Origin of the sequence: Paraburkholderia fungorum (assembly GCF_003610895.1) — a bacterium.
In the GTDB taxonomy this organism is placed as follows: domain Bacteria; phylum Pseudomonadota; class Gammaproteobacteria; order Burkholderiales; family Burkholderiaceae; genus Paraburkholderia; species Paraburkholderia fungorum_B.
This window is the reverse complement of record NZ_MCAS01000005.1, coordinates 1-113,262: the sequence shown is the minus strand read 5'-3', so window position 1 is coordinate 113,262 and position 113,262 is coordinate 1. Positions and strand designations below refer to the sequence as shown.

The 113,262-nt window shown below is 62.9% G+C and carries 105 protein-coding genes, 4 tRNA genes and 1 other RNA gene (1 of these 110 only partly in view); 65 read left to right on the top strand and 45 right to left on the bottom strand.

Translation table 11 applies throughout. The features are described 5' to 3' along the window. A protein-coding gene (locus BCY88_RS06745; RefSeq protein ID WP_120343513.1) for a hypothetical protein crosses the window boundary here: on the bottom strand, positions 1–396 show its 5' portion. 219 nt of this gene lie to the left of the window's left edge; the window shows 396 of its 615 coding nt (coding positions 1–396); the start codon lies at positions 394–396; the stop codon falls past the left edge of the window. Between the two features lie 259 nt (positions 397–655). On the opposite strand from BCY88_RS06745, the gene BCY88_RS06740 reads away from it, so the two are divergent. The 3 genes from BCY88_RS06740 (at position 656) to BCY88_RS06730 (ending at position 2,839) form a co-directional block, all read left to right on the top strand. Then, positions 656–1,876 (top strand): Bcr/CflA family multidrug efflux MFS transporter, encoded by a 1,221-nt coding sequence (locus BCY88_RS06740; protein ID WP_120343599.1) that lies wholly within the window; start codon positions 656–658, stop codon positions 1,874–1,876. 221 nt (positions 1,877–2,097) lie between these two features. Continuing rightward, the gene (locus BCY88_RS06735; RefSeq protein WP_074285855.1) at positions 2,098–2,325 is read left to right on the top strand and encodes a hypothetical protein; all 228 of its coding nucleotides are present in this window, start codon (positions 2,098–2,100) and stop codon (positions 2,323–2,325) included. 109 nt (positions 2,326–2,434) lie between these two features. Beyond that, entirely contained in the window at positions 2,435–2,839 is a 405-nt protein-coding gene (locus BCY88_RS06730; protein ID WP_120343512.1) for a RidA family protein, read from the top strand. A 28-nt stretch (positions 2,840–2,867) separates the two neighbouring features. Here BCY88_RS06730 and BCY88_RS06725 read toward each other — a convergent pair whose 3' ends face one another. From BCY88_RS06725 to rph, 6 genes are all read right to left on the bottom strand, one after another. Continuing rightward, positions 2,868–3,326 (bottom strand): hypothetical protein, encoded by a 459-nt coding sequence (locus BCY88_RS06725; RefSeq protein ID WP_147408505.1) that lies wholly within the window; start codon positions 3,324–3,326, stop codon positions 2,868–2,870. Between the two features lie 156 nt (positions 3,327–3,482). Next, positions 3,483–3,656, bottom strand: coding sequence for a hypothetical protein (locus tag BCY88_RS39795; protein WP_183081303.1), 174 nt, complete (start codon positions 3,654–3,656; stop codon positions 3,483–3,485). 204 nt (positions 3,657–3,860) lie between these two features. Next, positions 3,861–3,950, bottom strand: a tRNA-Ser gene (locus BCY88_RS06720). A gap of 64 nt (positions 3,951–4,014) precedes the next feature. Beyond that, positions 4,015–5,244, bottom strand: coding sequence for a radical SAM family heme chaperone HemW (gene hemW / locus BCY88_RS06715; RefSeq protein WP_120343510.1), 1,230 nt, complete (start codon positions 5,242–5,244; stop codon positions 4,015–4,017). After that, the gene (gene rdgB / locus BCY88_RS06710) at positions 5,241–5,888 is read right to left on the bottom strand and encodes an RdgB/HAM1 family non-canonical purine NTP pyrophosphatase (protein WP_120343509.1); all 648 of its coding nucleotides are present in this window, start codon (positions 5,886–5,888) and stop codon (positions 5,241–5,243) included. The genes hemW and rdgB overlap by 4 nt, the downstream gene beginning before the upstream one ends. Further along, positions 5,881–6,621: a ribonuclease PH gene (rph, locus tag BCY88_RS06705; protein ID WP_120343598.1), complete on the bottom strand. Its 741-nt coding sequence runs from the start codon at positions 6,619–6,621 to the stop codon at positions 5,881–5,883. Before rph ends, rdgB begins: the two co-directional genes overlap by 8 nt. 269 nt (positions 6,622–6,890) lie before the next feature. On the opposite strand from rph, the gene BCY88_RS06700 reads away from it, so the two are divergent. The 5 genes from BCY88_RS06700 to BCY88_RS06680 all read left to right on the top strand — a co-directional run bounded on the left by BCY88_RS06700 (position 6,891) and on the right by BCY88_RS06680 (position 11,981). Next, a complete protein-coding gene (locus BCY88_RS06700) occupies positions 6,891–7,814 on the top strand; it encodes a YicC/YloC family endoribonuclease (RefSeq protein ID WP_120343508.1) in 924 nt (307 codons plus the stop codon). 18 nt (positions 7,815–7,832) lie between these two features. Beyond that, the gene (gene gmk, locus BCY88_RS06695) at positions 7,833–8,513 is read left to right on the top strand and encodes a guanylate kinase (RefSeq protein ID WP_120343507.1); all 681 of its coding nucleotides are present in this window, start codon (positions 7,833–7,835) and stop codon (positions 8,511–8,513) included. A 141-nt stretch (positions 8,514–8,654) separates the two neighbouring features. Continuing rightward, positions 8,655–8,858 (top strand): DNA-directed RNA polymerase subunit omega, encoded by a 204-nt coding sequence (rpoZ, locus tag BCY88_RS06690; protein ID WP_006025620.1) that lies wholly within the window; start codon positions 8,655–8,657, stop codon positions 8,856–8,858. A 160-nt stretch (positions 8,859–9,018) separates the two neighbouring features. Next, complete coding sequence (locus tag BCY88_RS06685) at positions 9,019–11,376, top strand: RelA/SpoT family protein (RefSeq protein ID WP_120343506.1); 2,358 nt, start codon at positions 9,019–9,021, stop codon at positions 11,374–11,376. A gap of 116 nt (positions 11,377–11,492) precedes the next feature. After that, on the top strand, positions 11,493–11,981 hold the full coding sequence (locus BCY88_RS06680; protein ID WP_120343505.1) for a phage protein NinX family protein: 489 nt from the start codon (positions 11,493–11,495) through the stop codon (positions 11,979–11,981). 106 nt (positions 11,982–12,087) lie between these two features. Here the strand turns inward: BCY88_RS06680 and BCY88_RS06675 are convergent. Both BCY88_RS06675 and BCY88_RS06670 read right to left on the bottom strand, forming a co-directional pair. Further along, positions 12,088–12,164: transfer RNA gene (locus BCY88_RS06675), tRNA-Arg, on the bottom strand. A gap of 88 nt (positions 12,165–12,252) precedes the next feature. Next, positions 12,253–12,329: transfer RNA gene (locus tag BCY88_RS06670), tRNA-Arg, on the bottom strand. A gap of 120 nt (positions 12,330–12,449) precedes the next feature. Here BCY88_RS06670 and greB point away from each other — a divergent pair. Further along, positions 12,450–13,019 (top strand): transcription elongation factor GreB, encoded by a 570-nt coding sequence (gene greB / locus BCY88_RS06665; RefSeq protein ID WP_120343504.1) that lies wholly within the window; start codon positions 12,450–12,452, stop codon positions 13,017–13,019. 92 nt (positions 13,020–13,111) lie between these two features. On the opposite strand, the gene BCY88_RS06660 is transcribed toward greB, so the two are convergent. Continuing rightward, the gene (locus tag BCY88_RS06660; RefSeq protein WP_120343503.1) at positions 13,112–14,242 is read right to left on the bottom strand and encodes a porin; all 1,131 of its coding nucleotides are present in this window, start codon (positions 14,240–14,242) and stop codon (positions 13,112–13,114) included. Positions 14,243–14,773: 531 nt separating this feature from the next. Next, complete coding sequence (locus BCY88_RS06655; RefSeq protein ID WP_120343597.1) at positions 14,774–15,022, bottom strand: hypothetical protein; 249 nt, start codon at positions 15,020–15,022, stop codon at positions 14,774–14,776. 442 nt (positions 15,023–15,464) lie between these two features. Between BCY88_RS06655 and BCY88_RS06650 the strand changes: the two genes are divergently transcribed. Together BCY88_RS06650 and BCY88_RS06645 are read left to right on the top strand one after the other, a co-directional pair. Continuing rightward, on the top strand, positions 15,465–15,668 hold the full coding sequence (locus tag BCY88_RS06650) for a cold-shock protein (protein ID WP_120343502.1): 204 nt from the start codon (positions 15,465–15,467) through the stop codon (positions 15,666–15,668). A gap of 357 nt (positions 15,669–16,025) precedes the next feature. Further along, positions 16,026–17,180 carry an exonuclease domain-containing protein gene (locus BCY88_RS06645; RefSeq protein ID WP_120343501.1) on the top strand — a complete coding sequence of 385 codons (1,155 nt, stop codon included), beginning with the start codon at positions 16,026–16,028 and terminating at the stop codon, positions 17,178–17,180. A gap of 128 nt (positions 17,181–17,308) precedes the next feature. Here BCY88_RS06645 and BCY88_RS06640 read toward each other — a convergent pair whose 3' ends face one another. The 3 genes from BCY88_RS06640 to BCY88_RS06635 all read right to left on the bottom strand — a co-directional run bounded on the left by BCY88_RS06640 (position 17,309) and on the right by BCY88_RS06635 (position 20,062). After that, entirely contained in the window at positions 17,309–17,905 is a 597-nt protein-coding gene (locus BCY88_RS06640) for a chorismate mutase (protein ID WP_120343500.1), read from the bottom strand. A 382-nt stretch (positions 17,906–18,287) separates the two neighbouring features. After that, positions 18,288–18,437 (bottom strand): hypothetical protein, encoded by a 150-nt coding sequence (locus BCY88_RS39790; RefSeq protein WP_028200145.1) that lies wholly within the window; start codon positions 18,435–18,437, stop codon positions 18,288–18,290. Between the two features lie 509 nt (positions 18,438–18,946). Further along, entirely contained in the window at positions 18,947–20,062 is a 1,116-nt protein-coding gene (locus tag BCY88_RS06635) for an aldo/keto reductase (protein WP_120343499.1), read from the bottom strand. A gap of 126 nt (positions 20,063–20,188) precedes the next feature. Here BCY88_RS06635 and BCY88_RS06630 point away from each other — a divergent pair, with 126 nt between their 5' ends. Further along, complete coding sequence (locus BCY88_RS06630) at positions 20,189–21,100, top strand: LysR family transcriptional regulator (protein WP_259461267.1); 912 nt, start codon at positions 20,189–20,191, stop codon at positions 21,098–21,100. A gap of 158 nt (positions 21,101–21,258) precedes the next feature. Next, on the top strand, positions 21,259–21,459 hold the full coding sequence (locus tag BCY88_RS06625) for a hypothetical protein (protein ID WP_120343497.1): 201 nt from the start codon (positions 21,259–21,261) through the stop codon (positions 21,457–21,459). Between the two features lie 189 nt (positions 21,460–21,648). On the opposite strand, the gene BCY88_RS06620 is transcribed toward BCY88_RS06625, so the two are convergent. The 5 genes from BCY88_RS06620 to pepN form a co-directional block, all read right to left on the bottom strand. Then, a tRNA-Thr gene (locus tag BCY88_RS06620) sits at positions 21,649–21,724 on the bottom strand. Between the two features lie 55 nt (positions 21,725–21,779). Further along, entirely contained in the window at positions 21,780–22,796 is a 1,017-nt protein-coding gene (locus BCY88_RS06615) for a class 1 fructose-bisphosphatase (RefSeq protein WP_120343496.1), read from the bottom strand. A gap of 122 nt (positions 22,797–22,918) precedes the next feature. Continuing rightward, the gene (locus BCY88_RS06610) at positions 22,919–23,374 is read right to left on the bottom strand and encodes a HigA family addiction module antitoxin (protein WP_120343495.1); all 456 of its coding nucleotides are present in this window, start codon (positions 23,372–23,374) and stop codon (positions 22,919–22,921) included. A gap of 16 nt (positions 23,375–23,390) precedes the next feature. Beyond that, complete coding sequence (locus BCY88_RS06605) at positions 23,391–23,672, bottom strand: type II toxin-antitoxin system RelE/ParE family toxin (RefSeq protein WP_120343494.1); 282 nt, start codon at positions 23,670–23,672, stop codon at positions 23,391–23,393. 197 nt (positions 23,673–23,869) lie between these two features. Then, positions 23,870–26,566 (bottom strand): aminopeptidase N, encoded by a 2,697-nt coding sequence (pepN, locus tag BCY88_RS06600; protein WP_120343493.1) that lies wholly within the window; start codon positions 26,564–26,566, stop codon positions 23,870–23,872. A 213-nt stretch (positions 26,567–26,779) separates the two neighbouring features. Here pepN and BCY88_RS06590 point away from each other — a divergent pair, with 213 nt between their 5' ends. The 19 genes from BCY88_RS06590 (at position 26,780) to BCY88_RS06495 (ending at position 45,332) form a co-directional block, all read left to right on the top strand. Next, positions 26,780–27,487 (top strand): DUF4136 domain-containing protein, encoded by a 708-nt coding sequence (locus BCY88_RS06590; RefSeq protein WP_120343491.1) that lies wholly within the window; start codon positions 26,780–26,782, stop codon positions 27,485–27,487. Between the two features lie 706 nt (positions 27,488–28,193). Further along, complete coding sequence (locus tag BCY88_RS06580; protein ID WP_120343489.1) at positions 28,194–28,919, top strand: beta-ketoacyl synthase chain length factor; 726 nt, start codon at positions 28,194–28,196, stop codon at positions 28,917–28,919. Next, the gene (locus BCY88_RS06575) at positions 28,903–29,697 is read left to right on the top strand and encodes a lysophospholipid acyltransferase family protein (RefSeq protein ID WP_120343488.1); all 795 of its coding nucleotides are present in this window, start codon (positions 28,903–28,905) and stop codon (positions 29,695–29,697) included. Before BCY88_RS06580 ends, BCY88_RS06575 begins: the two co-directional genes overlap by 17 nt. Then, on the top strand, positions 29,672–29,971 hold the full coding sequence (locus tag BCY88_RS06570; RefSeq protein ID WP_120343487.1) for a phosphopantetheine-binding protein: 300 nt from the start codon (positions 29,672–29,674) through the stop codon (positions 29,969–29,971). Before BCY88_RS06575 ends, BCY88_RS06570 begins: the two co-directional genes overlap by 26 nt. Positions 29,972–29,973: 2 nt before the next feature. Further along, complete coding sequence (locus BCY88_RS06565) at positions 29,974–30,225, top strand: acyl carrier protein (RefSeq protein ID WP_028200132.1); 252 nt, start codon at positions 29,974–29,976, stop codon at positions 30,223–30,225. Then, positions 30,225–30,887: a COG4648 family protein gene (locus BCY88_RS06560; protein ID WP_120343486.1), complete on the top strand. Its 663-nt coding sequence runs from the start codon at positions 30,225–30,227 to the stop codon at positions 30,885–30,887. Before BCY88_RS06565 ends, BCY88_RS06560 begins: the two co-directional genes overlap by 1 nt. Beyond that, a complete protein-coding gene (locus BCY88_RS06555) occupies positions 30,884–32,581 on the top strand; it encodes an ApeI family dehydratase (protein WP_120343485.1) in 1,698 nt (565 codons plus the stop codon). Before BCY88_RS06560 ends, BCY88_RS06555 begins: the two co-directional genes overlap by 4 nt. Then, entirely contained in the window at positions 32,581–34,323 is a 1,743-nt protein-coding gene (locus tag BCY88_RS06550; RefSeq protein ID WP_120343484.1) for a glycosyltransferase family 2 protein, read from the top strand. The genes BCY88_RS06555 and BCY88_RS06550 overlap by 1 nt, the downstream gene beginning before the upstream one ends. After that, a complete protein-coding gene (locus BCY88_RS06545) occupies positions 34,310–35,929 on the top strand; it encodes an HAL/PAL/TAL family ammonia-lyase (protein ID WP_120343483.1) in 1,620 nt (539 codons plus the stop codon). The genes BCY88_RS06550 and BCY88_RS06545 overlap by 14 nt, the downstream gene beginning before the upstream one ends. After that, on the top strand, positions 35,926–36,357 hold the full coding sequence (locus BCY88_RS06540; RefSeq protein ID WP_120343482.1) for an acyl-CoA thioesterase: 432 nt from the start codon (positions 35,926–35,928) through the stop codon (positions 36,355–36,357). Before BCY88_RS06545 ends, BCY88_RS06540 begins: the two co-directional genes overlap by 4 nt. Next, a complete protein-coding gene (locus BCY88_RS06535) occupies positions 36,345–37,049 on the top strand; it encodes a LolA family protein (RefSeq protein ID WP_120343481.1) in 705 nt (234 codons plus the stop codon). Before BCY88_RS06540 ends, BCY88_RS06535 begins: the two co-directional genes overlap by 13 nt. Next, a complete protein-coding gene (locus BCY88_RS06530) occupies positions 37,049–39,514 on the top strand; it encodes an MMPL family transporter (RefSeq protein WP_120343480.1) in 2,466 nt (821 codons plus the stop codon). Before BCY88_RS06535 ends, BCY88_RS06530 begins: the two co-directional genes overlap by 1 nt. Next, the gene (locus BCY88_RS06525) at positions 39,511–40,707 is read left to right on the top strand and encodes a beta-ketoacyl-[acyl-carrier-protein] synthase family protein (protein WP_120343479.1); all 1,197 of its coding nucleotides are present in this window, start codon (positions 39,511–39,513) and stop codon (positions 40,705–40,707) included. The genes BCY88_RS06530 and BCY88_RS06525 overlap by 4 nt, the downstream gene beginning before the upstream one ends. An 8-nt stretch (positions 40,708–40,715) precedes the next feature. Then, complete coding sequence (locus BCY88_RS06520; protein WP_120343478.1) at positions 40,716–41,201, top strand: hotdog family protein; 486 nt, start codon at positions 40,716–40,718, stop codon at positions 41,199–41,201. After that, positions 41,198–41,923 (top strand): 3-ketoacyl-ACP reductase FabG2, encoded by a 726-nt coding sequence (locus BCY88_RS06515; RefSeq protein WP_120343477.1) that lies wholly within the window; start codon positions 41,198–41,200, stop codon positions 41,921–41,923. The genes BCY88_RS06520 and BCY88_RS06515 overlap by 4 nt, the downstream gene beginning before the upstream one ends. Then, a complete protein-coding gene (locus BCY88_RS06510) occupies positions 41,923–43,149 on the top strand; it encodes a beta-ketoacyl-ACP synthase (RefSeq protein WP_120343476.1) in 1,227 nt (408 codons plus the stop codon). The genes BCY88_RS06515 and BCY88_RS06510 overlap by 1 nt, the downstream gene beginning before the upstream one ends. Continuing rightward, on the top strand, positions 43,146–44,375 hold the full coding sequence (locus BCY88_RS06505) for a beta-ketoacyl synthase N-terminal-like domain-containing protein (protein ID WP_120343475.1): 1,230 nt from the start codon (positions 43,146–43,148) through the stop codon (positions 44,373–44,375). Before BCY88_RS06510 ends, BCY88_RS06505 begins: the two co-directional genes overlap by 4 nt. 34 nt (positions 44,376–44,409) lie before the next feature. Then, on the top strand, positions 44,410–44,832 hold the full coding sequence (locus BCY88_RS06500) for a signal peptidase (protein ID WP_120343474.1): 423 nt from the start codon (positions 44,410–44,412) through the stop codon (positions 44,830–44,832). Positions 44,833–44,885: 53 nt separating this feature from the next. After that, positions 44,886–45,332: an excinuclease ABC subunit A gene (locus BCY88_RS06495; RefSeq protein ID WP_120343473.1), complete on the top strand. Its 447-nt coding sequence runs from the start codon at positions 44,886–44,888 to the stop codon at positions 45,330–45,332. A 54-nt stretch (positions 45,333–45,386) separates the two neighbouring features. On the opposite strand, the gene BCY88_RS06490 is transcribed toward BCY88_RS06495, so the two are convergent. Next, positions 45,387–46,115: a class I SAM-dependent methyltransferase gene (locus tag BCY88_RS06490; RefSeq protein ID WP_120343472.1), complete on the bottom strand. Its 729-nt coding sequence runs from the start codon at positions 46,113–46,115 to the stop codon at positions 45,387–45,389. Positions 46,116–46,183: 68 nt separating this feature from the next. On the opposite strand from BCY88_RS06490, the gene BCY88_RS06485 reads away from it, so the two are divergent. Further along, a complete protein-coding gene (locus BCY88_RS06485; RefSeq protein ID WP_259461266.1) occupies positions 46,184–47,491 on the top strand; it encodes an NAD(P)/FAD-dependent oxidoreductase in 1,308 nt (435 codons plus the stop codon). Positions 47,492–47,582: 91 nt separating this feature from the next. Here BCY88_RS06485 and guaD read toward each other — a convergent pair whose 3' ends face one another. The 10 genes from guaD to BCY88_RS06435 all read right to left on the bottom strand — a co-directional run bounded on the left by guaD (position 47,583) and on the right by BCY88_RS06435 (position 60,696). Further along, complete coding sequence (gene guaD, locus BCY88_RS06480) at positions 47,583–48,947, bottom strand: guanine deaminase (RefSeq protein ID WP_120343471.1); 1,365 nt, start codon at positions 48,945–48,947, stop codon at positions 47,583–47,585. A 105-nt stretch (positions 48,948–49,052) separates the two neighbouring features. Then, complete coding sequence (locus tag BCY88_RS06475) at positions 49,053–50,105, bottom strand: adenosine deaminase (protein WP_120343470.1); 1,053 nt, start codon at positions 50,103–50,105, stop codon at positions 49,053–49,055. 96 nt (positions 50,106–50,201) lie between these two features. Then, positions 50,202–51,215 carry a xanthine dehydrogenase accessory protein XdhC gene (gene xdhC, locus BCY88_RS06470; protein ID WP_120343469.1) on the bottom strand — a complete coding sequence of 338 codons (1,014 nt, stop codon included), beginning with the start codon at positions 51,213–51,215 and terminating at the stop codon, positions 50,202–50,204. Positions 51,216–51,304: 89 nt separating this feature from the next. Further along, the gene (gene xdhB / locus BCY88_RS06465; protein ID WP_120343468.1) at positions 51,305–53,752 is read right to left on the bottom strand and encodes a xanthine dehydrogenase molybdopterin binding subunit; all 2,448 of its coding nucleotides are present in this window, start codon (positions 53,750–53,752) and stop codon (positions 51,305–51,307) included. Next, a complete protein-coding gene (gene xdhA / locus BCY88_RS06460; protein WP_183081302.1) occupies positions 53,752–55,299 on the bottom strand; it encodes a xanthine dehydrogenase small subunit in 1,548 nt (515 codons plus the stop codon). The genes xdhB and xdhA overlap by 1 nt, the downstream gene beginning before the upstream one ends. Before the next feature lie 412 nt (positions 55,300–55,711). After that, the gene (locus tag BCY88_RS06455; protein ID WP_120343466.1) at positions 55,712–56,221 is read right to left on the bottom strand and encodes a disulfide bond formation protein B; all 510 of its coding nucleotides are present in this window, start codon (positions 56,219–56,221) and stop codon (positions 55,712–55,714) included. Between the two features lie 112 nt (positions 56,222–56,333). Beyond that, a complete protein-coding gene (locus tag BCY88_RS06450; RefSeq protein WP_120343465.1) occupies positions 56,334–57,713 on the bottom strand; it encodes an amidase in 1,380 nt (459 codons plus the stop codon). Between the two features lie 109 nt (positions 57,714–57,822). After that, positions 57,823–58,503, bottom strand: a complete 681-nt coding sequence (locus BCY88_RS06445) for a GntR family transcriptional regulator (protein ID WP_120343464.1) — start codon at positions 58,501–58,503, stop codon at positions 57,823–57,825. Positions 58,504–58,646: 143 nt separating this feature from the next. Then, positions 58,647–59,999 (bottom strand): MFS transporter, encoded by a 1,353-nt coding sequence (locus BCY88_RS06440; RefSeq protein WP_120343463.1) that lies wholly within the window; start codon positions 59,997–59,999, stop codon positions 58,647–58,649. Between the two features lie 7 nt (positions 60,000–60,006). Next, a complete protein-coding gene (locus BCY88_RS06435) occupies positions 60,007–60,696 on the bottom strand; it encodes a DUF2848 domain-containing protein (RefSeq protein ID WP_120343462.1) in 690 nt (229 codons plus the stop codon). Positions 60,697–60,907: 211 nt separating this feature from the next. On the opposite strand from BCY88_RS06435, the gene BCY88_RS06430 reads away from it, so the two are divergent. From BCY88_RS06430 to BCY88_RS06420, 3 genes are all read left to right on the top strand, one after another. Further along, positions 60,908–62,665 carry a cation:proton antiporter gene (locus BCY88_RS06430; protein ID WP_120343461.1) on the top strand — a complete coding sequence of 586 codons (1,758 nt, stop codon included), beginning with the start codon at positions 60,908–60,910 and terminating at the stop codon, positions 62,663–62,665. A gap of 128 nt (positions 62,666–62,793) precedes the next feature. Next, entirely contained in the window at positions 62,794–64,290 is a 1,497-nt protein-coding gene (locus BCY88_RS06425; protein ID WP_120343460.1) for a gamma-glutamyl-gamma-aminobutyrate hydrolase family protein, read from the top strand. A gap of 397 nt (positions 64,291–64,687) precedes the next feature. Continuing rightward, positions 64,688–65,404, top strand: coding sequence for a DUF2968 domain-containing protein (locus BCY88_RS06420; RefSeq protein WP_120343459.1), 717 nt, complete (start codon positions 64,688–64,690; stop codon positions 65,402–65,404). Between the two features lie 77 nt (positions 65,405–65,481). Here the strand turns inward: BCY88_RS06420 and BCY88_RS06415 are convergent, their stop codons facing one another. Then, a complete protein-coding gene (locus BCY88_RS06415; protein ID WP_120343458.1) occupies positions 65,482–66,663 on the bottom strand; it encodes a hypothetical protein in 1,182 nt (393 codons plus the stop codon). 278 nt (positions 66,664–66,941) lie between these two features. Further along, positions 66,942–67,466 (bottom strand): GNAT family N-acetyltransferase, encoded by a 525-nt coding sequence (locus BCY88_RS06410; protein WP_120343457.1) that lies wholly within the window; start codon positions 67,464–67,466, stop codon positions 66,942–66,944. Between the two features lie 303 nt (positions 67,467–67,769). Between BCY88_RS06410 and tcuC the strand changes: the two genes are divergently transcribed. After that, a complete protein-coding gene (gene tcuC / locus BCY88_RS06405; protein WP_120343456.1) occupies positions 67,770–69,071 on the top strand; it encodes an MFS transporter in 1,302 nt (433 codons plus the stop codon). A gap of 131 nt (positions 69,072–69,202) precedes the next feature. On the opposite strand, the gene BCY88_RS06400 is transcribed toward tcuC, so the two are convergent. After that, on the bottom strand, positions 69,203–71,050 hold the full coding sequence (locus BCY88_RS06400; protein ID WP_120343455.1) for a tetratricopeptide repeat protein: 1,848 nt from the start codon (positions 71,048–71,050) through the stop codon (positions 69,203–69,205). Positions 71,051–71,176: 126 nt separating this feature from the next. On the opposite strand from BCY88_RS06400, the gene BCY88_RS06395 reads away from it, so the two are divergent. The 3 genes from BCY88_RS06395 (at position 71,177) to BCY88_RS06385 (ending at position 74,699) form a co-directional block, all read left to right on the top strand. Further along, entirely contained in the window at positions 71,177–71,536 is a 360-nt protein-coding gene (locus BCY88_RS06395) for an ArsR/SmtB family transcription factor (protein WP_120343454.1), read from the top strand. A 194-nt stretch (positions 71,537–71,730) separates the two neighbouring features. After that, positions 71,731–72,906, top strand: a complete 1,176-nt coding sequence (locus BCY88_RS06390; protein WP_120343595.1) for a cation diffusion facilitator family transporter — start codon at positions 71,731–71,733, stop codon at positions 72,904–72,906. 68 nt (positions 72,907–72,974) lie between these two features. Then, positions 72,975–74,699, top strand: a complete 1,725-nt coding sequence (locus BCY88_RS06385; RefSeq protein ID WP_120343453.1) for an FAD-dependent monooxygenase — start codon at positions 72,975–72,977, stop codon at positions 74,697–74,699. A gap of 119 nt (positions 74,700–74,818) precedes the next feature. Here the strand turns inward: BCY88_RS06385 and BCY88_RS06380 are convergent, their stop codons facing one another. From BCY88_RS06380 to BCY88_RS06365, 4 genes are read right to left on the bottom strand one after another with little or no spacing between them, the layout of a single operon-like run. Then, complete coding sequence (locus BCY88_RS06380) at positions 74,819–75,070, bottom strand: formate dehydrogenase subunit delta (protein ID WP_120343452.1); 252 nt, start codon at positions 75,068–75,070, stop codon at positions 74,819–74,821. A gap of 8 nt (positions 75,071–75,078) precedes the next feature. Then, on the bottom strand, positions 75,079–78,051 hold the full coding sequence (gene fdhF / locus BCY88_RS06375) for a formate dehydrogenase subunit alpha (protein ID WP_120343451.1): 2,973 nt from the start codon (positions 78,049–78,051) through the stop codon (positions 75,079–75,081). A gap of 14 nt (positions 78,052–78,065) precedes the next feature. Then, a complete protein-coding gene (locus BCY88_RS06370) occupies positions 78,066–79,637 on the bottom strand; it encodes a formate dehydrogenase beta subunit (protein WP_120343450.1) in 1,572 nt (523 codons plus the stop codon). Continuing rightward, complete coding sequence (locus BCY88_RS06365; protein WP_120343449.1) at positions 79,634–80,119, bottom strand: NAD(P)H-dependent oxidoreductase subunit E; 486 nt, start codon at positions 80,117–80,119, stop codon at positions 79,634–79,636. Before BCY88_RS06365 ends, BCY88_RS06370 begins: the two co-directional genes overlap by 4 nt. 134 nt (positions 80,120–80,253) lie before the next feature. On the opposite strand from BCY88_RS06365, the gene BCY88_RS06360 reads away from it, so the two are divergent. Further along, positions 80,254–81,333, top strand: coding sequence for a substrate-binding domain-containing protein (locus tag BCY88_RS06360; protein ID WP_120343448.1), 1,080 nt, complete (start codon positions 80,254–80,256; stop codon positions 81,331–81,333). A 109-nt stretch (positions 81,334–81,442) separates the two neighbouring features. Then, positions 81,443–81,709, top strand: coding sequence for a hypothetical protein (locus BCY88_RS06355; protein WP_120343447.1), 267 nt, complete (start codon positions 81,443–81,445; stop codon positions 81,707–81,709). Positions 81,710–81,884: 175 nt separating this feature from the next. Here BCY88_RS06355 and BCY88_RS06350 read toward each other — a convergent pair whose 3' ends face one another. From BCY88_RS06350 to ompA, 5 genes are all read right to left on the bottom strand, one after another. Beyond that, complete coding sequence (locus tag BCY88_RS06350; protein ID WP_120343446.1) at positions 81,885–82,253, bottom strand: COG4315 family predicted lipoprotein; 369 nt, start codon at positions 82,251–82,253, stop codon at positions 81,885–81,887. A 238-nt stretch (positions 82,254–82,491) separates the two neighbouring features. Continuing rightward, positions 82,492–82,861: a transfer-messenger RNA gene (gene ssrA, locus BCY88_RS06345) on the bottom strand. A 160-nt stretch (positions 82,862–83,021) separates the two neighbouring features. After that, positions 83,022–83,735 carry an HAD family hydrolase gene (locus tag BCY88_RS06340; protein ID WP_120343445.1) on the bottom strand — a complete coding sequence of 238 codons (714 nt, stop codon included), beginning with the start codon at positions 83,733–83,735 and terminating at the stop codon, positions 83,022–83,024. Positions 83,736–83,767: 32 nt separating this feature from the next. Beyond that, positions 83,768–84,466: a bifunctional 2-polyprenyl-6-hydroxyphenol methylase/3-demethylubiquinol 3-O-methyltransferase UbiG gene (gene ubiG, locus BCY88_RS06335; RefSeq protein ID WP_120343444.1), complete on the bottom strand. Its 699-nt coding sequence runs from the start codon at positions 84,464–84,466 to the stop codon at positions 83,768–83,770. 221 nt (positions 84,467–84,687) lie between these two features. Next, a complete protein-coding gene (ompA, locus tag BCY88_RS06330) occupies positions 84,688–85,335 on the bottom strand; it encodes an outer membrane protein OmpA (protein ID WP_028200089.1) in 648 nt (215 codons plus the stop codon). Positions 85,336–85,833: 498 nt separating this feature from the next. Between ompA and gyrA the strand changes: the two genes are divergently transcribed. Both gyrA and BCY88_RS06320 read left to right on the top strand, forming a co-directional pair. Further along, the gene (gene gyrA / locus BCY88_RS06325; RefSeq protein WP_120343443.1) at positions 85,834–88,470 is read left to right on the top strand and encodes a DNA gyrase subunit A; all 2,637 of its coding nucleotides are present in this window, start codon (positions 85,834–85,836) and stop codon (positions 88,468–88,470) included. Positions 88,471–88,593: 123 nt separating this feature from the next. Next, the gene (locus tag BCY88_RS06320) at positions 88,594–89,196 is read left to right on the top strand and encodes a DUF2059 domain-containing protein (RefSeq protein WP_063496923.1); all 603 of its coding nucleotides are present in this window, start codon (positions 88,594–88,596) and stop codon (positions 89,194–89,196) included. On the opposite strand, the gene BCY88_RS40280 is transcribed toward BCY88_RS06320, so the two are convergent. Further along, complete coding sequence (locus BCY88_RS40280; protein ID WP_259461273.1) at positions 89,189–89,656, bottom strand: hypothetical protein; 468 nt, start codon at positions 89,654–89,656, stop codon at positions 89,189–89,191. The genes BCY88_RS06320 and BCY88_RS40280 overlap by 8 nt on opposite strands. Between BCY88_RS40280 and serC the strand changes: the two genes are divergently transcribed. The 15 genes from serC to cysM all read left to right on the top strand — a co-directional run bounded on the left by serC (position 89,546) and on the right by cysM (position 105,444). Further along, positions 89,546–90,592 carry a 3-phosphoserine/phosphohydroxythreonine transaminase gene (gene serC, locus BCY88_RS06315; RefSeq protein ID WP_259461272.1) on the top strand — a complete coding sequence of 349 codons (1,047 nt, stop codon included), beginning with the start codon at positions 89,546–89,548 and terminating at the stop codon, positions 90,590–90,592. The two genes, BCY88_RS40280 and serC, sit on opposite strands and share 111 nt — an antisense overlap. A gap of 78 nt (positions 90,593–90,670) precedes the next feature. Further along, positions 90,671–91,753, top strand: coding sequence for a prephenate dehydratase (pheA, locus tag BCY88_RS06310; RefSeq protein WP_120343442.1), 1,083 nt, complete (start codon positions 90,671–90,673; stop codon positions 91,751–91,753). 81 nt (positions 91,754–91,834) lie between these two features. Then, entirely contained in the window at positions 91,835–92,947 is a 1,113-nt protein-coding gene (gene hisC / locus BCY88_RS06305; protein WP_120343441.1) for a histidinol-phosphate transaminase, read from the top strand. A gap of 51 nt (positions 92,948–92,998) precedes the next feature. Further along, positions 92,999–93,949: a prephenate dehydrogenase gene (locus BCY88_RS40275; RefSeq protein ID WP_259461264.1), complete on the top strand. Its 951-nt coding sequence runs from the start codon at positions 92,999–93,001 to the stop codon at positions 93,947–93,949. An 18-nt stretch (positions 93,950–93,967) separates the two neighbouring features. Further along, positions 93,968–95,272 carry a 3-phosphoshikimate 1-carboxyvinyltransferase gene (gene aroA / locus BCY88_RS40270; RefSeq protein WP_259461263.1) on the top strand — a complete coding sequence of 435 codons (1,305 nt, stop codon included), beginning with the start codon at positions 93,968–93,970 and terminating at the stop codon, positions 95,270–95,272. A 35-nt stretch (positions 95,273–95,307) separates the two neighbouring features. Continuing rightward, entirely contained in the window at positions 95,308–95,994 is a 687-nt protein-coding gene (gene cmk, locus BCY88_RS06295; protein WP_120343440.1) for a (d)CMP kinase, read from the top strand. Positions 95,995–96,153: 159 nt separating this feature from the next. Next, a complete protein-coding gene (gene rpsA, locus BCY88_RS06290; RefSeq protein ID WP_063496917.1) occupies positions 96,154–97,887 on the top strand; it encodes a 30S ribosomal protein S1 in 1,734 nt (577 codons plus the stop codon). A gap of 140 nt (positions 97,888–98,027) precedes the next feature. Continuing rightward, complete coding sequence (locus BCY88_RS06285; protein ID WP_028200079.1) at positions 98,028–98,354, top strand: integration host factor subunit beta; 327 nt, start codon at positions 98,028–98,030, stop codon at positions 98,352–98,354. A gap of 255 nt (positions 98,355–98,609) precedes the next feature. Continuing rightward, a complete protein-coding gene (locus BCY88_RS06280) occupies positions 98,610–98,903 on the top strand; it encodes a LapA family protein (protein WP_074282569.1) in 294 nt (97 codons plus the stop codon). A 69-nt stretch (positions 98,904–98,972) separates the two neighbouring features. Next, positions 98,973–100,148: a lipopolysaccharide assembly protein LapB gene (gene lapB / locus BCY88_RS06275; RefSeq protein WP_120343439.1), complete on the top strand. Its 1,176-nt coding sequence runs from the start codon at positions 98,973–98,975 to the stop codon at positions 100,146–100,148. A 126-nt stretch (positions 100,149–100,274) separates the two neighbouring features. Beyond that, entirely contained in the window at positions 100,275–101,690 is a 1,416-nt protein-coding gene (locus tag BCY88_RS06270; RefSeq protein ID WP_120343438.1) for a UDP-glucose dehydrogenase family protein, read from the top strand. Continuing rightward, positions 101,644–102,651, top strand: coding sequence for a D-glycero-beta-D-manno-heptose-7-phosphate kinase (rfaE1, locus tag BCY88_RS06265; protein ID WP_120343437.1), 1,008 nt, complete (start codon positions 101,644–101,646; stop codon positions 102,649–102,651). Before BCY88_RS06270 ends, rfaE1 begins: the two co-directional genes overlap by 47 nt. A gap of 134 nt (positions 102,652–102,785) precedes the next feature. Beyond that, positions 102,786–103,778, top strand: coding sequence for an ADP-glyceromanno-heptose 6-epimerase (gene rfaD / locus BCY88_RS06260; protein ID WP_120343436.1), 993 nt, complete (start codon positions 102,786–102,788; stop codon positions 103,776–103,778). Between the two features lie 77 nt (positions 103,779–103,855). Then, on the top strand, positions 103,856–104,254 hold the full coding sequence (locus BCY88_RS06255) for a ComEA family DNA-binding protein (RefSeq protein ID WP_120343435.1): 399 nt from the start codon (positions 103,856–103,858) through the stop codon (positions 104,252–104,254). A gap of 287 nt (positions 104,255–104,541) precedes the next feature. Beyond that, positions 104,542–105,444 carry a cysteine synthase CysM gene (cysM, locus tag BCY88_RS06250; RefSeq protein ID WP_120343434.1) on the top strand — a complete coding sequence of 301 codons (903 nt, stop codon included), beginning with the start codon at positions 104,542–104,544 and terminating at the stop codon, positions 105,442–105,444. A gap of 145 nt (positions 105,445–105,589) precedes the next feature. On the opposite strand, the gene mltB is transcribed toward cysM, so the two are convergent. Beyond that, on the bottom strand, positions 105,590–106,747 hold the full coding sequence (mltB, locus tag BCY88_RS06245) for a lytic murein transglycosylase B (protein WP_183081301.1): 1,158 nt from the start codon (positions 106,745–106,747) through the stop codon (positions 105,590–105,592). A 281-nt stretch (positions 106,748–107,028) separates the two neighbouring features. On the opposite strand from mltB, the gene BCY88_RS06240 reads away from it, so the two are divergent. Both BCY88_RS06240 and BCY88_RS06235 read left to right on the top strand, forming a co-directional pair. Next, positions 107,029–107,952 carry a histone deacetylase family protein gene (locus tag BCY88_RS06240; protein ID WP_120343593.1) on the top strand — a complete coding sequence of 308 codons (924 nt, stop codon included), beginning with the start codon at positions 107,029–107,031 and terminating at the stop codon, positions 107,950–107,952. 69 nt (positions 107,953–108,021) lie between these two features. Next, positions 108,022–108,822: an enoyl-CoA hydratase gene (locus BCY88_RS06235; protein ID WP_120343432.1), complete on the top strand. Its 801-nt coding sequence runs from the start codon at positions 108,022–108,024 to the stop codon at positions 108,820–108,822. 81 nt (positions 108,823–108,903) lie between these two features. On the opposite strand, the gene BCY88_RS06230 is transcribed toward BCY88_RS06235, so the two are convergent. Continuing rightward, the gene (locus tag BCY88_RS06230) at positions 108,904–109,818 is read right to left on the bottom strand and encodes an alpha/beta hydrolase (protein WP_120343431.1); all 915 of its coding nucleotides are present in this window, start codon (positions 109,816–109,818) and stop codon (positions 108,904–108,906) included. Positions 109,819–110,068: 250 nt separating this feature from the next. Here BCY88_RS06230 and BCY88_RS06225 point away from each other — a divergent pair, with 250 nt between their 5' ends. From BCY88_RS06225 to BCY88_RS06210, 4 genes are all read left to right on the top strand, one after another. Then, positions 110,069–111,103: a methionine ABC transporter ATP-binding protein gene (locus BCY88_RS06225; protein WP_120343430.1), complete on the top strand. Its 1,035-nt coding sequence runs from the start codon at positions 110,069–110,071 to the stop codon at positions 111,101–111,103. Then, on the top strand, positions 111,093–111,746 hold the full coding sequence (locus BCY88_RS06220; RefSeq protein WP_120343429.1) for a methionine ABC transporter permease: 654 nt from the start codon (positions 111,093–111,095) through the stop codon (positions 111,744–111,746). Before BCY88_RS06225 ends, BCY88_RS06220 begins: the two co-directional genes overlap by 11 nt. Before the next feature lie 47 nt (positions 111,747–111,793). After that, positions 111,794–112,594, top strand: a complete 801-nt coding sequence (locus BCY88_RS06215; RefSeq protein WP_120343428.1) for a MetQ/NlpA family ABC transporter substrate-binding protein — start codon at positions 111,794–111,796, stop codon at positions 112,592–112,594. Positions 112,595–112,855: 261 nt separating this feature from the next. Next, positions 112,856–113,262 (top strand): electron transfer flavoprotein subunit beta/FixA family protein (locus tag BCY88_RS06210; protein WP_147408504.1); only part of this gene is annotated, 407 nt, incomplete at its 3' end.

The window sequence follows — 113,262 nt, the reverse complement described above, 5'->3', positions numbered from 1 at the left end:
TTCGGCGATGGGCTTGATGACTGTGCCGGAGCTCTGTGCATCCCATGTTTGTACCGAAAAGGGATGCGCGCGCAACATGTCACGGGGAATCACGACACCCTCGTGGGCATCGACCACCCAGTCATACACGAAGTCGATGCACAGCCGGTAGCCACGCTTCGTCGCCGGGTCGGGGACCTCGTACGGCGCGCGCGTGACGTAGCCCGAGCCGAAAATGCCCTTGGGTTCCTTGGCGACACGGTGCAGGAAGACGCGGTCGCCCGGCAGGATGCTGCGGGCAAATCCGCAACCCCAGACGTCAGCCACCGCCACGCCCGCGGCAACCCGCTTCGCTACGTCGGGTAACTCGGGCCATGGCCATTTCTTGGGGCTCCAGATCAGCAGGAAAGCAGTCATGTCAGCGTCGGGATAGGGCGGGGTTGGGTTCAGGTGTGGGACGCTGTGCGCGGCGTTGTGCCGCGCCCCGAAGCGTTCTCGCGGCAGCTTAACCGATCGGCGACGCGGCTGTCGCGGCGTATGGGCGGTCCGTTCAGCCGTGGCTCGGGTGCGGCGGATGCTTGAGCTGTCGCGTACAATTGTGGCCGTCAAGCCGCTGTTTACCCCGTTTCACCGCGTTTCGCCGCCGATCACGGCGCGGCGCTTCATCTGGATTCCCATGTCTCACGTCACCAGACGCCGGCCCGATGGCCGGCTGATTCTGTTGCTCGGTGCGCTTGCCGCGTGCGGGCCGATTTCCATCGATATGTATCTGCCAAGCCTGCCGACCATCGCGCAGGCATTCGCCATCAGCACGGGTGCCGCGCAAACCACGCTCACCAGCTTCATGTTCGGCTTTTCGATCGGCATGCTGCTCTATGGCCCGCTGTCGGACAGCTATGGCCGCCGGCCTGTGCTGCTCGGCGGCATCATCATGTATGCGCTGGCGAGCGTGGCTTGCGCGCTGTCGTTTTCGATCGGCTCGCTGGTGACGTTCCGCTTCGTCCAGGCGCTCGGCGCGGGCGCAGCCTCGGTGCTGGCGCGCGCAATCGCCCGCGACGCGCACGGGCCGACCGACGCCGCGCGCGTGCTGTCGATGCTCGCCATCGTCACGTCGATCGGGCCATTGCTCGCGCCGCTGATCGGCGGCCAGTTGCTGTTGCTCGGCGGCTGGCGCGTCGTCTTTATCGTGCTGACGCTGTTCGGTTCGGTGTGCGCGGTGACCGCGTTTCTCAAAGTGCCGGAAACGTGGCCGCCCGAAAAGCGCGCGCATTCGGCGCTGCTGAAATCGTTCGGCGCCTACGGCAGGTTACTGCGCGATCCGGTCGCGTGGGGGCACATGCTGTGCGGCGGCATGGCGTTCGCCTCGATGTTCGCGTACATCACCGCGACGCCGTTCGTGTATATCGAATATTTCCACGTGTCGGCGCAGCATTACGGCTTTCTGTTCGCACTGAATATCGTCGGCATCATGTTCGGCAATTTCATGAATACGCGTCTCGTCGGGCGGCTCGGTTCGCTGCCGATCATTTCGTTTGCCGCAACCGTGAGTTGCATCGCCTCCCTGTTCGTCTGCCTCGTTTCTCTGACGGGGTGGGGCGGACTCTGGTCGATCGTGTTTGGTCTGTTCTTCGTGGTCGGCGTGGTTGGGCTGCTGTCCGCTAACTGCACAACCGACCTGATGCATCGCTATCCGGTGAACGCGGGCGCAGCCGCCGCCGTGTTCGGAGCCGTGCAGTTGGCGCTCGGCGCGGTGTCGAGCCTCGCTGTCGGACTCTGGCAGGACGGTTCGCCCAAGGGCATGGGTGTCGTGGTGGGTGTTGCAGGTGTGTTGTGTTACGTCGGCCGGATTCTGGTTGTCAAATGGCACGGCATGAAGGCGCCCGTCGCTGCGGTTTGAAGCGGCCTGATTTGGCTTGGGCCGTATGCGGCGGCTGCATGAGACGCGAGCCCGTTGCTCGAGGCGGATCATTGTTCCGTCGCCGAAACGCGCTGCAAGCTTGTGTCTGCGCGCAGCGCTAGTCAGCGTGTCTACGGAAAACACCAGGTGTTGCGTGCGCGCTACCGTGCGTTTTGATTTGCATTGCTATGATGGAGCCACTGTTCCTCGGAGCGGCAATCATGGCGATCAGAGACTTGATGAACGGCGAGCGGCAACATGCTGCCTTTGCCGAAGCGCAGAAGCTGGCAGACAGCGGCGCCTATCACGATTACACAGACATCGAATACGTCTTGCGCTTTGATTACGGTTTGTCTGATGTATCGGCGCTACTCGACAGCCAGTTGATGCACCGTGACCTGAATCGCCGTTGCGCCGACGCGCGTGAGAAACTGGATGCGCTTGCCTAGCATGTGACATGTCGTGTGACACGTCGTATGACACGCGTGGCGAGCGGCATGCGGCACCTCTCGCGCTGCCATGCGCCGCTTGGGCGCGTTCCCTTCTGGAGTTGTATTTATGGCTGTTAGCCAGCACGAGCCGCATCTGCCGCACCTGGACAATCCCGCTGCTCTGGCGAAGCCGGGTGGCCATTACAGCCATGTCGCGATTGCGAATGGGTTTGTTTTCGTCTCGGGACAGTTACCGATCAACGCACAGGGCGAAAAGCTCGCCGACGCCTCGTTCGAGGTTCAGGCTGAGCAGGTGCTGGCGAATCTTCAGGCGGCGCTCGAAGGCGCCGGCAGCAGCATTGCGCAACTGGTGCAGGTGCGTGTCTATATCGCCGATGTCGAGCATTGGGCGAGCTTCAATCAGATCTACGCGCGCTGGGCGGGCGATACGCGGCCGGCGCGTGCCGTCGTGCCGGTCCCTCATCTGCATTACGGCCTGAAGGTCGAGGTCGAGGCGACCGCGCTGGTTTAAGTCGTGGCGGTGTCGAGACGTCGCTGGTTCAGTGAATCACGAGTCCGTTGAACTGGGCATTGCCCACGCCGGAGGCGATATTCACGCCGACGTTGCCGCTCACTGCCGACAGCGATCCGGCGCCGAGTTTTGCGGTGGCGTTGCCTGTCAACTGTGCAACAGTATGCAGATTCTGTTGTGAGGTGATCGCGGCCTGCGGTGTGTCGATGAGGGCGATCTGGTTGGCCTGCGCATTCAGCGCCCCGGCCGCGATATTCACGCCGATGTTGCCGCTTGCGCCTCGCAGCACATTGGCGCCTGCCGAAGCCGCGGACGTGCCAACTTTCGCGCTGCCGCCGACGTCCTGCAGATTTGACAGCCTGGCTGCGCCGAACACCGCTGCGCTATCGTCGTCGGAAGGCGACGTTGAGGTGCCTGCGAACGCGGACGATACGCCTGCGCTCGCGGCAACCCAAATGAGTGCAAAGGCCAAAGTACGGACTTTCATGATCGACTCCCTGGCGTGTGCTGACGGCACACATAGTCTTGATATCGACCATGGGAGCGAGATGTTGAGGGAGGGGTTCCCCTTAATGCGGGCAATGCCGAGCAATTGGCCGGTACGAACTTGGCCAGGAGCGAGCCTGGCCCGAAAGTACCACCGCTACCACCGCCCGTGGCCGCCGTAATAACCGCCGACGCCAACACCCACGCTGACGCTCGGCGCAGCGTAGTAGCCGGGAGCATATCCGTATGCCGGTGCGTAGCCGTAAGGTGGCGCGACGACACATCCGGACAGGCCCAGTGCGAAACCTATCGCAAACAGTAACTTGACCATGATTCCTCCCTCTTTGTGAGTTGGAGGAACCCGGGGCCGCATTCGTTCGGTTTGCCGTGTGACGGCAAATTACGGAACCGCGGTCTAATCGGGCGTCATTTACAGTTGCTTACCCGTTTGACACGTTGCGCATTCGCCAACGGGCGGGTTGTTTGATCGTCAGAAATGAAAAACGGGCCGAGCGGCCCGTTTCTATTGAGTGTCTGGCGGAGGCGGTGAGATTCGAACTCACGGAAGGATCACTCCTTCGCCGGTTTTCAAGACCGGTGCCTTAAACCGCTCGGCCACACCTCCAAGCCCGAAATTGTAACCTGAAAAATCCCCGTTGCGGTGCTCCGCGGGTCTGCAGCGTCTGCAATTACTGCGGATCCTTCAGAAACAGCGCCTGCAGATCGTTCAGGAAGGCCTGGCCAAGCGGCGTCGGCGTGATCTTTTCGTGGTCGCGCGTAATCAGCTTGCGCCGTTCCGCTTCCTGCAAGGCCGGTTCGATCGAGGTCATCGACATTCCCGTGCGTTCGATGAAACGATGCACCGGAAATCCTTCCACCAGTCGCAGCGCGTTCAGCATGAACTCGAACGGCAGATCGCGCGGCCCGACCTCATGTTCTTCCTGCACGGCGGTGCCGGACAACGCCTGCTCGATGAAAGTGGTCGGATGCTTGTAACGCATCTGGCGCAGTACGCGGTTTGGAAACGACAGCTTGGTATGCGCGCCCGCGCCGATGCCGAGATAGTCGCCGAAGCGCCAGTAATTCAGATTGTGCTTGCTCTGCCGATGCGGCTGCGCATACGCGGACACTTCATAGCGCCCGTAACCGGCCGCCGTCGTGCGTTCATGAATCCAGTCCTGCATGTCGGCGGAAGCATCGTCGTCGGGGAGCGCCGGCGGGAATTTCGCAAACAGCGTGTTCGGTTCGAGCGTGAGGTGGTACAGGGACAAATGCGGCGGCGAGAATGACAACGCCGTCTCCACGTCGGCCTGACATTGCGCGAGCGTCTGCTGCGGCAGCGCGAACATCAGATCGAGGTTGAAGTTGTCGAAGGTCGTCGCGGCCACTTCGACGGCACGGCGAGCCTGCGTCGAGTCGTGAATCCGGCCGAGCGCTTTCAGATGCGCCTCATTGAAACTCTGGATACCCACCGACAGGCGGTTCACGCCGCTTGCGCGAAACTGCGCGAACTTGGCGGCCTCGAACGTGCCCGGGTTGGCTTCAAGCGTGATTTCCGCATCGGCGTCGAGCGGCAGGAGCGCGCGCACGTCGGACAGCATCCGGTCGAGTCCGGCTGCCGACAGCAAGCTGGGCGTGCCGCCGCCAATGAACACCGTATGCACCTGGCGTCCCCACACAAGCGGCAGCGCCAACTCCAGATCGGCACGCAGCGCGTCGAGATATTCGGTCTCCGGGAACGTGTCGCCTTTCCACTCGTGCGAGTTGAAATCGCAATACGGACACTTGCGCACGCACCACGGAAAGTGCACATACAGCGCCAGAGGCGGCAACGACATCAGACGAATGCTGCCCGGCGACGTGAACGCCTTGATGACGCCGTTGCCGATGTCGGCAGGCGCCGGTTTGATCGGAATCACGCTTCCTCCGTCAGCCGCGCGAGCAGGTGGCGCAGCGCAATCGCGCGATGGCTGCTGGCGTTCTTCACCGCTGGTTCGAGTTCAGCAGCGCTCGCGTTCAGGGACGGCAGGAAAAAGTACGGGTCATAGCCGAAACCATGCTTGCCGCGCGGCGCCTCCAGCATTTCGCCGTGCCAGCGGCCTTCGGCGATCAGCGGTTCGGGATCGTCCGCATGACGCACGAGCGCCAGCACGCAGTAGTAGTACGCGCGCCGATCGGTTTCGCCTTGCAAGGCTGAAACGAGCTGCGCGTTGTTCGCCGCGTCGCTCTTTTCGCCGCCGGCGCGCTGCGCATAGCGCGCCGAATAGACGCCGGGCGCACCACGCAGCACGCGTACGCACAAGCCGGAATCGTCGGCCAGTGCGGGCAGGCCGGTCAGCTTCGCGGCGTGACGTGCCTTGGTCAGCGCGTTTTCGACGAAAGTCGGATACGGCTCTTCCGCTTCCGGCACGTTCAGCTCGCCTTGCGGAATCAGCTCGATGCCGGCCGCGCCGAGCAGCGCCGCGAACTCACGCAGCTTGCCCGCGTTGTTCGACGCCAGCACGACTTTTTTCAACGGCGAGTCAGACGCAACCGCGCCGTTGCCTTGACGGTCTTCACTCACTCTTTTGCTCCAGCGCTTCTTTCTGTTTCGCGATCAGCGTGTTGATGCCGTCGCTCGCCAGATCGAGCAGCGCATTCATTTCATCGCGCGAGAACGGCGCGCCTTCAGCCGTGCCCTGGATTTCGACGAAGCCGCCCGCGCCCGTCATCACGACGTTCATGTCGGTGTCGCATTGCGAATCTTCGTCGTAGTCGAGGTCCAGCACCGGCAGACCGTCGTACACGCCGACCGAAATCGCCGCGATGTAGTCGGTGATCGGCGAGCTTTCGATGCGGCCCGCAGCCAGCAATCCGGCCACCGCGTCATGCGCGGCGACGAACGCGCCGGTGATGCTGGCCGTGCGCGTCCCGCCGTCGGCCTGGATCACGTCGCAGTCGATATGCAGCGTGCGCGCACCGAGCTTCTCGAGATCGAACACCGAGCGCAAGGCGCGGCCGATCAGACGCTGGATTTCCTGGGTGCGTCCGGTTTGCTTGCCGCGCGCCGCTTCACGGTCGCTGCGGGTGTGCGTGGCGCGCGGCAGCATGCCGTATTCGGCGGTCAGCCAACCCTGGCCTCGGTCGCGCAGGAACGACGGCACGCTCTCGGCGATGCTTGCCGTGCAGATAACCTTGGTGTCGCCGAACTCGACCAGCACCGAGCCCTCCGCATGCTTCGTGTAGTGGCGCGTGATGCGCACGTCGCGCAGCTGATTGGCCTGACGGCCGCTGGGGCGTTGGGTGTTTTGGGTCATGTTGGGATCGGTCTGGAAGAAAAGCAGGAGGGAAAGCGCAATTTTACAGCCGATCGCGCCGGGCGCGGGGCGGGCTGTCTGCCGGGCGGCCACCCGCATGCGCCGGGGCTCCCGGCGAGGTGGCGCGGCGCGGGCGGCGGCCCGCGTATCAAGGGCCTTGCCGTCAAAAATGGGATAATGCGGATTCCCCGCCCCGCGTCTCGTACACGCCGGGCGATTCGACTCTCCGGCCATCGTCAAAACGCATGGCCACAATCGCGAGAAATACGATGATCTACAGCATGACTGGCTATGCGAGCGCCACGCGCGAACTCGTCGCGGCCTCGGGCACAGGCGGCGTGAGCGTATCGGTCGAACTGCGCACGGTGAACTCGCGCTTTCTCGATCTGAACTTCCGGATGCCGGAAGACGTGCGCGTCTGCGAGCCGACGCTGCGCGAAATGCTGATGAATAAGCTTTCGCGCGGCAAGGTCGATATTCGTATCAACCTGCAGCGCAGCGAACAGTCGGCCAATGCAGGCTCGGTCAATCGTGATGCGCTGACGCAACTCGCGCTGCTCGAGCGCACTGTGCTGTCGACCTTCCCGGAAGCAGGGCGCCTGCGCACCGGCGAAATTCTGCGCTGGCCGGGCGTGCTGGCCGAAACCGGCGTGGCGCCGGAAGTGTTGCGCGACGCGGTGCTCACATGCGGCAAGCAGGCGATTACCGATCTGATCGACGTGCGTGCCCGCGAAGGCGCGCAACTGGCGACGGTATTGCTGGCCAACGTCACCGAGATGGAATCGATCGTCACGAAGATCACGCCGCTCGTGCCGGAACTGATCGCCAAGCATCAGCAGAAGATCGTCGAACGTCTGCAGGAAGCGCTCGGCATTGCCGCGCCGGATACGGCGGCAACGAACGTCTCGCGCGAAGAAATCAACGAACGGATTCGCCAGGAAGTGACGATGTACGGCATCCGTATCGATATCGCCGAAGAACTGTCGCGCCTCACGGCTCACCTGAACGAAACGCGTCATGTGATCGAGAAGGGCGGTAAAGTCGGCAAGCGCCTGGACTTCATGATGCAGGAGCTGAATCGCGAAGCGAACACGCTCGGTTCGAAGGCGGCCGCGAAGGAGCTGGCCGATTCGTCGATGTCCCTGAAGCTGCTCATCGAACAGATGCGCGAACAAGTACAGAATCTGGAGTAAGGCAGGAGCCCCGAGAACATGACCGACCACACACGCGAAATCAGCGCACCGCGCAACCCTTACGCCGGTGCTTATCCCGGCAACCTGTTCATGGTGGTCGCGCCTTCGGGCGCGGGCAAGTCGACGCTCGTGAACGCACTGCTCGCCGGCGACGACGCGATCCGTCTGTCGATTTCGTACACGACGCGCCCGCCGCGTCCGAAGGAGCAGGACGGCGAGCACTATCACTTCACGACAGTCGACGATTTTCTGACCCGTCACGCGACGGGCGAGTTTCTCGAAAGCGCGGAAGTGCACGGCAACTACTACGCGACCTCGCGCGTGTGGATCGAAGAGCAGATGAAAAGCGGGCATGACGTGTTGCTCGAAATCGACTGGCAAGGTGCGCAACAGGTCAAAAAGCAGTTTCACAACGCAGTGGAAATCTTCATCCTGCCGCCGTCTCTCGACGCGCTCGAAGAGCGTTTGAAAAAGCGCGGCCAGGACGAACCGAACGTGATCACGCGCCGTCTGCTCGCAGCCGGCAGCGAGATGGCGCACGCGGCCGAAGCGGAGTATGTCGTGATCAACGACAGCTTCGATCGCGCGCTTGGCGAACTGCGCTGCCTCGTGGCCGCGACGCGTTCGCGCTTCGCGTCGCAATACGCGCGCCACACGCAGCTTTTCGTGCAGCTCGGCATCCACCTGCCGCACGCGTGAGCGCGGCGGTGTGTCGAGCACATAAGGTAGAATAAGCAACATCAATTAACGCCCCCAGACCTGTCGCTTTGCGCCAGGCCCCCCGAGGGGGACAAGAAAACTTGGGGCGGCCCAGCGTTTTCTTGCAAGAAGGAACCCAACATGGCCCGCATTACCGTCGAAGACTGCCTCAAACAGATTCCGAATCGTTTCGAACTCGCGCTTGCCGCGACCTATCGCGCGCGTCAGCTCGCACAAGGTCACACGCCGAAGATCGAAAGCCGCGACAAGCCCACGGTCGTCGCACTGCGCGAAATCGCAGCCGGCCAGGTTGGCGTCGAAATGCTGAAGAAGGTGCCTGTCTAAGGCGCACTGTTCCGTTTTCGATTGCCTGTATTTTTCAGGTCTGTTTTTCAGGTCTGCTTTTCCGGTCTGCTTTTCCGGTCTGTCTGCCAGTCCTATTTGCCACACGTAATTGCATCACCGTGCAGACCGGCGTCCAACCCTAACCGCTACGGAGGCGAAAATGAGTACGACCCCGCCCACCGCCACGGAAGTGGAACACGACGCTGACTCGCCCTCGTCTGCACGGAAGTACATCGACGCGGTCCTCGAACAGTCGTTTCGCCATCTGTTCGGGCCGACCGCCACGCCGGAGCAACCGCGCCGGCATGACGTCGTTTCGATCGCCAAGCTGACATCCGTTCTGGCCGGCTATTTGCAGCCGGAAGAAATCAAGGACATCAAGGCGGCGTTCCATTTCAGCGACGAAGCCCACCTCGGCCAGTACCGCCAGAGCGGCGAGCCCTATATCACCCATCCCGTCGCCGTCGCGGAAATCTGCGCCGGCTGGAATCTCGACGCCCAGTCGATCATGGCGGCGCTGCTGCATGACGTGATGGAAGACCAGGGTGTGACCAAGGCCGAACTCGCGGAGCGATTCGGTGCAAAGGTCGCGGAACTGGTCGATGGCTTGTCGAAGCTGGACAAGATGGAGTTTCGCAATCGCGAAGAGGCGCAGGCGGAAAACTTCCGCAAGATGCTGCTCGCGATGGCGCGCGACGTCCGCGTGATTCTGGTGAAGCTCGCCGACCGGCTGCACAACATGCGCACGCTGGGTGCGGTGCCGCATGAAAAGCGCCGCCGCGTGGCGCGCGAGACGCTGGACATCTACGCGCCGATCGCCCACCGGCTTGGCCTGAACAATACCTATCGCGAGCTGCAGGATCTGAGCTTCGCGAACTTCAACCCGCATCGCTACGCTACGCTCGAAAAAGCCGTCAAGGCCGCGCGCGGCAACCGGCGCGAAGTGGTCGGCAAGATTCTGGAGTCGGTGCAGCGCGCGATTGCCGACGCGAAGCTCGACGCCGAAGTCACTGGCCGCGAGAAAACCATCTTCAGTATCTATAAGAAGATGCGCGACAAGCAGTTGTCGTTCTCGCAGGTGCTCGACGTGTACGGCTTTCGCGTGGTGGTCGAAAGCGCGCTCGAGTGCTACACCTGCATCGGCGCGCTGCATGCGCTCTACAAGCCGGTGCCGGGCAAGTTCAAGGATTACATCGCGATCCCGAAGGTGAACGGCTATCAATCGCTGCACACCACGCTGGTTGGCCCGTTCGGCGCGCCGATCGAGTTCCAGGTGCGCACGCGCAAGATGCACGAGATCGCGGAAGCGGGCGTCGCCGCGCACTGGCTGTACAAGAACGGCGGCGCGGATCTGAACGACGTGCAGAAACGCGCGCACCAGTGGCTCAAGTCACTGCTCGACATTCAGAGCGAAGCGGGCGATTCGAGCGAATTCCTCGAACACGTCAAGATCGATCTGTTCCCGGACGCGGTCTACGTGTTTACGCCGAAGTCGAAGATCATGGCGTTGCCGCGTGGTGCGACCGCGCTCGACTTCGCGTATTCGATCCACAGCGACCTGGGCAACCAGTGCGTTGCAGTGAAGATCAATAACGAACTGCTGCCGCTGCGCACAGAGCTGAAAAGCGGCGACATCGTAGAAGTGATCACGGCGCCGTATTCGAAGCCGAATCCGGCCTGGCTCGGGTTCGTGCGCACCGGCAAGGCGCGTTCGGCGATCCGTCATTATCTGAAGACGATGCGCCTGAATGAGTCCGTCCAACTCGGTGAACGTCTCGTCGACCAGGCGCTGAAGGGCTACAGCCTGGCGCTTTCGGAAGTGACGCCGGAAGCGTGGGAAAAGCTCGTGCAGTGGACGGGCAACAAGAACCGTCAGGAAATTTTCGCGGATATCGGTCTCGGCCGGCGTGTCGCCGCGGTCATGGCCAAGCGTATCGAAGTGCTGATGAGCGGCCGCGATGCCGACGACGACGGCTCGCGTTCCGACGGCTCGGGGCCGCATGCGCCGCCGGTCGTCATCACCGGTACGGAAGGCATGTCGGTGCAGTTGTCCGCGTGCTGCCGTCCGATTCCGGGCGACGACATCATGGGCTACATCGGTATCGGCCTCGGCATGGCAATCCACACCACGGACTGCCGCGTCGCCCAGCGCATCCACAAGCGCGATCCAGGCCGCTGGATCGACGTAGCGTGGGCGCCGCAGCCGGGCCGTCTGTTCGACGTCGCGGTGAAGGTGCTGGTCAAGAACACCAAGGGCGTATTCGCCCGCGTGGCTGCCGACATCACGTCGGCGGATGCGAACATCGTCCACATCGCAATGGACGAGGACCTGTCGCAGGAATCCACGGTGCTGCGCTTCGTGATCCAGGTGAGCGATCGTGTCCATCTCGCCAACGTCATGCGCCGCGTGCGTACGAATCCGGACGTGATGCGCATCGCGCGCGAGCGGCCGAGCGAGGAAGGGCACCACCGCCACGACGGCGGGATGCGGATCGACCGCGAGCGGGCCGATTACTGAGCTGAGGCTGACGGAGCCTGCTCGACGGGGACCTTTGGCCGCTTCCGGTGGCTCCTCGTTAGAATCTGAATGCACTGCCGCCAGCAAGTCTCACTGAATCTTCAGGGAGAACGCCAATGAAAGTAGCAGACCTCACAGGCTTGACGCTCGACTACTGGGTCGCCCGCAGCCTGCATGACTTCGTGCGCGAAATCTTTTTCACCGACAGCGGTGAAACCGTCTCGATCCGCGGCATCGATCGCGGCCGCCCATGGGACGGCCGTTTCACGCCGTCCACGTCGTGGGAAGCGGCATCTGCGGTGCTGGAGCGCGCGCTGCGGCTGGAGGTGCGTGAGCGGACCGTTCATGGCGCGGCACATTGCATCGCCGAGTTCGAAGGCAGCCATCGAGCCGTGGAAGGGCGGGGCGACTCGTTGCGGGTCGCGCTGCTGCGGGCGTTTGTCGAAAGCCGTTTCGGCGATAGCGTGGACGAGGTGTTGCGGCAGGCGCAGGCGGTGACCGGCGAGCGCGCGGCGCTGATCGGCGAGGAAACGGAGGATGATTCATTCGAGGACGTGCCGAGTCCCGACGGACGGATCGGTGATATTCAGTCAGCGCCGCGATAGTTGCCGTGACGCCGCCAGGGCCCGCAGGCTGGGCAGGGCGGACCGGATGAAGCAGAACCGGCGGCGCAAAAACAAAGGGCCTTCCGATCGGAAGGCCCTCTATAGGTGGTGCGGCTGGCAGGATTCGAACCCACGACCCCTTGGTTCGTAGCCAAGTACTCTATCCAACTGAGCTACAGCCGCACGCTAAACAGGTGACGCTAATTTCAACGAAACTGCGAAAAACTGGGGTAAAACAGAGGGCCTCCCCGGAGGGAGGCCCTCGAATAAGTGGTGCGGCTGGCAGGATTCGAACCCACGACCCCTTGGTTCGTAGCCAAGTACTCTATCCAACTGAGCTACAGCCGCACGCAGAAACGAGATTATAGCAAAGGTTTTGAAAAAGGGAAGCATGTAACTGCGATTTGTCTCATTGCCCTGATCGTGTACCCTTGATAGGCAGTCGTTTGCTGCGGTTAATGGACCATCATGAACAAGGCCTTTGTCAAAGAGTCGAGTGAAGAGAATGACGACGATCTCGACGTCGCCCAGCCCGAAATCCCACCGGGTACGAAAAACTACATTACGCCCGCCGGTTACCGGCGCATGCGCGATGAACTGCTGCATCTGATCGATGTCGAGCGGCCGGAGGTGGTCAGGCTGGTGTCGTGGGCGGCCTCGAATGGCGACCGTTCGGAAAACGGCGACTACATCTATGGCAAGCGCCGTCTGCGGGAGATCGATCGGCGGATCCGCTTTCTGACCAAGCGTCTCGACATCGCCGAGGTGGTCGACAGCAGCAAGCAGGAAAACGTCGATCAGGTGTTCTTCGGCGCAACCGTCGAATACGCAACGGAAGACGGCGAGGACCATACGCTCACCATTGTCGGTGTCGATGAGGTCGATCTGGATGTCGGCCATGTGAGCTGGATCTCACCGATCGCGCGGGCGCTGCTCAAGGCGAAAATCGGCGATACGGTGACGTTGTACACCCCGGCTGGTCCACAGCCGATCGACATACTGGACGTCAAGTATCCGCCGCCCGATACCGGCGGCTAGGCCGGTTTCGCTTGCCAGGCGTATTTTCAGCACGGCATAAAAAAAGGCGCCGCGAACGGCGCCTTCGATGCTAGCGGATGCTGCCAGCCGCTTTAGAAGCGATGACGCAGACCTGCCGTCACAGCGACCTGGCTGTTCGTTGCCGACGCACCACCCACGCCATTGATGTTCGCAACCATGCCCGAACCTTCGTTCACGCGCTGATACACGCCCTGCAGGTACACGTCCGTGCGCTTCGACAGCGCGTAGTCCGTTTGCAGATTGAACTGGTTGTAGTTCGGACGCACGCCGTTCAGGCTGGCACGCGTGTAGGTGTACGAGCCCGCCAGGCTCAGTGCCGGCGTGAGGGCGTAGCGGCCGTTCACTTCGAAGTTCTGGAAGTGGGCGCTGTTGCTCGGCAGCGTCACGCCCGAGCTGAAGCCCGATGCGCTTGCACCGATGCCCGTCAGGCCGGTCAGGTTGGTTTGCGTGTACAGAATGCCAGCCGTTGCCGGTCCGAACGTGTAGTTCGCGCCTGCGCCCCAGGTCTGCTGACGCGTTGCTGCAAACGTGAAGTCGTCCGACACTGCGCCGCCGGTGTTCGTCGAGCCGCCGTTGTTCAGTTGCAAGTACGCAGCGGCGACATTCAGGCCACCCCAGTTGTACGATGCACCAGCGCTGTACTCACGGTTGTTTGCGAAGCTGCCGGCTGCGTTCGAGAAGCCATACGTAGCGCCGAACTTGAAGCCACCGTAGTTCACGCTCTGATACTTGATCGCGTTGTTCACGCGGAACGAGTTGTTCAGGTTGTCGTTATCGAACGGGTGGGCGAACTGGGTGCCGCCGTATTGCGTGCCGGTCAGCGACAGCGGGCCGACGTAGTCCACCACGCTGTCATATTGACGGCCGAGGGTCACCGCGCCGAACTGGTCGCTCGTCAGACCCACGAATGCCTGGCGGCCAAACTCACGGCCACCCTGGCCGAGTTTGCCGTTGGCGATATTGAAGCCGTTTTCCAACGTGAAGATGGCTTTGAGACCGCCGCCCAGATCTTCGGCGCCGCGCAAGCCCCAACGGCTGCCGTTGATCGAGCCGCTGGTTTCCTGCCAGCTGCTGTGGCCGTGCTGGTTATTCGTATAGGTGATGCCGGCGTCGATCAAGCCATACAGCGTGACGCTGCTCTGGGCATGTGCTGCCGTTGCAAAAACGCCCGTAAGGGCCGCGACCATGAGTGTCTTTTTCATCTTGTAACTCCGAGAGCGAGAGTGGGTTTTTTGAACCCAGGCTTAAGGAGACCTTCACGCGGGCGCTGCGAGAGGCGAAATCCGCATGAGAAACGCGCTGTACTTCAAACGCGTCGGTTTCCGGTTAGGCAGAGTGTAGAGAGACGCTCTCAAAAGCGGACATTCCGAATTTCGCAATAAAGTATTACTGGATGTGAAACGATAGGGGAGTGCCGCTTAGGCCTTGCTGGTAAAGGCTTGCAGCGTTATTGAAGGGTGGTGGGAAGCGAATCAGATGGCCCGCGTTGCTCATTTGCGACAGTAATCGATGCAAAAAAACAACGAGATAAATCCTATAAAAAGATTGTTGTCGCTATAGAAATAGATGGTTGTTAATTATGCGAATAATCGAAGGCCCCGAAACCGCTATACTAAAATTTCTGCTTTCCGAAGCAGACTTTTTCGTTGACGAAAAAGATCTCCAAACCTTTGTCGGCGCGACTTCCCAGTCGCGCTTTTTTTTGCCTCCGCTTGCCGATTCGCGGACGTCAATCAGTGCGCCGGTGCGGCGTTGTCCAGCTCGCTCCAGTCGTTCGACACCGGGATGCTCCAGTCTTCCATCACGTAGCGGCGCGCGTCCATGGGGGACGACAGCAGATTTTGCCAGTGGTCCCCGTGCCACATCGGATCAAATTCGAAGACCGGGTCTGATGCGGCGGCCGGCCCGGATTGAGCGGGAGCCGCTGTTATGTGTGATTGGGTGATCCAGGCGATAAGGCGGCGGAATTCATGGCGCAGCATAGTAATCTCCCCTGAAGCGAATGATTTCTCGCTATTGATTTCAATCATGCTGCCATGAGTGCAGCGCAACAACTCGGACAAACACTTACCAAAAACATGTCTTGTTACCTATTTCCGCCGGAATATAGAAGTTTTTGCCGATACCGGCTGTATCTGGTGCCAATTAAGTAATATTGACGTGGTCGGTTATTCGGTTGTTACTGAATACGTGGTGTGATTGTCGATTCATCCTGCATTGAGTTATCGTGCCCCGTGCTAAGGGCATATGAAAAATTCGCTTGACGTTGATTCTTCGTTCCCCGTATAACGGCAATGCTGAATTTCAATCGCCAGATTTGATTGTGCAGGGCCTTTAGAAATGCTCTGTCGCAGATGCAACGACCATGAAACGCGGCTTGAGGGCAATGCCCGATTTTGACAAAACATCGAGGGAAACTGGAATATGGAAACTGGTATCGTCAAATGGTTCAACGATGCTAAGGGCTTTGGCTTCATTACATCGGATTCGGGTGGCGAAGACCTGTTCGCGCACTTTTCGGAGATCCGCTCCGAAGGTTTCAAGTCGCTGAAGGAAAATCAGCGTGTTTCCTTCGAAGTCAAGACGGGCCCGAAGGGCAAGCAGGCAGCGAACATCCAGGCGCTGTAAGTCGCGCTGCGCTGCTCCGGGTGTGTTGCCGGACAGCTTGGTCACCTAAAAGACCTTCACGTTTCGTGAAGGTCTTTTTTACGCCTGTTTATTATTATCTGCGCACGTGAGTTTATTAACTATCTGGTTCGTATTCCGTGTCAGGTCGCTTGTCGCGAAGTAAGGCGATATTTCCTGAACTTTCAAACCAGTCCCTTGAAAATATAATAACCCGCAGCTTTGTGAGCGGCGCCTGGATCGTGCGAAATGCGGTCTTTGCAACGCGTGGTATCGAGGGCAAGGCCATGCAGGTTGGATACGAGGCGGCTAACTGGTGCATACTTGCCGCAAAGCCACGCGTCCAAAGTATCCTTTTCCATGTCTGAACAGTTAGTGCCAGAGTCGGCCCTGGATGTGCCGATCGTCTTCGTCGATCTTGAAACCACCGGCGGCTCGACCAGCGAGCATCGCATCACCGAAGTCGGGGTGGTTGAAATAGGCCCGGCCGGCGTATCGCGTTGGAGCAGCCTGGTTGACCCCCAGCAACCGATTCCCTCCTTCATTCAGCAGCTCACGGGCATTACGAACGCGATGGTGCGCGGCGCGCCGACGTTCGATGCCATCGCCCCGGCCTTGTTCGAACGCCTGAAAGGTAAACTTTTCGTAGCGCACAACGCGAGTTTCGATCGCGGTTTTCTGCGCGGGGAGTTTCGCCGGGTCGGGATCGCGTTCGATCCGGATGTCCTCTGCACCGTGCGGCTGTCGCGCGCATTGTTTCCGGCGGAAAAGCGCCATGGACTCGACGCGCTGGTGGAGCGTCATGGTCTCGTCCCGTCCGACCGTCACCGCGCGCTGGCCGACGCCGATCTGATCTGGCAGTTCTGGCAGCGTCTGCACGGCGGCCTCGTGCCGCAGGACGTCTTGCAGGCGCAGATCGAACGGACGACACGGCGCTACCGGTTAGCCGGCGATATCACTGAAGACCTGCTCGACACCGCGCCGGCAGGATGCGGCGTGTACGCCTTCTATGGCGAAGGTGATCTGCCGCTGTATGTCGGCAGGAGCGTGCGTGTGCGTCAGCGGCTGCGTTCGCATTTGACGGGTGAGCGGCGTTCGTCGAAGGACATGCGCCTCGCGCAGCAAGTGCGACGGGTCGAGTGGCGTGCGACGGGTGGTGAACTGGGCGCCATGCTCGTGGAGGCTCAACTGATCGCGACACTGCGCCCCGGCCATAACCGGGTGCCACGCGTCACGAAGAGCGATCCGGTGGATGCGCCCTGGCCGTTCGAAGGTCCGGTTGTATTTGAGGAGCGGGAAGAGGGGTCGCCCGCCCGCGCTTTTCACGTTGTCGACCGGTGGCGTTACCTTGGGCATGCACCTTCGCTCGCGCAGGCGGCGGCGCTGCATGCGTCGAGCGTGGCCGGGCCGTTCGAGCTGTCGACCTATCGTCTTTTGCAAAGCCACCTTGCGCGTGGCTTGCGTGTGATGCCGTTGGGTATTCCGAGCAGCACGCCGGTGGCGAGTGTGGCTTAACCCGGGTTTCGCTACGCTGCGTCCCCGCCTGGGCTATATATATAGTCCGGGTTCAATCCCCGCCGGAGAGCGTCGGGTCAATGGACGGTTCAAGTCTCGGCGTGAAGCGCACGGATCACATAGACCAATTAACCCGTAGCACCGACTCCACCGGTTTCGCATACGTGACCGAGCGCACGCGTCAACGCGCTCGAACGGGTCGAGTCGTAGCGCGTCAGTGATTTCCAGTTAGCCAGCGATTGCGCGACGCGCGACGGACAGTCTTGCGCCGCGCGCAGCGGTTGCACGCGCGCGAGCCCGGCCACCAGCGACTGCGTCAGCCGGTCCAACTGCGGCCTCGTGCTGGTGGCCAGGTCGGGTGCGGGCCCTTCGGGCGGGCGCGTGCTGCGCCAGTTGGCAAACAGCGCGTCCTGCACGTCCTTGCTGGCGTCGATCTGATCCTGGAAGAACGCGCGCGCAAAGGCCGGATCGACGTTCGCGGCGACGGCGCGTTTTTCGACGTCGGCGAGCAAGGCTTGTTCGCGCGGCGTATCGGTAATGGGCTGATGATTCGCCCATTTCCAACGTGCAACGGGTTCCGCCAATGCGAGCCGCTGCGAAGCCAGCGCGATCAGATTGGTCAGCGCGGTGTCGTCGCCATCCGCGACGGCGGGAGCGGGTGCGAGCGCAAGCGCGACGAACAATGCGAGCGCGCATGACGCCCCAAAGCGATACGAGCGATTCATGGGAGGCGGGAGTGGCCGGCGGGCCGCAGAAGAAAAACCAGAAGAATAGACGATGCGCGGATCAAATGGGCCCAAGCGGGCCCGAGCGGGCTTAAGGGGGAAGGGGGTTAAGCGGACTCAAGCTCGCGCGCCGGTCGATTGAAACCAATAACCGATGTATTCAAAGACGCCCGTTTGGGACGGCCCGTTTGGGACGGCCCGTTTGGGACGGCCCGTTTGGGACGCGCGCTACCAATGCGCCGGGCGATATGAGCCAGGCGCAGCAATCAGGCAAGCGTAACCCGTACCGGGTAAGCGGCAAAAAACAATCGTAGGGGCGCGTGCAAACCTTCCCCGCGCGCCGGACGCGCGGGCGCAGATGCTGCACTGCGCCACAGCCCAATTACTTCGAGTCGCACGACTTGCGTTGTTCGTCGAAAAATGCGCGAACGTGCTCAGGCAGTTCGGCACCCAAAAACTCGACGCCAGCGGGTTCCGGATCCGGGCTAAAAACTTTATCCGGGGTCGGAATCTTCGGTGGTTTGGCATCCATGATCTCTCTCCTTTACAAACCGATTATCTGCCTCGGTCCCCGTTTTACACCAGCGTCTGATGCGGCTCAGATGATGTGTGTTGCTTTAACGGTACAGGCCGACATTGGAACGGAATGTTTGAATAGAATTTATCGGTTGACTGCGAGCGGTTGAATTTGCCGCTACCAATCAAAACAGTCCGATATCTCCGCCGTTCCCTTCCCAGCCTTGCCCCGCGCGCCTTCCGCGCATTATCTTCATTGCATCACAGTACCGCCGGTTCATCTGTGATCGTATGAACAAATCGCAGTGTTTTTTGTGCACTGCCGCATTGGAAGGATTTTCTCTGCGTTAGCCCGAACGTTCGTTAATTACCGATCCGTTCAGTGCGCTCATTCAGCCCTCTAATTGTTGGTAAACGAACGATTGCCCGAATTCGTTGACGATCGGGCGTGTTTTTCAAAGTATTTTTCGCAAATAAAAACGCGCCGCGTTCTGAGCGAAGCACGGCACTTGCCCTGGATGCTTTCTACGCTTTCGGCGCGGGAATTTTCACCGGTGTGGAGTAGGCCGCGGGTTTGTCCGCCACTTCGACCTGTCCGTGAATCCGCGCCTGATGACCATCCGCAAACATGTAGTACGGGAACGGGCGGGCAGGTTCCGAGACGGCGTCGAGTCGCGTGATCAATTCAGGTGCGAGCGTGAAATCGAGCGAGCCGAGCGACTCCTGCAACTGCTCCGGCCGGGTCGCACCAACAATGATGCTCGACACGCCACGCTTCTGATGCAGCCAGTTCAGCGCGACTTGCGCCATCGGCCGGCCCGCCAGATTCGCAACCGTCTCCAGTTCAGCGACGATGCGAAAGTTGCGCTCGGTCAGCTTGTCGAATCCTGGCGGCGGCGCACTCGCCACACTTGCAAGGCGCCCGTCGCCGGAAATGGCGCTCGCCGCCCCGCCTTGCGAAGGACGGTATTTACCCGACAGCACGCCCATGCCCAGCGGGCTCCACGGTACGAGCCCCATGCCGAGATTGGCGGCGAGATCGGCGAACTCGTTTTCGGCGTTGCGTTCAATCATCGAGTACTCGAGCTGCATTGCCGCGACCGGCTCGAAACCGCGCCAGTCAGCCAATGTCTGCGCGCGCCCGGCGAACCAGGCCGGCGTATCCGACAGGCCGACGTAGCGGATCTTGCCCGCGCGCACTGCATCGTCCATCGCGCGCATGACTTCGTCGACCGGGGTAACCCGATCCCACGTGTGCAGGTAGTACAGGTCGATGTAGTCGGTGCCGAGGCGCTTGAGCGAGCCGTCGAGCGCACGCAGCAGATTCTTCCGATGGTTGCCGCCAGCGTTTGGATTGCCGGTCTCGGCGTTGTAGCCGTACTTGGTCGCGATCACGAGCCGGTCGCGCAGACCGCGCGCCGCGACGAATTTGCCGAGCCATTGTTCGCTGGTGCCTTCGGTGTACAGGTCGGCGGTATCGATGAAGTTGCCGCCCGCATCCACATACAGGTCAAACAGCCGCTGCGCCGATTGTTCATTGGCTCCCCAGCCCCATTCGGTGCCGAAGGTCATCGTGCCAAGCGCGATCGGGCTCACACGGAGGCCCGAGCGGCCGAGCAGGTTGTAGCGGTCCATCGTCATGTCAGTCTCCTTGAGTGGTCAGGGGAAGAGTTGAATCGATGGCGCTATCGTGCGCTGATTTTTTACTTGGAAAAATGGCGTCTGTCTGCAAGGATTGTGAAGTCTGACTTAATAATGGAGGTTGCGATGGATCCAGCGCAGTTGCCGGCGTTGATGGCGTTCGCGTGTGTGGCACGTCACGGCAACTTCACGCGCGCGGCCGCTGAATCCGGGGTGACCGCCTCGGCACTGTCGCAGAGCATTCGCTCGCTCGAGACGCAGTTGAGTGTTCGCCTGTTCAACCGGACCACCCGGCGGGTCGCCCTGACAGAGGCGGGCGCGCAGTTTCTCGCGCGCGTGCTGCCTGCGCTGGGTGAACTGGAGGCCGCCTTCGAGGCGTTAGATGAAACGCGCGACCAGCCAGCCGGCACGCTGCGCATCAATCTGCCGAGGGTTGCGAGCGAATTGCTGGTGCTGCCGCATCTGGCCGAGTTCACGCGCCGCTATCCGCAGATCCGCCTCGACCTGACGCTCGACGATGGTTTCGCCGACGTGGTCGGCGAAGGCTTCGACGCGGGCATCCGTCTCGGCGAGCGGGTCGCGCAGGACATGGTGGCGGTGCCGTTGGGCGGCGATATCCGGATAGTCGTGGCCGGCTCGCCGGGCTACTTCGAGCGCTACCCGGAGCCGGCAACCCCTGCCGATCTCGCCGCTCATGATTGCCTGCGCTATCGCTTCTCGACCAGTGGCGGTATTTATCGATGGGAGTTTGCGTCGCCCGACGATTCCTCGCGGGTGTTCGAAGTCGAGACCCGCGGGAGTCTTGTCACCAACGATCTGCGCACCATGGTGCAAGCCGCGGAGCAGGGCGTGGGCCTTCTCCATGTGATCGACGACTACGTGAGTGAACAACTCGAAGACGGCCGCCTGGTGCGCGTGCTGGACGCGTGGTGTCCCAGCTTTCCCGGCTTTTATCTGTACACGGCGAGCCGTGCGCAGATGCCGTTCAAGTTGCGCGCGCTGATCGATTTCCTGAGGGAGAAGCGCGGCGTCCAGTAGCGTTTGCGCTGCTTGAGCGAGTTGCGTCACGAGCCGGTTCGTGCGCAGGCCGTCGCCTATTATTGAGAACGGCTATCCGCCGAGTACGGTGCGGTGGCCAACGGACGCGCCGAGGCCGGCGCGGAAGATGGCTGTCTTCGCCCTTCAGAGAGTTCGCTATGGAAAACGCTGTCTACTGGAAAGGTCGCCAGGTCGGAATCGAGTGCGCGGGCCGGATCTCGTGGTTTCCGTCTGCGCCGCAGGAAGCCGTGCTGGCGTATGACGCGACGCCGACTGCGAACGTGATCGTTGAAGATGCTGTGGTCGCTCGCAATCTCGGCATGACCGCACGATGCGATCGATGGGATCTGGGCGGCTGAGCTGGAACTGCCGCGAGCAACGTTGGTAGTCGATGGTGAGGCGGTGGTCGCGATGACCGAAGCAACCGCCCGGTTGAGTCTGTGCGGATTTCGGCGAGCGGGCGCAGGAAAAAAGCAGAAGAAGCGCACACAGGCGGCAGAAAACAAAAAAGCCCAGTCGTGAGGACTGGGCTTTTTGCCTGAATCTTGTGGTGCCGGAAAGAGGAATCGAACCCCCGACCTTCGCATTACGAATGCGCTGCTCTACCGTCTGAGCTATTCCGGCATCAGGAGAAACGAGATTATAGGGACTTCTTCAGGAACTTGGCAAGCCCCCACGATTACTTTTTTGTTTCGAGATGGTAGCGGGTGACGCGGTCGACTTCGTTCTTCGAGCCGAGGAACACCGCGACACGCTCGTGCAGGCTTTTCGGCTGGATGTCGAGAATACGCTTCTCACCGTTGGTCGCGGCGCCGCCCGCCTGTTCGACGATAAACGCCATCGGGTTCGCTTCGTACATCAGGCGCAGCTTGCCCGGCTTGTCCGGCGTGCGCTTGTCGGCCGGATACATGAAGATGCCGCCGCGGTTCAGGATACGGTGCACATCGGCCACCATCGACGCGATCCAGCGCATGTTGAAGTCGCTCTGGCGCGCCCCCTCTTTGCCGCTCTTCAATTCGCCGATGTATTTCTCGACCGGGGGATACCAGTGGCGCTCGTTCGATGCGTTGATCGCGTATTCGCGCGTTTCAACCGGAATGCGCATATCGCTTTGCGTGAGCACCCACGAACCCAGTTCGCGGTCGAGCGTGAAGCAGTTCACGCCGTTGCCGGTGGTCAGCACCAGCACGGTCTGCGGGCCGTATACCGCATAGCCAGCGGCGACCTGCTGCGTGCCGGGTTGCAGGAACGACTGTTCGGTGGGCTGCTGGCCGTCCGGGCAGCGCAGCACCGAGAAGATCGTGCCGATCGACACGTTGACGTCGATGTTCGACGAGCCGTCGAGCGGATCGAACACCAGCAGGTATTCGCCCTTCGGGTAGTTGGCCGGGATCGGGAAGAACTGCTCCATTTCCTCGGACGCCATGCCCGCCAGGTTGCCGCCCCATTCATTCGCTTCGAGCAGGATTTCGTTCGACAGGATGTCGAGCTTCTTCTGCACCTCGCCCTGAACGTTCTCGCTGCCCGCCGTGCCGAGTGCATCGCCCAGCGCGCCCTTGCTGACGTGGTAGCTGATCGCCTTGCACGCGCGCGCGACGACTTCGATCAAAAGGCGCAGGTCGGCCGGCAGGTTGTTGGTCTCGCGCTGCTGCTCGATCAGGTACTTTGTGAGAGTGGTACGACGTTGCAAAGCCATTGCTGTACTCCGGGAAGGCTTGAGGAATGTCTCGATTTTAACCGCTCGCCGTGTCGGTTCCGTGCTTTTGAGATACGAGAGCAGGCGTGCGGGTTGCCGAACGTGGCAAAGGCCCGCGAAATTCAGGTTTTGCGGCGAGCCTTGATGACCGTGACGTTGCCGGTGAGGCTCGCCGCAAGCGCCGCCGCCCGGGCGTGTTCGGCCGAGATCTTCGGCAGTTTCGGCCGGTTCGCCTTTGGCATCGGTTCGATCTCGCGTTCGATCTGCTCTCCGGCTGCCGCGGTGGCGATGCGCAGGTCGTAGGCGATCTGCAGATTCAGCCAGAACTGCGCGCTCGCGCCAAAGTAGCGTTCGAGCCGCAGCGCGGTGTCGGCCGAGATGGCGCGTTTGCCGCGCACGATGTCGTTGATGCGCGGTGCCGGTACACGCAGCGCAAGTGCGAGCGCATTCACGGACATGCCAAGCGGGTCGAGGAACTCGCTGCGCAGAATCTCCCCCGGATGGGTCTCCGGGATGTGCTCGCCGGTCTCGATGTCGGAGAAATCGATGCTGCCCAGTTCGGAGCGTTTGATGACCATGCTGGTCTCCCAATAATCAGTGATAGTCGACAATTTCGACATTCAGCGCCTCCCCATCGACAAAATGAAAGCAGATGCGCCACTGCGCGTTGATGCGAATGCTCCGCTGCCCGCTGCGCTGGCCTTGCAAGGCTTCGAGCCGGTTGCCCGGTGGCGCATGCAGACTGCGGATGGACTCAGCCGCGTCGATCAGCAGCAGCTTGCGGCGCGCGAGCGCCTGCATGTAGAGCGGCAGTGAATGCACGAACTTGCCCTGAAAGATGGCTGCCGTAGCCTTGTCGCCGAATGTCGTGATCATGGGATGATATAACGCGATGCGTTAAACGTAAACCGTTAAATGAATGCGTTTACTTTCGCCCTGGCGAGCCGATACCGATAGTCGTCCAGACGGCTAACGTCGAGATCTGCAACCCCGTCTCATGGCGAGAGTCGGGACGAAAAAAAGCCGGCAACACGTGCCGGCTTTTCGATGCAGGAAGCGTCTTCAGAACAGCGTTACGCCAACGCTTTCTCCACGATCTCGCGCACGTCGCGCGATTTCGCCTGCGATGCCACTTTCTCCAGCGCCGCGCGCATGGCCTCACGCAGTGCCGGTGTAAAGCGGCGCCACAGTTCCAGCGAACGGGCGAGGCGGGCGGCCACTTGCGGATTGATGGCGTCGAGCGCGATCACCTGGTCGGCCCAGAATGCGTAGCCCGAGCCGTCTTCGGCGTGGAACTGCGCGGGGTTCGCCGCGCAGAAGCTGAAAATCAGCGAGCGCGCGCGGTTCGGGTTCTTCAGGTTGAACGCGGGGTGCGCCATGAGCTTGCGTACGATCTCGATCACCGGACGCTGCGCGCTGCCGCGTTGCGTGGCTTGCAAGGCGAACCACTTGTCGATGACGAGCGGTTCCTTTTCGAAGCGCCGGTAGAAGTCGTCCAGCGCCTGCTGCGCCTGAGCGCTGCCGCCATTTGCAGCCGATGCGTTGAGCAGGGCGGAGAGCGCCGCGGAGCGGTCGGTCATGTTGTTGGCGGTGTCGTATTGCGCGGACGCGAGACGCACGGCTTCAGCCGGATCGTCCAGTTCCGCCAGATACGACAGCGCAAGATTTTTCAACGCCCGATGACCGGATGCCTCCGGGGTGGCTTCATAGGCGCCTGGCGTGCGGTGCTTCTCATAGACGGCGAGCCAGTCTTTCCTCAGTGCGTTCGCGAGACGCTTGCGTACGAATTGCCGCGCCGCGTGCACGGCGGCCGGATTCGATTCAGCCATCTGCTCAGCCAGATACGCTTCCGACGGCAGCATCAGCGCCAGTTCGCGGAACGCAGGCGAGAGCGTTTCATCGGTCAGCACGCGGGCGAACGCGTCGACAACCGAGTCGTCGAGCTGCAGCGGCACGCCGGTGGCGGCGCGCCCGGCGAGCGTCAGCAATTCGCGCGTGGCGAGCCGTTGACCGGCTTCCCAGCGGTTGAACGGATCGCTGTCGTGCGCGAGCAGGAACGCGAGCTGGCCGGCTGAATAGTCGTATTCGACAATCACCGGCGCAGAGAAATTGCGCAGCAACGAGGGCAGCGGTTCCTGCGCGACGTTGACGAACGTGAAGGTCTGTTCGGCCTGCGTGAATTCCAGCACGCGCGTGGTGGTGTCCGCTGCGCTCGTTTCGCCTTCCAGTTGCAGCGGCAGGTCGTGCCCGTCGTTGCCGATCAGGCCGATTGCGAACGGAATCAGCAACGGGCCTTTTTGTGTTTCACGCGCGGCCGCGGCCGCCTCGCCATAGCCTTGTGTGAGCGTCACGCTGTAGCGTTGTTGCGCGGCGTCGTACTTCGTGCGCACCGAGACGCGCGGCGTGCCGGCCTGGCTATACCAGCGCTCGAATTGCGCGAGATCGCGCCCGTTCGCATCGGCGAGCGCGTGACGGAAATCGTCGCACGTCACCGCCTGGCCGTCATGACGCTTGAAGTACAGGTCCATGCCCTTGCGGAAGCCGTCGCGACCGAACAGCGTCTGATACATCCGCACGACTTCGGAGCCCTTTTCGTAGACCGTCATCGTGTAGAAGTTGTTGATCTCGACGTAGCTCTCCGGGCGCACCGGGTGCGCCATCGGACCGGCGTCTTCGGCGAACTGCATCTGGCGCAGCACGCGCACGTCTTCGATGCGTTTGGTGGCGCGTGCGGCTTCGTCGGTCGCGCCGCCTGCCATGTCGGCGGAGAACTCCTGATCGCGGAACACCGTCAGGCCTTCTTTCAGGCTCAGCTGGAACCAGTCGCGGCAGGTCACGCGGTTACCGGTCCAGTTGTGGAAGTACTCGTGGCCGACCACCGCCTCGATGTTCGCGAAGTCGGTGTCCGTTGCCGTTTCGGGGTTCGCCAGCACGTACTTCGTGTTGAAGATGTTGAGCCCCTTGTTCTCCATTGCGCCCATGTTGAAGTCGCTTACCGCGACGATCATGAAGCGGTCCAGATCCAGTTCCAGCCCGAAACGCTGCTCGTCCCAGCGGATCGAGTTGATCAGCGAATCCATGGCGTGACGGGTCTTGTCCAGATCGTGCGGTTCGACCCACACCTGCAGCAGCTTTTCCTTACCCGAACCGCTCGTCACGCGTTCTTCGAGCGCGACCAGCTTGCCCGCGACCAGCGCGAACAGATAGCTCGGCTTTCTGAACGGGTCTTCCCAGCGGGCGAAGTGGCGGCCGTCCGGCAGATCGCCCGCTTCGAGCAGATTGCCGTTCGACAGCAGCACCGGATAGTCGGCCTTGCTGGCGCGCAGCGTGACCGTGTAGGTCGCCATCACGTCGGGGCGGTCGAGGAAGTAGGTGATACGGCGAAAGCCCTCGGCCTCGCACTGCGTGAAGAAGTTGCCGCCCGACACATACAGGCCAGACAGCGTGGTGTTTTCCGCCGGATTGCAGATGCTGGTGAGCGTGAGTTCGAAGTGTTCCGGCACGTTGGCGAGCGTGAGGCCGTGTTCGTGCGCACGGGCGTCGGCGAACGGGGCGCCGTCGATCGTGGCGCCGACGAACTCCAGTTGTTCACCCATCAGCTCGAGATTCGCGGCGTGGGACGCGTCCGGGTTGCGGCGTACCCGCATGGTGTTTCTGACGACGGTGCGTTCGGGCACCAGATCGAACTCCAGCGCGACGGTATCGATCAGGAAGGCTGGCGGCGCGTAATCGGCGCGGCGGATCACATTGGGCGTTGCGGTATCGGCCATGGCGTTCTGTAGTGATAGGACTCGAGCCGTCACGCGTGCTCATGGCGCGCGAGCCGGGCTTGTCGAGCCATTGTACAAAGGCTCGCCGGATCGTGCGGGTCGAACTTTTTACCGAATCGCCAGGTCAGCGTATTATCGGGCGCCCGCGCAGCAAAGGCTGCGCGCCAACGAACCCGGTCAAGACTGGCAACAACAGGCAACACGAGGTAGACCATGAAAACCAACCGATGGACCCGCCACGCCGCGCTGCTGCTGGGCGCGCTGACGGTGCTGCTGTCCGGCTGCACGACCTACGTGACCACCCAGGTCACGGCGTTCTCCGACTGGAGCGGCAGTGACGCCACCCGCACGTATGCCTTCACGCGGCCGGCGGATCAGAAAAGCAATCTGGAACTCACCACCTACGAACGCATTGTCGGCAACGAACTCGCCACGCACGCGTTCCGTCAGGTCGACGCTTCAAGCGCGCGCTATCTGGTCGGGCTGTCGTACGGGATTCGTTCGGACATGGTGACGGTCGCGCAGCCGGTGTATTACAGCCCCTGGCCGTCGCCGTACTGGGGCCGGCCGTTCGATCCGTGGGGCCCATGGGGGCCATGGGGTCCGTATCCCACGGCATACGTGAATCAGAGCTACCCGATTTTCACGCACCTGCTCGGCGTGCGGATCACCGAGCGTGATAGCGGCAAAGAGGTCTATAACGTGACCGCGCGCAGCTCGGACGACGAGTCGTCGCTGGTGAGAGCCATGCCCTATCTGGCGCGCAGCGCGCTGGCCGACTTCCCGCTCGGCAACGGCGTGGTCCATACCGTGAAGATTCCCGTCGGCAAGAACGGCGGAATCTCGAACGAAGTGGCTACGGCAGGCGCTGCGCCGGCGGCGGCGCCCGCTGCCGCGTCGGGCGCGAAAGTCGTGCAGTAAGCAGGCGAGCCTGGCATCGAAGCCTACATCGCGGCATAGAAAAAACGGCCCTGCAGGTTACGCCTGCAGGGCCGTTTGTTTTGCAATCCTGCGTGGCCGGCTCGGTGAAATCCGATGGCGGCGCCCTGAAGTTGGAAAATTGGTGTTGCGGTAAGCATCCGTAAGTCGCGCGTGAAATTGAGGTGGACGATGCGGGGCGCGCGGTTCACGGCCAGGCCGAAGCATTGAAGTGTGCCGAAACGAAACACATATTTTCGAAAGTTAAATGAAAGTTTTGGTATCGATTGGTCTGTATTGATCGATGCCGCTAACCTCCAGCCGGTCCGCGAAGCTCGCCGCAAGTGGCTTTGCGGGCGGGGCGCCGCTTGCGCAAAGGCCGCGAGACTTGCATCTTTGGCTTTGTCCAGCAACCCGTCGCACCCGCGATACGGATACAGATGGATACGTCTTTTGTGGCTGATTTAATCCAGAATATTCAGTATGATTCCGGCGACCATAGGGAGCCTGAGCAATCCTTCAGATTAATTGTCAAAGGCGCCTAAATAATCGGGGCCAAGTGCCGTTAAATCGCTGAACCCTATATAAGAAGATTGGATTGACCCTCGGCTGGAGATTTGTCGTTCCGCGCGGCGCGCATACGCTGTGACGGGTGCATATTCCGTCAGTGGCCCTCAGCCTCTCCTCGCTTCTACGCGCGAACACCGATATGCCCGATCTGCACTGGACCATTCCGGTCGCTCGCTGGTCTAGCTGGCCTGCTGCCGCATCTGCCGCACCCGATATTGGCTTTATCGAGCCGATCGTGCGGCGTCGCCTGAGCACGCTATCCAAGGTTGCGCTGAAGGTTGCACACGATTGCGTGGCACAAGACGAGGTCCGGGTCGTGTTTGCTTCACGCCACGGCGAATTGCGGCGCACAACGGACATCCTGCGCCACATCAGTGCGGGCGAACCGGTCTCGCCGACCGCTTTCAGCCTGTCAGTGTTGAACGCCATGACGGGCGTGTTCGGCATCGCGCGCGGCGATCGCAGCGCCGCCAGCGCTATCTCGGCTGGCGCGCAGACGCTTGGTTACGCGCTGCTGGAGGCCTACGCGCAGTACGCAACGCAACCCGGTTCGCCGGTGCTGCTGGTGTATGCCGACGAGCCGGCCGATCCGGCGTACGGCACGATTGAAGACGAAGTGCAGGGCGGCGCAATAGCGATCCTGCTGAACGGCCAAACGGCGGCGGGGGAATTGATCTGCACGTTGTCCGGCGCAGGCGAGCCGGAGGCAGCGCAGGGCGCCGGGGCCACGCAGCAGGCAAGCGCGGACGAACGTTTCGCGACGCAGAGCCAGGCCCTGCTGTACTGTCTGGAAACCGGCAAGCCTGGCACCTGGGAAGGCGCCGGCGCCGCCTGGCATTGGAGGTGGCATGAACGGGCGGCTTGATTACCTTTGGCGGTTGTGCGCTACGGGCATGGCCTTCGTGGTGTTCGGCGTCTGCGGCGTGCTGTTTTCGGTGCTGGTGTTTCCATTTGCCTGGCTATGGCCGCATCGGGCCTCGCGTCAGCGCGCGGTGACGACCGTGATCCACTGGTTCTTCCGCGCCCTGGTCGCGGTATTGCGGTTTATCGGCGTGATGGAGCTCGAGGTATCGGGCGGGCAGGCGTTGCGCGCGGGCGTTCCGGCGATCGTGGTCGCGAATCACCCGACCTACCTGGACGTGATGGTGCTGTTGTCGCTCACGCCGCGGGCCTGCTGCGTGGTGAAGAACGCGCACTGGGGCAACCCGTGTTTCTGGGGCATCGTGCGTTCGGCGGAGTATGTGAGCAATGCGGATCCCTCGGAGCTCGTCGAAGCCGGCGCGCGGCAGCTCGCAGCGGGCTACACCATGATCATTTTTCCCGAAGGCACGCGCAGCCCGGCGCCGAACCGGCTGCACGCGTTTTCGCGCGGTTTCGCGCATATGGCGCTCAAGGTCGATGCGCCGATCGTGCCGGTGCTGATGGATTGCGATCCGCCGGCATTCACCAAGCAGATGCGGTGGTACGACGTGCCGGCGCGTGCGTTCCGGATACGCGTGAATGTGCTCGAACCGTTTGGCGTCGAGCAACTCGCGGACCATGACACTTCACCGTCTCTCGCGGCGCGCAGCGTGACCAGCGCCATTGAAGCTCACATTACTCAGCACCTGTTCGATTATGGATTCTTTAAAACTGGAAATTAAACAACTCCTGATCGAAGCGCTCGATCTGGAGGACCTGAGTCCGGCCGATATCGACGACGACGCACCGCTGTTCGATACCGACGGCATCGGTCTGGACTCGATCGACGCGCTCGAGATCGGCATCGTGCTGCGCAAACAATACCAACTGACCATCGCAGCGAACGACGAACGCACCCGCGAACACTTCCGCTCGATCAGCACGCTCGCCGCGCTGGTCGCGAGTCAACGCGAAACGGCGGACGCTGTGAACGAAACCACAAGAAAAGGGGATTAATCGTGTCCGAGGCAGAGATTCTTGAACGCATCCGCGCCATCTTCAAAGAGAACTTCGCGATCGAACCGGAGCGCGTGACGCCCGAGGCGCACCTCTTCGAGGAACTCGATCTCGACAGCATCGACGCGGTGGACCTTGCGATCAAACTGCAGGAAATGACCGGGCGCCGCATCAAGCCGGAAGAGTTCAAGTCGGTGCGCACGGTCGGCGACGTGATCGTGGCGGTCGAGTCGCTGCTGGCGGCACAGGGCTGATGCCATCCGTGCGCTCGCGTATGCAAGCGGCGGCGAGCCAGCCCGTCGAGGCACCGCCCGGTACTCAGCGCCACTGGGCCAAAGCGGTGCTGCAGGTTCTGTTGAAACTCGCGTACCCCGCACTGATTCTGTGTGCCTGGCGCTGGGATACGCCGCGCTATGTCGGCTGCATGCTGTTTGCGATTCTGTGGCTGCAGCGCTGGGCCGGCAGCGGCCCGATCGCGACCTCGTTGCGCCGGCTCTCCTCGATCGATTGGACCGTGGTCGGCCTGCTGAGCTGCGCCTCGGCGGCGATCGTGTTCACCAACAGCGAGCTGCTGTTGCGTCTCTATCCATCGCTCGTCAATCTGGGGCTGCTGATTGCGTTCGGCGCGACGCTCGTGCGTGGGCCGTCGATGATCGAAAAATTCGCGCGCCTGGGTAATCCGAATCTGTTGCCCGGCGCCGTGCGCCATACGCGGCGCGTGACCCAGGTGTGGTGTGCTTTCTTCGCACTGAACGGTGCGTTCTCCGCTTATACGGCGCTGTACTGGAGCCGCGCAAGCTGGTCGCTCTATAACGGCGCGATTGCTTATGGCTTGATCGGCGTACTGCTGGTGGCCGAGATTATCTGGCGTTATCTGGTGGTGCTGCCGCGAGCTGCGCGTTCGGAGGCGGCATGATCGCGTTGCATGATGTGTTGTCGGCGGCCGATGGCGCCTCCATCGTGAACGCACCGGTATGCCGCGACGGCGCGAATGTGCTCGACCGTGCTGCGTTTCGCGCGCGCGTTGCGGCGCTGGTCACGTTGCTGCAAACGCAAGATGCGCAACGTTACGCCTTGTGCATCGACGATCCGTTCGATTTTGCCTGCGCGCTGTTTGCGTTGTTCGCGTGCGGCAAGGAGCCGGTGATTCCGGCCAATGCGACGCCGGGCTATCTCGCCGATCTCGCCGACGCGTATGACGCCGTGCTGACCGACGCCGATTTGCCGGATCATCCGCGAGACGCCGGTGCTACGCACGCGCCAGTCGCCTATACGGTCGATCCGCACGCCCCGCTGACGCTCTACACGTCCGGCAGCAGCGGCACCCCCAAGCCAATCCGCAAGACCCTCGCGCAATTCAGTGCCGAAGTGCACACGCTCGAAAAGCAGTGGGGCGCGCTGGTCGGCGATGCGACGATGCTCGCGAGCGTGCCGCATCATCACATCTACGGCTTGCTGTTTCGCGTGTTGTGGCCGCTCGCGGCGGGCCGCGCGTTCGACCGCGCGATCAGCCTCGAGCCTGCGCATTTGCAAACGCAGATCGCACAGTGCGGCGCAACGGTGGTCGTTTCAACGCCCGCGCAGTTGTCGCGTTGGCCCGCGTTGCCAGGCTTTGCCGCGCTGACGCCGGCACCGCGCGCATTCTTTTCTTCAGGCGGCCCGCTCGCTGCGGAAGCCGCGCGGGAATACGCATCGGCCTACGGCGCCGCGCCGCTCGAAATCTACGGCAGTACGGAAACCGGCGGCATCGCGTGGCGTCGTCAGGATCAGACGGACGCCTGGCAGCCGGTGAGCGGCATCGAAGTCCGCCGCGACGAAGACGGTGCGCTGAACGTTCGCTCGCCGCATCTCGATCATACCGGCTGGCATCGCACGGACGACAAAATCGCGTTCGACGCCGACGGCCGCTTTCGCCTGCAAGGCCGGCTCGATCGCGTGCTCAAGCTGGACGGCAAGCGCGTGTCGCTGCCGGAACTCGAAGCGCGTCTCGCGCTGCATCCGTATGTGGCGCAAGCGGCGATCGTGCCGCTGGAAGGCGCCTCGCGCGAGCGCGTCGGTGCCGTGGCGACGCTGACCGAAGCCGGCAGCGAGGCCTTGCGCGCCGAAGGCCGCGTGCAACTCGCGAAGACCTTGCGCCGGCATCTCGCCGCGTATTTCGACGTGGTGGTGCTGCCGCGTCATTGGCGTTTTCGCCTCGCATTGCCGTTCGACGCGCGCGGCAAACTGCCGGTGGCCGCGGTCGCGGCGGCTTTCGCGCCACGCGCGGACGGCGTGGAGGTGCTCGCCGAAGCGCGCTGTGCCGATACCTTGCACTACGAACTACGCGTGCCGCCCACGCTCGTGCATTTCGCCGGTCATTTCCCCGGTTTGCCGATTCTGCCGGGTGTTGTCCAGGTGCACTGGGCGATGCATCTGGCCGCGGAGCAGGTGCCGGCCGTGAGCGCGCTGGCATCGATCGACCGGCTCAAATTCATGGCGCCGGTGCCGCCGGGTGCCGTGCTCAATCTCACGCTCGCACACGAGGCAGCACGTGGCCGCGTGCAGTTCAGCTACCGCCTGGGCGGGCGTGAATGCGCATCCGGCGCGATCGTGTATCGGGAGCCTGCATGATGGGCATCGCTGCGTGCATCGTGATTCCGATCTACAACCACAAGGACGCGATCGGCGCGACCGTCGCGCACCTCGCGGTGCACGGTTTGCCGATCTTCGTGGTCGACGACGGCAGCGACGAGGCGACCCAGCAGGTGCTGGCCACGCTCGCGCAGCAATACGCGCCGCAGCTCACGCTGCTGCGTCTGCCGGTCAACGGCGGCAAGGGTGCGGCCGTGATGGCGGGGCTGCGTGCCGCGCGCGCCGCGGGCTACACGCATGCTTTGCAGATCGATGCCGACGGTCAGCACGACGCGGCCGATGTGCCGCGCTTCATCGAAGCGGCACGTGCCGAACCGGGCGCGGTGATCCTCGGCCGCCCGGTCTACGACGAGAGCGTGCCGAAGTCGCGCCTTTACGGCCGCTATCTGACGCACGTGTGGGTGTGGATCGAAACGCTCTCGCTGACGATCCGCGACTCGATGTGCGGTTTCCGCCTTTATCCGCTGGCGCTGGCTTGCGAGCTGATCGACAGTGTGCAACTGCCGACCCGCATGGATTTCGACATCGAAATCCTCGTGCGTCTCCATTGGCGGCGCGCGGCGTTCCGTTCGATTCCGACGCGCGTCACCTACGCCGCCGACGGCGTCTCGCATTTCGACGTGCTATGGGACAACGTGCGCATCAGCCGCAGCCATACACGGCTCGTGTTCGGCATGCTGTGGCGTCTGCCGATGCTGCTCGCGCACAAAGTGATGCCACGCCGCACGGTGATCGCAAATGAACCGGGCGAGCCGGCCGAGCCACGCGAACAGAGTCCACAGGACTGGTGGCGGATCGCCGAACGCGGCAGCCATCTGGGCATGTCGTTGCTCGCGCTCAGTTGCAAGCTGTTCGGCCGCCGTTTCACCGCGCTCTGGCTGCACCCGATCGTCGCGTATTTTCTGCTGACGGGCCGTGCCGCGCGCGAGGCGTCGAGCAATTACTTCACGCATCTGGGCAACGCCGCGCCACATGGCGACACGCCGCGTCCGGGCTGGCTGTCTGCTTATCGCCACATGCTGGCATTCGCGCAATCGGGTTTTGACAAGCTCGCGGCATGGTCCGGCCGTGTCAACAACGGCGACGTCAAATTCGAAGACCCGTCGGCGTTCCAGGCTCTCGTGGCGAGCGGCAAGGGCGCGCTCGTGATCGGCGCGCATCTCGGCAATCTGGAAATGACCCGCGCGCTCGCCGCACAAGGCGCTTACGCGAAAGTCACCGCCGTGGTCTACACGGAACACGCGCGGCGCTTCAATAGCGTACTGGCGTCGGCGAATAGCCAGTTCGCGCGGCATCTGCTCGAAGTCAGCGACTTTGGTCCCGAGACCGCGATGATGATGCAGGAGCGCGTCGATTCGGGTGAGCTGCTGGTGATTGTCGGCGACCGCGTGCCGGCCCATGAAACGGGCCGCACGATCGACGCGCAATTTCTCGGCTCGACCGCGCCGTTCGCGCAAGGCCCCTACGTGCTCGCGCATGCGCTCGGCTGCCCCGTCTATCTGTTCTTCTGTCTGAAAGAGCACGACGGTTACCGTCTGTATTTCGAGCAGTTTGCCGAGCGCATCGAGTTGCCGCGCCGTGAGCGCACGCAGCACCTTGCTGCGTGGGCGCAGCGTTACGCAGTGCGCCTCGAACACTATTGCCGCAAGGCCCCTTATCAATGGTTCAACTTCTTCGATTTCTGGGCCAGCCCCAAGCGAGGCACGCATGGCCGAACATGATCTGATCGAGGCGCCGAACGTTGGCGCACATGAGAACGTCCAGGCAAACGTCCAGGCAAACGCGGCGGCGGTGACGATCGGCGCTCGCAAGCTGACGATCGAAGAGGTCGTCGCGATCGCCCAGCATCGCGCGCCGGTTGCGTTGAGCGCCGATCCGGCGTGGCGCGCGCGCATTCAGCGCGGCGCGGATTTCTTGCGCCGCCATCTGGCCTCCGGCGCGACCGTGTACGGCGTGAATACCGGCTACGGCGATGCGTGCGTGGTGGACGTGCCGATGGAACTCGTCGAAGCCTTGCCGTTGCAGCTGACGCGTTATCACGGCTGCGGAATGGGCCAGTATCTCGACGACGCGCAAACGCTCGCGGTGATCGCCGCGCGCCTGAACTCGCTCGCGTACGGTTTCTCCGGCGTGCGTCCCGTGTTGCTCGAACGTCTCGCCGATCTGATCAATCATCGCGTGTTGCCGCGTATTCCGTCGGAGGGGTCGGTTGGCGCAAGCGGCGACCTGACGCCGCTTTCGTATGTGGCCGCGGCGCTCGCCGGCGAGCGGGAGGTGATGTTTCAAGGCGCGCTGCGCAACGTGAACGAGGTATGGGCCGGGCTCGGCCACACGCCCCTGACGCTCGCGCCGAAAGAGGGCCTTGCGCTGATGAACGGCACTGCGGTGATGACGGGCCTCGCCTGTCTCGCGTTCGCGCGCGCCGATCACCTGACGCGCCTCACCGCGCGGCTCACGGCGCTCTCGACCGTCGCGCTCGACGGCCGCGCCGCGCATTTCGACGCAACCCTGTTCGAAGTGAAACCGCACGCCGGCCAGGCCGAAGCCGCGGCATGGATTCGCGACGACCTGAGCGGGCGCGACGATACACCGGGGCATCGTCTGCAAGACCGCTATTCGATTCGCTGTGCGCCACATGTGATCGGCGTCGCGCGCGATGCCTTGTCATGGGTGCGGCGCGACGTCGAGAACGAACTGAACAGCGCGAACGACAACCCGTTGATCGATCCCGACAACGAGCGCGTGCTGCACGGCGGTAACTTCTACGGTGGCCACATCGCGTTTGCCATGGACTCGCTGAAGGTCGCGGTCGCCAATCTCGCCGATCTGATGGACCGGCAACTGGCGCTGCTGGTCGATGTGAATTTCAACAACGGCTTGCCGCGCAATCTGTCGGGTGCGGCTCCGGCGCGCGCCGCGATCAATCATGGTTTCAAGGCGGTGCAGATCTCGTCGTCGGCATGGACGGCCGAAGCATTGAAGAACACCATGCCTGCCAGCGTGTTCTCGCGGTCGACCGAGGCGCACAATCAGGACAAGGTCAGCATGGGCACGATCGCCGCGCGTGACTGTTTGCGCGTGCTGGAGTTGACCGAGCAGGTCGCGGCCGCGCATACCCTCGCGACGGTGCAAGCCGCGCGTCTGCGCTTGAAGATCGACAGCGCCACGCCGGTCCCCGCGCCGCTGCAAGCCTTTATCGACAGCGTGACGGCGCACTCGTCGTTCGTCGACGAAGACCGCGCGCTGGAAAGCGACCTGCGTGCACTGACCGCGCGCATCGCGGCATGCGATCTGTTGAACGACTATCGTGGAGGCTCGAACGCATGACCGCCGCCCCTAAGGTGCTGACAGCCAGCGCGACAGTCGAAGTGCCGTTTCACGACGTCGACGCGATGAACGTGTGCTGGCATGGCCACTATCTGAAGTACTTCGAGATCGGCCGCGCGGCGCTATTACGTACCTTCGACTACGACTACCGTGAGATGCAGGCCTCGGGTTATCTGTGGCCAATCGTCGAGGCGCATCTGAAATACGTGCGTCCGGCCATCTACGGCCAGGCGATCGAAGTGCGCGCGCAACTCCTCGAACACGAAAACCGCCTGAAAATAGGCTATGAAATAGTCGATTGCGCATCCGGTACGCGGCTCACGAAGGGGTACACGATCCAGGTGGCGGTCGATGCCGCGACCCAGGAATTGCAGTTCGTGTCGCCGCCGGTCGTGTTCGAAAAGCTGGAGCGTGTATGGGGATCATGAAGGGGGCGATGAGCTTGCGCGGCTGGACCGCGGGCGTGTTGTTCGCGCTAGGCACGTTGACCGTATCCGGCGGGTTGAGCCTGATCGCATGGCCGACGGCGGCGTTTGCAGCAACCGAAGCGCAGGCCGCCGGCAACCCGGCGCTGGTCTCGCAAATCGCCTCACATCTCGCGCAAGCCAGGGGCGTTCGCGCGCAATTCACGCAGACGCAGACGCTTGCTGCGATGAAGCAGCCGCTCGTCAGCACGGGTTCGCTGCTGTTCTTCCGCGATCGCGGCGTGATCTGGCAGATCGACACGCCCTACAAAGCCACTTACGTCATCACCGATGCAGGCGTGACCCAGGTCGACGCGAACGGGCAGCGCGTCACGGCTCGCAGCGCCCAGGGCACGCGCGGCGTCGCGCAGGTTTCGAAGATGATGCGCGCGATGCTCGGCGGCGATCTGTCGGCGCTGTATTCGCAGTTCGACGTGCAGGCCGAAGGCAGCGCCGCGCAGTGGCGCATGCAACTCACGCCGAACCAGCCGCAGATCGCGCAGTCGATCAAGGGCTTGCAGATGGACGGCGGCGAGTATCTGCAAAGCCTGCGCATCACGCTCGCGAACGGCGACATCACGAAGCTCGATTTTGCGAAAAGCGCGGCGGTGACCGAACCGACGCCGGCCGAGCGCAGCTTGCTTGGAGCGCCGTAATGCAGGTGCTGCAACAGCGGTCCGCGAAACAGGCGTGGGGCATACGCGCCGCGTGGCTGCTGCTCGCGCTCGCCGCGGCGTTGTATTGCGGCTGGCGTTTCGGTGGGCCTTCGCCGTTGCAGACCAATCTATTGGCATTGCTGCCCGCCACCGAGGCGGATCCGGTCGCCGAAAAGGCGGTCGATACGCTGGCCGGCGCGTTAGGCGACCGCACAGTTTTTCTCGTTACCAGCAACGACGACGCGCACGCGAAAGCGGCAGCAAAGCAGCTGGGCGCGTCATTGCAAAAGAGCGGCGCGTTCGGCTCGGTGACGGCGGAATTGCCGCCGTTCGATCTGTCGCAGATCGCCGCGCTGTACATGCCCTATCGCTTCGGCCTGCTGACGGCCGCCGACCGCGCGGCGCTCGCGCAGAGCAATGCGTCGAGTACGACCTTGCATGACGCGCTCGCGCAGCGCATCTACAGTCCATTGCGCGGCGGCCTGACCACGCCGCTCGCCGACGATCCGTTCGGCTGGCTCGAACACTGGCTCGGCGGCTTGCCGCTCGCCACGTCGAATCTCGAACTCGAAGACAACATGCTGGTGTCGCATCGCGGCGCGGCGACGAGTGTGCTGATCGTCGCCACGCTGCCGGGCTCGGCCTACGAATCGAAGACCCAGCATGCGGTGCTCGCCGCGCTCGCCCAAGGCGAAAGCGCGTTGAAGCAGACCTTCCCCGATGTGTCGGTGGCGAGAACCGGCGCGGTGTTTTACGCGGAATCGGCGCGCAGCGCGTCGGAACGCGAGGTACATCTGATCGGCGTCGCGTCGCTGTGCGGGATTGCGCTGTTGATGATGTGGGTGTTTCGTTCGCCGCGGCTATTGCTGCTCGGTTTCGTTTCGACGGCGCTCGGCATTGTCTGCGCGCTCGCGGCGACGATGCTGGTATTCGGCCAGTTGCATCTGTTGACGCTGGTGTTCGGCGCAAGCCTGATCGGCGAGGCGGTCGATTATTCGATCCAGTATTTCGTGGTCTATCTCGGCGCGGGCCGTGATTGGGATTCGCGCCGCGGCGCGCGCGCGGTGCGTCCGGCTTTGACGGTTGCGCTTGCCACCAGCCTGCTCGGCTACGCGATTCTCATGTGGGTGCCGTTCCCCGCGCTCAAGCAGATTGCCTGTTTCGCGATGGTGGGGATTACGACGGCGTTTGCCTCCGTGCTGTGGTTATTGCCCGCGTTGCTCACACGCCCGCCCAGGCGCAGCCCGCAGCGCCTGTTCGCAGGTGCGGCGCGGCTGCTGACCGTTTGGCATCGCACGATTGGCGGCAGGCGCGCATGGTTCGTCGCGGCGCTGTTGCTGATCGTGGCGATTCCCGGCTGGCTGCGTCTGACGAGCGACGACGATATCCATTTGCTGATCCAGCGCGATCCTTCGCTGGTCGCGCAGGAAGACAAGGTGCGTGCGGCGGTCGGCGTCGACAACAGCGCGCAGTTTTTTGTGGTGCGTGGCGAGACGCCCGAGATCGTGCTGCAACGCGCCGAAGCGCTGGGCGTGAAGCTCGACGGCCTGGACGGCACGGCGAACGGCGTCGGCAGCTATCAGTCGGTGGCGCAATTCGTGCCGTCTGCGAAACAGCAAGACGCAGACCGTGCCTTGCTCGCGCAGCACATCTTCAACGACCCCGCGGCGTTGCGCGCCACGCTGCTGCAGGCCGGCTTCAAAGACGAAGTTGCCGACGCCTGGCTTGCCGCGCAGGCGAAACCGCAGCCGCCGCTGACGCTCGACACGTGGCTTGCCGCCCCGTGGTCGCGGCCGTACAAACATCTGTGGCTGGGCGTCGTGGATTCGGCCAGCAAAGCGTATGCGGCTGTGGTGATTCCACAAGGCGTGACGCCGCAGAACGAGCCCGCGCTGATCGCCGCCGCGCAGTCGGTGCCGGGCGTGGTATTCGTCGACAAGGCGGCGAGTGTGTCGAAACTGTTCGGCGCATATCGCGTGGATAGCGGCTGGTGGCTCGGCGGCGCGCTGGCGCTCGTACTCGTTTTGCTGATCCTGCGCTACGCCCCGAAGAACGTCTCCGTGGAGGGCGCCCGCAAGGACGTCTCTCTCGCGGAACGGTTGCGTGGTGGCGTCGCCGTGACGCTGCCGGTGCTGCTTGCGGTGGGTGTCACACTCGCTGTGTTCGGCTACGTTCACGTGCCGCTCAATCTTTTCAATTGGCTCGCGCTGATGCTGGTGCTCGGCGTAGGCGCAAACTATGCGGTATTTCTGCGCGAAGGCTGCTTGCGCGCGGACGCCGATCTCGGCGCAGTGTGGACCGGCGTGCTGCTTTCGGCGGCCACCACGCTGTTGTCGTTCGGCATGCTCGGCATGAGCGCGATGCCTGCGCTGAAGAGCTTCGGCGCCACGCTCGCGCTCGGCATTGCGGTGTCGGTGCTGCTCGCGCCGATCGGCATGCCATCGGAATCAAGGAGGGCCACATGAAAGCGCCATCAGTTTATTTGCATGCGCTTGGCATGATCAATGCACTCGGCGATGGCCTCGACGCAATCGTCCCGGCGCTTGCCGCCGCGCACGCACCCGGTATGGCAAACGCGCATACGGGCATTGGCGAGGCGTTTGTCGGCAGCGTGCTGGCGCCGCTCGATCTGGCGCCGCCGGCCGCGCTCGCACGTTACGACTGCCGTAATAACCGTCTGTTGCTGGCCGCGCTGACGCAGATCGGCGCGGCGGTCGATGCGGCGCGTGAGCGCTATGGCGCGCATCGGATCGGCGTGGTGCTCGGCACCAGCACGTCAGGCATCGAAGCGGCCGAAGCTGCGTTCGTCTACCAGGCGCAAGCGGGCAACCTGCCTCCCAACTTCAATTACCGGCAGATGGAGATCGGCACCGTCGCGCCGTTTGCCGCCGCCGTGCTCGGCGTGCAGGGCCCGGCGTTCACGATTTCGACCGCCTGTACATCGAGTGCGAAGGCTTTTGCGTCGGCGCGCCGGTTGCTGCAATTGCGGCTCTGCGATGCAGTGGTGGTGGGCGGTGTCGATTCATTGTGCGAGCTGACGGTGCAGGGTTTCGCATCGCTCGAATCGACCAGCGGGGTGCGCGCCAATCCGATGAGCCGCAATCGCTGCGGGATCAACGTCGGCGAAGGCGCTGCTGTATTCCTGATGAGCCGCGACGAAGCGGAAGTCCGGCTCGCGGGCATCGGCGAATCGAGCGACGCGCATCACATTTCCTCGCCCGACCCGCTGGGTGTGGGCGGTGAAATCGCGTTGCAGGCGGCGCTGGCCGATGCAGGCGTCGCCGCGTCGGCGATCGGCTATGTGAATCTGCATGCCACCGCCACACGCAAGAACGACGATATGGAAGCGAAACTGATGGCGCGTGTTTTTCCCGAGGGCGTGGCGACGAGCGGCACCAAGCCGCTGACAGGGCATCAGCTCGGCGCGGCAGGCGCAACCGAACTCGCCTTCGCCTGGCTGACGCTGGCGCGCGCGAATGCGGCGCAGCCCGTGCCGCTGCCACGTCACCTGTGGGACGGCGAAGCCGATCCTGCTTTGCCGGCGCTGGATCTGGTCGAAACCGAACGCTTTTTACCGTCCGGCTCGGGGCCGCAGTACGTGATGAGCAATTCGTTTGCATTTGGCGGCAGCAATGTCAGCCTGATCCTCGGACGGTGAGCCACGCGATGACCCAGACGCTCTCCATCCAGGATCTCATCCAGCAACCCATCGAAGCGATCATCCCGCATCGCGGCACGATGCTATTGATCGATGGGATCGACACCTTTGGCGAAGAGGCCTTGAGCGCCCGGGCAACCGTCCACGCCGACGCCTGGTACGCCACCGCCGACGGCGCGATGCCCGCATGGATCGGTATCGAGTTGATGGCGCAGACCATTGCGGCGCACGTCGCGCTGCTGGCCATGCGCGGCGGCGGCAGGGCGCGTCCCGGCGTGCTGCTCGGCTCGCGCAGCTACCGGGCCTTGCAGGCGTCGTTCGCGGGCGGCGCGCAGTTGCTGATCCACGTAACAGAATTACTACGCAGCGAAGAAGGCCACGGCGCTTACGAATGCACGATTCACCACGGCGAGGTGTGCTGCGCCGAGGCGGTCATCAAGGTCTTTCAACCGCGCGATTTTCAGTCATTCATCGAAGGGAGTTTCAGTTCATGAGCCGGCGTGTTCTCGTTACCGGCGCAAGCCGCGGCATTGGCCGTGCGATTGCGTATCAGTTGGCCGCCGACGGCTTCGCGGTGTCCGTGCATTGCCGCACGGGCCGCACCGAGGCTGAAGCAGTCGCAACGGGTATCGCCGCGCAAGGCGGCACGGCGCGCGTGCTGCAATTCGACGTGCGTGAGCGCGCGGTGTGCCGCGAAGTGCTCGAAGCGGATGTCGCCGCACATGGCGCGTACTACGGCATCGTGTGCAGCGCGGGCGTGACCCGCGACGCCGCGTTCCCCGCGCTCACCGAGGAAGACTGGGACATCGTGATCGAAACCGGTCTCGACTCGTTCTACAACGTGGTCCATCCGTTGACCATGCCCATGGTGCGGGCGAAAAAGGGTGGGCGCATCGTCACGATCGCGTCGGTCTCCGGGGTGATGGGCAATCGCGGTCAGGTCAACTACAGCGCGGCGAAAGCCGGGCTGATCGGCGCGACCAAGGCGCTCGCCGTCGAACTGGCGACGCGCAATATCACCGTCAACTGCGTGGCGCCGGGTTTGATCGAGACCGGCATGCTCGACGAGATGCCACTCGAGCACGCGTTGAAGACGGTGCCGATGAACCGCGTCGGCCAGCCTGCCGAGGTGGCGTCCGTGGTCAGCTTCCTGATGTCGGATGCGGCCTCGTACGTCACGCGCCAGGTGATCGGCGTCAATGGTGGGATGGTGTGATGAAGCGCGTCGTCATTACCGGCATGGGGGGCGTCACGGCGTTCGGCGATAGCTGGGACGTGATCGAAACACGCCTGAAGAGCGGCGTGAACGCGGTGCGCCGGCTATCCGAATGGGATTACTTCGAGTCGTTGCATACGCGGCTCGCGTGTCCATTGCCGGGCTTCACGGCGCCCGCGCACTATCCACGCAAGAAAACCCGCTCGATGGGACCGGTGTCGATGTACTCGGTGCGCGCGAGCGAACTGGCGCTCGCCGACGCGGGACTCGCCGACGACCTCAGCATCCGGGACGGCCGCATGGGCGTCGCCTACGGTTCGTCGTCGGGCTCGGTGCAACCGATTCGCGCCTTCGGCACGATGCTCGAAACCGGCTCGATGAGCGACGTCACGTCGAACAGTTACGTGCAGATGATGCCGCATACGACGGCGGTCAACGTCAGCCTCTTCTGGGATCTGAAAGGCCGGATCATTCCGACCTCGTGCGCGTGCGCGTCAGGGAGCCAGGCGATCGGCTACGCGTATGAAGCCATCCAGACCGGCAAGCAGACCCTGATGCTGGCGGGCGGCGCGGAAGAACTCTCGGGCCCGGCGGTGGCCGTGTTCGACACCTTGTACGCGACCAGTACGCGTAACGACGAGCCGCATCTTACGCCGCGCCCGTTCGATGCCGCGCGCGACGGCCTCGTGGTCGGCGAAGGCGCGGCCACGCTGGTGCTCGAAGAATATGAACACGCGGTGGCGCGCGGCGCGCGGATTCATGCGGAGATCGTCGGCTTCGGTTGCAATTCGGACGGCGCGCACATGACCCAGCCGACCGCCGAAACCATGGCGATTGCCATGCAGCTCGCTCTCAAGGATGCGCAACTGCCGCCGGAAGCGATCGCTTATGTGAACGCGCACGGCACCTCGACGGACCGTGGCGACATCGCCGAAAGTCATGCGACCGCGCAGACCTTCGGCGCGCGCATGCCGATCAGTTCGCTCAAGAGCTATGTCGGCCATACGCTCGGCGCGTGCGGTGCGCTGGAGGCGTGGTGGACCATCGAGATGATGAAGCGCAACTGGTATGCGCCGACCTTGAACCTGCAGAACGTCGACCCGGCCTGCGCGCCGCTCGACTACATCGTCGGCGCGGGCCGTGAGATCGACGCCGAACATGTGATGAGCAATAACTTTGCCTTCGGCGGCATCAACACGTCGCTGATTTTCAGGCGCGTTCGATGAGCATGGCGCTGCAACGCGTGGTCGTCACCGGCATGGGGATCGTGTCGTGCCTCGGCAATACGCTCGATGGCGTGTCGGCCGCGTTGCGCGCGGGCCGCTCGCGCATCGAACGGATCGACGCGTGGCGTGAGCGCGGTTTCGGTTCGCAGGTGGCGGGCGTCGCGTCGGTCGGGGAGGAGCCGCCGTTTGATCGCAAGCTCGAACGCTTTATGGGCGACACCGCGCGCTTTGCGTGCCATGCCGCGAAGAAGGCGATCGACGATGCCGGTCTCGCGCCCGCCGCGTTGCGCTCGCCGCACGCCGGCACGGTGATCGGCTCGGGCGTCGGCACGATGTCGAGTTACGACGTGGCGATGTCGATCGCGAATACACGCGGTGTCGACAAAGTGCCGCCGTACACGGTCCCGCACGCGATGAGCAGCACCGCGTCGGCCAATGTGGCGCAGGTGTTCGGACTCGAGGGCGTGAGCTATTCGCCGTCGTCGGCGTGCACTACGTCGTCGCTCGCCATCGGTCAGGCGATGCAACTGATCCAGACCGGCCGCCAGCAGATCGTGCTGGCCGGCGGCAGCGAGTCGCTGCACGACAACATGACGCTGATGTTCGACTCGATGGGTGCGTTGTCGCGCGGTTTCAACGACACCCCGCAGCGCGCATCGCGCCCCTACGATACGGCGCGCGACGGTTTCGTGATCGCGTCGGGCGGCGGCGTGCTGGTGCTCGAAGCGCTCGATCACGCGTTGGCGCGCGGGGCCCGTATTTACGCCGAACTGACCGGTTTCGGCGACTGCACGGACGCCGCCGGCATGGTCACGCCGCGCGCGGCCGGCATTGCACGGGCGATGCGCGGCGCACTGGGCGCAGCGGGCAGGCGCCCGGACTACATCAACACGCACGCGCCGTCGACCCCGCTTGGCGATGTCGAGGAATTGCGCGCGTTGAGCGACGTATTCGGCGGCGAAGTGCCCGCGTTCTCGTCCACCAAAGGCATGACCGGACATCCGCTCGGCGCATGCGGCGCGCACGAGGCGATCTACACGTTGCTGATGATGCGCGACGGTTTCATCGCGGGGACGGCGGGCATCGAGACGCCGGAGCCCGCCGTCGACGGCATGCCGCTCGTGCGCGCGACGCGTGACGCGCGCATCGGCTCGGCGATGTCGATTTCATTCGGGTTCGGCGGCAGTTGCGCAAGCCTGATGTTTGAAGTGTGGCAAGGCAGTTGAAACGGCCGTTATCTAAAGAACGAGGGCAATAAAAATGAAAAAACGTTTTGTACTGGGTGCGCTGGCGGTGGTGGTGCTGACGCAGGCGGGCTGCGCGACCGACGTGAAATCGGTGCCGCTCGCGGCGGCCGGAGGCCAGTCGCGTGGCGGCGTGCCGGTCTATTTCGGTCAGCAGAGCCACCCGGCGGTGAAGGCCAATCTGGGCGACGTGTCCTACTCGGCGCGGATCGCACGCAAGGTGTCGAGCCCTGACGACGCATGCCATGAAGCGCTGGCCGAAGCGGTGCAGAAGCTGCGCGCGGCGGCTCGCGAACGCAACGCGAATGCCGTGATCGACGTGTCGACGCGCTTTCACAGCACGACGACCAGTTCATCGACCGATTTCACCTGTGGCGTGAGCCCTAGCGCGGCTGCGGTTGCGGTGAGCGGTCAACTCGTCGTGCTGGAAGCGAACTAGATCAAATCGAATCTGAAACTCATCAAAGCAATAACAACCACCAAGGAGTCTCAATGAAACGCAATGTACTGTTTGCCACGCTGTTCGCTGCGGTGGCCACGTTGAGCGCGACCCAGGCGTTTGCTCGCGACACGGTCGACAACTATCCCGTCGCGCCGGCACTGCAAAGCGAACCGGGCAAGGTCAGCAGCGACATCGCGCTGTATTTCGCGGGCCAGCCGCATCCGGCCGTGCTGAAGAAGATGGGCGAATTCGCGACCAACAAGAAGACCAACGCCTTCGGCAAGAGCGACCTGGAAGCGTGCCAGCACGTGTTTCTTTCGGCTGTGATCGAGTTGCAGGATCGCGCGCGTAAGGAAGGCGGTAATGCGGTGATCAACATCAAGAGCAACTACAAGAACGAAGTGCGTGAGAGCGCGACTGAGTTCACGTGTGGCGCGGGCGCGGTGATCGCCGGCGTGGCGCTGACGGGTGATGTGGTGACGCTGCGCGGCAAGTGAGTATGCCGTAATGCTTGCCAGGGCGATGAGATGCCGCCGCCCTGGCAGCAAGCTTCAATCCGCCTTCACCGCCGCGACATTGACCAGCGTTTCACGACGCTTGCCAGGTTGCGGATGGTAGAGGCCGATGCGTTCGAGCAGGCCGAAGTCTTTCGCGCGGCTCCACCAGAGATACGGCAGCGAGACGTTGCGCTGTTCGAAGCGAAAACCGCCGCGGCGGATCATGTCGAGGTAGCCGTCCGCGCTTTTCTGCACGTGCATGGGATGGCGGAACAGCAGCCGGATCACCCACGATTTGATGTACGCGTCGGTGGATTCGGCGAACAGCAGGATGCCGCCCGGTTTGAGCACGCGGCGGAATTCGGCGAGCGCGCGGTCCTGCTCGACGAGATGGTGGAAGGTTTGATGGCAGAACACGATGTCGGCGCTGGCATCGGGTAACGGCAATTGCGCGCAGTCGCCGTGCAGTACGTCGATATCGGCGAGCTTGTCGCGGCAGGCGTGGGCCGCATTGGTGGCAAGCGTCAGCGAGGGCTCGTGAAAATCGACACCGACGATGCGGCGCGGCTTGAACGCGTCGGCGAGCAGGTGAAATGAAATGCCTTGCCCGCAGCCGACGTCGACGATAACCGGCGCGACGGGCAAGGGCGCGTCGATCAGGCGTTTGAGGTCGTTAATCGCGACCCGCAGCACATGATGTTCCCACGTATAGGTACGCAGGAACCAGATCCCGAAGGCCGTTTCCGGCACGAAAGGCACGCTGGATGTTTCGGATGGCGACACGCTCGGCTCCCCGACGGAATAGTGTTCAGTGTTCTTGCTGTGATGCGTAATTGTAACGAGAAGTAAGCATGCAGCGTAACGCTGCCCAGAGCAAGCAAACGATTGAGGCAACCTTGAGTACACATTCGTCAACGCGCATAAACGTCGATGTAGCGATCATCGGCGCAGGTCCGGCAGGTGCAGTCGCAGCGGCGCTATTGCGCCGGGCGGCCCGCTCGGTGCTGGTGCTGGAGCGCCAGCATTTCCCGCGTTTCTCGATAGGTGAAAGTCTGCTGCCGCAAAGCATGGCCTACCTCGAAGAGGCGGGCATGCTGCAGGCGGTGGTCGAAGCCGGGTTCCAGTACAAGAACGGTGCGCATTTCATTCATCGCGGCCAGTCGTCGGCATTCGACTTCCGTGACAAACACTCGACGGGTTGGGGCACCACGTACCAGGTCGAGCGCGCGGTGTTCGACGATATTCTGATTCGCTGCGCGGCAGAGCAGGGCGCCGACGTGCGCTTTGGCCATACGGTCCGGGCCATGCATCCGGGCACTGAGGGCGAAGGCGGCAGCAAGCCGGTGCTGGAGGTGATCGACGAAGCGGACAACGCCTATGAAGTGGCGGCGCGATTCGTGTTCGACGCGAGCGGTTTCGGCCGCGTGCTGCCGCGTTTGCTGAACCTGGAAGCTCCGACGCGCATGCCGACCCGAGCCGCGATCTTCTCGCATGTGCTGGACGGCATTCCGGCCGGCGCAACCGACCGCAACAAGATCTGCGTGGCGACACACCCCGAGCGCCGCGACGTGTGGTTCTGGATGATTCCGCTCGCGGGTGGCCGCTCCTCGGTGGGTTGCGTCGCCGAGGCCAGTTTCCTCGATGTGCCGGAAGCGGAGCGCGACGCGAAACTGCGCGCGCTGATCCAGCAGGAGCCGACACTCGGGCCGTTGATCGGCAACGCGCCGTTTCTGATGCCGGTGCGTCATATCGGCGGCTATGCGGCGAATGTCGAGCGTTTGCATGGACCGGGCTACGCATTGCTCGGCAATGCGGGCGAATTTCTCGATCCGGTGTTTTCGTCCGGCGTGACGATCGCGCTGCGTTCCGCGCATCTCGCGGTGCAGACGTTGAACCGGCAACTGGACGGCGAGCAGATCGACTGGTCGGCCGCTTACGACGTGCCGTTGCGCAAGGGGATCGACACGTTCCGCGCCTTTGTCGAACGCTGGTACACGGGCGAGTTGCAGGACATCATTTTTTATCCGGACCAGACGCCGTCGATCCGCCGCATGATCAGCGCGGTGCTGGCGGGTTACGCGTGGGACGAATCGAATCCTTATGTCGCCGATCCGGTGCGCCGCCTGAATGCGTTGCATGACGTGTGCACGCATCGTTGATCGAGTTGCACGGTTCGCGCAAATGAAAACGGCGCTTCCTTCAGGAAGCGCCGTTTTTTATTCAGCCGTCCGGATTAGCCCGGGCGTCTCTTCAGGCCGCGATTTTCGCCGTACGCGGCGCATGCTGACGCACGTCGTCGCGACGATGCACGCGCTTGCCGGCGGCATACGTTTCGTAGATCGCGCGGTCGTCGCCGAGCAGCGCGAACGCGAACAGCAGTTCCTCGAGCGATTCGGTGCGTGCGGTACGGCGTGCGAGCAGCGGCGTGGCTTGCGGATCGAGCACGACGAAGTCGGCTTCCGACTTTGGCTTCAACGTGCCGACCTTGTCGGCCAGATCGAGTGCCTCTGCGGCACCCGCGGTGGCCAGATAGAACATGCGTGTGGCCGTCAGATGATGCCCGGTCAGACGCGCGACCTTGTGCGCTTCGTTCATGGTCTGCAGCATCGAGAACGAGGTGCCGCCGCCGACGTCCGTGGCCAGCGCGATCGGCGTGCCGGCTTCGTCGGCCTTGTCGAAGTCGAACAGGCCGCTGCCGAGGAACAGATTCGAAGTCGGGCAGTGCGAGGCGACCGTGCCGGTTTGCGCCATGCGCTTGCGGTCTTCGTCGTCGAGATAGATGCAGTGGCCGTACACCGCGCGGCGGCGCAGCAGGCCGTAGTGATCGTAGATGTCCAGGTAGCTGCGGTGCCCCGGGAACAGATCGGCGACCCACTTCACTTCGTCCGTATTCTCGGCAACGTGGCTCTGGATGAAAATGTCCGGATGCTTGCCCGCCAGCACGCCGCACGCTTCAAGTTGCGCTTCGGTCGAGGTCGGCGCAAAACGCGGCGTGAGCGCGTACATCTGGCGGCCACGGTTGTGCCAGCGGCCGATCAGCTCGGCGCTGTCGTCATAGCCCGATTGCGCCGTGTCGCGCAGGAATTCCGGGCAGTTGCGGTCCATCAGCACCTTGCCGGCCACCATGCGCAGGTTGCGCGCTTCGCTTTCGGTGAAGAGGGCGTCGGCCGAATCTTTGTGGACCGTGCAATACACGAGCGCGGTGGTCGTGCCGCACGCCAGCAGCTCATCCACGAAGAAGCTGGCCGTATCGCGCGCATACGCCGGATCGGCGAAGCGGCGCTCGGTCGGGAACGTGTAGGTGTCGAGCCACGGCAAAAGCCCCGGCGCCGGCGACGCGATCATGTCGGTCTGCGGATAGTGAATGTGCGTATCGATAAAGCCCGGCACGATCAGCTTGTCGCGCATTTCCTGCACATGGGTGCCCGGCGCGAGCCGCGATGCGAGCTCGGCGTACGCGCCCGCCGCGACGACATGGCCGTCTTCGACGATCAGCAAGCCGTCTTCGTTGAAGACCGCCGCGTTGGGCGATTGCGCGGGGTCCCCGTTGAAGGTCAGCAGTTGCGCGCGGAATGCTGATTGGGTCGATGGTGCCGATGGTGCCGATTGAGTCATGGAAAAACCGTCTCCGTATTGTGGGGAGCTAAGCAGCGCGGACGACGGTTTTACTCTGGCTCTGAAATGAGCCCGTGCCGCCGCCGGCTGCTATTCATTGGCCCGTCAGTGCGGGCCGCCTGGGTGCCATTGCGCGTCGAGCTTCGCGATCAGTTCGCTGCGTTGCTCGGGCGTGACGAACGACGCTTCGAAGCTGTTGCGGATGATCGTGTAGACCTCGGCATCGTTGAGCTTCAACGCGTCGATGATGGCGAAATAGTTGGCGTTCACGTAGCCGCCGAAATAGGCCGGATCGTCGGAATTCACCGTGACGGCGACGCCGCGATCGAGCAGATCCTTCAGTGTGTGTTTGGTCATGTCGTCGAACACGCAGAGCTTGAGATTCGACAACGGGCACACGGTCAGCGCCACGCGTGTATCGGCGAGGCGCGTAACGAGCGCCGGGTCTTCGATGCTGCGCACGCCGTGGTCGACGCGGTCCACCTTCAGCAGATCGAGCGCTTCGTAGATATACGACGGCGGCCCTTCTTCACCCGCATGCGCGACCAGCTTCAGACCGAGCGCACGCGCCTTGGCGAAGACACGTTCGAACTTCGAAGGCGGGTGGCCACGCTCGGACGAATCGAGACCTACGCCGATCAGGCGATGTTTGTATTGCTCAAACAGCGGTAGTGCTTCTTCAAACGTGGCGAGCGCGTCTTCTTCCGGCAGATGGCGCAGGAAGCACAGAATCAGCTTGCTCGTCATGCCGCGCTTTTCCGCATCGGCGAGCGCGCGTTCGATGCCGGCCACCGCCGTTGCGATCGGCACGCCGCGTTCGGTATGCGTCTGCGGATCGAAGAAGATTTCGCTGTGGATCACGTTATCGGCGAGGCAGCGTTCCACATAGGCCGTCGTCATATCGTAGAAGTCCTGCTCGTGCAGCAGCACGCTCGCCCCGGCGTAGTAAATGTCGAGGAACGATTGCAGATCGGTGAACGCGTACGCGGCGCGCAGGGCCTCGATCGAGTCGTACGCAAGCTTCACGCCGTTGCGTTCGGCGAGCGCGAAGATCAGCTCGGGTTCGAGTGAGCCTTCGATATGAATGTGCAGCTCGGCCTTCGGTGCGCGAGCGGCTTTTTCGATGAGTGCCGTGGGGGTAGCGGTTGTTGTATTCATGGTCGGTCAGGAGTTCGTTGGAGTCGGTTCGCGCCGGATGCGGGATGCGTGGCAGGATGCAAGCGCGTTCGGGCGGCAGGTCGATTGTGCGGCAAATCAGACCGTCTGCGCCGCATGCGCGCCCGCATTCGCCTCCACGGCTTGCAACACCTGGGCTGCCGCCGAGATCGCGATGATCTCCGGCGACTTGTCCACGATACCGTCGACGCCGAGCGGGCACTTCATCCGCGCAATCTGCGACGGATCGATGCCGCGCGCGGCCAGCCGATGTTCGAACTGCTTGCGCTTGGTGTGCGAGCCGATCATGCCGAAGAACGCGAAATCGCCGCGCCGCAGAATGCGCTCCGCCAACTCGAGATCGAGCGCATGGTTGTGCGTCATCACGATGAAGTACGTGTGCGGCGCGGCCTGATCGATGGCTTCGTCGGGCGCGTCGTTCGGATCGATCTTCACATTCGGCGCATGCAGCGTTTCCACGGGTGGAAACTGCGCGTCGCGCTCGTCGACCCAGCGTACCGTGCAAGGCAGCGTGGCCAGCACGCGAACCAGCGCCGCGCCCACGTGACCGGCGCCGAACAGCACGACCTGGAAGTCGCCTGGCGCGATGGTTTCGGTGAGCAGCGCGCCGCTGTCGTCGAAACCGGCGCCGTCCCACAGCAGGCAGTCGGCGGCATCGACACCCGGCTCGGGGTCGGACAGCATCACCGCATCCGGTGCGGGGCCGAATGATACGCTACGCACCGTCGAAAGGCCCGCGGCCACACGTTTTGCGAGCGACGTGATCCACCCGAGATCGCCGATGTCGAGGCGCTCAAAGGCGAGAATCACCGCGCCGCCGCAGCATTGGCCGAGACTCGGTCCAAGCGCGAAGCGTTCGAGGCGGCGCATGTGCGGTGAGCGCATGCCGTCGCGCAGCACCTGGCGGGCGGTCTCGATGGCCTTCCATTCGAGATGTCCGCCGCCGATCGTGTGTTTCGCCGATTCGCGCGTGACGATCATCTTGGTGCCGGCTTCGCGGGGCGCCGAACCTTCGACGCGTGCGACCGTCACCAGCACGGCGGCGTCGCCGTGCGCGAGCAGTTGTTGCAGGTCAGGTAGCCAGGCTTGCATCCGGCGGTTCTCCATACGTGGCCGCGCGGGGTGTCCGTGCGGCCGGTTGAGCGTGGCGCGGCGCGTTCGTGTCGCGCCGGGCACTGGCTTTAAGTTGTGTGAATCGTTGTGGCTGGGGGTGGCGGCGTGCTTGCCGCTTTTTTTGCCGCTTCCGTCGATTGTTCCGTTGTTGCTGCCGTGGCCGATTGCAACGCGTCCAGTGCGTCCAGAATCGCTTCGGGCGTCGCCGGCGCGCGTAACGGCGGCGCACTATCCACGTCCGGCACCGCCGCCGCGATCGCATCGCGAATCGCGAGAAATACCGAGAACGGCAGCAGCAAGGGCGGTTCGCCCACGGCCTTGGAATGGAACACGGTCGGCTCCGCGTTCCGGTTCTGATAAAGCTGCACAGTGAATGCCGAGGGCGTATCGCTGACAGCGGGAATCTTGTAGGTGGACGGCGCGTGCGTCATCAGGCGGCCGTCCCGGTTCCACCACAATTCTTCCGTGGTGAGCCAGCCCATGCCTTGAATGAAGCCGCCTTCCACCTGGCCGATATCGATCGCCGGATTGATCGATTGGCCGGCGTCATGCAACACGTCCGCACGCACCAGTTTCCATTCACCGGTCAGTGTGTCGATCACCACTTCCGACACCGCCGCGCCGTACGCAAAATAGTAAAACGGGTGGCCGGTCAGCGTTTTCGCATCCCAGTGCACTTTGGGCGTCGTATAGAAACCGTCCGACCACAACTGCACGCGCGCCAGATATGCCGCGCCGACCAGTTGTTCAAATGGCATCGCCCCGCCGTTCGCCGACACTTCACCGTTGACGAATTCCACCGAATCGGCGGTACCGCCGAGTTGTTTCGCGGCAAGTTCCGCGAGCCTGCCGCGAACGGTTCGCGCCGCAGCTTCAGCGGCCTTGCCGTTCAGGTCGCTGCCGGTGGACGCGGCGGTCGCCGAGGTGTTGGCGATTTTCGACGTATCGGTTGCCGTGACGCGCACGCGCGAAAGTGGCAATCCGAATTGATTCGCGACGACCTGCGCCACCTTCGTGTTGAGCCCCTGGCCCATTTCGGTGCCGCCGTGATTGACGAGCACCGAACCGTCTTTGTACACATGCACCAGCGCGCCGGCCTGGTTCAGAAACGGCACGTTGAACGAGATACCGAACTTCACCGGCGAGAACGCGAGGCCGCGTTTGAGCACCGGACTTTGCGCATTGAACGCGGCGATTGCTGCGCGGCGCGCGCGGTAGTCGCTGGTGTCGAGCAGTTCGTCGGTCAGCGGCGCGATGATGTTGTCTTCGACGCGTTGTCCGTACGGTGTCGTGTCGCGCTCGCCGATGCCGTAGTAGTTGGCGAGCCGCACGTTCAGCGGGTCGCAGTGCAATTGGCGCGCGATGCTGTCGAGCATCACTTCCATCACCAGCGCGCCCTGCGGGCCGCCGAAGCCGCGAAACGCGGTGTTCGATTGCGTATTCGTCTTGCAGCACAGCGCGACGATGTCGACGTCGGACAGGTAGTACGCGTTGTCGAAGTGGCATACGGCACGGGTCGCCACCGCACCGGAGAGATCGGCGGAGTAGCCTGCTCGCAGGGCTATTTCCACGCGTGCGCCGAGAATCCGGCCGCTATCGTCGAAGCCGGCCTCGTACTCGTAGACCGCGTCGTGGCGCTTGCCGGTGATCATGAAATCGTCGTCGCGATCGGCGCGCAGTTTGACCGGGCGGCGCAGCAGTTTCGCGGCGAGCGAGGCCACGCACGCGAACAGCGCCGATTGCGATTCCTTGCCGCCGAAGCCGCCGCCCATGCGCCGGCATTCGCACACCACGCTGTGCGCCGGCCAGCCGAGCATATGCGCGACGACCTGCTGCATTTCGCTCGGATGCTGCGTCGAACTGTAGACGAGCATGCCGTCCATTTCCTTCGGCACGGCGTAGGCGATCTGGCCTTCGAGATAAAACTGTTCCTGGCCGCCGACTTCAAACGTGCCGCGGATCGTGTGCGGCGCCGCAGCTATTTTTGCGTCGGGGTCACCGCGCTTCAGGTGCAGCGGCGGCAGGACGAACTGCTTGTTGGCTTTCGCTTCGGCAGGCGTGAGGACGACTTCGAGCGGTTCGTATCGCACGACGTCGTCGCTTTTGGCGAGCGCGGCGGCGCGGCGTGCGAGTTCATGACTCTCGGCAATCACCGCGAACACCGGTTGGCCGAGATACAGCACTTCGTCTACCGCGAGAATCGGATCGTCGTGCAGCACCGGACCGCAATTGTTCTCGCCGGGGATATCTTCGGCGCTCAGCACGGCGATCACGCCTGGCGCTTTTCTAACGGCATCCAGATTGAGCGACACGATTCGCGCGTGCGCGTGCCGCGAGAGTCCCAGCGCCGCGTGCAGCGTGCCTTGCAATTCGGGGAGGTCGTCGGTGTAGGCGGCCTCGCCGCTCACGTGCAGCGTGGCGGATTCGTGCGGCAGCGATACGCCGATCGCCGTTTCGTTTTCCTGAACGGCGGTGTGCCTCACGGCGTGTTCGACAAAAGCATCGGTCCGGTTCATCACGACGACTCCTTGGCCACCACCGCGTCCGGCACGCCGGATTCATAGGCGAACGCATTCACGTCGCAAAGGGCGAGCGGCGCTTCGTCGCGCGTTTCGAGGTGGAAGCGCCAGAGCAGATTGCGCGCCACCTTGAGCCGATAGGCGCTCGAGGCGCGCATATCGGTGAGCGGCTGATAGTCGGCGACGAGTGCGTTCATGGCTTGTCGCGCGGTAGTTTCGTTCCATGTCGCGCCGCTCAGCGCGGCTTCGGTTTGCGCGGCGCGTTTCGGTGTCGCGGCCATGCCGCCGAAGGCAATGCGCGCATCCGCGATCACGCCGTTTTCGCCGATGTGCAGCGCGAACGCGGCGCACACCGCAGAGATGTCCTGATCGTAGCGCTTCGACACTTTGTAGGTGCGAAAGCGCAGATCGCGGGCCGGACGCGGCACGCGCAGCGCCGCGACGAATTCGCCTGCCGCGAGCGCGGTTTTCTGATAGCCGAGGTAGAAGGCGTCGAGCTTCAGCGCGCGGGTTTTGGCGCCGTGACGCAGCACGACTTCGGCGCCGAGCGCGAGCAGCGCGGGCATCGAATCGCCGATTGGCGAGCCGTTCGCGACGTTGCCGCCGAGCGTGCCGGCATTGCGGATCGGCAGCGACGCGAAGCGGGTCCACAACTCAGCCAGTTCGGGATAATCGACAGCAAGCGCCGCGTAGGCGTCTTCCAGCGTGACGGCGGCGCCGATTGTCAGCGTCTGCGCGTCGCGTTCGATCGTCTTCAGTTCGACGACGTTGCCGATATAGAGAATGTCGCCGAGATCGCGGAACTGCTTGGTGACCCATAGGCCGACGTCGGTGCTGCCGGCCAGCAGGCGGGCCTGCGGATGCTCCGCGCGCAGTCTCGCGAACGCCTCGAGCGTGACTGGTGCATAAAAGGTCGGCGAGCCGAAGGTGGCGCCGCGCGTATCGGGCGCGCTGTACTCGAACGTGTCGCGGCGCTGGAGCGGGCGCAGCAGGTCGGCGACCGCCTTGCGGTCGAGCGTCACGCGCGGGTATTGCGGGTAGTCGAACATCTTCTGCGACGCGTCGACAATCGGCCGGTAGCCGGTGCAGCGGCACAGATTGCCGGACAGGGCGGCGTTGATTTCGTCGCGGGTGGGCAGGCCGGCGGCGGCAGGCTGGTTTTCGTATAGCGCCCACATCGACATCACGAAGCCAGGGGTGCAGAAACCGCACTGCGAACCATGGCAATCGACCATGGCCCGCTGGACGGGGTGCAGGGCGCCGTCGGCGGTGCGCAGGTCTTCGACGGTGAAGAGCGCTTTGCCGTCCAGCGTCGGCAGGAACTGAATACAGGCATTGACCGCTTTTAGCGCAATATCGCCGTGCGCATCCAGTTCGCCGATCACCACCGTGCAGGCGCCGCAGTCGCCTTCGGCGCAGCCTTCCTTGGTGCCCGTGCAATGCAAATCCTCGCGCAGGTGCTGAAGCACGGTGCGCGCCGCCGGGACGCCCGCGACCTCACGGACGGACCCCTGGTGATAAAAGCGGATGGTTTGCGTTGTCATGGTGAATCCGAAAGACAGTGCGGACCGGGCGCGCGTTACGCATGGGGTCGCGCCAAAGCCGGCCTCGCGCACGTAGATCGCCATCCAGTTCCGAAGATAGCACTACCTTGTCCCGAAAATATTTCCCAACTCGCATGAAGCTTATTCGGAAGCGGTCATGTGATTAGTACGATTCGCGCCGGGCCGGGAAGTTGCGTGAGGCGCGACGGATTGGGGAAAACCAGGCGGGGCGGGGCAGAGCGGGGAATGACGGAGGCTGGGTGCCGGTTCGCTGGCGGGCGGCAAGAGGGGGTGGCCGAATTTACGGGGCCGAAGCGGATGTGAAAACGCCGGCCCTGGAACCGCCTTGACAGGCGGGGCAGAGGCCGGCGTGAGGCCGGTTATTCCTGTTGGAGCCGCCGGAACAGCTGGCTCAGGCGAAGCGGCGGCGATTCCTGGACAGGCTGAGCGCGAGCGGCACGAAGGCCACGACGAAAGCCACCAGCGACCACGTAGGCAGCGACAGCCCCAGAATCGGCGGATAGGCCGTTTCGCACAGCCCTGCCACCTTGAAGACGCCCGGCAGCCAGTGTGCGGGCGGCAAGCTGTCGACAACCGGTTGCAGCGCGTCGAAACCGCAGCTGAAGCCCGGATTGGCCTGAACGTACACATGCCTCGCGGCGGTCACGATGCCGCCCAGCGCCGACAGCGCCGCCAGCACTTCCAGCAGCCGCACGCCGCGCCAACTGTTGAAGCGCGCGCCGAGGAACGCAAAAATCGCGATCAGCAGGAAGAAATAGCGCTGGATGATGCACAGCGGGCACGGGTCTTCGTGCAAACCGTATTGCAGATACAGTGCGCCGGCGACGAGGCCGACGCAAATCAGGCCAAGCAGAACCAGCAGGGAGCGCTCGCGGCGCAGCATCGCATTGTCGTTGTTCATGGGTCGTGTGGCTGTCTGGAAACGGAAAGGGCGGGTGCCCGCGATTCTAGCGCGAACCCCCGCCCTGGCGCTTATCGCGCTTTTAAGTCGCAATCCCCGTTCAGCGCCCCAATCAGCGAATCGCGTTGAGCACCGCCTGGGCGCCGCGGCCGATTGCCAGCAGGGCGTCGTCGGCGTGCGGCGCGCCTGCCAGCATCAGGCCGACCGGCGCGTCGCCACGCAGATGGCAGGGCAGTGAAAGTGCGCAGGCGTCGAGGAAGTTGAACGCGCTCGGATTGCGCAGGATCAGCGCATTGGTGCGGCCAAATGCGTCGTCGTCGTGAATCAGGTCGGCCACGCGCGGCGGCACCACCGGCACGGTGGGCGCGACAACCGCGTCGAAGCGCTGCCACAGCGTGCGCGCGGCTTCGTCGAGCATTGCCTCGCGCTCGGCGACCAGGTCCAGATAGTCGGCGGCGCTGGCTGGCTGGCCCTTCAGGATGCGCACCAGCACGCGCGGATCGTATTGCTCGCGATGCTTTTCCAGCAGCGGACGGTGCCATGCATACGCTTCGATCGGCGAAAAGCCGAAACGGTTGATGTCGGGCAGGCGGTCGAGCGGCGCGAAGCGCACTTCCGTCACGATCGCGCCGGCCGCTTCCAGATGCTTGAGCGCCGTGTCGATCGCGGCGGCGACGGCCGGTTCGACGCCGTCGGTCACGAAATTGGTCAGGACGCCAAGGCGCACGCCTTCGAGCGGCCGGGCCGACGGAATGCGCGGTTCGAGCCCGGCCAGCATGCGATCGACCAGCGCGCAGCAAGCGACCGAGACGCCGATCGGCCCAAACGAGTCGAGCGTGGGGGAAAGCGGCACGCCGCCTTGCTTCGGGATACGGCTGGCGGTCGGCTTGAAGCCGGTCAGGCCGCACAGGGCCGCCGGGATGCGGATCGAGCCGCCGGTGTCGGTGCCGAGCGCGACGGCCGCCATGCCGTCCGCGACCGACGCCGCCGCGCCAGACGACGAACCGCCCGAAATCCGCTCGTCGCCCTTCACATCGCGCTGGTATGGCGACAGCGGGTGCCCGTAGTGCGGGTTCAGGCCGAGTCCGGAAAACGCAAATTCGCTCATGTTGGTGCGCCCGACGATCACCGCGCCGGCCCGCTTCAGGCGCGCGACCGCGACGGCGTCCGCCTTGGCGGCGGGCGCGTCGGCCAGCACCACAGAACCGGCGCGAGTCGGCTGGCCTTCGATGTCGAACAGGTCCTTGACCGACACCGGAATGCCGGCGAGCGGCGAAAGGACCGTGCCGGCGGCGCGCAAGCGGTCGTGCGCGTCGGCGGCGGCGCGGGCGCTGTCGGCGTCGACGTGCATGAAGACGGCCGCGCCCTGGCCGGCCGGATCGGCGATCCGTTCGAGCGCGGTTTCGATGAGCGCGCGGCTCGTGGTGTGGCCGGCGGCGAGGTCGGCGGCAAGCTGGGCGAGCGGCGGGAAGGGCGTGAATTCAGTGGCCATGGTGTCGGGAGAATCCGGTTGAACCGGGTAAAACCGGTCGAGGTCGATTGGTTGCGCGCAGTGCGATGAAGTGCGGTGAGTGGTGCTGCGTACGATGAAATGCGTGCTATCAGATGCGGTTGAACAAGGTCGCGCGGAACGCTTCGATATGCTTTTGCACCGATTGCCGGGCGCCTTCGGCATCGCGTTCGCGCAGCAGGCGAAACAGTTCCAGGTGTTCTTCGTGGACGTCTTCGAGATGATGCGGCTCGGACAGCGAAATGAACCAGAAGCGCAGCGACCGTTCATGCAATCCACGCAGAATGTCGGCCAGCACGGGGTTGCGGGACGCCGCCGAAATCGCCAGATGAAACTCGCGGTCGATATCCATCATGCCTTCAATATCGTGTCCCGCGACGCAGATCGCCGAGCGCTCCAGCAGGGCCTGCATCGCGTCGAAATCGTGTTGCTGCGCGTGGCGGGCGGCCAGCTCGACGCAGTAGCTTTCGTTGACGAGCCGCACGTCGATGATCGCCAGCACGTCGTCGAGCGAAACCGGGCGGACCATGATGCCCTTTCTCGGCATGATGGTGAGCATGCCTTCGTGCACCAGCCGGTGCAGCGCCTGATGAACCGGCGTTCTGCCGATGCCGGTCAGCGCCATCAATTCCGCTTCGTTGAGTACCTCGCTTGGCCGCAAGCGCATGGTGATGATCTCGCGCTTGACGAAGGCATAGGCCTGCTCGGCGAGACTCGCCGAGGCGGCTTCGCGGGGGGCACTGGAACGGCGGGCAGTCTGCAAAAGCGTCATGTGAAGAAGGTGCGGGCGGTGTCGTCCGCATTGTAGAGCAAGGTTTTGCGCGGACGGCGCGCGGCGGGCGTTTGCACACCGGCGCCGTCCGCGCGTGACGCGTGGTTCTCACACGTCACGGCAAATACGGACGTCCTGGCGTGTCAGGCGCTTCTCGGCGTCACCGCCGCGGCGTGCTGCACCTTGACGCGCGGCATCATCAACGTAACAAGTCCGCCGACGATCAACGCCCCCGCGATCAGCACCAGCCCGAAGGTCACACTGTGTGTCGCGTCCTTGACGATACCGAGCACATACGGGCTCACATAGCCCGCCAGATTCGCAATCGAGTTGATCACGGCGATGCCCGCCACGGCCGCAGTGCCTTGCAGGAACGTGGTGGACATCGACCAGAAGATGCCGAAGCCCGCCAGAATGCCGATATACGCAATCGACAAACCGGTGACGGCGAGCGGAATCGAATTGGTCACCGAGGCGCTGCCGAGCAGGCCCGCCGCACCGATGAAGCAGCATACGGCGTAGTGCCAGCGCCTCTCACCCGTGATATCCGAGGAGCGGCCGATCAGGATCATGCCGATGCCCGCCGCGAGGTACGGAATCGCCGTGACGAAGCCGTTCGTGACGAGGTTGGTGACGCCGAGGTCCTTGACGATTTGCGGCAGCCAGAACGAGAAACCCGCGTTGCCGGTGACGAGGCAGAAGTAGATCAGCGTCAGCAGCCAGAAACGGCCTGAGCGCAACGCCACAGCCAGACTGTGCTCGGCGCCGGCCGCCGCGGCCGCCGTGTTCTCGCGCGCGAGGCGGCTGAGAATCACGCGCTTTTCGTCGTCGGTGAGCCACGCGGCTTCGGCCGGCGTGTTGCGCAAGACGGCGAGCGCCCAGAAGCCCGCGAGGATCGACGGAATGCCTTCGATCAGGAACATCCACTGCCAGCCGCGCAAGCCGTGCGCCTCATGCAGCGCCGACATCAGAAAGCCCGACAAGGGCGCGCCGATGATACCCGCGACCGGAATCGCCGCCATGAACACGGCGACCATCCGTGCGCGCCGGTCGGACGGAAACCAGAAGGTCAGATACAGCACCACGCCCGGCACCAGCCCGGCCTCGGCGACGCCGAGGAAAAAGCGCAGCACGTAGAAGGCCGTTTCCGAGCGCACGAACATCATCAGGCACGACAGCAGGCCCCACAGCATCGTGATGCGGGCGATGGTGGCGCGGGCGCCGAACTTCTTGAGCAGCAGGTTGCTCGGTACTTCGAACACGAAATAGCCGAAGAAGAAGATCCCCGCGCCGAGGCCGTACGCCGCGTTCGAGAGGCCGAGGTCGCCGGTGAACTGCAGCTTCGCGTAACCGATGTTCACGCGGTCCAGATACGACAACACGTAGACGAGAAACAGGAACGGCATGATGCGCCAGGTGATCTTGCGCAGGGCGGCGGCCTCGAGCCACGCGTCTGAAGACGCGTCGGCATTGGTGGATAGCGGAGGGGAGCTCATGGGTGCCTCATTCGACGATAGGTAGCGCGTGCACGCGATAAGCGTGACGCAGCGTGCGGTTCAGGACGGGGTCGTGCAGTTCGAGTTCGAGCGCGTCGCCGTCGGCCATGCCGACGATGCCGCCCTGTACGGCCAGCGTGCCGCAGAACATCGCGGCGCCTTCCGCCACGGGCGCGCGTTCCAGCAGATCGGCGGCCGGCAGGAGCGAGGCGACGCTGCCTTGCTGATAGACGCGCCGCTCGCCGTTGTTCGTGACGGCGAAAGCACGCAGTTCAAGCTGGTCCCAGTGGCCGGCCACTTCGTCGAAGCGCCAGGCGTCGCGCGCGACCGGTTTCGGGCAGACCTGTTTGGAGACGGTCACGCCGTAGGCCTCGACTTCGCGGTCGGTGTGATCGGAGCCGACGGTGACCAGCAGGCCGGTCTTCGAGCGCACCAGCACGCACTCGGCCTCCCCGCTGGACTTCACGCCGACCACGTCGATCTGCCCGGCCTGCGTCAGCAGTTCGGCGCCGAGGCGATAGAAGCAGGGCGTGGTCGACGGCCGCTTCACGCCGAGTTCGGCCAGCTCGGCGATGTGGTGCTCGATCGCCGCCTGATCGCGTCCGGCCCAACCGGCAATCGTCAGACGATTCACTTCGACGATATCGGCGCGACGCTCGCCGGAACGATCTACAACATTGAAGGACACCTGCTGCATTATTCGACTCCCAAGAAAATATGCAGCAAATATTATTGTGATATTTCACAGGTGTCCAGCATGTCAAAAAAGTTTCGGATGAAGCGGCGAGGCGCACGCCATCCTGGTTCAGCCAATCCCGTGTCCTTTCGGCGTTTGCGCGATGTCGGCGGGTCGCATGAGTACGTTACACTGCGTTTTTGGGATATTACTTTTTGTAAGGAACGCATTCATGCATCATGGCATCGGCTTCATTCAGGACCTGGCGGTCGTGATGGCGCTTGCCGGCGTCGTCACCGTGCTGTTCCATCGCCTGAAACAGCCGGTGGTGCTGGGTTACATTGCCGCGGGTGTGATCATCGGCCCGTACACGCCGCCCTTCCAGCTGATCCACGACGAGCAGACCATCCAGACGCTCGGCGAACTCGGCGTGGTGTTCCTGATGTTTTCGCTCGGGCTCGAATTCAGCCTGCGCAAGCTCTTCAAGGTTGGCGCGACGGCGATCGTCGCCGCGCTTTCCGAAATCGTGCTGATGCTGTGGATCGGCTACGAGATCGGCAGCGCGTTCGGCTGGAGTTCGATGGATTCGCTGTTTCTCGGCGCGATTCTCGCGATCTCGTCGACGACCATCATCGTCAAGGCGCTCTCCGAGTTGGGCCTCAAGCGTGAGAGCTTCGCGCAACTGGTGTTCGGGATTCTGATCGTCGAGGACATTCTCGCCATTGCGATGCTGGTGCTGCTCTCCGGCATTGCACAGACCGGACAGTTGAGCGCGGGTGTCGCCGTGGTGACGCTTGGCAAGCTGCTGCTCTTCATGACGGTGTCATTAGTGGTCGGCATTCTGGTCGTGCCGCGCGCGTTGAACTATGTGGCGCGCGCCAAAAGCGACGAAATGCTGCTGGTATCGGTGCTCGGCTTCTGCTTCGGTTTCTGTCTGCTGGTGGTGAAACTCGATTACAGCATGGCGCTCGGTGCGTTCCTGATCGGCGCGATCATGGCCGAATCACGCCATCTGCATCGCATCGAACACCTGATCGCGCCGCTGCGCGACGCCTTCTCCGCGATCTTCTTCGTGACGATCGGCCTGATGCTGAATCCGGCCGTGCTGCTCGACTACGCGTGGCCGATCGCGGTGATTACGGTGGCGGTGATTGTCGGCAAGATCGTTTCGTGCGGACTCGGCACCTTTCTCGCCGGCAAGGATGGCCGCACGGCGATGCGGGTCGGCATGACCGTTTCGCAGATCGGCGAGTTCTCGTTCATCATCGCGTCGCTCGGCTTGACCCTGAAGGTGACGAGCGCGTTTTTGTATCCGATCGCAGTGGCGGTTTCCGCCTTGACTACGCTTTTCACGCCTTACCTGATTCGCGCCGCCGATCCGCTCACGCAGCGTCTCGGGCAGGCCATGCCACGCACGCTTGCCAATGTGTTCGGCATGTACGGTCAGTGGCTGCGCAGTTTGAGCACCGGCAGCGGCGAGCCGACGCTGTTCAGCATGACACGGCGGATCATCGTGCAGATCGCCGTCAATCTCGCGCTGGTCGCGGCGATTTTTCTGATCGTGTCGTATAGCGCGCCGTACACCAGCACCTTGCTCGCGCACTGGATGGCTTCCGAGCCGATGCAGCGTGTGGTGCTGTGGAGCATGGCGCTGGTGCTGTCGCTGCCGTTTCTGGTGGCGGTTTATCGCAAGACCAAATCGCTCGCGTTGTTGCTCGCCGAGGTGAGCGTGCAGCCGGCGACAGCGGGGCGCTTCACCAGTGCGATCCGTTACGCGATTTCGGATCTGGTGCCGGTGGTCTCGATGGTGGGTGTGTTTCTGCTGGTGGCGGCGCTCTCCGGCAGTATTCTGCCGCCGACCGGCCTGCTGACCGTGGTGCTGGTTTGCGCGGCGCTGCTGCTGGCACTGGTCTGGCGCTGGTGCGTGAAAATCCACGCGGCGATGCAGATTGCGCTGCGTGAAACCTTTGAGGAGCAGCCGGACCCTTGAGTGGCACGGCCTCGCGTCTCGATTCGTAACAATGTGAGCAATTGTGTGTGGGTTTGCCGGGCTTGCCGCGCTGGCGGATAATCAGGGCATATTCATTCGTTCGCGTGGAAGGCGCCTGTCCGACAGTTATGAGCGAAAACAAACCTGAAAACGCCGGCCAGCCCGGCAGCCCATCGTCGCCTTCGGGCACGCCGTCGCCCGCAGCGTCGCCAACGCCGCCCGGCGCAAGCGCTGGCGCGTCGAAACCCGATCTCTTGCCACCGGAGCCGGCGGCCTCACTACCGCTCTCTCACGAAGATTCGATCCAGTCGCCGATCAAGGACGTGGTGACGCCGGCGGCCGAGGAAGCCGCGGTGAGATCATCGACCGACGATCCCGGCAGCGCGTCCACAGTCACCCCCACCCATGCGCAAACGGCGCAGCAACGCGACGCGGCCGAAGCGCGCAGTTCAGCGGCCGCCTCGACGGCGCGGCAGGAGGCGGAGGTGCATGAACGCGCGGCCGCCAAAGCGGCACATGCGGCGAGGGTTCAAGCCCCGCGTTCGACCACGCTCGAAAGCAATGAAGCGCCTGCTGGCGGATTGAACGTGCCGGCTGACGAGGCTGCCCTTACAGAAAAAGCGCAGACAGTGGAACAGGCCGAGGCCGCGACTCGCCGGGCCGGTTCGCCGCCGCCGGGGTTCGGCGCCGCGCCAGATTTCACGGCGACGAATCCGCCGCCGCCGAACGCGTTGCCGCCGTCGCCGCCGCGCTATCTGAAGCAAAGCGATTCGGCGTGGACCGTGTTCGGCCGCATTATCGCGGCACGCGCGCGTCAACTGTTCGATCGTGCCGGGCAACGCATCACGCAACGCACGCTGCGCATCGGCGTGTCGGCGCGCATCTTCCACCCGGAACCGGGAGCGAAGGGGCTGCGCGGCAAGACGCTGCAATACCTCGAGGAATCGATCGCGCACTGGGTCATGTCACGCGATGTGCTCGTGTTCATGATTCCGACGGTCGGCCATCAGGGCATGCTGCATCCGAGCAATATCCGCTTGCGCGACTACGCGAAGCATCTCGACGGCCTGCTGCTGCAGGGCGGCGCGGACGTCTCGCCGCAATCGTATGCGGAACAGGCAACGAGCTCCGAGTGGCCGGGCGACCGCGTGCGCGACATGTACGAACTCGAACTGCTGCACGAGTTCATCGAGTCGGGCAAGCCGGTGCTTGGCGTGTGCCGCGGTTGCCAGTTGATCAACGTGGCGTTCGGCGGCACCTTGTATCAGGACATTGCCACCGACGTGCCGACCGCCGGCGCGCACGTCAATGAGAATTACGATCAGCATCGGCACAGCATTCACTTTCCGGACGGCTCGACGCTCGCCAATATGTTTCCGGGCCGGCGCGAGGCGATCGTCAACTCGATTCACCATCAGGCGGTCAAAACGCTCGGCCGCGATCTGAATATCGAAGCGGTGTCGGCGTCGGACGGCATCATCGAGGCCGTGCGCTATCGGCGTGCGCCGTTCGTGATGGGCGTGCAGTGGCACCCCGAGTTTCATCGCGCAGGCGGCCCGGAGTTGCTCGATTGCACGCCGTTGCTCGATACGTTCTTGCGCGTTGCACGCGAAACCCGGTTCTAGACGCGCGATTTTCAAAGAACGCCTTTCCAGAAACGCGGTTTTAAGGCCACGCCTTTAAACCGCGCTTTCGAGTCCGGTCTTTCAAGACAGATTCTTGCAGCATGCTGCCGCCATTCCTGGTGGCTATCCCCATATTGTCGCGCCGCGTGATGTTGGATTCGCACGAATACCGTGCAGATTCGGAAACGTCCGCAAGCGTCACGCATGAGTCAGATTGTTGTGTTTTTGTCCTATCTGAAATCTTTTATTTCGCGACTGATGAGTCTGGCTGGGCAAATCATTCGCTATCGATTTATCTCGATTTAAAGTCCGTCAATGCGACACCTGAATGCTTCGCTTGGCGGCGAATCCGCGCGATAATCTAAGGCTGTTTTGGATTTGCATGGAGCATGTACGTATGAAGTACCCCTTAATAGTACGGCGCGCCATGCTGCTCGCGGCCTCGTGTGCGCTGTTGCAGCATGGTGGTTTCGTGCTGGCAGCGCAAAGCGACGAGGCCGCACCCCTCGCCGGCACACGGCCGGCCATGAACGCGTTAACGCCGCAACCGGTCGACGCCGCGCTGCGCAGTGCGGCAACGGGCACGCCGGCTACCGCCGGCGATGCGCAAGGCAATGTTGCCGAGCTGATGCAGATGATTCACGACGCAAAGCTGAACGAATTGCGCACCACGTATAACGGCAGTTACGGCGCAAGTCTGTTTTTCTATCCGCAGGAAGTGACCTACTACGTAGCGCTTTTTCAGGACAAGCATTTCTGGCGTGTGATCAGGTCCGAAGACGTTAGCCGTGCTGAGGCGGTCTATGCCGGCTTCGTCCAGCAGACGGCACAACTCGCGGACGTCGAAATTCGCCGCACGCAGTTGCAGGCGCAGAAGGCGTATATCGAAAACATCATCGCGTTGTCGGAAGATCGCGCGAGGCGCTTACAGGCCGATCTTGATGTTGCGCGCACGCAGCAGGCCAAGGTCAACGACTATCAGCGGCAGACGCAAAGTGAGGCGGCTGCGCTGCACGCGGAAAGGGAAAGGGCGCAGGCGCAGTTGCGTCAGGTGCAGGGCGAAGTGATGCAATTGCAGCGGCAAACCGAATTCGGGTTGCCAACCCAGAAGTAAGCGCATGAGCGCAAAAAAGCCCGGCAGAGTGAACTGCCGGGCTTTTTTTATGCCGCGATTCCGGGATAGCGGCAGGCTTATTTGACGAACTGATCGGGCACCTCGGTCACGCGACGTTGCGACATCTGATTGATCCATTCTGTGCCATTGGTTCCAGGCGGATTGATCGACGAAGCAGGGCGCGATGGGGGCGTGATATTGCGCAGGTGTGTGCTGGCGGAGAGGGTCGTTGACGCGTACTCGTCGGTGCCGAGCCGCGATGGCGCGAGCGGCGAGTAAGGTCCCGCTGCCGATGGTTTCGGCGAGGTTCGTTGTGCGATTGCCGGCACCGCGATTTGTGGCGCTTCGTAGTTCATCAACGAGATGCCTGGCAACTGCGGTGACCGCTGCGTCGCGACGGTGGCCAGCGAACTGCGGCCCATCTCTTTGTGCTGGCTCGGCTCGCTTGCGCGTAGCTTATCCCGACGTCGCGATATCTTTTTGTTCGTTGCAGCGCGCGGCGGCGTTGCTTTGACTGGTGCGACGATTCCTGTCGCGGGACTTGCCGCGACATCGCGCGGCGCAGCCGTGGCAACTACGCCAGACAATTTTTCGGACGATGCGGGTGCTGATCCTGACGTGCCTGCCACGTGTGCGGGCAAAGACGCGGCGTTCGGCGCAAGCGCCAGTGCACGGTTGTTAGCCGCTGCTTGCGGCGTGGCGGCAGCATCAGACGCATGACGATTGGACAACTGCGCTTCCTGCCGGACCGGTACCTTGGCGGCGGGTTTGACATCGCTAACCGAGTGGCGCTGCGTGGGATGACCGAACGCAATCCAGGCAAGCATCGCAGCGCCGCCGAGTGCACAGGCGCCACCCGCCAGCGCACCCCAATGCATTGACCCGCCGCGCGGCGAGGCAGGAGCCATAGGTGTGCTAACCGGCGAGAAAGGTGCTGCTTCGGTGGATGTCTGAAATGATCCGCCGGCCGGTGCATCAAGGACGGTTGTCGAAGGAGCCGGCGAGGCAAACGCGGACGACGCAGCCGGCGGTTTGCGCGGCGATTCCCAATGGCAGAGAGCGCGAATGGTTTCCGCATTCACACAGAAGGTACGTAACACGGCGGCATAAAGCGCCTTGAGTTCCGCACGCAAACTGCGCACGGGCGGCACCAGTGCCCAGGCGCGGCCGAACGGCGGGGGCAGCCGGCGGCATTGTGACGACAGGCTCGGCAAGGCCATGGAGCCTTCGATCAATGTGAGGGGGAGTGTGGTCGGCATCGGTTTCTTCGCAGCGCCTCGTAAAGGGGCCGCTAACGGGCGGCTCAGGGGCTCTGGCTTCGAGCGATACGTATGAAAATGCTGTACGCAACGCCATAGGGAAACGCCGTACTCAGATCGAGCACGCCGCTACGTGAGCGGTCATTGTGAAGCCATCGGGGTGCGGAAGATAATGCCGGGAAGCTGCTGAACTAACGATCGGATTGATCCGAAAAAAAGCGTCGCTCTATCCTGAATCGCCTCTGTTCTGGACGGCGATCAAAGCGGGTGCCGCTCGTTCATTGGTTCAGCTTGTACACGTAGCGCAATGCCGTAATATCCACGCCGCCCATATGATCCGGTTCGGCGCCGACGAACTGCCAGCCCTGTCTTTCATAAAAGCGGATCGCCGGCGTGTTGCCTTCGAGCACGTAAAGGTACAACTGCGTCTCTCCTTGCGCGCGAGTCCAGTCTTCGGCTGCACGCATCAGCAGCGTGCCGGCGCCGATACCCTGGTGTGCCGGCAGCGCATGCAGGTTGTCGAGCAGCACGCCCCACGCGGACTCCGGTTGCCGTTCGACGCAGACGAAACCAACCGGCTCGTCCGCGAGTTCGGCGATCAGGACCATGCGGCGCTCGCTGCCCGGAGCGCGCAGGCGTGCCTCCCAATAGGCGGCACGCTCCCCCGTCACCTCGCCGTCGAGGAAACCGTCCGGCAGCAAGCCGCGATAGGTAGCCTGCCAGCTGGCGCTATGAATCGAGGCGATCAGTGCAGCATCGGCAAGGGTCGCAGGGCGCAGCGAAAGTGCGTGGGGAGTTTGCATCGGAAGGGTGGTCAACGGGAATTGCCTGTCTGCAAAGAGTTTATCGCGAGGGTGAGCAGAGAGTGCCTGTAATGAAACTGTATGGAATACGCGACAGCGCCAGGAACGGTAACATTACGTGTTGCGGGCTCCCGGTATTTCACAACGTTTACCCTGATACCGCGTAAATGTGTTCAGCATGAGAATGCAGCGCCCCCGGCGCGTTATAAATTGCCTGTGGCATCCGCTTGCCGAACGCAGTGGATCGTTTCAACTGCCCGAGCGCCACCAGTCTGCGTGGCGAAGGGCTACTCAGAGAATGTCATGTCTACTGCGTCACACGCTGCTTCCTCATCGAGCGAATCCAAGGTCAAGACAGTTTTCCGCGTGGTCAGCGGCAACTTTCTTGAGATGTACGACTTCATGGTCTACGGCTATTACGCGTCCGCGATTGCCAAGACCTATTTCCCTAGCGGTAACGAATTCGCCTCACTGATGCTCTCGCTGTCGGTGTTCGGCGCGGGCTTCCTGATGCGTCCGTTGGGCGCGATCGTGCTGGGCGCCTACATCGACCATCATGGCCGGCGCAAAGGCCTGATCCTCACCCTCGGCCTGATGGCGCTCGGCACCCTCACGGTCGCCGCAATTCCAGGCTACGCGACCATCGGCGTACTGGCCCCGGCGCTCGTGCTATTCGGGCGGCTGCTGCAAGGCTTCTCCGCCGGGGTCGAACTGGGCGGCGTGTCGGTCTATCTGTCGGAAATCGCGACCAAGGGCAACAAGGGCTTCTATTGCGCGTGGCAGTCGGGCAGCCAGCAGGTTGCCGTGGTGTTCGCCGCGCTGATCGGCGTGGTGCTCAATAAAGTACTGCCGGCCGACCAGATGTCGGCCTGGGGCTGGCGTGTGCCGTTCCTGATCGGCTGCCTGATCGTGCCGTTCCTGTTCCTGATTCGCCGTTCGTTGCAGGAAACCGAGGAATTCAAGGCGCGCAAGCATCATCCGAGCATGGGCGAAATCATGAAGACGATGGCCGCGAACTGGGGCATCGTGCTGGGCGGCATGGGTATGGTCATCATGACCACCGTGTCGTTCTACATGATCACGGCTTACACGCCGACCTTCGGCAAGGAAGTGCTGAAGCTGTCGTCGATCGATACGCTCGTCGTGACCGTCTGTATCGGTTTGTCGAACCTGATCTGGTTGCCGCTCGCGGGCGCGTTGTCGGATCGTATCGGACGCCGTCCGGTGCTGCTCGCCTTCACGATCCTGACGATTGTCACCGCTTATCCGGCGCTGCAATGGCTGGTTGCCGAGCCGTCGTTCGTTCGTCTGCTGGCGGTCGAGCTGTGGTTGTCGTTCCTGTACGGCAGCTACAACGGGGCGATGGTGGTGGCGCTGACAGAAGTGATGCCGGTCGCGGTGCGGACCGCCGGTTTCTCGCTGGCCTACAGCCTCGCTACGACGATCGGCGGCTTCACGCCGGCCATCTCGACGCTGCTGATTCACACCACCGGCAACAAGGCCGCGCCGGGTCTGTTCCTCGGCGTGGCGGCGATCTGCGGATTGATCGCGACCCTGGTGCTGTATCGCACGCCGGAATCTCGCGATCAGTATCGAACGGCTTGAGCGCAGGCTTAAGGTTCGCCGTTCGTCTGGATAAGAAAAAACCCCGCGTTCTCACGAACGCGGGGTTTTTTCCTGGGGGCTGCATCGTCGCGTCGCCACTGCGGTAACAGGTTGCGACGCGCCTCGCCGCGCTAACCGGGCCGCAATTCGTTCGCCACCGCCTCTACTACATCGCCCCACGCGCCGGGTTGCGGCTGGCGTAGCAGCGTTGCACCCGGGTACCACGGGCTGCGGGTCTCGCCGACGAACCAGCGCCAATCCGCCGCGAACGGCAGCATCAGCCACAGTGGTTTTTTCAGCGCACCGGCGAGGTGAGCAATCGATGTATCGATCGACACCACCGCGTCGAGCCGCTCGATGATCGCCGCGGTATCCGCAAAATCGCCAATCCGTTTATCCAGCCGATGAATCGACGCCGCGCGCGGATGCGTGTCCAGCGCCGCGCGTTCCTCGGCGCTCAGTTCAGGCTGCAGCACGATCCAGTCGATGCCGTCGAGCGCGAATAGCGGCGCGAGCGCGGCGATCGGCATTGAACGGGTTTCGTTTTGCTGAATGCGTCCTGACCACGCAATGCCGATCTTGCGCTTCGCGTGCCCGCCGAGTGAACCGCGCCATTTGCGGCCGTAAGCCGGCGGTGTGCTGAGGTAAGGCGCGCGGGCGGGAATCGTGTCGTAGGTTGTGCCGAGCGCGAGCGGCAAGCTGAGCAGCGGGCATTGCAGATCCGCCGCTGGACGTGGTGCGCCCTGGGCGATCAGCGTTACGCGCCAGGCATGTGCGGCGGGTGCAAGCAGGGGCAGCAGTTGAGGCTGCACTTCGAGCACCACGCGCGCGGCGCGCTGCGCGGCTAGCGGCACGAAGCGCACGAATTGCAACGTATCGCCGAAACCCTGCTCGGCATGGACGAGCAGCGTGCGTTGTTCGATCGGCTCGCCGTGCCAGCGCGGCAACGTCTGGATGACCGGCTGCGCGGTGGTTTGCAGCCGCCATTCGTATTCCGGCAGCCCGCGTGCAAAATCGCGCAAGGCGAGCCAGGCCAGCGCGCGGTTCATATGCGCGGACGCAAGATCAGGCCGCAGGCGCAGCGCCTGATCGAAAGCCCGGACGGCCGCGGCGTGCGCGCCCAGCGCTTGATGGGCCGTGCCGAGACTCAGCCATGCGAGCGCGAACTGCGGATCGAGACCGACTGCGCGCTCGAGGTACGGCAACGCCTGCGCATGACGTCCCAACGCCGCGAGCGCATTGCCGAGCCCGAAGATGGTCGGCGGCAAGTTTGGCTGCAAGGCCAGCGCCGCCTGGAAAGAGGCGACTGCTTCTTCGTGGCGGCCGGTGGCGTCGAGCGTATTGGCGAGATTGAAGTGCGCGGCGACGAAACGCGGTTCGGCTGCCAGCGCCGCCTGAAAGTGGCGGATCGCCTCGTCCGCGCGCTCGAGCGCGTTCAGCGACATGCCCATATTGTTGAGCGCGCCTGCATGCCCCGGGCGCAGTTCGAGCGCGCGCTGGAACGACGCGATTGCTTCCGCGTGACGGCCGAGCGCATGCAAGGCGTTGCCGAGATTGTTATGCGACGAGGCGTCGTTCGGTTGCAGGCGCAACGATTTTTCGAAGGCGTCGGCGGCGTCTTCGTGGCGGCCCACCGACGCGTACGCATTGCCCAGGTTGTAGTGCGCCATCGGGAAAGTCGGCGCCAGCGTGAGCGCATTGCGGAACTGTTCGATGGCGTCGTCGATCTGGCCCAGCGCCTTCAGCGCGTTGCCGAGGTTCAGCTGCAGCGCCGCGTCTTCCGGGCGCAGGTTCACCGCGCGCCGCACGAGCTCGGCGGCTTCGGCGTGCTGGCCCTGCTGGTGGCGCAGAACGCCCAGCAGGTGCAGCGCATCGACGTGCACGGGGTTGCCGTCGAGCGTCGCGCGGTAGCCGCGTTCGGCATCGTCGAGGCGGCCGTCACGATGCGCCGCGAAAGCGCGGTCAAATACTTGTTGCATGACGCAGGATGGGATTTCAGGTGGGGCGGACGCCGCATTTTCCCACACTCGCCGGGTCGTCCTCCGATTTGACCAGTTGTCTCGATATCTATAACATATGAATACCTGTTCATATGTATGCCGCTTATGTCGTTTGCCATTGCCTCCGCTACGTTGCCTGTCCGTTTCGAAGATCGTCCTGTGGAGACGATCGGGCCGCTGGCCGACCTGTTTCGCCTGCTCGGCGACCCAACGCGCCTGCGTATCGTGCTTGCGTGCGTCGAGGAGCGGCGCGCGGTCGGCGCGATTGCGGAGGGGCTGGGTTTGTCGCCGTCGCTGGTGAGCCATCATCTGCGGCTGTTGCGCGCGGCGCGGATCGTCCGCGCGGAGCGGCAGGGCAAGCAGGTGTTCTATCTTGCCGCCGACCGTCATATCAGCGCGATGCTGACTGGCATGCTCGAGCATGTGGCCGAGCCGGCCAGCGAATTTCCTCTGGATCCGTCATGAAAAAAGCCACCGCGCCGAACCGGGCCGCCGAAGAACGCGAGGACGACCACGCGCCGGTGTGGCTCGACGAGCAATTCGACGAGATCGATGGCGGCGACGCGCGGCTCGCGGGACAAGAGCGCGCGGTTGAGGGGCAGGGCGAGCATCGCGATGGCGCCGATCGTGCCGATGCCGGCGATACGGGTGAGCGCGGCATGCAGGGCGATGATGCGCACGCACACGGTTCGCACGACGGCAACGCCGGCACTGATCATCACGCCCATGGCCATGACGACGGCCACGATCACGATCACGGCCACAGCGCGCAGAGCCATGGCGATCACGGCCATGGTACTCAGCGCCGCGAAGACCGCAGCGACGGCAGCCATAGCGCGACGGACCACGGCGCCCATGACCACGATAACCACGCCGGCCACAATCACGGCGCCCACAAGCACGGTAGCCACAGCCACGGCAGCCACAACCACGGCAGCCACAGCCACGCCCACGCGCCCGTCGCCGGCCATGGTCGCGCCTTCGCGCTCGCTGTCGCATTGAACGTGGCAATCGTGGTGATTCAAGCCGTCTACGGCGTGATCGCCCATTCCACCGCGCTGCTCGCCGACGCCGGTCACAATCTCTCGGACGTGCTCGGTCTGCTGCTCGCCTGGGGCGCTGCCTGGCTCGCCACGCGCCGTCCGTCGGCGCGCTACACGTTCGGCTACGGCAGTTCGTCGATCCTCGCGTCGCTCGCCAACGCGGGCCTGTTGCTGTTCGCGTGCGGCGTGATCGTGACCGAGGCGATCGGGCGCCTCATGAACCCGGCGCCGGTCGCGGGACTGGTGGTGTTCGTCGTCGCGACAGTCGGTGTGATCGTGAACGGCTTCTCGGCGTGGCTCTTCATGCGCGGTCAGAAAGAAGACCTGAACATTCGCGGCGCTTTCCTGCATATGGCCGCCGACGCCGCCATTTCCGCCGCGGTCGCGATCAGCGGCCTCGTGATTCTCTATACCAACTGGACGTGGCTCGACCCGGTGATGAGCCTGCTGGTGGTCGCGGTGGTGGTCTACGGCACGTGGGGTCTGCTGCGCGATTCGGTGCGCATGGCGCTCGACGCCGTGCCGCCGGGTGTCGACCTGCAGCCCATTCGCGACTATCTCGCCGGACAGCCGGGCGTCACCGACGTTCACGACCTGCATGTGTGGGCGTTGTCGACCACCGGCAATGCGTTGAGCGCCCACCTGGTGATGCCGGCAGGTCATCCCGGGGACGAGTCGATCGACGGCATCGTGATTGCACTGCGCGAACGTTTTTCGATGCAGCACGCCACGCTGCAAGTCGATCTCGGCACCACCGAGCATCAATGCGCGCTGGGTCATCCCCGCGATTGATGCAGCGCACCGTTAAGCGGATTATCGGCGGCGTACACTAGGACGTCCTGTTGTCTCAGGAGGTCCGCATGGATGCTGCCGCACATGATGCGTCGCCGGTGCTGATCGTCGGCGCGGGTCCGACCGGGCTCGCCGCGGCGATGAGTCTGGCGCGTGCCCACATCCCCGTGCGTCTGGTCGACAAGGCCTTGCAGCCGAACCCGTACTCGCGGGCCATCGGCATTCAGGCGCGCACGCTCGAACTGTTTGAACAGCACCGGCTGATCGAACCGTTTCTCGAACTGGGTCATCGCGCGCGCATCGCCAATCTTTTTTCCAACGGCATGCGTCTCGCGCGCCTCGACTTCGATCCGCTGCACACCCGCTATCCGTATCTGCTGTTTCTCGATCAATCCGTGACCGAGCGGTTGCTGACCGAGCATCTCGCGACGCTTGGCGTCACGGTCGAGCGGGGCGTCGAACTGACCATGTTCGCGCAGGGCTCCGCCAGCATGCAGGCGACCTTGCGGCACGTGGACGGTCGCACGGAGACGATTCGCCCGTCGTACATGATCGCCGCCGACGGTGCGCATAGCACGATCCGTCACCGGCTCGGCTTGAGCTTCGAGGGCAATACTTTCGAGCAGACCTTCCTGCTTGCCGACCTGCGTGCCGAGACCGATTGGCCCGAAGACGAATTCCATATCTTCGCTTCAGGCGAAGGTCTCGTCGCGCTGTTTCCGATGGGCCATGGCCGTCATCGTCTGATTGCGGATCATCCGGCCGAGCCGGCTATGGTCCCGGTGCCGGCCACCCCCGCCGTGCTCGGTGAACCGCCGCTCAACCCGGTTGCGCCGCCGTCGCTTGCGGAATGCAAGGCGCTGATCGCCCGGCGCGTGCGGGAGCGTGTCGACGTCTCGGATCTGGCATGGTCGTCGCATTTTCATCTGAACAGCCGGATGGTGGACAGGCTGCGCGTCGGCCGCATTTTCCTCGCGGGGGATGCGGCTCACGTGCACAGCCCGGCCGGCGCGCAAGGCATGAACACGGGCATTCAGGAGGCGTTCAATCTCGGCTGGAAGCTTGCGCGCGTCCTGCAAGGCGGGGCGTCTGACCGCCTGCTCGATACGTACTACGCCGAACGGCATCCCATCGAGCGCGACGTGCTGCGGCAAACCGGTTTCATCACCCAGATGGCCGGAGCGGATCATGGGCCGCTGAAGCTGCTGCGCGAGCGCGTGATGCCGGTGCTGGCCGCACTCGGTCCGCTGCGCGACGCGGCACGCATGACTATCAGCGAGTTGTCGATCCAGTATCGGCGCAGCCCGCTGACCCTCGAGCGCGTACTCGACGGCGGTCCGCGAGCCGGCGAGCGCGCGCCGGATGCGCTGGTGCATGTGGTGGATGGACCGCTTGGCCGCGCGCCGGGTGTCGGATGCATTTTCGATCTGCACGATCCCGCTTTCTTCTCGCTGTTTCTGCTGGTTCCGCCGCAGCCCGTCGACGATACGCCGCTCGATCCCGCCGCGAAGCACGCGCCGCCGCCAGACCCGGAACTGGAGCGAATGACTACCGAAGTCGAACGATTGTTGCCGGGCGCGGTACGCATCTGGCGCGTGACCGATACGAGCGGCGAGGGCGCGCCGGCGCTCTCCGAATCCTACGGGCGTACGCGGCCGTCGTTTTATCTGGTGCGGCCGGATGGCTACATCTGCGCGCGTGGGCGCACCGGTTCCGATCTGACCGGCTTGTTGCGGCATTGCGAAGCGTGGTTCGCCGTGGGTGGCGTGATACCGGAGCAGGCGGCGCTATGAGTCGAGGTCTGCGAGATTGCCCGAGGGTCGGCCTCGCGAAGTGGCTGTCTGATTGACGCGTAAAGCGACCGTGCGAGGCGACCCATGTCACATGGGCCGTCTCGCACGGCAGGCGCCGCCTATACCGTGGAAAGTGCAGCCGGCGTCAATCCGTCACGATGCTTGACGAGTGCTTCCCTCACGATGCCCGACATCTCGACGCCGTTCGCGTCGGGCTCATCGAGCGTCGCCAGTAAAGCGCGCCGCATGCGCGGCTCCCAGAAGCGGCGGATATGATCGGCGATGCCGTCGAGCGCTTCTTCGCGATCGGGCATCGAATCGAAAAAATCGCCGATCCGGTTGGCCATGTCGATCAGATTCTGATTGTCCATGGCTTGCCTCACTTACCCGAGGTTGCGTTGGCCAACTCGCGCTGCTTGAGCAGTTCGAGCTGCTCGGTGTTGAAGCGCGAATAATCTTTTTGCCATTGCGACGGCTGTTCGACCGGCATCACCTGCACCGCGGTCACCTTGTACTCGGGGCAGTTGGTGGCCCAGTCCGAGCTATCGGTGGTGATCACGTTCGCGCCCGATTCGGGGAAGTGGAAGGTCGTGTAGACGACGCCCGGCTGCATCCGCTCGGTCACTTTCGCGCGCAGCACGGTTTGTCCCGCGCGCGATTCGATACCCACCCAGTCGTCATTCCTGATGCCGCGTTCCTCCGCATCGTGCGGGTGGATCTCGAGGCGATCCTCGTCGTGCCAGCGCGAATTTTCGGTGCGGCGTGTCTGCGCGCCGACGTTGTACTGCGACAGGATGCGGCCCGTCGTCAGCAGCAGCGGGAACTTGCGCGTGACCTTTTCCGGCGTGGCGATGAACTTCGTAATCACGAACTTGCCCTTGCCGCGCACGAAGGTGTCGATGTGCATGGTTGGCGTACCGTCGGGCGCATCCTCGTTGCACGGCCACTGGATGCTGCCGAGTTCGTCGAGTTTCCTGTACGACACGCCGTGGAAGGTCGGCGTGAGACGCGCGATCTCGTCCATGATCTGCGACGGATGCGTATACCCCATTTCATAACCGAGCGCGCGTGCCAGCATCACCGTGACCTCCCAGTCGGCGTAACCGGGCACCGGCGGCATCACCTTGCGCACGCGCGAGATGCGGCGCTCTGCGTTGGTGAAGGTGCCGTCCTTTTCGAGGAACGACGAACCCGGCAGCAGCACGTGCGCGTACTTTGCGGTCTCGTTGAGGAAAATGTCCTGTACGACGATGCATTCCATCGACGACAGTGCCGCCGACACGTGATGCGTGTTCGGATCGGACTGCACGATATCTTCGCCCTGGCAGTACAGACCCTTGAAGGTGCCGTGCACGGCGGCATCGAACATGTTCGGGATGCGCAGGCCCGGTTCGGGCTGCAGCGTCACGTTCCAGGCCTCTTCGAACAGCGCGCGCGTGATCGAATCGCTGATGTGGCGATAGCCCGGCAGTTCGTGCGGGAACGAGCCCATGTCGCACGAACCCTGCACGTTGTTCTGACCGCGCAGCGGGTTCACGCCGACACCTTCGCGGCCGATGTTGCCGGTCGCCATCGCCAGATTCGCGATGCCCATCACCATCGTCGAGCCCTGCGCGTGTTCGGTGACGCCGAGACCGTAGTAGATCGCCGCATTGCCGCCGGTGGCGTAAATGCGGGCCGCTTCGCGAATCGATGCGGCGGGTACGCCGGTGAGTTCCTCGGTCGCTTCCGGCGCGTTCTCAGGCAGCGCGACGAAATCGCGCCACTGCCCGAACGCACGCGTTTCGCAGCGCTCGGCGATGAACGCTTCGTTTAGCAGCCCTTCGGTCACGATCACATGCGCGAGGGCGTTGACCACCGCGACGTTGGTGCCCGGACGCAGCTGCAAATGATGTGAGGCCTTCACGTGCGGCGTATCGACGATATCGATGCGGCGCGGGTCGACCACGATCAGCTTCGCGCCTTCACGTACACGGCGCTTCAGACGCGAGCCGAACACCGGGTGGCCGTCGGTCGGATTCGCGCCGATCACCATGATCACGTCGGCTTTGTCGACCGAGGCGAAAGTCTGGGTGCCGGCGGATTCGCCGAGCGTGGTCTTCAGCCCGTAGCCGGTCGGCGAATGGCACACGCGCGCACAGGTGTCGACGTTGTTGTTGCCGAACGCGGCGCGCACGAGCTTTTGCACCAGATACGTTTCTTCGTTCGTACAGCGCGACGATGTAATGCCGCCGATCGAATCGCGGCCGTGCTTCGCCTGAATGCGGCGGAATTCCGACGCCGCGTAAGTAAGCGCTTCTTCCCAGCTGACTTCGCGCCACGGATCGGTGATCTTCGCGCGGATCATCGGCTTCGTGATGCGGTCCTTGTGTGTCGCGTAGCCCCATGCGAAGCGGCCCTTTACGCACGCGTGTCCTTCGTTGGCCTGACCGTTCTTGTGCGGCACCATCCGCACGACCTCGTTGCCCTTCATCTCGGCCTTGAACGAGCAGCCGACGCCGCAGTACGCGCACGTCGTGACCACCGAATGCTCGGCCTGGCCGAGCATGATGACGGTCTTCTCCTGCAGGGTCGCGGTCGGGCACGCGGCGACGCACGCGCCGCATGACACGCATTCCGATTCCATGAACGGCTTGTTTTCGCTTGCCGCGACGCGCGACTCGAAACCGCGTCCGGCGATGGTCAGCGCAAACGTGCCCTGGGTTTCTTCGCACGCGCGTACGCAACGATTGCAGACGATGCACTTCGACGGGTCGTACGTGAAATACGGATTCGATTCGTCCTTCTTGTCTTTCAGATGGTTCGCACCGTCGAAACCGTAACGCACTTCGCGCAGGCCCGTGACGCCCGCCATGTCCTGCAATTCGCAGTCGCCGTTGGCGGGGCAGGTCAGGCAGTCGAGCGGGTGATCGGAGATGTACAACTCCATCACGTTGCGGCGCAGCGACTGCAGACGATCGGTTTGCGTGCGGACCTTCATGCCGGCTTCAACAGGCGTCGTGCACGAAGCAGGGTAGCCGCGCTTACCTTCGATCTCGACCAGACACAAACGGCATGAGCCGAATGGTTCGAGCGAATCGGTCGCGCAGAGCTTCGGCACGTTGACGCCCGCTTCGACGGCGGCACGCATCACGGACGTGCCGGCCGGAACGGTCACCGCCTGGCCGTCGATTTCCAGCGTGACGTCGACGTCGGCATGACGCAGCGGCGTGCCGTAATCGGTATCGTCGAACGGCGAGCGCGCGGCGCGCTGTTGCGCCTGCGATTTACATGCGCAGTTGCCGGAGCCACAGCCGCCCCCCGAGGGGATTTCCTGCGAGGCACCGGCAGGGGAGTTGAGCACATCGGACATATGAGGCTCCTGAATCAGGCCGCAGCCGCTTTGGGCGCGTGGTCGTGCACGTTATCGAGACCGAAATCTTCGGGGAAATGATCGAGCGCGGACAACACCGGGAACGGCGTCATGCCGCCCATCGCGCAGAGCGAACCGGACACCATCGTGTCGCACAGATCGCGCAGCAACTGCACTTGCCGCGTGGATGTATCGCCGTTGCGGATCCTGCCGATCACTTCGACGCCGCGCGTCGAGCCGATCCGGCACGGTGTGCATTTGCCGCACGATTCCAGCGCGCAGAAGTGCATGGCGTACTGCGCCAGTTCGGCGAGATTCGAGGTGTCGTCATGCACGACGATGCCGCCGTGGCCGACCACCGCGCCGACGGCCGCGTATGCTTCGTAGTCCATGGGGATGTCCCACTGGCTTTCCGGCAAATACGTGCCGAGCGGGCCGCCGACTTGCACCGCGCGCGCCGGACGTCCGCTTGCCGTGCCGCCGCCGTAGTCGACCAGCAGTTCACGCAGCGTGACACCGAACGCAAGCTCGACCAGACCGCCTTGCTTCACGTTGCCGGCAAGCTGGAACGGCAGCGTGCCGCGCGAACGGCCCATGCCGAAGTCTTTATAGAACGCCGCGCCGCGCGCGAAGATGATCGGCACCGTTGCGAGCGTGATCACGTTGTTGATTACAGTCGGCTGGCCATAAAGGCCGACTAGCGCCGGCACGGGCGGCTTGGCGCGCACGATGCCGCGTTTGCCTTCGAGCGATTCGAGCAGCGCGGTTTCCTCGCCACACACATAAGCCCCCGCGCCTTTCGCCACGAACAGGTCAAAGCGATGCGCCGCCGAGCCGAGCACGCTGTCGCCGAGCCAGCCGGCGGCGCGTGCCTTGGCGATCGCGGCTTCGAGCGTCGCGATCGAGTGCGGATATTCGCTGCGTACGTAGATGTAGCCGACTGTCGCGCCGGTCACGACACCCGCGATGATCATCCCTTCGATCAGCACATACGGGTCGCTTTCCATGACCAGGCGGTCGGAGAAGGTGCCGGAGTCGCCTTCGTCCGCATTGCAGACGATGTATTTCTGCGCCGCTTTGGCGCCGCGCACCGTGCGCCATTTGATGCCGGCGGGGAAGGCCGCGCCGCCGCGGCCGCGCAGGCCGGATTCGATCAGCGCTTCGCAGGCGGCGTCGCCGTCGGTTTTCAAGGCTTGCCTGAGGCCTTCGAGACCACCGTGAGCGACGTAGTCGTCGATGGAAAGCGGATCGGTGATGCCGATGCGCGCGAAGGTCAGACGCTGCTGCTTCTTCAGATACGGTATTTCGTCGACCAGCCCGACGCGGCTGGCGTGCTCACCGCCTTCGATAAAACCGGCGTCGAATAGCGACGCGACGTCGCTTTCTTCGAGGTTCGCATAGCCGATGCGGCCTTCGGCCGTCGCAACCTCGACGAGCGGCTCGAGCCAGAGCAAACCGCGTGAACCGTTGCGCACCAGTTCAATCTGAACGCCGCGGCGTGCCGCCTCGGCTTCGATCGCCTGGGCGAGCGCGTCGGCGCCAAGCGCAAGCGCCGACGAATCGCAGGGTACGTATATGCGCGTCATGCTGTGACCTCCACGCATTTGCTGGCGGCGGCGAAGAGCGCGTCGAACTTTTGCGGTGTGACTTTCGCGTGCAGCGTGCCGTTGAGCATCAGCGCCGGCGACAGCGCGCATTGTCCGAGGCAATACACCGATTCCAGTTCCACTGTCGCACCATGCCGATGCTCTGCATCGAAACGGCAGCCGGTGTGCGCCTCGATATGCTGCGCGAGCGCCTCGGTGCCCATGCTGCGGCATGCTTCCGCGCGGCACAGTTGCACCGTGACCGGCGCCGCGGGTTGCGTGCGGAAGTGGTGGTAGTAGGTGATGACGCCGTGCACTTCCGCGCGCGACAGGTTCATGATGCGCGCGAGAGGCGCGACCGTGTCCGGGGGCACGTAGCCGAGTTCGTCCTGAATGGCGTGCAGTACCGCCAGCAGCGACATGCCCGGCTGCGCGTGACGCCGCACGAGTTGCTCCGGCGCGACGGCGATGGAATCGTCCAAGTGGGGGCTCCTCCAAAGTCATATATGCACTTGTCATTCATAATGTGTGCACTTATGCTTCGTTTATTCGATATGGGATAGCGGAACAATAGGCGGGTCGTAAGCCTCGTGCAATAGGAAAGAGTTGAGCATATATGATCAGGATCGAGTGCCAGGCGCAGCTGGTTGTGAAGAGCCCGGATGGCCGCGAGGCCAGCCTGTCGGACGTGGTGCCGCTGCTCGCGCTGGTGGACGAGTCCGGCAGCATCGCGCAGGCGGCGACGCTTAAGGGTTTGTCCTACCGTCACGCGTGGGGTTTGTTGCGCAGCATCGAGGAGCGTTTGGGAGGGCCGCTGATCGCGAAGGAGCGGGGGCGCGGCTCGGTGCTGTCCGAACTCGGGCAGGCCGTGTTGCGCGCGCAGCGTCTGTGCGGCGAGCGGCTCGACGGCAACATGCAGGCGCTCGCGAGCGAAGTCGCCAGCGATCTGAACCGCTGGCTCGCGCCACCCGCCGACGACGTGCGGATCTACGCGTCGCACGGTTACGCCGTCGCGGCGCTGGTGACGGCGCTGGTCGCGCATGATCTGCCGGTCGATATCAAATACCGCGACAGCGCGGATGCGGTTAGCGCACTCGCCCGGGGTGAATGCGATCTGGCCGGCTTCCACTTGCCGGTGGGCGAATTTCGCGCGGTATGCGCCAACACGTATCGGCGCTGGCTCGATCCACAGCGTCACGTGCTCGTACACCTGACGAAGCGCAAGCAGGGCCTCTTTCTCGGCAAAGGAAATCCGAAGGGAATCGGCGGCCTGAGCGATCTCGCACGCGACGACATTCGCTTCGTCAATCGTCAGCCCGGCTCCGGCACGCGCATGCTGCTCGACCTCGCGCTACGTAAGCTCGGGGTCGATCCAGACCGGGTCAACGGCTATGCTTCGGCGGAACTCACGCATTCGGCGATCGCGGCGTTCGTGGCAAGCGGGATGGCGGACGTGGGTTTCGGCGTCGAGCCGGCGGCCCACCACTTTGGGCTCGATTTCATTCCGATCGTCGACGAAGACTATTACTTCGCTTGCGACCGCGCCCGGCTGGAGCGCATGCCGCTTGCAACCGTAATCGACCTGCTGCGCAGCGCCGCGTTTCGGCATAACGTCGACCAGCTCGAAGGCTACGATCCGCGCGACTGCGGCAAGTTGCTCGATATCGATGCCGGGCTCGACCCAACCGCGCCGTAAGCAACTGTAAACAAATTGGTGCCGGCGTCGCTGCGGGAGGTGTTTGTTTGGGATAATCTCTAACCTTCCGCTTACGCCATAACCGCGCGCTGTGCCGCGCTGGATCGATATGAAAGTTCTCCTTCACGCATGTGTTGCGGCAGCAACGGCTAGTGTGCTTCTCGCTACCACGTCGCCTGCCTTCGCCCAGAATTCTCCGGGCGTGCCGGGCGGTATCCTGCAAGATCAGTTCCGTCTTGCTGAGCATCCGCAGATGCCGTTCGCGGCGTCGGCGCCCTCGAACAAATACCAGTCCGACAAAAAGTCAGCCATGCGCAAGCGCGGCGACAACGGCGATCCGAACGGCTGTAATTTGCAGTGTCCTAAAGACGAATAAGCACGCGAGCTGGACTTTTTTGCGTGGTTCGTTTCTGGGTTCTGCTTTTGTGCTGTTGCAAGACGCCGGCATGCTGCCGGCGTTTTTGTTTGAGCCGTCTTGCTGGTATGTTGCGGCTCCGGCTCCGGCTCCGGCTCCGGCTCCGGCTCCGGCTCTGTCGCCTGGCGACGATTGCTTAAGGCTTTGCTGTGTGCCACATGTCCTTGAAGCCGTCGCCTTTCATGTCTCCCGCCTGCTTGTCTGCCGCGTAGCGATACAGCGGATGGCCTTTGTACGCCCATTGCTGTTTGCCGTCCGCGGACGGGATCAGGTTCCAGTCGCCTGACGGCTTGTCCGACGGGCCCGCCATGGCCGCCGGCCAGTTGCTCATGCAGCCGCCGGTGCAGGCGCTTACGCCGGGTGTCGTGTCTTTGTCGAAGGTATAGAGCGTCATGCCGTCCGCGGTCACGAAACGGCCGTCGATGACTTTCGGTGCTTCGGCAAAAGCGGTCTGTTGCAGGGCGAGGAGGGTCAGCGTGGAGAGGCAGAAGAGGGTCTTGCGCATGATGTCGGCTCCTGATTCTGGTGTTGGTTTCGCGGGGGACGCGGTGTACTGACGTGTGCGGGAAATAAACGATTTGCTGATGCGTTTATTCCCTTGGTTTGCATGGTTTTGGTGCTCGCCAGCGAAAAGGCCCGCTCAATGAGCGGGCCTTCTGTTTTTCTGTTTTATCCGCGGCCAACAAAAAACCCGCAAACAGCAGGCTGATTGCGGGTTTTGAGTCAAGCTTGAAACGATGTTCTGGTGGAGGCGGCGGGAATCGAACCCGCGTCCAGAAGCACTCTACGACTAGTTCTACATACTTAGTTCTATCATTTGATTTAACCACCACGACGCGGACGAACACGCTGCGTGACGGCGATTCACTAGATTTTCGACCTTGGCGTCGTGACGCCGCCAAGACTTAACTGACGTATATGACCTCTGTCGGTATTGCTACCGGTCTTGCGACTCTAGCCCGTCAGTGAACTAGGCAGAGGACGGCGGCCCTTAGGCTGCCAGTGCGAACGTTTCGTCGTTTGCAGTTACGTTTTTCCCATTGATTAACGAGGTGACGGGTCCTCGGTATGCCCTAGCCGCTTCGCAACCCCTGTCGAAACCAGGTCGCCCCCGCGGTTCGTTGCCCAAGACGTCTGGGCCAACGTACATTTTACAATAGTTTGACAGCCACGTCCTGACTGATTGCTTCGTCGCCTTGCTGTCTCATCAGCGCTGAGGCACTGCCACGGTCAAGCGGCAAAACGCTGCTTTGCACCGCGCTCGCCTGCGCGCTCAGCCGATATCGCGCAGCAGAGTCTGCAATTCAGCGGGCGATTGCACGACATGCTGCGCATGCCATTGCGTCGGCGGAATGTCGTTGCCGCAGTAACCGTAGGCGGCCGCGATAGTCTTCATGCCGGCCGCGAAACCCGCCTGCACATCGCGAAGGTCGTCGCCGACGTAGACGATGCGCTCCGGCGCGATACCCAGTTCGCGTGCGGCGTGCAACAAGGGCGCGGGGTGCGGCTTCGAATGGGGCGTCGTGTCGCCGCTCACCACGCATCCGGCACGTTCTTCGAGACCGAGTTGTGCGATCAGCGGCTCGGTGAGCCTTGCCACCTTGTTCGTCACGATGCCCCAGCGCACGCCCCGTGCGTCGAGATCGTCGAGCAATTCGGGGATGCCGGGAAACAGCGTGGTTTCGATGCACAAGTCTGCTTCGTAATTGGCGAGAAACTCCTCGCGCATCGACGCGAACTCGTGGTTGTCAGGACCGATGCCGAAGGCCCCGCCAATCAGTCCGCGCGCGCCCGCCGAGGCGAGCGGCCGCAGGTCCTCGAGCGGCACCATCTCGAGGCTGCGATCATGGCGCATTTTGTTGACGGCGGCCGCCAGATCGGGCGCGGTATCGGCCAGCGTGCCGTCGAGGTCGAACAGAACAGCCTGGCAAAGACCGAGCGCATCGTCGTTGTCTTCGCGTTGGGGCAGGGGCGTGGGATCGCTCATTGAGTGGATTGTGTCCGGCAGGTCGGGGCGGATCAGACGTCGCGGCGGCAGGCGAGCATGTAGTTCACGCTCGTGTCGTCGGACAGCGTGAAATGCTTGCTGAGCGGGTTATAAACGATGCCTTTGATGTCGGCTGTGCGCAGGCCGGCGGCGCGCACGAAGCTCGCCAATTCCGACGGGCGGATGAAGCGCGCGTAGTCGTGGGTACCCTTGGGCAGCATACGCGCGATATATTCGGCGCCGATCACCGCGAACAGATATGACTTGACGTTGCGGTTCAGCGTGGAGAAGAACACCCAGCCGCCCGGTTTCACCAGCGTCTTGCATGCCTCGACGATGGCAGCCGGTTCGGGCACGTGCTCAAGCATTTCCATGCAGGTGACGACGTCGTAAGTACCGGGTTCGCGGGCGGCCAGCGCTTCAGCGGCGATTTCTTCGTAACTAACGGTTACGCCACTTTCAAGGCTGTGAAGATCCGCCACGCCGAGCGCCTGGCTCGACAGGTCGATTCCCTTTACGTGCGCGCCCAATCCCGCCATCGACTCCGACAGGATGCCGCCGCCGCAGCCGATATCCAGCACGGTTTTGCCGGCGAGATGCGCATGCGCGTCGATCCAGCTCAGACGAATCGGATTGAGTTCATGCAACGGTTTGAATTCGGCGTTCGGGTCCCACCAACGATGCGCAAGGTCGCTGAATTTCTGCAGTTCGTGGGGATCGGCGTTGGTCATAGCGGAAGCTGCCTCGATGAGAGCGTTGAGCGGGCGCTCGAGGATAAACCCTGAGTATATAGGCCGGGCGGCGGGGCGGCAAAATGCCGCGCTACGGCTGGCCAATGCGCTACTGCCGGGCGGGCGGATGATGCTCGGAGGAGAGGGCGAGCAGCATCCGCAGCCGCGGCATAAAAAAAGCCCCGCCGAAGCGGGGCTTTGATACTGCGGTAACTTGTAGCTTACTGCTTCGAAGTACCGACAACTTCGACTTCCACGCGGCGATCCGGTGCGAGGCAGGCGATGAGTTGCTTGTGGTTCTTCTGGTTGCAACCGGTCGTGACCGGGTTGCGCTTGCCCTTGCCTTCCGTATAGATACGGTTGGATTCGATGCCCTTGCTGACCAGGTATGCCTTGACAGCTTGAGCACGGCGCAGCGACAGACGGTCGTTGTACTTGTCCGAACCGATACGGTCCGTGTAACCCGTTGCGACGACAACTTCCAGGTTCAGCGCGCCGATCTTCGATGCCAGATCGTCCAGCTTTTCCTTGCCAGCCGGCTTCAGGATAGCCTTGTCGAAGTCGAACAGAGCGTCAGCTTGATACGTAATCTTTTGGCTCGTAATAGCCGGTGCAGGTGCGACCGGAGCCGGCGGGGTCGGAGCCTGGGCAACCAGGGCGCCATCGCACTTAGCGTTGGCCGTTGCCGGCGTCCAGAATGCATCGCGCCAGCAAAGCTCGTTCGTGCCGTTCATCCACACGTATTCGCCGGTACCATTCACCCAGTTGTCGTTCGTAGCTTGTCGCGACGCCGGCACCGATTGCGCCATGGCGGATGCAGCCATAACTGCGGTAGCTGCAATGAACGCGAGCTTTGAAAGTTTATTCATATTTCTCCTCTCGAAATTGAGATTACCGCAGGTTTACTGCGAGCCTGTTGACGAAGACAAGTCATACATTGCTCGAAGTATAACATCGGTGTAGAACAAAAAACGTGCTGTGTAGACTTCGAGCAGTGTCTAACTCTTTGTGCGTTGGCATTTTGCCATATCGTTCCCTTCCAACGATAAAAAAATCTGCCCCCGATCAAATCGCCCTCCAATTGTGGTGCATGCGCAACAGAAGCAATCCGCTGGAGGCACCGCCAGTCATGGCTGAGCGGCGGATTGGCCCACGCACAAATCGCGCCTGCCCCGGCTCGGTCAGGGGGCGTTCAGGCGCCGTTCCGTCTCGCCTGCTAATAGGTATACGTACCCCAGCCGGGGGCGGATGCGCGGCATGTTAGAATCGCGTGATGCGTTGCGCCTGCAATGCTTACGCGAAGGCGCGGCGAGTTGGGCTTCAAGCGAGCTTCAAGCCGTCGCCTTGGCACGTAAAAGATACGGATAATGGATCAATTCGCCAAAGAGACTCTGCCAATCTCCCTAGAGGAGGAAATGCGCCGTTCGTATCTCGATTACGCGATGAGCGTGATCGTGGGGCGTGCGCTTCCCGATGTTCGCGATGGCCTGAAGCCGGTGCACCGGCGCGTGCTGTATGCGATGCACGAACTGAACAACGACTGGAACCGGGCTTACAAGAAGTCGGCGCGTATTGTCGGCGACGTGATCGGTAAATATCACCCGCACGGCGACACGGCTGTCTACGACACAATTGTCCGGATGGCGCAGAACTTCTCGTTGCGCTATATGCTGGTCGACGGCCAGGGTAACTTCGGTTCGGTCGACGGCGACAATGCCGCGGCAATGCGGTACACCGAAATCCGCATGGCAAAGATCGGCCACGAGCTGTTGGCCGACATCGACAAGGAAACGGTCGATTTCACGCCGAACTACGACGGCAGCGAAAACGAACCGGCCATCCTGCCGGCGCGTATTCCCAATCTGCTGATCAATGGCTCGTCCGGTATCGCGGTCGGCATGGCGACCAACATCCCGCCGCACAATCTCAATGAGGTTGTCGACGCATGTCAGCATCTGCTGAAAAATCCGGAAGCCACGATCGACGAACTGATCGAGATCATTCCGGCGCCTGATTTCCCGACCGCCGGCATCATCTATGGCGTGGCCGGCGTGCGCGATGGTTACCGCACCGGCCGTGGCCGCGTGGTAATGCGCGCGCTCACGCACTTCGAGGAGATCGACCGCGGCCAGCGCATGTCGATCATTGTCGACGAGTTGCCGTACCAGGTGAACAAGCGCTCACTTCTGGAGCGCATCGCCGAACTGGTCAACGAGAAGAAGCTCGAAGGCATCTCCGACATTCGCGACGAATCCGACAAGAGCGGCATGCGCGTCGTGATCGAGCTGAAGCGCGGCGAAGTGCCGGAAGTCGTTCTCAACAATCTATATAAGGCGACCCAGCTTCAGGACACCTTCGGCATGAACATGGTCGCGCTGGTCGACGGCCAGCCGAAGCTGCTGAACCTGAAGGAAATGTTGTCGTGCTTCCTGTCGCATCGCCGGGAAGTGCTGACGCGGCGCACTGTATACGAACTGCGCAAAGCCCGTGAACGCGGCCATGTGCTCGAAGGTCTGGCGGTTGCGCTTGCCAATATCGACGAGTTCATCGCGATCATCAAGGCAGCGCCGACTCCGCCTATCGCCAAGCAGGAATTGATGGCGCGTCCGTGGGATTCGTCGCTGGTGCGCGAAATGTTGTCGCGCGCTGAGACGGAAAACGCGTCGGTCGGTGGCCGTGAGGCTTATCGCCCTGACGGGTTGAATCCGTCCTTCGGTATGCAGTCCGACGGCCTCTACCGCTTGTCCGACACCCAGGCTCAGGAAATCTTGCAGATGCGTCTGCAACGCCTGACGGGTCTGGAGCAGGACAAGATCATCGGCGAGTACCGCGAAGTAATGGCGCAAATCGCCGACCTGCTGGACATTCTGGCTCGCCCGGAACGCATTACGGCGATCATCGTCGGCGAACTGACGTCGATCAAGGCTGAATTCGGCGACGCACGTCGCTCGAAGATCGAACTGAACGCAACCGAGCTGAACACGGAAGACCTGATCACACCGCAAGAGATGGTGGTGACCATGTCGCACGCCGGCTATGTGAAATCGCAGCCGTTGTCCGAATATAGTGCGCAGAAGCGGGGCGGTCGCGGTAAACAGGCCACGGCGATGAAGGAAGACGACTGGATCGACACGCTGTTCATCGCGAACACGCACGATCACATTCTGTGCTTCTCGAATCGTGGCCGCGTCTACAGCGTGAAGGTCTACGAAGTGCCGCAAGGTTCGCGGAATTCGCGCGGCCGTCCGATCGTCAATATCTTCCCGCTTCAGGACGGCGAGAAGATTACGGTTGTCTTGCCGGTGAAGGAATTCTCGGCTGACAAATTCGTCTTTATGGGCACCGCGTTAGGAACTGTAAAAAAGACGCCGCTGGAAGCCTTTGGTCGCGTGTTGCGTAAAGGTATTATTGCGGTCGGTCTGGACGACGGCGATTACCTGATCGGCGCCGCCATTACTGACGGCCAGCATGACGTGATGCTGTTCTCGGATTCCGGCAAGGCAGTGCGTTTCGACGAAAACGACGTCCGCCCGATGGGCCGTGAGGCGCGAGGCGTGCGTGGCATGCAACTCGAAGACGGCCAGAGCGTGATTGCCTTGCTGGTGGCCGGCGACGAGCAGCAGTCGGTGCTCACCGCAACCGAAAACGGCTACGGCAAGCGCACACCGATCATCGAGTACACCCGTCACGGGCGCGGTACGAAGGGAATGATCGCAATCCAGACCTCGGAGCGTAACGGCAAGGTCGTCGCCGCCACGCTGGTGGATCAGGAGGCGCAGATCATGCTGATCACCAATACGGGCGTGCTGATTCGTACGCGTGTATCGGAAATCCGCGAAATGGGGCGCGCAACCCAAGGTGTTACACTCATCAGCCTTGACGAAGGGACCAAGCTTTCAGGTCTGCAACAGGTTGCTGAGGCGGAAGCCGATATCGATGTGGAAGGCGACACCGAAGGTCCTGCCGAAGGCGACAACGGCGGTGAAGACGGTGGTGCGGCCTGATTCACGTCGGCAGCTTTCAGTCTCAGTTATTGGTTGAAAGCTGCGCAGGGAACAATGGCGTATCGGGCCGATACGCATCCCGCGCAGCTTGCAGTTCAAGTTAATTTCTCTTAGGGAGTAATGATGCAAAAACGATTCAAACAACTGATGTTGCTGGCTGCTCTCGTGCCGACCTTCGCTATGGCTCAAGCGCTTCAGAGCTCGGCCCCGGCGGCTCCGGCTGCTGCCGCTGCACCGGTTGATCCGGCCAAGCAGGCTGCAATCAAGGACCTGCTGGACGCAATCGACGCACAGAAGCTCGTTGGCGCAATTGGCAACAGCGCGCAGATGCAAGCCAAGCAACTGGTCCCGGCAATCCTGTCGGACGCCCTGAGCGAAAACAAGACGATGACGGACAAGCAGAAGCAGGCTTCCGTCCCGACGCTGCAAAAGAACGCAGTGCCGAAGCTGGTTGACGGCGCAGGCCAGGTGTTCGCAACGGACTCGTTCCGTCAAGACGCAATGCAAGCTCAGTACGACGCTTACGCGAAGTACTACAGCACGTCGGAAATCAAGGATCTGACCGCGTTCTACAAGAGCCCGACCGGCCGCAAGTTCATCCAGGTGCAAGACCAGGTTGGCCGCGACGTCGTGAATGGTTTGATGCAAAAGTACATGCCGCAATCGATCAAGGCAACGCGCGACCAGGCTGACAAGGAAGTCGCTTCGGTCAAGCCGGCTAAGTAAATCGGGTTTTAGCCCGAAGATCGAAAGGCAGCGCTGACATCGAGCCCGCCGCCGCCTGGCACGCCGTGCGGCGCGCCGGGTTTGGCGGGTTGGCGGTGACAATGCGATAATGGCCGTTTGCGCACACGCGCAGACGGCCATTTTCTTTTTGCGCGCGAAAATGTTGCCAGCTGCGTGTTGCCGAATACTTGCCGTCAAACTCGTGTTGTCGGGTTCGCGGCGCTGACTTTGCGGCGGCTGTCTTTGTGGCTGCCAACTTCGCCGATTTTTGCGCGATCTGTTCGTTTTTCGCGCCAGCTTCCAGGATCTCACGATGCGCGTCTTTAATTTCTCCGCCGGCCCAGCGGCCATGCCCGAAGAAGTGCTGCGTCAGGCAGCCGACGAGATGCTCGATTGGCAGGGCAGTGGCATGAGCGTGATGGAAATGAGCCACCGCGGCAAAGAATTCATGTCGATCCATGAGGAAGCGCTCGTCGACCTGCGTGAATTGCTCGACGTGCCCGCCAGCCACCGTATCCTGTTCCTGCAAGGCGGCGGCCTGGGCGAAAACGCCATCGTGCCGATGAATCTGATGGGCACAAAAGCGCGCGCGGATTTCGTCGTGACCGGTTCGTGGTCGCAAAAGTCGTTCAAGGAGGCGCAAAAGTACGGCACGGTGCATCTCGCGGCGAGCGGCCAAACGGCCGAGGGCTTTACGCGTGCGCCGGCGCGCTCGGAATGGCAACTGTCGGACGATCCCGCGTACGTCCATTTGTGCACCAACGAGACCATTCACGGCGTCGAGACGTTCGAGATTCCCGACCTCGGCGACATTCCGCTGGTGGCGGACGCTTCGTCGCACATCCTGTCGCGCCCGATGGACATCGCCAAATATGGCGTGCTGTTCGGCGGCGCGCAGAAGAATATCGGCATGGCGGGCGTGACGGTTGTGATCGTGCGCGAAGACATGCTGGGCCGCGCGCAAGCGATCTGCCCGTCGGCGTTTGAATGGAAGACTGTCGCCGAGAACAACTCGATGTACAACACACCGCCCACGTACGCGATTTACATCGCGGGGCTGGTGTTCAAGTGGTTGAAGAAGCAGGGCGGCCTTACCGCGATGGAAGCGCGTAACCTCGAAAAATCGAAGCTGTTGTACGACGCGATCGATTCGAGCAGCTTCTATCTGAACAAGGTCGAACGTGGCTCGCGCTCGCGGATGAACGTACCGTTTTTCCTCGCCGACGAGTCTCGCAACGAAGATTTCCTGGCCGGCGCGAAAGCGCGGGGAATGGTGCAGCTAAAGGGCCACAAGTCCGTCGGCGGCATGCGGGCGTCGATCTATAACGCTGTCCCGCTCGAAGGCGTCAAAGCGCTTGTCGAATACATGAGGGAATTCGAACAGCGCAGCGCCTGATTCTGTTTGATATTCAGGCGCGCGTATCCTTTCCAGCACGCATTTGTGCAGTAGCTACCGGCAGGGCCGTTTTCACGCATGGACGACGAACTCAATACCCGACTCAAGCCCCTTCGCGAACGCATCGATGCGCTCGACGCGCAGTTGATCGCGCTCCTCAATCAGCGCGCCGCGGTGGCGCTCGAAGTGGGCGAGGTGAAGAAGCATTTCAACGCACCGGTGTTCCGCCCCGAGCGCGAGCAGCAGGTGATCGCACGTCTGCAGGACATGAGCGATGGCCCGCTGGCCAGTGAGCATATCAGTGCAATCTGGCGCGAGATCATGGCCGCGAGCCGAGCGCTCGAAAAGACCATCAAGGCCGCGTATCTCGGCCCGGTCGGCACATATAGCGAACAGGCGATGCACGAATACTTCGGTCAATCGATCGAAGGTTTGCCGTGCCCGTCGATCGACGAAGTATTTCGCTCGGTCGAAGCCGGCGCAGCCGAATTCGGTGTTGTGCCGGTCGAGAATTCGACTGAAGGCGCGGTGTCGCGCACGCTCGATCTGCTGCTGCAAACCCAGCTCACGATCGGCGGCGAACTGGCCTTGCCGATTCACCACAATCTCCTGACGCTGAGCGGCGGCCTCACTGGGGTGAAGCGGGTGTGCGCGCACGCACAGGCGCTCGCCCAGTGCCAGCGCTGGCTCGCGACCAACGCGCCGCATCTCGAACGCCAGGCGGTGTCGAGCAATGCCGAAGCTGCGCGCATGGCGGCGGAAGACCCGACCGTTGCGGCCATTGCCGGCGATCGCGCGGCGACGCATTATGGTCTGCAGGTCGCTTACGCGCTGATCCAGGACGATCCGCACAACCGCACGCGTTTCGTGATGATCGGCAAGGAGCGCACTGGCGTCAGCGGGCACGACCAGACGTCGCTGATCGTTTCGGTGGCGAATGAACCGGGTGCCGTGTTCAAGCTGTTGGAGCCTTTGGCGCGCCATAGCGTATCCATGACCCGTTTCGAGTCGCGCCCGGCGCGTGTCGGCACATGGGAGTATTACTTCTATATCGACGTCGAAGGCCATCGTGACGAGCCGGCGGTCGCTGCCGCGCTGACCGAACTCGGCCAGAAAGCTGCGTTCCTGAAGATACTCGGCTCGTATCCGCGCGCCCGCTAATGTCTGTCGAGGCGCGCTCATGCCGTTCGAGCGCGCCTGTCGCGTATTCATCTACTACTAATTAGTCGTTCGGAGATTTTCATGACAACGTCCTTCGGTCCTTCCTATGTGCGCGCGATTGCGCCTTACATCGCCGGCAAGCCGATTTCGGAAGTGGCCCGCGAATTCGGCCTCGACGAAGCGACCATCGTGAAACTTGCGTCGAATGAAAATCCGCTGGGCATGCCGGAGTCGGCACAGCGCGCCATGGCGCAAGCGGCCAGCGAACTCGGCCGCTATCCGGACGCGAATGCGTTCGAACTGAAGAGTGCGCTGAGCGAGCGCTACGGCGTACCGGCCGACTGGATCACGCTCGGCAACGGCAGCAACGACATTCTCGAAATCGCCGCGCACGCGTTCGTCGAGAAGGGGCAGTCGATCGTCTACGCGCAATACTCGTTCGCGGTGTACGCGCTTGCCACGCAAGGCGTGGGTGCGCGTGCGATCGTCGTGCCGGCAGTCAAATACGGCCACGACCTCGACGCGATGCTCGCCGCGATCACCGACGACACCCGCCTGATTTTCGTCGCCAACCCGAACAACCCGACCGGCACGTTCATCGAAGGCGCGAAGCTCGAAGCGTTTCTCGATCAGGTGCCCCGTCACGTGGCCGTTGTGCTCGACGAGGCGTACACCGAGTACCTGCCGGAAGAAAAGCGCTACGACTCGATCGCATGGGTGCGCCGGTATCCCAATCTGCTGGTGTCGCGCACGTTCTCGAAGGCGTTCGGCCTCGCGGGTTTGCGGGTCGGCTTCGCCATCGCGCAGCCTGAGTTGACCGATCTGCTGAACCGTCTGCGTCAGCCGTTCAATGTGAACACGCTGGCGCAAGCCGCGGCCATCGCGGCGCTGAACGACAAGGCATTTCTGGAAAAGAGCGCGGCTTTGAACGCGCAAGGCTACCGCCGCCTGACAGAAGCGTTCGACAAACTCGGTCTCGAATATGTGCCGTCTGACGGTAATTTCGTGCTGGTGCGCGTCGGCAATGACGACGCAGCCGGCAACCGCGTGAACCTCGCGTTGCTCAAGCAGGGCGTGATCGTTCGTCCGGTCGGCAACTACGGTTTGCCGCAATGGCTGCGTATCACGATCGGCCTGCCGGAAGAAAACGAAGCGTTCCTCGCGGCGCTCGAAAAGACGCTTACCCCTGCGTAAGCAGTTGACCTTGACCCATGCGCCTCACTCTACGGATGGCGCGCTTTTTCTGTGATCGACGTGGCCGCGTTTTCTTTTAACAAGCTGGTGATTTTTGGTGTCGGCCTGATCGGCGGCTCGCTTGCGCGCGCGCTGCGTGAACGGGGTGAGCAGGGTGAGACGGCGGGCGCGCGCACGGTGATCGGCGTCGGGCGTTCGTCGGCATCGACGGCGCGCGCGTTGGAATTGGGCGTGATCGACCAATCCGCGGCGTTGACCGATGACACCGCGTTGCGTGCCGCGCTCGCCGGCGCGGATATCGTGCTGCTTGCGGCGCCAGTTGCACAGACGCAATCGCTGCTTGAGCGCATCGCGCCGTTTCTCGATGCAGACACCATCGTCACCGACGCCGGCAGCACCAAGTCCGACGTGGTTGCATCCGCCCGCTCGGCGCTCGGCGCGCGCATCGGCCAGTTCGTGCCGGGGCATCCGATTGCCGGCCGTGAAGCGAGCGGCCCGGACGCGGCGTTGCCCGATCTGTACGTGAATCGCAATGTCGTGTTGTGCCCGCTGCCGGAGAATGCGCCGGCAGCAGTCGAACGTGTCGCCGCGATGTGGCGCGCGACCGGCGCCTGTGTGCGGGACATGACGCCCGAGCAGCATGACCGCGTGCTCGCATCGGTCAGCCATTTGCCGCATGTTTTATCTTTCGCGCTGGTCGAGCAGATTCTCAACTCGCCCGACGCCGCGCTGAAATTCTCATTCGCCGCAGGCGGTTTCCGCGACTTCACGCGCATCGCTGCGTCGAGCCCGGAAATGTGGCGCGACGTGTGTGTAGCGAATCGCGCCGCGCTGCTCGACGAACTGGATGCGTACACGGCGGTGCTCGCACGCTTGCGCGCGGCGATCGAAGCCGCCGACGGCGCCGCGCTCGAAGCCGTGTTCGCACGCTCGCGCGTCGCGCGCAGCGAATGGCAGGAACAGCGCACTGCCGCGGCGGCACTCGGCGACGCCTCGAAATAACCGGAATTGGACTCAATCATGGAATTCCTCGATCTCGGACCATTTTCTCGTGCGTCCGGCACGGTTCGTTTGCCCGGCTCGAAAAGCATTTCGAATCGCGTGCTGCTGCTTGCGGCGCTCGCCGAAGGCGAAACGACGATCACGAATCTGCTCGACTCCGACGACACCCGCGTCATGCTCGACGCGCTCGAAAAACTCGGCGTGCGCCTGAAGCGCGAGGGCGATACCTGTGTCGTAACCGGTACGCGCGGCGCATTCACGGCCCGCACGGCTGATCTGTTCCTCGGCAACGCGGGCACGGCGGTGCGCCCGCTGACCGCAGCGCTCGCCGTGAATGGCGGCGACTATCGTATTCACGGCGTACCCCGCATGCACGAGCGGCCGATCGGCGATCTGGTCGACGGTTTGCGGCAGATCGGCGCGAGGGTCGACTACGAAGAGAACGAAGGCTATCCGCCGCTGCGGATTCGCCCGGCGCAAATCACGGCTGACGCGCCGATCCGCGTGCGTGGCGACGTGTCGAGCCAGTTCCTCACCTCGCTCCTGATGACGCTGCCGCTGTTGCGCACGGAAAGCGGCGTGAGCATCGTGCAGGTGGACGGCGAGCTGATCTCGAAGCCCTATATCGAGATCACGATGAAATTGATGGAGCGCTTCGGCATCAAGGTCGAGCGCCATGAATGGCATCGCTTCGTCGTGCCGGCGGGGCAGCGCTATCAATCGCCCGGCACCATCATGGTGGAAGGCGATGCTTCGTCGGCGTCGTATTTCCTCGCGGCCGGCGCGCTCGGCGGCGGCCCGTTGCGGGTGGAGGGCGTGGGTCGCTCCAGTATCCAGGGCGACGTCGGTTTTGCCGATGCGCTGATCAGGATGGGCGCAAACCTGCAGATGGGTGACGACTGGATCGAAGTGCGCGGTGTCGGCAACGACAACGGCAAGCTCGACCCGATCGACATGGACTTCAACCTGATTCCCGATGCCGCGATGACAATCGCCGTCGCCGCGCTGTTCGCGGACGGCACGACCACGCTGCGCAATATTGCGAGCTGGCGCGTGAAGGAAACCGACCGGATCGCCGCCATGGCTACCGAGTTGCGCAAGGTCGGTGCGAAGGTGCAGGAAGGCGAGGATTTCCTTGTCGTCACGCCGCCCGAAAAACTGATACCGAACGCCTCGATCGACACCTACGACGATCACCGCATGGCGATGTGCTTCTCGCTCGTGAGTCTCGGCGGCGTGCCGATCCGGATCAACGACCCAAAGTGTGTCGGCAAGACGTTCCCCGATTATTTCGAGCGCTTCACCGCGCTCGCTCAACCCTGATTCGCTCCCGAATCGACTGACGTGCGACTTTTTCGATGAAACCGATCCGTCCCTTTCACCAAACGCCCGTCATTACGATCGACGGCCCCAGCGCCTCCGGCAAAGGCACGGTGGCTACGCTGGTTGCCGCGAATCTCGGCTTCCATTTGCTGGATAGCGGCGCGCTGTACCGGCTGGCCGCGCTTGCCAGCATGCGCTACAACGTCATGCCGGATGACGCCGAGGCGCTGGTAAAACTGATCGACGATCTGCATATCACGTTCCGCGAGGGGCTGGCGCAGCTCGATGGCGCCGACGTATCCGCCGACATTCGCGCCGAGGAAGTCGGCAGCCGGGCCTCGGCGATCGCTGTGCACGCGCCCGTGAGAACCGCGCTGGTGGCCCGTCAGCGGGCTTTTCGCAAGGAGCCGGGGCTGGTTGCGGACGGCCGCGATATGGGCACGGTGATCTTCCAGGACGCCGTGTTGAAGGTATTCATGACCGCCAGCGTAGAGGCTCGCGCGGCGCGCCGGCATAAGCAATTGATCCAAAAAGGATTTTCTGCTAATATAGATGACTTGCTCCGGGATTTGCGTGAGCGCGACGAGCGTGACAGTCAGCGCGCGGCCGCGCCGCTCAAGCCTGCAGCGGATGCAAAGCTGCTTGATACCTCGGCGCTATCCATCGACCAGGCGGTCGAGCAGGTGGTGCAGTGGTATGAAGCATGGGTCCCGCATGCCTGATGTCCGATTGGCATCTGAGCAGTGGGCGCAGTAGAAGTAGGCGTTGTCAGTAGGTGCTCCGCGTATGTCGTGGAGCGTGTTTTAACCCCTTAACCCCGCGTGGCATTCGCACATAGCCGTTATTGCTGACCATCCGGCCAGCCGGGCACCGCGAGAACCATGCAAATTTTGATTTTTATGTCCGACCTGCAAACTTCCAACCCGAATACCGAATCTTTTGCGGCTCTGTTCGAAGAGTCGCTGACCAAGCAAGACATGCGCGCCGGCGAAGTGATCTCCGCCGAAGTCGTGCGTGTTGACCACAACTTCGTGGTCGTCAACGCTGGTCTCAAGTCCGAAGCCTACATCCCGCTCGAAGAGTTCCTGAACGACGCGGGCGAGGTAGAAGTGCAGGCGGGCGACTTCGTTTCCGTCGCGATCGACGCGCTGGAAAACGGCTATGGCGACACGATCCTGTCGCGCGACAAGGCGAAGCGCCTCGCTTCGTGGCTGTCGCTGGAAAAGGCTCTCGACAACAACGAACTCGTGACCGGCACGATCACGGGCAAGGTCAAGGGCGGCATGACCGTCATGGTCAACGGCATCCGCGCGTTCCTGCCGGGTTCGCTGGTTGACACGCGTCCGGTCAAGGACACGACCCCGTACGAAGGCAAGACGCTGGAATTCCGCGTCATCAAGCTCGACCGCAAGCGTAACAACGTCGTGCTGTCGCGCCGTGCCGTGATCGAAGCAACCCAGGGCGAAGAGCGCGCAAAGCTGCTCGAAACGCTGAAGGAAGGCGCGATCGTGGAAGGCGTGGTGAAGAACATCACCGATTACGGCGCGTTCGTGGACCTCGGCGGTATCGACGGCCTGCTGCACATCACCGACATCGCATGGCGTCGTGTGCGTCACCCGAGCGAAGTGCTGTCGGTTGGCCAGGAAGTCACCGCGAAGATCCTCAAGTTCGATCAAGAGAAGAACCGCGTTTCGCTGGGTATCAAGCAACTGGGCGACGATCCGTGGGAAGGCATTTCCCGCCGTTACCCGTCGGGCACGCGCCTGTTCGGTAAGGTCACCAACATCACCGACTACGGCGCATTCGTCGAAGTGGAATCGGGCATCGAAGGCCTGGTTCACGTGTCGGAAATGGACTGGACGAACAAGAACGTTGCACCGTCGAAGGTTGTTCAGCTGGGCGACGAAGTCGAAGTCATGGTTCTCGAAATCGACGAAGACCGCCGCCGTATCAGCCTCGGCATGAAGCAATGCAAGCCGAACCCGTGGGACGACTTCAGCCGCAACTTCAAGAAGGGCGACAAGCTGCAAGGCGCAATCAAGTCGATCACCGACTTCGGCGTCTTCATCGGTCTGCCGGGCGGCATCGACGGTCTGGTTCACCTGTCGGACCTGTCGTGGTCGGAAACGGGCGAAGAAGCCGTTCGCAAGTACAAGAAGGGCGACGAAGTGGAAGCGATCGTTCTCGGCATCGACGTCGAGAAGGAACGCATTTCGCTGGGCATCAAGCAGCTCGAAGGCGACCCGTTCAGCAACTTCGTTGCAATGAACGACAAGGGTTCGATCGTCGACGGCGTGGTCAAGACGGTAGATGCGAAGGGTGCAGTGGTTACGCTGTCGGCTGAAGTCGAAGGCTACCTGCGCGCTTCGGAAATCGCACAAGACCGCGTGGAAGATGCTCGCAACGTGCTGAAGGAAGGCGACAAGGTCAACGCGATGATCATCAACATCGATCGCAAGTCGCGTGGTATCAACCTGTCGGTCAAGGCCAAGGATTCGGCTGAGCAACAGGAAGCGATCCGCGGCCTGGCTTCGTCGGACTCGAGCTCGGCTGCTACCGGCACGACGAACCTCGGCGCGCTGCTGAAAGCCAAGCTCGACGGTCAGAACCAGTAATTGAGGAACGCCTCCAAACCTGGCGCTTCGCGCGCCAGGGCCTTGCGAGGGGATTTCCTTCGGGGCATCCCCCAAGGGGACTTCCTTCGGGGCGAGAATATGGGGGCGGCCCGGCGTTTTCTTGAGAGGTCTGCTGCAGTATGACCAAATCGGAATTGGTCGCCCAGCTGGCTACGCGATTTCCGCAGCTTGTACTTAAAGATGCGGATTTTGCGGTGAAGACGATGCTTGATGCGATGTCGGAGGCGCTTGCCAACGGTCATCGGATTGAAATTCGCGGCTTCGGCAGCTTCGGCCTTAATCGTCGTCCGTCCCGTGTCGGGCGTAATCCGAAGTCGGGTGAGAAAGTGCTGGTACCTGAGAAGTATGTACCGCACTTCAAGCCGGGCAAGGAATTGCGCGAGCGGGTGGACCGACGTTCTGGCGAACCGCTGAAGGCCGATGAGCCGGATGACGACGACCTGTAAATGCTTCGCTGTGCGGTTCGCAGCATGGCATTGGTAGCGTCAGCGGCCAAAGCCAGATGGCAAAAGACCAGAAAAAGCGCCTTCGGGCGCTTTTTTTTCGCCCGCAGTTTCCCCTGCGTCAGTCCGCTATCGCCAGTTCCTGCCCAGCGGCAAGGGCATACATTACAATACGGGTCACTTCGGCGCGGGCAACACCGTGGCGCGACGCGTCATCAAGCCGGCGTCACCCCGCAACTGCCGTCAAGAGACCTATTCATGAAATTTATCGTCTGGCTGATCCGTGTGCTGGTGTTCGTGCTCCTGCTGGTGCTCGCGCTCTCCAATACACAACCTGCTACGCTGAATTTCCTCGCCGGCTACGCGTGGTCGGCGCCTTTGATTCTGATCGGCCTCGCGTTCTTCGTGGTGGGGCTGCTGGCCGGACTGGTGTCGTCGATGCCGGCCATGGTGCGCCTGCGCATGGAGAATGGACGCCTGAAGCGCGAGTTGCGTGTGGCGCGCGAAGCCCCTGTCGTGGTCGAACAACCGCCCATGCCGCCGCTGATCTAAGTTGTCTGCTGCCGCGCCTCTGAAGCGCGGCTTTCCGTTTCCGCCGTCCCGCACATTTGCATTAATCGCATGGATCTAGACTTCTGGTGGCTGCTTGTCATACCCGTCGCTTTTGCGTTCGGCTGGATGGCTGCACGCTACGACCTCAAGACGCTGTTGTCAGAAAGCGCCAACTTGCCGCGTTCGTATTTTCGCGGCCTGAACTTCCTGCTCAATGAGCAGCCTGACCAGGCGATCGACGCCTTTATCGAAGTCGTCAAGCTCGACCCGGAAACGATCGAGTTGCACTTTGCGCTCGGAAATCTGTTCCGCCGCCGGGGTGAGACGGACCGCGCGATTCGCGTGCATCAGAACCTGCTGAGCCGCACCGATCTGCCGGTCACGGAGCGCGATCACGCGCTGTACGAACTGGGGCAGGATTTTCTGAAGGCCGGCTTGCTCGATCGCGCCGAGGAGACTTTCAGCTCGCTCGAGACCGGCAATTACGCGCTGGGTGCCCAGCGTGCGCTGCTAACCATCTACCAGATCGAGAAAGACTGGGTTAAGTCGATCGACACCGCGCGCCATCTGGAAACCATGGGCGCCGAGTCGCTCGACAAGGAAATCGCGCAGTTCCATTGCGAGCTTGCCCAGGAAGCGCTGCAGCAGAAAAACGCCGACGAGGCACGCCGTCAGCTCGGTTTTGCGTTGAAGGCAAACCCGACCAATGTACGCGCCACGATTCTGTTCGGCGACGTCGACGCGTCGGCCGATTCGCAAGATGCGGCCATTGGGCAATGGCGGCGCGTCGAGGAACAGAATTCCGCCTATTTGCCGCTCGTCGCGGAAAAGCTGATGAAGGCCTATGAGGCGCTCGGCCGTCCGCAGGATGGTGCCGATCTGCTCACCACGTGGGTGGACCGCTATCCGTCGAGTGATCTGCTCGACGTGGCCTATCAGCATATTGCCGCGGTACGTGGACCCGACGCCGCGCATGCGCTGGCGCGCTCGCAGATGCAGAAATCGCCGAATCTGGCAGGCATGACACGTCTTCTGGAAGCTCAGGAAGCCGTCGCGGAAGAGCCACGGCGCAGCGAGCTCGGATTGATGCGCACGCTGATTCGCCAGCGCACCAAGAATCTGCCACGGTATACGTGCCAGAATTGCGGTTTCAGGGCGCGGCTGTTCTATTGGCAGTGCCCGGGCTGCAGCGGTTGGGAAACCTATGCGCCGCGCCGCGTCGAACCGATTACGGCGTCGAATTGATAGCGAATGCAATCGTATAGCCGCGCCGCAACGACGGCGGACCGTCGGGCGGATTAGGCCGGGCGAGATCATGACGGCCTTGTTCACTACGAGAAACCCTCACCGGAACCCTCTACCGGAAAGCGTATGAAAATCACCATTATTGGCACGGGCTACGTTGGCCTCGTCACCGGCGCGTGCCTCGCTGAAATCGGCCATGACGTTTTCTGTCTCGACGTCGATCCGCGCAAGATCGAGATCCTCAACAACGGCGGCGTACCGATCCACGAACCGGGTTTGCTGGAAATCATCGCCCGCACGCGGCGTGCGCGCCGCATCACGTTTTCGACGGATATCGAAGCGAGCGTGGCGCACGGCGAGGTGCAGTTCATCGCGGTCGGCACGCCGCCCGACGAAGACGGCTCGGCCGACCTGCAATATGTGCTCGAGGCGGCGCGCAATATCGGCCGCACGATGAATGGCTTCAAGGTGATCGTCGACAAATCGACGGTGCCGGTCGGCACTGCGCAACGCGTACGCGCGGTGGTCGAAGAGGAACTGGCCAAGCGCGGGCTCGCCAGTAGCGAACAGCACCGCTTCTCGGTGGTGTCGAACCCTGAGTTTCTGAAGGAAGGCGCCGCCGTCGACGATTTCATGCGCCCCGATCGTATTGTGCTCGGCAGCGACGAAGACGAAGCCGGCCTGCGCGCGCGCGAACTGATGAAGCGCCTGTACGCGCCGTTCAACCGCAATCACGACCGCACCTTGTACATGGACGTGCGCTCGGCCGAATTCACAAAGTACGCAGCCAATGCGATGCTCGCCACGCGCATCTCGTTCATGAACGAGATGTCGAATCTGGCGGACCGGGTCGGTGCGGATATCGAAGCAGTGCGTCGCGGCATCGGCTCGGACCCGCGTATCGGCTACCACTTCCTGTATGCCGGTGCCGGTTACGGTGGTTCGTGTTTCCCGAAAGACGTGCAGGCGCTGATCCGCACCGCCGCTGAAACTGGCCACAATCTGCGCATCCTCGAAGCGGTCGAGGAAGTGAACTACAAGCAGAAGGACGTGCTGGTTCGCAAGATTACGAGCAAGCTCGGTGAAGATCTGAGCGGCCGTACGTTCGCCGTCTGGGGTCTCGCGTTCAAGCCGAATACCGACGACATGCGCGAGGCGCCGAGCCGCCGCGTGATCGCTGAATTGCTGGCGCGTGGCGCTCAGGTCCGCGCATACGATCCCGTGGCGGTGGCCGAAGCGCGCCGCGTGTTCGCGCTCGATTTGCACGATGCACCGGATCAGCTTGCGCGTCTGCATTTCGCCAGTACCCAGGACGAAACGCTCACCGGCGCTGACGCGCTGGTGGTTGTTACCGAATGGAAGGAATTCAAGAGCCCCGATTTCGTGTATCTGAAATCAGTGCTGAAATCGCCACTGATTTTCGACGGCCGCAATCTGTACGAGCCGGACGCAATGACCGAGCTCGGCATCGACTATCACTCGATTGGACGACCTTATGCCCAGCCCTCTGAACTTCCGGCCGGTGTCCCCAGCAATGCATGAGGCTGCTGCTCAGTCCGTACCCGCGACGCTGACCGTGGTGCCGCGCGAGCGCCTCGGCGCGGCGCGCGTACTGGTGGTCGGCGACGTGATGCTCGATCGCTACTGGTTCGGCGACGTGAACCGGATTTCGCCAGAAGCGCCGGTGCCGGTCGTGCATGTGCAGCGGCAGGAAGATCGTCTTGGCGGCGCGGCGAACGTGGCGCGCAATGCGGTGGCGCTCGGCGCGCAGGCGGGACTGCTGTGCGTGGTTGGCCACGACGAACCCGGTGAGCGCATCGTGCAACTACTCGGGGAAAGCGGTGTGGTGCCGCACCTGGAACGCGATCCGGACTTGCTCACCACCATCAAGCTGCGCGTGCTGTCCCGTCAGCAGCAATTGCTGCGCGTCGACTTCGAAAACTCGCCGGCGCATGAAGTGCTGCTCGCGGGCCTTGCGCGATTCGACGACCTGTTGCCGTCGCACGACGTGATCCTGATGTCCGATTACGCGAAGGGCGGCCTCACGCACGTCACGCAGATGATCGCGAAGGCACATGCGGCGGGCAAGCCGGTGCTGGTCGACCCGAAGGGCGACGACTGGGAGCGCTATCGTGGCGCCACGCTGATCACGCCGAATCGTGCCGAGTTGCGCGAGGTGGTCGGACAGTGGAAGTCCGAAGAAGATCTGATCGCGCGCGTGACTAAACTGCGCGCCGATCTCGAGTTCAAGGCGTTGCTGCTGACACGCTCGGAAGAGGGCATGACGCTCTTCTCCGGCGACGGCATCCTGCACGCTTCGGCCGTTGCGCGCGAAGTGTATGATGTATCGGGCGCGGGCGACACCGTGATCGCCACGCTCGCCGCCATGCTGGGCGCGGGCCTGACGCTGGTCGAAGCGGTTGGACTCGCGAATCGCGCGGCCGGCATCGTGGTCGGAAAACTCGGCACCGCCACGGTCAACTACGACGAACTCTTTCATTGACGCGGCCCGCGGATTCTTCTTTGCGCGCTCCGGTTTCAGCGGCGCGAGGAAGAGCCGGGGGCGTCAACTGAACTTGCCGATTGGAGTCGGCGCCGACTCCGATCCCATGTAAAGCTCATTACCGCAGGATCATCATGACCCTCATCGTCACCGGCGCGGCCGGCCTGATCGGCAGCAATCTCGTGAAGGCGCTCAACGAGCGCGGCGAACAACGCATCATCGCGGTTGATAACCTCACGCGCGCGGACAAGTTCAAGAATCTCGTCGACTGTGAGATCGACGATTATCTCGACAAGACCGAATTCGTTGAGCGCTTCAAGCGGGGCGACTTCGGCAAGGTGCGAGCGATTTTCCATGAGGGCGCCTGCTCGGACACGATGGAGACCGACGGCCGCTACATGATGGACAACAACTTCCGCTATAGCCGTGAAGTGCTCGACGTCTGTCTCGCGCAGAACGTCCAGTTTCTGTATGCATCCTCGGCGGCAACGTATGGCGGTTCGAGCCGCTTTGTCGAGGAGCGCGAAGTCGAGCAGCCGCTGAACGTATACGGTTATTCGAAGTTCCTGTTCGACCAGGTGATTCGCCGCGTGCTGCCCAGCGCGAAGAGCCAGATTGCCGGTTTCCGCTATTTCAACGTGTACGGGCCGCGTGAGACGCATAAGGCGCGCATGGCGTCGGTGGCGTTTCACAACTTCAACCAGTTCCGTGCGGAAGGCAAGGTCAAGCTGTTCGGCGAATACAACGGTTACGCCGCCGGCGAACAGACGCGCGATTTCGTCTCTGTCGAAGACGTGGTCAAGGTGAACCTGTTTTTCTTCGACAATCCGGACAAGTCGGGCATCTTCAACCTGGGCAGCGGGCGTGCCCAGCCGTTCAACGACATCGCGAGCACCGTGGTCAACACGCTGCGTGCATTGAACAATGAACCACCGTTGTCGCTTGCGGAGCAGGTGCAGCGCGGGCTGATCGAATACATTCCGTTCCCCGACGCGTTGCGTGGCAAATACCAATGCTTCACGCAAGCCGACCTGACGAAGCTGCGTGCCGCCGGCTACGAGGCGCCGTTCCTGAGCGTGCAGGAAGGTGTCGACCGCTACGTACGTTGGCTATTCGGCCAGGTGTAAATCTTTCGGATACCTCTTTAAACTGGAATCTCCCGGTTGGTGATGGTCGCCAACCGGTTGTACGAGGGAGATTCCATATGTTTCGAAAAATTCTGGTTACCGCGGCCATGCTCGCCGCTTTCGGCCACGCGTATGCGGCGGTCGACGTCAACACGGCTAACGAGGATGCGCTGCGCGGCATCAAGGGCATCGGTCCTGCCAAAGCGAAAGCCATTCTCGAAGAGCGTTCAGCGCATGGTCCATTCAAGGACCCGGCCGATCTCGGCAAGCGCGTCAAAGGCATGGGCGGGCATACCGTCGAGCGCCTGCAGGCGGAGGGTCTCGCTGTCGGTCCGGCTGGCGCGGCTGCTAACACGCAGGCTGCGGCGTCTGCACAGAGCAAAGGCGCGGCCGCTGCGGGCAATGGTGCCAACGCGGCTAACTCGACTGGCGCGGCCGCAACCTCAAAGAACGCCACTGTGGCGGTAAAGAAATAACCTGACGCGGGCCGTGCGCGCGAGGCGGGTCACCTCAGCGCGCCCGGTCCCGCATCTCGTTAGTTACCGTCGTTCCCCTTCATGGTCGGAGTGGGTAAAAACACTCCTTCAGCTGTCATGCAGATGACTGGCTCCCGCGGTTCTCAGCCGCGGGCTTTTTGTGTTGAGGACGCCCGGCGTCCAGCGCTTGCATCCATACGCGCAGAAGGGCCGCGCGGCAGCCGCGTACACGGTGGTTTAGAATCAGCAGATTGAAGACCCCGCGCATGGACAGCACCAGAACCCAAATGGCTTACAAAACGATTGAAGACACTATCGGCAATACGCCGCTCGTGCAACTCGTCCGGCTTGCTGATGACGAGATTCGCAGCCGCAATAATGTGATTCTTGCCAAGCTCGAGGGCAACAATCCCGCGGGTTCGGTGAAGGACCGCCCGGCGCTGTCGATGATCAAGAAGGCGGAAGCACGCGGGCGCATCAAGCCGGGCGACACGCTGATCGAATCGACCAGCGGCAACACGGGCATCGCGTTGGCCATGGCGGCAGCGATCCGCGGCTACAAGATGGTGCTGATCATGCCCGAAGACCTCTCGGTGGAGCGTCGTCAGAGCATGGCTGCCTATGGCGCGCAGATCGTGCTCACACCGGTGACGGGCGGCATGGAATACGCGCGCGATCTGGCTGAACAGATGCAGCGCGAAGGCAAGGGCATCATCCTCGATCAGTTCGCAAACCCGGACAATCCGGCCGCGCACGTCGAAGGCACGGGTCCAGAAATCTGGCGCGACACTGAAGGGCGCATCACGCACTTTGTCTCGTCAATGGGCACGACCGGCACGATCATGGGCGTATCCACCTATCTGAAGGAACAGAATCCGGCGATCGAAATCATCGGCGCGCAGCCGGAAGAGGGTTCGCGCATTCCGGGCATCCGCAAGTGGCCGGAAGCCTATTTGCCGAAGATTTTCGACCGCAGCCGCGTGGACCGCGTCGAGAACGTGGGACAGGCCGCCGCTGAAGCGATGGCGCGGCGTCTCGCCTCGGTTGAAGGAATCTTCGCCGGCATCTCGTCGGGCGGAGCCTGTGAAGTGGCGCTGCGCATCGCACGCCAGGTCGAAAACGCGACGATCGTGTTTATCGTGTGCGATCGGGGAGACCGGTATCTGTCTACGGGTGTGTTCCCGGCCTGATTGCGCCTCGGCGCATCGGGCGGCCTGCGAACCGGGTTGCCCAATAGAAAAAGCGCCGGTTTAACCGGCGCTTTTTTGTCGCGTGCTACCTGTTCGTGACGCGGTGACTGTCTGACAAGCCGGTGTCCAGCACTCGCCGCTCAGCTTATTGAGAAGCCGCGCCCGGTGCCGCCGCGTTGCTGTTGGTGCTGCTGCTGGCGTTTGCAGCGTCGCTCGCTTCCATCTGTGCCTTGACCCGCTGTCCGAGTTGATAAACCGCGAGTGCGTAAAAGAAACTGCGGTTATAGCGCGTCAGCACGTAGAAATTCTTCAGGCCCAGCATGTACTCGGTGCCGCGCCCCGGCGAGGGCAGGTCCACCACCGTCACCGGCGTGCCGGCTTCCGCCGCGATATCGACACCCGGCTCGTTCAGCAGCAGTCCGGCCCGGAGCAATTGGTCCAGCGGCCAATGCGGCTCTGGCTTGCCGTCGGCGGCTGCTTGCGCCACGCCGAGGCTGCCGGCATCCGAGCCGATCTTCCACACTACCGGCCGGCCGTTTTCCCAGCCGTTCTGGCGCAGATAATTCGCCACACTGCCGATCGCATCCGCCTGGCTCGTGCGCAGATCGATCTGTTTGTTGCCGTCGTAGCTCACCGCATATTCCACGATGCTGCTCGGCAGGAACTGCGGAATCCCGATCGCGCCGGTGTAGGAGCCGAGCACGGTGGTCGGATCGATTTGCGAATCGCGCGTCCACACCAGGTAGTCTTCGAGATTCTTGCGGAAGGTTGCCTGGCGATCCGCGCGATTGGCGGTATTCGGATAGTCGAAGGTGAGCGTGGTCAGCGCGTCGAGCACACGGAAGTTGCCCATGAAGCGCCCGTAAATCGTCTCCACGCCAATAATGCCGACGATCACTTCCGGCGGTACGCCGAACTCTTCATAGGCGCGCTGCAGCGTGGCCTGGTTGGCGCGCCAGAAGCGCACGCCGGCGTTGATGCGCACCGGGTCGAGAAAGCGCGATTGATACACGCGCCAGTTCTTGATCGAAGGCGAAGGCGACGGCGTCACGAGCTTGACCGCGGTAGCCGAATAGCTCACGCGCGCGAAGAGGGCGTGTAATGCTGCTTCGTCGAAGTCATAGCGCGCTGTCATGTCGCTGATGAACGCGTCCACGTTGGGATTGTTCGCGTAGCGCTGCGGAATGATCTCTTCTTCGAAGGTTTGCCCTTGCGGTACCGCCGCTTGCGGTTGGCCTTGCGCCAGCAGCAACGGCTTCTTCGCGGCGCTTTGCGCCATCGCCGGAGTGGTTGCCATGAACATGCACGATGCGACAGATAGTGCGGCGGCCGCGGTCTTCGTGCGTAGCCGGTTTCGTGCAGACAGAGCAAGCTTGACGGTCATAGTGAGCTGGAGGCGCAGTGCGAAAGAGACAGGGGAAAACGGATCGGGGCAGTATACCCGACGCCCTCCGCAAAACTGTGCCCGGCGCGTCACAGTCGCATCGTGTGGTAACTTCGTAAATGTTGGTGCGCCAGGTGCGCGCGCCCTGGACGGAGACACGCCGCGCGCGCTTTGAGAGCGCCGCGCCGCAAACGAGAATCATGGCAACAGGCTTTTATTCCCACGCCGACTGTTTGCTGCACGATATGGGGCAATGGCATCCAGAATGCCCGGCGCGCCTGCAGGCAATCGAAGATCAATTGATCGCGAGCCGCATCGACTCGCTGATCGAGCGCGAATCGCCGCCGCTCGCCGAAGAAGCCGCGCTGTTGCGTGTGCATACGCAAGCCCACGTCGACTACATCCGCAGCCGTTCGCCCGAGGAGGGTCTCGCGGAAATCGATCCCGACACGTCGATGAACCCGCACACCTTGCAGGCCGCGTTGCGCGCGGCCGGTGCCGCGGTGGCCGCGACGGACGCCGTGATCGAAGGCCGCTACGACAACGCGTTCTGCAGCGTGCGCCCGCCTGGCCACCATGCGGAGCCGGCACGCGCGATGGGTTTCTGTTTTTTCAACAACGTGGCGATCGCCGCGCGTCATGCGCTCGAAGTGCACGGCATGCAGCGCGTGGCGATCATCGACTTCGACGTCCATCACGGCAATGGCACCGAAGCGGCCTTTTCGGGCGATTCGCGTGTGCTGATGTGCAGCATCTTCCAGCATCCTTTCTATCCGTTCACCGGCGCTGATAATCAGGCGCCCAACATGTGCAATGTGCCGATGCCGGCGCGCTCGAAAGGCATGGCGGTGCGCGAGGTCGTGGACATGCTGTGGCTGCCGCGCCTGCATGAGTTCAAGCCGGAGATGCTGTTCATCTCGGCCGGCTTCGACGCGCATCGCGAGGACGATCTCGGCAACATGGGTCTTGTCGAGGACGACTACGCGTGGATCACCGACCAGGTGCGCGAGATCGCGAACCGCTATGCGCGTGGGCGGATCGTCAGCTGTCTCGAAGGGGGCTACAACCTGTCGGCCCTCGGGCGCAGCGTGGTTGCGCACGTGCGCGCGCTGGCCGGAATCTGATCCGCCGCGCCACAGGCACAGGCGTTGCCCGAATGCCGTGAACCGCATGAATTCAACGAGGAGCGAGCCATGAATGCCGATGCGCGCAGTGCTTCGCTGGTCGACATCGAACACGACGCGTACGGCGTGCCGGGCGTCGTCCGTTTGACGATGAATCGGCCGGATGCCTTCAATGCGCTCTCCGAAGCCCTCCTCGACTCATTGCACTCGGCGCTGACGGCGCTGGCGCAGTCCAATGCGCGGGTGGTCGTGATCGCCGGCGCCGGCCGCGCCTTTTGTGCCGGACACGATCTCAAGGAAATGCGCGCTGCGCCATCGCTGGCCTACTACCAGGCCTTGTTCGCGCGTTGCACGAAACTGATGTTGGCCATCCAGCGGTTGCCGCAACCGGTGATTGCGCGCGTCCATGGCATCGCCACGGCAGCGGGCTGTCAACTGGTCGCGATGTGCGATCTGGCCGTTGCCGCCGACACCGCGCGCTTCGCCGTCTCGGGTGTCAACCTGGGTCTCTTTTGCGCCACGCCCTCGGTGCCGCTGTCACGCAACCTGTCCCGCAAGGCGGCGCTCGAAATGCTGCTCACCGGCGATTTCATCGACGCCGTGGAGGCGAAGCAGCAAGGCCTGGTGAATCGCGTGGTGCCGGCGGATGCGCTCGACGCCGAGGTCGCGCGGCTCGCGAAGAGCATCTGCGCGAAACCTGTCGAAGCGGTGAGCGCCGGCAAAGGTCTGTTCTATCGCCAGCTCGAAATGGGCATTGAAGCGGCGTATCAGCTAGCCGGCCAGACCATGGCCTGCAACATGATGGACGACTCGGCGCTAGAGGGGGTGCAGGCGTTCATCGACAAACGACCGCCCGGCTGGAAGCGCTAGCCGGGTTGGCCCGTTCTTGGCCGGGCCGGGTTCGGCACTCAGGTGTGTGGAGTTCCGAGGCTCCGGCATGCCGCCTGGCGCTCAGGCTTTCGGCAAGCGCTTCTGGATCCAGTCGATCAGCGCGCCAATGACCCGATCCCGGTCGAGATCGTTCATCGTCTCGTGATAGCTGTCTTCGTGCATCGTGAGCGTTTTGTCGGGCGAACCCGCGTGCGCGCCAAAATCGCGGCTGCCCTCGGGTTCGGTGAGCTTGTCGGCGGTGCCGTGATACACCAGCAGCGGCACGCGTAGTCCAGCACGGCCGCGTTCGATGCGCGCCATCGCCAGCAGCAACTCCGCGCCCGTACGTGCGGGAATCGCGCCGTGATGCACCAGCGGATCGTTGCGGTTGGCGTCCACCACGGGCTGAAGCCGCGACAGCAAAGCCGCGTCGATTTTCATCGCCGGGAAGGTCGGCCAGATGCGGCTGATCACCTGGCTCACCTTGAGCATCCAGCGCGGCACGTCGCGGCCCGGTGCGAGCGCGGGACTCGACAGGATCAGACCACTGAGCCGGCGCCCGCTCGTTTCGAGCCGCTCGATCGCGTATAGCGCCGCGACCGCGCCACCCATGCTGTGGCCCATCAGGAACAGCGGGGCGCGACTCGTTGCTGCTGCGTCGAGCAAGGCTTGAGCGTCGAGCAAATAGTCGTCGAAGCGATTCACCCACACGCGTTTGCCTGGCGCATGCCCATGCCCGCGCAAATCGATGGCGACGAGTTCAATGCCGGCCGGATTCAGTCGATCCGCCAGCGCGGCGTAACGCCCCGCATGCTCCGCGAGCCCGTGCACCAGCGCGACTGTGCCGCGCAATGGCGTCGTGGCGGGCCAGCGATACAAGGGCAGTTCGATGCCGTCGCTCGTCGTAACGGTCGAACGTAGCGCAGTGCCGCCTTTCGGGGCGTCCGTAGGAGCGGCCGCTGCGGGCTGCGCATTGCCGGGTCGAGTCGTTTCCATGGCTGCCCTTTGTCCTGAACGTGTCCTGATTTCGATTGGCCCGATCATAGTCGCAGCGGCTGCGTGCACGCGAGCATCTCGCGCCGGGCATGCCTCTAATGCTTTATGGTTATGAAAAGATCGTAATTGATTATTAAAGAGAATGACGGCGCTGCGGTAGAATCGCGGGCTCAAATGCCAATAAAAGCAACGGCGGCTGCTTGTCGGGAGCGCACAACGCTCGTTGGCAGACTCCGCCGTTTTGTTTTCCATGATCGAAATACGCAATATTTCCCAGCGGTTTGCCGGGCCCCGGGGCTGGGTCGAGGCGCTGCACAACGTCAATCTGTCGATTCCGGCGGGTGAGGTGTTCGGCATCATTGGCCGCAGCGGTGCGGGCAAGAGTACGCTCGTGCGCACCATCAACCTGCTGACGCGCCCGAGCGAGGGCAATATCGTCGTCAACGGCCGCGATCTGACCACGCTGCCCGCCGCGCAATTGCGCGAGGCGCGGCGCGAGATCGGCATGATTTTTCAGCACTTCAATTTGTTGTCGTCGCGCACGGTGTACGACAACGTGGCGTTGCCGCTCGAACTTGCCGGCATGAAGCGCGACGAGATCGAGGCGAACGTGTTGCCGCTGCTCGAACTGGTCGGCCTGTCGGCGCAGAAGGATCGTTATCCGGCGCAGATCAGCGGCGGGCAGAAGCAGCGCGTCGGCATCGCGCGGGCGCTGGCGAGCAAGCCGAAGGTGCTGCTCTCAGACGAAGCGACCTCGGCGCTCGACCCCGAAACCACGCGCGCGATCCTCGAGTTGCTCAAGCGCATCAATCGCGAACTGAACCTGACGATCGTACTCATCACGCACCAGATGGACGTGATCAAGCAGGTCTGCGACCGTGTCGCGGTGCTGGATGCAGGCCGTGTGGTCGAAGAGGGCAAGGTTATTGACGTGTTCCTGCAACCGCATCATGAAGTCACGCGCGCGCTGATCGGCGACGTGATCGCGCAGGAACTGCCGCCCGCGATGAAGGCGCGCGTGGCTGAGCGCCTGAAGACCGGCAGTGGCCATTTGCTGCGCCTCGCGTTCACCGGCTCGGGTGTCGATCAGCCGATTCTGTCGGAAACGATTCGCCGCTACGAACTCGACTTCAACATCCTGCACGGCCAGATCGACGAGATCCAGGGGCAGGCGTTCGGCTCGCTCGCCGTGCTCGCGGGTGGCGAACCGGCGAAGGTGGCGCAGGCGCTGACGTATCTGCGCGAACAGGGCGTGGTGGTAGAGGAGCTGTCGTATGTTGAGTGAAATGTTCGATATGTTCGTCCAGTCGTTCTGGGAAACGCTCGTGATGGTGGGCATTTCGGGGCTGGTCGGCGCCGCGGTCGGTTTGCCGCTCGGCGTGCTGCTGTATCTGACGGATCGCCAAGGCGTGCTGCAGAACATCGCCGTGAATCGGGCTATGGGGGTGATCGTCAACGCGGTGCGTTCCACGCCGTTCATCATCTTGCTGGTCGCGGTGATTCCGTTTACGCGTCTCGTGGTGGGTTCGTCGATCGGCACGGCTGCGGCCGTGGTGCCGCTGACGATCGCCGCGGCGCCGTTTATCGCGCGTCTGGTCGAGACGGCTTTGCGCGAAGTCGATCGCGGTCTGATCGAAGCGGCGCAGGCAATGGGTGCGACCACCAGCCAGATCGTCTTCAAGGTGTTGTTGCCGGAGTCGCTGCCAGGCGTGGTCGCGGGCTTGACGATTACCTTTGTGTCGCTGGTCGGCTATTCGGCGATGGCCGGCGCGATCGGCGGCGGCGGGCTCGGCGATCTGGGCATTCGTTACGGGTATCAGCGTTTTCTGCCGGAAGTCATGGTGACGGTCGTGGTGATTCTGATCGTCTTCGTGCAACTGGTGCAGTCGTTCGGGGATTGGCTCGTGCGTCGTCTGAGCCATAAATAAACAAGGGTCATAGGAACCCGCCAGATAGAATCGAAAAAAGGTCCATCATGCAACGTCGTTTCATTCTCAAACTGGCCGCCACGCTTGGCGCCGCTTCGCTGTTCGCCGCCGCCACGGTGGCTCACGCTGAAGACACGATCAAGGTCGGCGTCACTGGCGGCCCGCACGCGCAGATCATGGAAGTCGTGAAGACAGTCGCGGCAAAGAACGGTCTTAACATCAAGATCGTCGAATTCTCCGACTACGTGCAGCCGAACGCGGCGCTTGCCGGCGGCGATCTGGATGCGAACAGCTACCAGCATGACCCGTACTTGCAGGCACAGGTAAAGGATCGCGGCTACAAGCTGATCCGCATCGCCGACACGGTCACGTACCCGATGGGCATCTACTCGAAGAAGGTGAAGACGCTGGCTGAATTGCAGCCGGGCGCGAAGATCGCCGTGCCGAACGATCCGACCAATGGCGGCCGGGCTCTCCTGTTGCTGCAGAAACAGGGTCTGCTGAAGCTGCGCGCGGACGCGGGGCTGAAGGCAACGCCGCTCGATATCGTCGACAACCCGAAGAAGCTGAAGATCGTCGAACTTGACGCCGCGCAAATCCCGCGTTCCCTGAACGACGTGGACGCCGCCGCGATCAATACGAACTTTGCGATGGAAGCAGGGCTGAAACCCAAGCAGGACGCCATCGCGATCGAAGACCCGAAGGGTCCGTACGTGAACATCATCGCAATCCGCGAAGCGGACAAGAACAAGCCGTGGGTGGCGAAGCTGGTCGCGGCGTATCATTCGCCGGAAGTGAAACAGTTCGTCGAGAGCAAGTTTGGTGGCTCGGTGATCACGGCCTGGTGATCTGATAGATGGTTTTCCGGCCGTTTTCGAACGGTCGGCATGGCAAGACACGGCGGCAATGCAAAATTAGAGTCGTCCGTCTTAACCCGGGGTTGTCGCCCGGGTTTTTTCGAGATTAAAATAGAACGATCGTTCGTTATTGCCGTCACGCCGCTGAGGAGCGATATCCTCCTGCTAGAGCGCCCGCGACACGGCTGCCGCGAAAGGGCAGTCGTTATAATGTTCGTTGGGTTGACGTATTCGTAACTTTGGAGCGTGTGCATGAAAATCCTGGTGCCAGTCAAGAGAGTGGTCGATTACAACGTGAAAGTCCGGGTGAAGTCGGACGGCACGGGCGTCGACATCGCGAACGTGAAGATGTCGATGAATCCGTTCGACGAAATCGCGGTGGAAGAAGCGGTGCGTCTGCGCGAAGCGGGCGTGGCAACTGAAGTGATCGCGGTGTCGGCGGGTGTTGCGCAGTCGCAGGAAACGCTGCGCACGGCGCTGGCGATCGGCGCGGACCGCGCGATCCTGATCGAGTCGAACGAAGATCTGCAGCCGCTGGCTGTCGCCAAGCTGCTCAAGGCGCTGGTCGACAAGGAACAGCCGCAACTGGTCATCCTCGGCAAGCAGGCCATTGACGACGATTCGAACCAGACCGGCCAGATGCTGGCTGCGCTGGCGAA

Bases quoted from the DNA above. Each gene is read 5' to 3' on its own strand.
- BCY88_RS06740 (WP_120343599.1), top strand. From the start codon at position 656: ATGTCTCACGTCACCAGACGCCGGCCCGATGGCCGGCTGATTCTGTTG.
- BCY88_RS06735 (WP_074285855.1), top strand. From the start codon at position 2,098: ATGGCGATCAGAGACTTGATGAACGGCGAGCGGCAACATGCTGCCTTT.
- BCY88_RS06730 (WP_120343512.1), top strand. From the start codon at position 2,435: ATGGCTGTTAGCCAGCACGAGCCGCATCTGCCGCACCTGGACAATCCC.
- BCY88_RS06725 (WP_147408505.1), bottom strand. From the start codon at position 3,326: ATGAAAGTCCGTACTTTGGCCTTTGCACTCATTTGGGTTGCCGCGAGC.
- BCY88_RS39795 (WP_183081303.1), bottom strand. From the start codon at position 3,656: ATGGTCAAGTTACTGTTTGCGATAGGTTTCGCACTGGGCCTGTCCGGA.
- rph (WP_120343598.1), bottom strand. From the start codon at position 6,621: ATGACCCAAAACACCCAACGCCCCAGCGGCCGTCAGGCCAATCAGCTG.
- BCY88_RS06700 (WP_120343508.1), top strand. From the start codon at position 6,891: ATGATCTACAGCATGACTGGCTATGCGAGCGCCACGCGCGAACTCGTC.
- gmk (WP_120343507.1), top strand. From the start codon at position 7,833: ATGACCGACCACACACGCGAAATCAGCGCACCGCGCAACCCTTACGCC.
- rpoZ (WP_006025620.1), top strand. From the start codon at position 8,655: ATGGCCCGCATTACCGTCGAAGACTGCCTCAAACAGATTCCGAATCGT.
- BCY88_RS06685 (WP_120343506.1), top strand. From the start codon at position 9,019: ATGAGTACGACCCCGCCCACCGCCACGGAAGTGGAACACGACGCTGAC.
- BCY88_RS06680 (WP_120343505.1), top strand. From the start codon at position 11,493: ATGAAAGTAGCAGACCTCACAGGCTTGACGCTCGACTACTGGGTCGCC.
- greB (WP_120343504.1), top strand. From the start codon at position 12,450: ATGAACAAGGCCTTTGTCAAAGAGTCGAGTGAAGAGAATGACGACGAT.
- BCY88_RS06660 (WP_120343503.1), bottom strand. From the start codon at position 14,242: ATGAAAAAGACACTCATGGTCGCGGCCCTTACGGGCGTTTTTGCAACG.
- BCY88_RS06655 (WP_120343597.1), bottom strand. From the start codon at position 15,022: ATGCTGCGCCATGAATTCCGCCGCCTTATCGCCTGGATCACCCAATCA.
- BCY88_RS06650 (WP_120343502.1), top strand. From the start codon at position 15,465: ATGGAAACTGGTATCGTCAAATGGTTCAACGATGCTAAGGGCTTTGGC.
- BCY88_RS06645 (WP_120343501.1), top strand. From the start codon at position 16,026: ATGTCTGAACAGTTAGTGCCAGAGTCGGCCCTGGATGTGCCGATCGTC.
- BCY88_RS06640 (WP_120343500.1), bottom strand. From the start codon at position 17,905: ATGAATCGCTCGTATCGCTTTGGGGCGTCATGCGCGCTCGCATTGTTC.
- BCY88_RS39790 (WP_028200145.1), bottom strand. From the start codon at position 18,437: ATGGATGCCAAACCACCGAAGATTCCGACCCCGGATAAAGTTTTTAGC.
- BCY88_RS06635 (WP_120343499.1), bottom strand. From the start codon at position 20,062: ATGACGATGGACCGCTACAACCTGCTCGGCCGCTCGGGCCTCCGTGTG.
- BCY88_RS06630 (WP_259461267.1), top strand. From the start codon at position 20,189: ATGGATCCAGCGCAGTTGCCGGCGTTGATGGCGTTCGCGTGTGTGGCA.
- BCY88_RS06625 (WP_120343497.1), top strand. From the start codon at position 21,259: ATGGAAAACGCTGTCTACTGGAAAGGTCGCCAGGTCGGAATCGAGTGC.
- BCY88_RS06615 (WP_120343496.1), bottom strand. From the start codon at position 22,796: ATGGCTTTGCAACGTCGTACCACTCTCACAAAGTACCTGATCGAGCAG.
- BCY88_RS06610 (WP_120343495.1), bottom strand. From the start codon at position 23,374: ATGGTCATCAAACGCTCCGAACTGGGCAGCATCGATTTCTCCGACATC.
- BCY88_RS06605 (WP_120343494.1), bottom strand. From the start codon at position 23,672: ATGATCACGACATTCGGCGACAAGGCTACGGCAGCCATCTTTCAGGGC.
- pepN (WP_120343493.1), bottom strand. From the start codon at position 26,566: ATGGCCGATACCGCAACGCCCAATGTGATCCGCCGCGCCGATTACGCG.
- BCY88_RS06590 (WP_120343491.1), top strand. From the start codon at position 26,780: ATGAAAACCAACCGATGGACCCGCCACGCCGCGCTGCTGCTGGGCGCG.
- BCY88_RS06580 (WP_120343489.1), top strand. From the start codon at position 28,194: ATGCCCGATCTGCACTGGACCATTCCGGTCGCTCGCTGGTCTAGCTGG.
- BCY88_RS06575 (WP_120343488.1), top strand. From the start codon at position 28,903: ATGAACGGGCGGCTTGATTACCTTTGGCGGTTGTGCGCTACGGGCATG.
- BCY88_RS06570 (WP_120343487.1), top strand. From the start codon at position 29,672: ATGGATTCTTTAAAACTGGAAATTAAACAACTCCTGATCGAAGCGCTC.
- BCY88_RS06560 (WP_120343486.1), top strand. From the start codon at position 30,225: ATGCCATCCGTGCGCTCGCGTATGCAAGCGGCGGCGAGCCAGCCCGTC.
- BCY88_RS06555 (WP_120343485.1), top strand. From the start codon at position 30,884: ATGATCGCGTTGCATGATGTGTTGTCGGCGGCCGATGGCGCCTCCATC.
- BCY88_RS06550 (WP_120343484.1), top strand. From the start codon at position 32,581: ATGGGCATCGCTGCGTGCATCGTGATTCCGATCTACAACCACAAGGAC.
- BCY88_RS06545 (WP_120343483.1), top strand. From the start codon at position 34,310: ATGGCCGAACATGATCTGATCGAGGCGCCGAACGTTGGCGCACATGAG.
- BCY88_RS06540 (WP_120343482.1), top strand. From the start codon at position 35,926: ATGACCGCCGCCCCTAAGGTGCTGACAGCCAGCGCGACAGTCGAAGTG.
- BCY88_RS06535 (WP_120343481.1), top strand. From the start codon at position 36,345: ATGGGGATCATGAAGGGGGCGATGAGCTTGCGCGGCTGGACCGCGGGC.
- BCY88_RS06530 (WP_120343480.1), top strand. From the start codon at position 37,049: ATGCAGGTGCTGCAACAGCGGTCCGCGAAACAGGCGTGGGGCATACGC.
- BCY88_RS06525 (WP_120343479.1), top strand. From the start codon at position 39,511: ATGAAAGCGCCATCAGTTTATTTGCATGCGCTTGGCATGATCAATGCA.
- BCY88_RS06520 (WP_120343478.1), top strand. From the start codon at position 40,716: ATGACCCAGACGCTCTCCATCCAGGATCTCATCCAGCAACCCATCGAA.
- BCY88_RS06515 (WP_120343477.1), top strand. From the start codon at position 41,198: ATGAGCCGGCGTGTTCTCGTTACCGGCGCAAGCCGCGGCATTGGCCGT.
- BCY88_RS06510 (WP_120343476.1), top strand. From the start codon at position 41,923: ATGAAGCGCGTCGTCATTACCGGCATGGGGGGCGTCACGGCGTTCGGC.
- BCY88_RS06505 (WP_120343475.1), top strand. From the start codon at position 43,146: ATGAGCATGGCGCTGCAACGCGTGGTCGTCACCGGCATGGGGATCGTG.
- BCY88_RS06500 (WP_120343474.1), top strand. From the start codon at position 44,410: ATGAAAAAACGTTTTGTACTGGGTGCGCTGGCGGTGGTGGTGCTGACG.
- BCY88_RS06495 (WP_120343473.1), top strand. From the start codon at position 44,886: ATGAAACGCAATGTACTGTTTGCCACGCTGTTCGCTGCGGTGGCCACG.
- BCY88_RS06485 (WP_259461266.1), top strand. From the start codon at position 46,184: ATGCAGCGTAACGCTGCCCAGAGCAAGCAAACGATTGAGGCAACCTTG.
- guaD (WP_120343471.1), bottom strand. From the start codon at position 48,947: ATGACTCAATCGGCACCATCGGCACCATCGACCCAATCAGCATTCCGC.
- BCY88_RS06475 (WP_120343470.1), bottom strand. From the start codon at position 50,105: ATGAATACAACAACCGCTACCCCCACGGCACTCATCGAAAAAGCCGCT.
- xdhC (WP_120343469.1), bottom strand. From the start codon at position 51,215: ATGCAAGCCTGGCTACCTGACCTGCAACAACTGCTCGCGCACGGCGAC.
- xdhB (WP_120343468.1), bottom strand. From the start codon at position 53,752: ATGAACCGGACCGATGCTTTTGTCGAACACGCCGTGAGGCACACCGCC.
- xdhA (WP_183081302.1), bottom strand. From the start codon at position 55,299: ATGACAACGCAAACCATCCGCTTTTATCACCAGGGGTCCGTCCGTGAG.
- BCY88_RS06455 (WP_120343466.1), bottom strand. From the start codon at position 56,221: ATGAACAACGACAATGCGATGCTGCGCCGCGAGCGCTCCCTGCTGGTT.
- BCY88_RS06450 (WP_120343465.1), bottom strand. From the start codon at position 57,713: ATGGCCACTGAATTCACGCCCTTCCCGCCGCTCGCCCAGCTTGCCGCC.
- BCY88_RS06445 (WP_120343464.1), bottom strand. From the start codon at position 58,503: ATGACGCTTTTGCAGACTGCCCGCCGTTCCAGTGCCCCCCGCGAAGCC.
- BCY88_RS06440 (WP_120343463.1), bottom strand. From the start codon at position 59,999: ATGAGCTCCCCTCCGCTATCCACCAATGCCGACGCGTCTTCAGACGCG.
- BCY88_RS06435 (WP_120343462.1), bottom strand. From the start codon at position 60,696: ATGCAGCAGGTGTCCTTCAATGTTGTAGATCGTTCCGGCGAGCGTCGC.
- BCY88_RS06430 (WP_120343461.1), top strand. From the start codon at position 60,908: ATGCATCATGGCATCGGCTTCATTCAGGACCTGGCGGTCGTGATGGCG.
- BCY88_RS06425 (WP_120343460.1), top strand. From the start codon at position 62,794: ATGAGCGAAAACAAACCTGAAAACGCCGGCCAGCCCGGCAGCCCATCG.
- BCY88_RS06420 (WP_120343459.1), top strand. From the start codon at position 64,688: ATGAAGTACCCCTTAATAGTACGGCGCGCCATGCTGCTCGCGGCCTCG.
- BCY88_RS06415 (WP_120343458.1), bottom strand. From the start codon at position 66,663: ATGCCGACCACACTCCCCCTCACATTGATCGAAGGCTCCATGGCCTTG.
- BCY88_RS06410 (WP_120343457.1), bottom strand. From the start codon at position 67,466: ATGCAAACTCCCCACGCACTTTCGCTGCGCCCTGCGACCCTTGCCGAT.
- tcuC (WP_120343456.1), top strand. From the start codon at position 67,770: ATGTCTACTGCGTCACACGCTGCTTCCTCATCGAGCGAATCCAAGGTC.
- BCY88_RS06400 (WP_120343455.1), bottom strand. From the start codon at position 71,050: ATGCAACAAGTATTTGACCGCGCTTTCGCGGCGCATCGTGACGGCCGC.
- BCY88_RS06395 (WP_120343454.1), top strand. From the start codon at position 71,177: ATGTCGTTTGCCATTGCCTCCGCTACGTTGCCTGTCCGTTTCGAAGAT.
- BCY88_RS06390 (WP_120343595.1), top strand. From the start codon at position 71,731: ATGCAGGGCGATGATGCGCACGCACACGGTTCGCACGACGGCAACGCC.
- BCY88_RS06385 (WP_120343453.1), top strand. From the start codon at position 72,975: ATGGATGCTGCCGCACATGATGCGTCGCCGGTGCTGATCGTCGGCGCG.
- BCY88_RS06380 (WP_120343452.1), bottom strand. From the start codon at position 75,070: ATGGACAATCAGAATCTGATCGACATGGCCAACCGGATCGGCGATTTT.
- fdhF (WP_120343451.1), bottom strand. From the start codon at position 78,051: ATGTCCGATGTGCTCAACTCCCCTGCCGGTGCCTCGCAGGAAATCCCC.
- BCY88_RS06370 (WP_120343450.1), bottom strand. From the start codon at position 79,637: ATGACGCGCATATACGTACCCTGCGATTCGTCGGCGCTTGCGCTTGGC.
- BCY88_RS06360 (WP_120343448.1), top strand. From the start codon at position 80,254: ATGATCAGGATCGAGTGCCAGGCGCAGCTGGTTGTGAAGAGCCCGGAT.
- BCY88_RS06355 (WP_120343447.1), top strand. From the start codon at position 81,443: ATGAAAGTTCTCCTTCACGCATGTGTTGCGGCAGCAACGGCTAGTGTG.
- BCY88_RS06350 (WP_120343446.1), bottom strand. From the start codon at position 82,253: ATGCGCAAGACCCTCTTCTGCCTCTCCACGCTGACCCTCCTCGCCCTG.
- BCY88_RS06340 (WP_120343445.1), bottom strand. From the start codon at position 83,735: ATGAGCGATCCCACGCCCCTGCCCCAACGCGAAGACAACGACGATGCG.
- ubiG (WP_120343444.1), bottom strand. From the start codon at position 84,466: ATGACCAACGCCGATCCCCACGAACTGCAGAAATTCAGCGACCTTGCG.
- ompA (WP_028200089.1), bottom strand. From the start codon at position 85,335: ATGAATAAACTTTCAAAGCTCGCGTTCATTGCAGCTACCGCAGTTATG.
- gyrA (WP_120343443.1), top strand. From the start codon at position 85,834: ATGGATCAATTCGCCAAAGAGACTCTGCCAATCTCCCTAGAGGAGGAA.
- BCY88_RS06320 (WP_063496923.1), top strand. From the start codon at position 88,594: ATGCAAAAACGATTCAAACAACTGATGTTGCTGGCTGCTCTCGTGCCG.
- serC (WP_259461272.1), top strand. From the start codon at position 89,546: ATGCCCGAAGAAGTGCTGCGTCAGGCAGCCGACGAGATGCTCGATTGG.
- BCY88_RS40280 (WP_259461273.1), bottom strand. From the start codon at position 89,656: ATGGATCGACATGAATTCTTTGCCGCGGTGGCTCATTTCCATCACGCT.
- pheA (WP_120343442.1), top strand. From the start codon at position 90,671: ATGGACGACGAACTCAATACCCGACTCAAGCCCCTTCGCGAACGCATC.
- hisC (WP_120343441.1), top strand. From the start codon at position 91,835: ATGACAACGTCCTTCGGTCCTTCCTATGTGCGCGCGATTGCGCCTTAC.
- aroA (WP_259461263.1), top strand. From the start codon at position 93,968: ATGGAATTCCTCGATCTCGGACCATTTTCTCGTGCGTCCGGCACGGTT.
- cmk (WP_120343440.1), top strand. From the start codon at position 95,308: ATGAAACCGATCCGTCCCTTTCACCAAACGCCCGTCATTACGATCGAC.
- rpsA (WP_063496917.1), top strand. From the start codon at position 96,154: ATGCAAATTTTGATTTTTATGTCCGACCTGCAAACTTCCAACCCGAAT.
- BCY88_RS06285 (WP_028200079.1), top strand. From the start codon at position 98,028: ATGACCAAATCGGAATTGGTCGCCCAGCTGGCTACGCGATTTCCGCAG.
- BCY88_RS06280 (WP_074282569.1), top strand. From the start codon at position 98,610: ATGAAATTTATCGTCTGGCTGATCCGTGTGCTGGTGTTCGTGCTCCTG.
- lapB (WP_120343439.1), top strand. From the start codon at position 98,973: ATGGATCTAGACTTCTGGTGGCTGCTTGTCATACCCGTCGCTTTTGCG.
- BCY88_RS06270 (WP_120343438.1), top strand. From the start codon at position 100,275: ATGAAAATCACCATTATTGGCACGGGCTACGTTGGCCTCGTCACCGGC.
- rfaE1 (WP_120343437.1), top strand. From the start codon at position 101,644: ATGCCCAGCCCTCTGAACTTCCGGCCGGTGTCCCCAGCAATGCATGAG.
- rfaD (WP_120343436.1), top strand. From the start codon at position 102,786: ATGACCCTCATCGTCACCGGCGCGGCCGGCCTGATCGGCAGCAATCTC.
- BCY88_RS06255 (WP_120343435.1), top strand. From the start codon at position 103,856: ATGTTTCGAAAAATTCTGGTTACCGCGGCCATGCTCGCCGCTTTCGGC.
- cysM (WP_120343434.1), top strand. From the start codon at position 104,542: ATGGCTTACAAAACGATTGAAGACACTATCGGCAATACGCCGCTCGTG.
- mltB (WP_183081301.1), bottom strand. From the start codon at position 106,747: ATGTTCATGGCAACCACTCCGGCGATGGCGCAAAGCGCCGCGAAGAAG.
- BCY88_RS06240 (WP_120343593.1), top strand. From the start codon at position 107,029: ATGGCAACAGGCTTTTATTCCCACGCCGACTGTTTGCTGCACGATATG.
- BCY88_RS06235 (WP_120343432.1), top strand. From the start codon at position 108,022: ATGAATGCCGATGCGCGCAGTGCTTCGCTGGTCGACATCGAACACGAC.
- BCY88_RS06230 (WP_120343431.1), bottom strand. From the start codon at position 109,818: ATGGAAACGACTCGACCCGGCAATGCGCAGCCCGCAGCGGCCGCTCCT.
- BCY88_RS06225 (WP_120343430.1), top strand. From the start codon at position 110,069: ATGATCGAAATACGCAATATTTCCCAGCGGTTTGCCGGGCCCCGGGGC.
- BCY88_RS06220 (WP_120343429.1), top strand. From the start codon at position 111,093: ATGTTGAGTGAAATGTTCGATATGTTCGTCCAGTCGTTCTGGGAAACG.
- BCY88_RS06215 (WP_120343428.1), top strand. From the start codon at position 111,794: ATGCAACGTCGTTTCATTCTCAAACTGGCCGCCACGCTTGGCGCCGCT.